The organism is Actinoalloteichus caeruleus, from assembly GCF_049311605.1.
GTDB classification, from domain to species: domain Bacteria; phylum Actinomycetota; class Actinomycetes; order Mycobacteriales; family Pseudonocardiaceae; genus Actinoalloteichus_B; species Actinoalloteichus_B caeruleus.
In genome coordinates this window covers 4,431,976-4,546,671 of record NZ_CP186005.1, presented here as the reverse complement: position 1 = coordinate 4,546,671, position 114,696 = coordinate 4,431,976, and the positions used below count along the sequence as shown (strand labels likewise).

At 73.1% G+C, this 114,696-nt stretch carries 102 protein-coding genes and 1 pseudogene (2 of these 103 cut by a window edge); 57 read left to right on the top strand and 46 right to left on the bottom strand.

What is annotated here, in order from left to right; all coding sequences use genetic code 11:
• The 5 genes from ACOJVX_RS18335 to ACOJVX_RS18315 all read right to left on the bottom strand — a co-directional run.
• Positions 1 to 569, bottom strand: partial view of an AMP-binding protein gene (locus tag ACOJVX_RS18335; protein WP_418154261.1) — the beginning only. Its footprint begins 1,219 nt before the window's first position; the window shows 569 of its 1,788 coding nt (coding positions 1-569); the start codon lies at positions 567 to 569; its stop codon lies beyond the left edge, outside the window.
• 163 nt (positions 570 to 732) lie between these two features.
• A complete protein-coding gene (locus tag ACOJVX_RS18330) occupies positions 733 to 1,512 on the bottom strand; it encodes a nucleoside 2-deoxyribosyltransferase (protein WP_418154260.1) in 780 nt (259 codons plus the stop codon).
• A 91-nt stretch (positions 1,513 to 1,603) separates the two neighbouring features.
• Positions 1,604 to 2,320 (bottom strand): uracil-DNA glycosylase family protein, encoded by a 717-nt coding sequence (locus ACOJVX_RS18325; RefSeq protein ID WP_422646949.1) that lies wholly within the window; start codon positions 2,318 to 2,320, stop codon positions 1,604 to 1,606.
• 126 nt (positions 2,321 to 2,446) lie between these two features.
• On the bottom strand, positions 2,447 to 3,694 hold the full coding sequence (locus tag ACOJVX_RS18320; RefSeq protein ID WP_418154258.1) for a class I SAM-dependent methyltransferase: 1,248 nt from the start codon (positions 3,692 to 3,694) through the stop codon (positions 2,447 to 2,449).
• Positions 3,695 to 3,847: 153 nt separating this feature from the next.
• Entirely contained in the window at positions 3,848 to 4,087 is a 240-nt protein-coding gene (locus ACOJVX_RS18315; RefSeq protein WP_418154257.1) for a hypothetical protein, read from the bottom strand.
• A 711-nt stretch (positions 4,088 to 4,798) separates the two neighbouring features.
• On the opposite strand from ACOJVX_RS18315, the gene ACOJVX_RS18310 reads away from it, so the two are divergent.
• Positions 4,799 to 5,821 carry a hypothetical protein gene (locus ACOJVX_RS18310; protein WP_422646948.1) on the top strand — a complete coding sequence of 341 codons (1,023 nt, stop codon included), beginning with the start codon at positions 4,799 to 4,801 and terminating at the stop codon, positions 5,819 to 5,821.
• Here the strand turns inward: ACOJVX_RS18310 and ACOJVX_RS18305 are convergent, their stop codons facing one another.
• From ACOJVX_RS18305 to ACOJVX_RS18290, 4 genes and pseudogenes are all read right to left on the bottom strand, one after another.
• Positions 5,822 to 6,856 (bottom strand): NAD-dependent epimerase/dehydratase family protein, encoded by a 1,035-nt coding sequence (locus ACOJVX_RS18305; RefSeq protein ID WP_422646947.1) that lies wholly within the window; start codon positions 6,854 to 6,856, stop codon positions 5,822 to 5,824.
• A gap of 250 nt (positions 6,857 to 7,106) precedes the next feature.
• Positions 7,107 to 7,529 carry a hypothetical protein gene (locus ACOJVX_RS18300; protein WP_418154254.1) on the bottom strand — a complete coding sequence of 141 codons (423 nt, stop codon included), beginning with the start codon at positions 7,527 to 7,529 and terminating at the stop codon, positions 7,107 to 7,109.
• Positions 7,530 to 7,533: 4 nt separating this feature from the next.
• A complete protein-coding gene (locus tag ACOJVX_RS18295) occupies positions 7,534 to 8,025 on the bottom strand; it encodes a hypothetical protein (RefSeq protein ID WP_418154272.1) in 492 nt (163 codons plus the stop codon).
• A 289-nt stretch (positions 8,026 to 8,314) separates the two neighbouring features.
• A pseudogene (locus ACOJVX_RS18290) lies at positions 8,315 to 8,542 on the bottom strand (TraM recognition domain-containing protein); the annotation flags it as partial.
• A 705-nt stretch (positions 8,543 to 9,247) separates the two neighbouring features.
• Between ACOJVX_RS18290 and ACOJVX_RS18285 the strand changes: the two are divergent.
• Both ACOJVX_RS18285 and map read left to right on the top strand, forming a co-directional pair.
• A complete protein-coding gene (locus ACOJVX_RS18285; protein WP_026419936.1) occupies positions 9,248 to 9,637 on the top strand; it encodes a DUF3054 domain-containing protein in 390 nt (129 codons plus the stop codon).
• 10 nt (positions 9,638 to 9,647) lie between these two features.
• Positions 9,648 to 10,505, top strand: coding sequence for a type I methionyl aminopeptidase (gene map, locus ACOJVX_RS18280; protein WP_026419937.1), 858 nt, complete (start codon positions 9,648 to 9,650; stop codon positions 10,503 to 10,505).
• Positions 10,506 to 10,532: 27 nt separating this feature from the next.
• Here map and ACOJVX_RS18275 read toward each other — a convergent pair whose 3' ends face one another.
• From ACOJVX_RS18275 to ACOJVX_RS18265, 3 genes are all read right to left on the bottom strand, one after another.
• Complete coding sequence (locus tag ACOJVX_RS18275) at positions 10,533 to 11,921, bottom strand: mycothione reductase (protein WP_422646946.1); 1,389 nt, start codon at positions 11,919 to 11,921, stop codon at positions 10,533 to 10,535.
• A gap of 47 nt (positions 11,922 to 11,968) precedes the next feature.
• Entirely contained in the window at positions 11,969 to 13,126 is a 1,158-nt protein-coding gene (locus tag ACOJVX_RS18270; RefSeq protein ID WP_051314212.1) for a VanZ family protein, read from the bottom strand.
• Between the two features lie 177 nt (positions 13,127 to 13,303).
• On the bottom strand, positions 13,304 to 13,837 hold the full coding sequence (locus ACOJVX_RS18265; protein ID WP_030104865.1) for a YbhB/YbcL family Raf kinase inhibitor-like protein: 534 nt from the start codon (positions 13,835 to 13,837) through the stop codon (positions 13,304 to 13,306).
• Between the two features lie 321 nt (positions 13,838 to 14,158).
• Between ACOJVX_RS18265 and ACOJVX_RS18260 the strand changes: the two genes are divergently transcribed.
• The 3 genes from ACOJVX_RS18260 (at position 14,159) to ACOJVX_RS18250 (ending at position 17,047) form a co-directional block, all read left to right on the top strand.
• Positions 14,159 to 14,599: an SRPBCC family protein gene (locus ACOJVX_RS18260; protein WP_026419941.1), complete on the top strand. Its 441-nt coding sequence runs from the start codon at positions 14,159 to 14,161 to the stop codon at positions 14,597 to 14,599.
• A 282-nt stretch (positions 14,600 to 14,881) separates the two neighbouring features.
• The gene (locus ACOJVX_RS18255) at positions 14,882 to 15,994 is read left to right on the top strand and encodes a M48 family metallopeptidase (RefSeq protein WP_030104864.1); all 1,113 of its coding nucleotides are present in this window, start codon (positions 14,882 to 14,884) and stop codon (positions 15,992 to 15,994) included.
• A gap of 192 nt (positions 15,995 to 16,186) precedes the next feature.
• Positions 16,187 to 17,047: a S1 family peptidase gene (locus tag ACOJVX_RS18250; RefSeq protein ID WP_051314213.1), complete on the top strand. Its 861-nt coding sequence runs from the start codon at positions 16,187 to 16,189 to the stop codon at positions 17,045 to 17,047.
• 19 nt (positions 17,048 to 17,066) lie between these two features.
• On the opposite strand, the gene ACOJVX_RS18245 is transcribed toward ACOJVX_RS18250, so the two are convergent.
• A complete protein-coding gene (locus tag ACOJVX_RS18245) occupies positions 17,067 to 17,720 on the bottom strand; it encodes a LysE family translocator (RefSeq protein ID WP_418154249.1) in 654 nt (217 codons plus the stop codon).
• A gap of 183 nt (positions 17,721 to 17,903) precedes the next feature.
• On the opposite strand from ACOJVX_RS18245, the gene ACOJVX_RS18240 reads away from it, so the two are divergent.
• Together ACOJVX_RS18240 and ACOJVX_RS18235 are read left to right on the top strand one after the other, a co-directional pair.
• Complete coding sequence (locus ACOJVX_RS18240; protein ID WP_026419944.1) at positions 17,904 to 18,758, top strand: S1 family peptidase; 855 nt, start codon at positions 17,904 to 17,906, stop codon at positions 18,756 to 18,758.
• 22 nt (positions 18,759 to 18,780) lie between these two features.
• Positions 18,781 to 19,275, top strand: a complete 495-nt coding sequence (locus ACOJVX_RS18235) for a GNAT family N-acetyltransferase (RefSeq protein WP_026419945.1) — start codon at positions 18,781 to 18,783, stop codon at positions 19,273 to 19,275.
• A 32-nt stretch (positions 19,276 to 19,307) separates the two neighbouring features.
• Here the strand turns inward: ACOJVX_RS18235 and ACOJVX_RS18230 are convergent, their stop codons facing one another.
• Entirely contained in the window at positions 19,308 to 20,468 is a 1,161-nt protein-coding gene (locus tag ACOJVX_RS18230) for an aminotransferase class I/II-fold pyridoxal phosphate-dependent enzyme (RefSeq protein ID WP_418154246.1), read from the bottom strand.
• Positions 20,469 to 20,620: 152 nt separating this feature from the next.
• On the opposite strand from ACOJVX_RS18230, the gene ACOJVX_RS18225 reads away from it, so the two are divergent.
• The 4 genes from ACOJVX_RS18225 (at position 20,621) to cobA (ending at position 26,477) form a co-directional block, all read left to right on the top strand.
• The gene (locus ACOJVX_RS18225) at positions 20,621 to 21,970 is read left to right on the top strand and encodes a cytochrome P450 (RefSeq protein ID WP_422646945.1); all 1,350 of its coding nucleotides are present in this window, start codon (positions 20,621 to 20,623) and stop codon (positions 21,968 to 21,970) included.
• 367 nt (positions 21,971 to 22,337) lie between these two features.
• Positions 22,338 to 23,789, top strand: coding sequence for an SAM-dependent methyltransferase (locus tag ACOJVX_RS18220; RefSeq protein WP_051712733.1), 1,452 nt, complete (start codon positions 22,338 to 22,340; stop codon positions 23,787 to 23,789).
• A gap of 165 nt (positions 23,790 to 23,954) precedes the next feature.
• Complete coding sequence (cbiE, locus tag ACOJVX_RS18215) at positions 23,955 to 25,175, top strand: precorrin-6y C5,15-methyltransferase (decarboxylating) subunit CbiE (protein WP_035292732.1); 1,221 nt, start codon at positions 23,955 to 23,957, stop codon at positions 25,173 to 25,175.
• A gap of 81 nt (positions 25,176 to 25,256) precedes the next feature.
• Positions 25,257 to 26,477: a uroporphyrinogen-III C-methyltransferase gene (cobA, locus tag ACOJVX_RS18210; protein WP_026419947.1), complete on the top strand. Its 1,221-nt coding sequence runs from the start codon at positions 25,257 to 25,259 to the stop codon at positions 26,475 to 26,477.
• Positions 26,478 to 26,559: 82 nt separating this feature from the next.
• Here cobA and ACOJVX_RS18205 read toward each other — a convergent pair whose 3' ends face one another.
• From ACOJVX_RS18205 to ACOJVX_RS18160, 10 genes are all read right to left on the bottom strand, one after another.
• The gene (locus tag ACOJVX_RS18205; protein WP_026419948.1) at positions 26,560 to 27,072 is read right to left on the bottom strand and encodes a MarR family winged helix-turn-helix transcriptional regulator; all 513 of its coding nucleotides are present in this window, start codon (positions 27,070 to 27,072) and stop codon (positions 26,560 to 26,562) included.
• Positions 27,069 to 27,695, bottom strand: a complete 627-nt coding sequence (locus tag ACOJVX_RS18200) for an FMN reductase (protein ID WP_030104855.1) — start codon at positions 27,693 to 27,695, stop codon at positions 27,069 to 27,071. The genes ACOJVX_RS18205 and ACOJVX_RS18200 overlap by 4 nt, the downstream gene beginning before the upstream one ends.
• A complete protein-coding gene (locus ACOJVX_RS18195; RefSeq protein ID WP_026419950.1) occupies positions 27,692 to 28,798 on the bottom strand; it encodes an LLM class flavin-dependent oxidoreductase in 1,107 nt (368 codons plus the stop codon). Before ACOJVX_RS18195 ends, ACOJVX_RS18200 begins: the two co-directional genes overlap by 4 nt.
• Positions 28,799 to 28,959: 161 nt before the next feature.
• On the bottom strand, positions 28,960 to 29,781 hold the full coding sequence (locus tag ACOJVX_RS18190; protein ID WP_245588904.1) for an ABC transporter ATP-binding protein: 822 nt from the start codon (positions 29,779 to 29,781) through the stop codon (positions 28,960 to 28,962).
• A complete protein-coding gene (locus ACOJVX_RS18185; RefSeq protein ID WP_103056411.1) occupies positions 29,778 to 30,824 on the bottom strand; it encodes a FecCD family ABC transporter permease in 1,047 nt (348 codons plus the stop codon). The genes ACOJVX_RS18190 and ACOJVX_RS18185 overlap by 4 nt, the downstream gene beginning before the upstream one ends.
• Positions 30,821 to 31,852 (bottom strand): FecCD family ABC transporter permease, encoded by a 1,032-nt coding sequence (locus tag ACOJVX_RS18180; protein WP_030104852.1) that lies wholly within the window; start codon positions 31,850 to 31,852, stop codon positions 30,821 to 30,823. Before ACOJVX_RS18180 ends, ACOJVX_RS18185 begins: the two co-directional genes overlap by 4 nt.
• Positions 31,853 to 31,859: 7 nt before the next feature.
• Positions 31,860 to 32,903: an iron-siderophore ABC transporter substrate-binding protein gene (locus ACOJVX_RS18175; protein WP_418154243.1), complete on the bottom strand. Its 1,044-nt coding sequence runs from the start codon at positions 32,901 to 32,903 to the stop codon at positions 31,860 to 31,862.
• 603 nt (positions 32,904 to 33,506) lie between these two features.
• The gene (locus tag ACOJVX_RS18170) at positions 33,507 to 34,952 is read right to left on the bottom strand and encodes a DEAD/DEAH box helicase (protein ID WP_417853554.1); all 1,446 of its coding nucleotides are present in this window, start codon (positions 34,950 to 34,952) and stop codon (positions 33,507 to 33,509) included.
• Positions 34,953 to 35,370: 418 nt separating this feature from the next.
• Entirely contained in the window at positions 35,371 to 35,787 is a 417-nt protein-coding gene (locus ACOJVX_RS18165) for a hypothetical protein (protein WP_418154242.1), read from the bottom strand.
• 439 nt (positions 35,788 to 36,226) lie between these two features.
• On the bottom strand, positions 36,227 to 36,973 hold the full coding sequence (locus tag ACOJVX_RS18160; protein WP_418154241.1) for a YaaA family protein: 747 nt from the start codon (positions 36,971 to 36,973) through the stop codon (positions 36,227 to 36,229).
• Between the two features lie 357 nt (positions 36,974 to 37,330).
• On the opposite strand from ACOJVX_RS18160, the gene ACOJVX_RS18155 reads away from it, so the two are divergent.
• Complete coding sequence (locus ACOJVX_RS18155; protein WP_026419957.1) at positions 37,331 to 39,079, top strand: proline--tRNA ligase; 1,749 nt, start codon at positions 37,331 to 37,333, stop codon at positions 39,077 to 39,079.
• A 58-nt stretch (positions 39,080 to 39,137) separates the two neighbouring features.
• Here ACOJVX_RS18155 and ACOJVX_RS18150 read toward each other — a convergent pair whose 3' ends face one another.
• Complete coding sequence (locus ACOJVX_RS18150) at positions 39,138 to 40,046, bottom strand: hypothetical protein (RefSeq protein WP_081893423.1); 909 nt, start codon at positions 40,044 to 40,046, stop codon at positions 39,138 to 39,140.
• A gap of 119 nt (positions 40,047 to 40,165) precedes the next feature.
• On the opposite strand from ACOJVX_RS18150, the gene ACOJVX_RS18145 reads away from it, so the two are divergent.
• Positions 40,166 to 41,197, top strand: coding sequence for an LLM class flavin-dependent oxidoreductase (locus ACOJVX_RS18145; RefSeq protein WP_035292810.1), 1,032 nt, complete (start codon positions 40,166 to 40,168; stop codon positions 41,195 to 41,197).
• Between the two features lie 33 nt (positions 41,198 to 41,230).
• Here the strand turns inward: ACOJVX_RS18145 and ACOJVX_RS18140 are convergent, their stop codons facing one another.
• A complete protein-coding gene (locus ACOJVX_RS18140; protein WP_026419960.1) occupies positions 41,231 to 41,641 on the bottom strand; it encodes a secondary thiamine-phosphate synthase enzyme YjbQ in 411 nt (136 codons plus the stop codon).
• 646 nt (positions 41,642 to 42,287) lie between these two features.
• Between ACOJVX_RS18140 and ACOJVX_RS18135 the strand changes: the two genes are divergently transcribed.
• Positions 42,288 to 43,376 carry an aminotransferase class V gene (locus tag ACOJVX_RS18135; RefSeq protein WP_026419961.1) on the top strand — a complete coding sequence of 363 codons (1,089 nt, stop codon included), beginning with the start codon at positions 42,288 to 42,290 and terminating at the stop codon, positions 43,374 to 43,376.
• 96 nt (positions 43,377 to 43,472) lie between these two features.
• Positions 43,473 to 44,948, top strand: coding sequence for a hypothetical protein (locus tag ACOJVX_RS18130; protein WP_422646944.1), 1,476 nt, complete (start codon positions 43,473 to 43,475; stop codon positions 44,946 to 44,948).
• Between the two features lie 152 nt (positions 44,949 to 45,100).
• Here ACOJVX_RS18130 and ACOJVX_RS18125 read toward each other — a convergent pair whose 3' ends face one another.
• Both ACOJVX_RS18125 and ACOJVX_RS18120 read right to left on the bottom strand, forming a co-directional pair.
• Positions 45,101 to 45,592: a ferritin-like domain-containing protein gene (locus tag ACOJVX_RS18125; RefSeq protein WP_051314217.1), complete on the bottom strand. Its 492-nt coding sequence runs from the start codon at positions 45,590 to 45,592 to the stop codon at positions 45,101 to 45,103.
• Between the two features lie 10 nt (positions 45,593 to 45,602).
• Positions 45,603 to 46,112: a hypothetical protein gene (locus ACOJVX_RS18120; protein WP_051314218.1), complete on the bottom strand. Its 510-nt coding sequence runs from the start codon at positions 46,110 to 46,112 to the stop codon at positions 45,603 to 45,605.
• 204 nt (positions 46,113 to 46,316) lie between these two features.
• On the opposite strand from ACOJVX_RS18120, the gene rimP reads away from it, so the two are divergent.
• The 7 genes from rimP to ACOJVX_RS18085 all read left to right on the top strand — a co-directional run bounded on the left by rimP (position 46,317) and on the right by ACOJVX_RS18085 (position 53,288).
• Entirely contained in the window at positions 46,317 to 46,877 is a 561-nt protein-coding gene (rimP, locus tag ACOJVX_RS18115) for a ribosome maturation factor RimP (RefSeq protein WP_026419965.1), read from the top strand.
• Positions 46,874 to 47,923 carry a transcription termination factor NusA gene (nusA, locus tag ACOJVX_RS18110; RefSeq protein ID WP_026419966.1) on the top strand — a complete coding sequence of 350 codons (1,050 nt, stop codon included), beginning with the start codon at positions 46,874 to 46,876 and terminating at the stop codon, positions 47,921 to 47,923. The genes rimP and nusA overlap by 4 nt, the downstream gene beginning before the upstream one ends.
• Positions 47,924 to 47,998: 75 nt before the next feature.
• Positions 47,999 to 48,346 carry a YlxR family protein gene (locus tag ACOJVX_RS18105; protein WP_081715615.1) on the top strand — a complete coding sequence of 116 codons (348 nt, stop codon included), beginning with the start codon at positions 47,999 to 48,001 and terminating at the stop codon, positions 48,344 to 48,346.
• 67 nt (positions 48,347 to 48,413) lie between these two features.
• Entirely contained in the window at positions 48,414 to 51,452 is a 3,039-nt protein-coding gene (gene infB, locus ACOJVX_RS18100) for a translation initiation factor IF-2 (protein WP_422646943.1), read from the top strand.
• Positions 51,453 to 51,554: 102 nt separating this feature from the next.
• A complete protein-coding gene (locus tag ACOJVX_RS18095; RefSeq protein ID WP_026419968.1) occupies positions 51,555 to 51,854 on the top strand; it encodes a DUF503 domain-containing protein in 300 nt (99 codons plus the stop codon).
• Positions 51,855 to 51,976: 122 nt separating this feature from the next.
• Positions 51,977 to 52,489, top strand: a complete 513-nt coding sequence (gene rbfA / locus ACOJVX_RS18090; RefSeq protein WP_026419969.1) for a 30S ribosome-binding factor RbfA — start codon at positions 51,977 to 51,979, stop codon at positions 52,487 to 52,489.
• Positions 52,490 to 52,784: 295 nt separating this feature from the next.
• Complete coding sequence (locus ACOJVX_RS18085) at positions 52,785 to 53,288, top strand: GNAT family N-acetyltransferase (protein WP_026419970.1); 504 nt, start codon at positions 52,785 to 52,787, stop codon at positions 53,286 to 53,288.
• A gap of 59 nt (positions 53,289 to 53,347) precedes the next feature.
• Here ACOJVX_RS18085 and ACOJVX_RS18080 read toward each other — a convergent pair whose 3' ends face one another.
• On the bottom strand, positions 53,348 to 53,944 hold the full coding sequence (locus ACOJVX_RS18080; protein ID WP_418154231.1) for a CGNR zinc finger domain-containing protein: 597 nt from the start codon (positions 53,942 to 53,944) through the stop codon (positions 53,348 to 53,350).
• A gap of 68 nt (positions 53,945 to 54,012) precedes the next feature.
• On the opposite strand from ACOJVX_RS18080, the gene ACOJVX_RS18075 reads away from it, so the two are divergent.
• The 10 genes from ACOJVX_RS18075 to ACOJVX_RS18030 all read left to right on the top strand — a co-directional run bounded on the left by ACOJVX_RS18075 (position 54,013) and on the right by ACOJVX_RS18030 (position 64,237).
• On the top strand, positions 54,013 to 55,323 hold the full coding sequence (locus ACOJVX_RS18075; RefSeq protein WP_026419972.1) for an MATE family efflux transporter: 1,311 nt from the start codon (positions 54,013 to 54,015) through the stop codon (positions 55,321 to 55,323).
• 76 nt (positions 55,324 to 55,399) lie between these two features.
• Entirely contained in the window at positions 55,400 to 56,326 is a 927-nt protein-coding gene (gene truB, locus ACOJVX_RS18070) for a tRNA pseudouridine(55) synthase TruB (protein WP_026419973.1), read from the top strand.
• A gap of 68 nt (positions 56,327 to 56,394) precedes the next feature.
• Positions 56,395 to 57,348, top strand: coding sequence for a bifunctional riboflavin kinase/FAD synthetase (locus ACOJVX_RS18065; RefSeq protein ID WP_081715617.1), 954 nt, complete (start codon positions 56,395 to 56,397; stop codon positions 57,346 to 57,348).
• 167 nt (positions 57,349 to 57,515) lie between these two features.
• The gene (locus tag ACOJVX_RS18060) at positions 57,516 to 57,992 is read left to right on the top strand and encodes a helix-turn-helix domain-containing protein (RefSeq protein WP_026419975.1); all 477 of its coding nucleotides are present in this window, start codon (positions 57,516 to 57,518) and stop codon (positions 57,990 to 57,992) included.
• A 9-nt stretch (positions 57,993 to 58,001) separates the two neighbouring features.
• A complete protein-coding gene (gene thpR, locus ACOJVX_RS18055; RefSeq protein WP_035292737.1) occupies positions 58,002 to 58,541 on the top strand; it encodes an RNA 2',3'-cyclic phosphodiesterase in 540 nt (179 codons plus the stop codon).
• 316 nt (positions 58,542 to 58,857) lie between these two features.
• Positions 58,858 to 59,127: a 30S ribosomal protein S15 gene (gene rpsO, locus ACOJVX_RS18050; protein ID WP_016699485.1), complete on the top strand. Its 270-nt coding sequence runs from the start codon at positions 58,858 to 58,860 to the stop codon at positions 59,125 to 59,127.
• Between the two features lie 245 nt (positions 59,128 to 59,372).
• The gene (locus ACOJVX_RS18045; RefSeq protein WP_030225424.1) at positions 59,373 to 61,598 is read left to right on the top strand and encodes a polyribonucleotide nucleotidyltransferase; all 2,226 of its coding nucleotides are present in this window, start codon (positions 59,373 to 59,375) and stop codon (positions 61,596 to 61,598) included.
• 82 nt (positions 61,599 to 61,680) lie between these two features.
• Positions 61,681 to 63,021, top strand: coding sequence for a M16 family metallopeptidase (locus tag ACOJVX_RS18040; RefSeq protein WP_026419977.1), 1,341 nt, complete (start codon positions 61,681 to 61,683; stop codon positions 63,019 to 63,021).
• Positions 63,018 to 63,791 (top strand): 4-hydroxy-tetrahydrodipicolinate reductase, encoded by a 774-nt coding sequence (gene dapB, locus ACOJVX_RS18035; protein WP_026419978.1) that lies wholly within the window; start codon positions 63,018 to 63,020, stop codon positions 63,789 to 63,791. Before ACOJVX_RS18040 ends, dapB begins: the two co-directional genes overlap by 4 nt.
• Positions 63,788 to 64,237 (top strand): hypothetical protein, encoded by a 450-nt coding sequence (locus ACOJVX_RS18030; protein WP_026419979.1) that lies wholly within the window; start codon positions 63,788 to 63,790, stop codon positions 64,235 to 64,237. Before dapB ends, ACOJVX_RS18030 begins: the two co-directional genes overlap by 4 nt.
• 6 nt (positions 64,238 to 64,243) lie before the next feature.
• Here the strand turns inward: ACOJVX_RS18030 and ACOJVX_RS18025 are convergent, their stop codons facing one another.
• Positions 64,244 to 64,849: a GNAT family N-acetyltransferase gene (locus ACOJVX_RS18025; RefSeq protein WP_035292812.1), complete on the bottom strand. Its 606-nt coding sequence runs from the start codon at positions 64,847 to 64,849 to the stop codon at positions 64,244 to 64,246.
• 291 nt (positions 64,850 to 65,140) lie between these two features.
• On the opposite strand from ACOJVX_RS18025, the gene ACOJVX_RS18020 reads away from it, so the two are divergent.
• Complete coding sequence (locus ACOJVX_RS18020; protein ID WP_422646942.1) at positions 65,141 to 66,376, top strand: winged helix-turn-helix domain-containing protein; 1,236 nt, start codon at positions 65,141 to 65,143, stop codon at positions 66,374 to 66,376.
• Between the two features lie 42 nt (positions 66,377 to 66,418).
• Here ACOJVX_RS18020 and ACOJVX_RS18015 read toward each other — a convergent pair whose 3' ends face one another.
• Both ACOJVX_RS18015 and ACOJVX_RS18010 read right to left on the bottom strand, forming a co-directional pair.
• On the bottom strand, positions 66,419 to 67,333 hold the full coding sequence (locus ACOJVX_RS18015) for a DUF4097 family beta strand repeat-containing protein (RefSeq protein ID WP_051314220.1): 915 nt from the start codon (positions 67,331 to 67,333) through the stop codon (positions 66,419 to 66,421).
• A 98-nt stretch (positions 67,334 to 67,431) separates the two neighbouring features.
• Positions 67,432 to 68,013 (bottom strand): toxin-antitoxin system HicB family antitoxin, encoded by a 582-nt coding sequence (locus ACOJVX_RS18010; RefSeq protein ID WP_026419981.1) that lies wholly within the window; start codon positions 68,011 to 68,013, stop codon positions 67,432 to 67,434.
• Between the two features lie 243 nt (positions 68,014 to 68,256).
• Between ACOJVX_RS18010 and thyX the strand changes: the two genes are divergently transcribed.
• The 7 genes from thyX to ACOJVX_RS17975 all read left to right on the top strand — a co-directional run bounded on the left by thyX (position 68,257) and on the right by ACOJVX_RS17975 (position 76,958).
• Positions 68,257 to 69,009, top strand: a complete 753-nt coding sequence (gene thyX / locus ACOJVX_RS18005) for an FAD-dependent thymidylate synthase (RefSeq protein ID WP_026419982.1) — start codon at positions 68,257 to 68,259, stop codon at positions 69,007 to 69,009.
• A 140-nt stretch (positions 69,010 to 69,149) separates the two neighbouring features.
• Positions 69,150 to 69,449: a hypothetical protein gene (locus tag ACOJVX_RS18000; protein ID WP_051314221.1), complete on the top strand. Its 300-nt coding sequence runs from the start codon at positions 69,150 to 69,152 to the stop codon at positions 69,447 to 69,449.
• Between the two features lie 101 nt (positions 69,450 to 69,550).
• Positions 69,551 to 70,495, top strand: coding sequence for a 4-hydroxy-tetrahydrodipicolinate synthase (gene dapA, locus ACOJVX_RS17995; protein ID WP_051314255.1), 945 nt, complete (start codon positions 69,551 to 69,553; stop codon positions 70,493 to 70,495).
• Positions 70,496 to 70,596: 101 nt separating this feature from the next.
• Positions 70,597 to 72,231 (top strand): ribonuclease J, encoded by a 1,635-nt coding sequence (locus tag ACOJVX_RS17990; RefSeq protein WP_103057119.1) that lies wholly within the window; start codon positions 70,597 to 70,599, stop codon positions 72,229 to 72,231.
• A gap of 178 nt (positions 72,232 to 72,409) precedes the next feature.
• Entirely contained in the window at positions 72,410 to 75,247 is a 2,838-nt protein-coding gene (locus ACOJVX_RS17985; protein WP_211237581.1) for an FAD-binding and (Fe-S)-binding domain-containing protein, read from the top strand.
• Positions 75,248 to 75,738: 491 nt separating this feature from the next.
• Positions 75,739 to 76,071, top strand: a complete 333-nt coding sequence (locus ACOJVX_RS17980) for a transposase (protein ID WP_030106222.1) — start codon at positions 75,739 to 75,741, stop codon at positions 76,069 to 76,071.
• A 35-nt stretch (positions 76,072 to 76,106) separates the two neighbouring features.
• Positions 76,107 to 76,958: an IS3 family transposase gene (locus ACOJVX_RS17975; RefSeq protein WP_081715524.1), complete on the top strand. Its 852-nt coding sequence runs from the start codon at positions 76,107 to 76,109 to the stop codon at positions 76,956 to 76,958.
• Positions 76,959 to 77,250: 292 nt separating this feature from the next.
• Here the strand turns inward: ACOJVX_RS17975 and ACOJVX_RS17970 are convergent, their stop codons facing one another.
• Entirely contained in the window at positions 77,251 to 78,018 is a 768-nt protein-coding gene (locus tag ACOJVX_RS17970) for a lysophospholipid acyltransferase family protein (RefSeq protein ID WP_422646941.1), read from the bottom strand.
• 264 nt (positions 78,019 to 78,282) lie between these two features.
• Here ACOJVX_RS17970 and ACOJVX_RS17965 point away from each other — a divergent pair, with 264 nt between their 5' ends.
• Positions 78,283 to 80,772 (top strand): DNA translocase FtsK 4TM domain-containing protein, encoded by a 2,490-nt coding sequence (locus ACOJVX_RS17965; RefSeq protein ID WP_422646940.1) that lies wholly within the window; start codon positions 78,283 to 78,285, stop codon positions 80,770 to 80,772.
• Positions 80,773 to 81,055: 283 nt separating this feature from the next.
• A complete protein-coding gene (locus ACOJVX_RS17960) occupies positions 81,056 to 82,702 on the top strand; it encodes a phosphoenolpyruvate--protein phosphotransferase (RefSeq protein WP_030225441.1) in 1,647 nt (548 codons plus the stop codon).
• 159 nt (positions 82,703 to 82,861) lie between these two features.
• On the opposite strand, the gene ACOJVX_RS17955 is transcribed toward ACOJVX_RS17960, so the two are convergent.
• The 6 genes from ACOJVX_RS17955 to ACOJVX_RS17930 form a co-directional block, all read right to left on the bottom strand.
• Entirely contained in the window at positions 82,862 to 83,968 is a 1,107-nt protein-coding gene (locus tag ACOJVX_RS17955) for an NAD(P)-binding domain-containing protein (RefSeq protein WP_418155323.1), read from the bottom strand.
• Positions 83,969 to 84,365: 397 nt separating this feature from the next.
• Entirely contained in the window at positions 84,366 to 85,055 is a 690-nt protein-coding gene (locus ACOJVX_RS17950) for a hypothetical protein (RefSeq protein ID WP_245588905.1), read from the bottom strand.
• A gap of 266 nt (positions 85,056 to 85,321) precedes the next feature.
• The gene (locus ACOJVX_RS17945; RefSeq protein WP_418155325.1) at positions 85,322 to 86,905 is read right to left on the bottom strand and encodes a PPE domain-containing protein; all 1,584 of its coding nucleotides are present in this window, start codon (positions 86,903 to 86,905) and stop codon (positions 85,322 to 85,324) included.
• Positions 86,906 to 87,983: 1,078 nt separating this feature from the next.
• Positions 87,984 to 91,376 carry a phosphodiester glycosidase family protein gene (locus ACOJVX_RS17940; RefSeq protein ID WP_422646939.1) on the bottom strand — a complete coding sequence of 1,131 codons (3,393 nt, stop codon included), beginning with the start codon at positions 91,374 to 91,376 and terminating at the stop codon, positions 87,984 to 87,986.
• Between the two features lie 252 nt (positions 91,377 to 91,628).
• Positions 91,629 to 92,159 (bottom strand): phospholipase, encoded by a 531-nt coding sequence (locus ACOJVX_RS17935; RefSeq protein ID WP_422646938.1) that lies wholly within the window; start codon positions 92,157 to 92,159, stop codon positions 91,629 to 91,631.
• Positions 92,160 to 92,886: 727 nt separating this feature from the next.
• The gene (locus ACOJVX_RS17930; protein WP_026419991.1) at positions 92,887 to 93,468 is read right to left on the bottom strand and encodes an amino-acid N-acetyltransferase; all 582 of its coding nucleotides are present in this window, start codon (positions 93,466 to 93,468) and stop codon (positions 92,887 to 92,889) included.
• 111 nt (positions 93,469 to 93,579) lie between these two features.
• Here ACOJVX_RS17930 and rimO point away from each other — a divergent pair, with 111 nt between their 5' ends.
• From rimO to pspM, 7 genes are all read left to right on the top strand, one after another.
• Positions 93,580 to 95,025 (top strand): 30S ribosomal protein S12 methylthiotransferase RimO, encoded by a 1,446-nt coding sequence (rimO, locus tag ACOJVX_RS17925; protein ID WP_026419992.1) that lies wholly within the window; start codon positions 93,580 to 93,582, stop codon positions 95,023 to 95,025.
• Between the two features lie 20 nt (positions 95,026 to 95,045).
• Entirely contained in the window at positions 95,046 to 95,702 is a 657-nt protein-coding gene (pgsA, locus tag ACOJVX_RS17920; RefSeq protein ID WP_418155329.1) for a CDP-diacylglycerol--glycerol-3-phosphate 3-phosphatidyltransferase, read from the top strand.
• A 38-nt stretch (positions 95,703 to 95,740) separates the two neighbouring features.
• Positions 95,741 to 96,226: a CinA family protein gene (locus ACOJVX_RS17915; RefSeq protein ID WP_245588919.1), complete on the top strand. Its 486-nt coding sequence runs from the start codon at positions 95,741 to 95,743 to the stop codon at positions 96,224 to 96,226.
• A 296-nt stretch (positions 96,227 to 96,522) separates the two neighbouring features.
• Entirely contained in the window at positions 96,523 to 96,978 is a 456-nt protein-coding gene (locus tag ACOJVX_RS17910) for a helix-turn-helix domain-containing protein (protein ID WP_026419995.1), read from the top strand.
• A 219-nt stretch (positions 96,979 to 97,197) separates the two neighbouring features.
• Positions 97,198 to 97,917 carry a hypothetical protein gene (locus ACOJVX_RS17905; protein ID WP_026419996.1) on the top strand — a complete coding sequence of 240 codons (720 nt, stop codon included), beginning with the start codon at positions 97,198 to 97,200 and terminating at the stop codon, positions 97,915 to 97,917.
• An 87-nt stretch (positions 97,918 to 98,004) separates the two neighbouring features.
• The gene (locus ACOJVX_RS17900) at positions 98,005 to 98,823 is read left to right on the top strand and encodes a PspA/IM30 family protein (RefSeq protein ID WP_035274800.1); all 819 of its coding nucleotides are present in this window, start codon (positions 98,005 to 98,007) and stop codon (positions 98,821 to 98,823) included.
• Positions 98,824 to 98,845: 22 nt separating this feature from the next.
• The gene (gene pspM / locus ACOJVX_RS17895) at positions 98,846 to 99,646 is read left to right on the top strand and encodes a phage shock envelope stress response protein PspM (RefSeq protein WP_103056426.1); all 801 of its coding nucleotides are present in this window, start codon (positions 98,846 to 98,848) and stop codon (positions 99,644 to 99,646) included.
• A 476-nt stretch (positions 99,647 to 100,122) separates the two neighbouring features.
• Here pspM and ACOJVX_RS17890 read toward each other — a convergent pair whose 3' ends face one another.
• Positions 100,123 to 100,323: a DUF397 domain-containing protein gene (locus ACOJVX_RS17890; RefSeq protein WP_418155332.1), complete on the bottom strand. Its 201-nt coding sequence runs from the start codon at positions 100,321 to 100,323 to the stop codon at positions 100,123 to 100,125.
• A complete protein-coding gene (locus tag ACOJVX_RS17885) occupies positions 100,320 to 100,625 on the bottom strand; it encodes a Scr1 family TA system antitoxin-like transcriptional regulator (protein WP_156038480.1) in 306 nt (101 codons plus the stop codon). The genes ACOJVX_RS17890 and ACOJVX_RS17885 overlap by 4 nt, the downstream gene beginning before the upstream one ends.
• A 50-nt stretch (positions 100,626 to 100,675) precedes the next feature.
• Between ACOJVX_RS17885 and ACOJVX_RS17880 the strand changes: the two genes are divergently transcribed.
• Both ACOJVX_RS17880 and ACOJVX_RS17875 read left to right on the top strand, forming a co-directional pair.
• Positions 100,676 to 101,809, top strand: a complete 1,134-nt coding sequence (locus tag ACOJVX_RS17880; protein WP_026419999.1) for a methyltransferase domain-containing protein — start codon at positions 100,676 to 100,678, stop codon at positions 101,807 to 101,809.
• A 196-nt stretch (positions 101,810 to 102,005) separates the two neighbouring features.
• Positions 102,006 to 103,274 carry a uracil-xanthine permease family protein gene (locus ACOJVX_RS17875; protein WP_030105843.1) on the top strand — a complete coding sequence of 423 codons (1,269 nt, stop codon included), beginning with the start codon at positions 102,006 to 102,008 and terminating at the stop codon, positions 103,272 to 103,274.
• 356 nt (positions 103,275 to 103,630) lie between these two features.
• Here the strand turns inward: ACOJVX_RS17875 and ACOJVX_RS17870 are convergent, their stop codons facing one another.
• On the bottom strand, positions 103,631 to 104,464 hold the full coding sequence (locus ACOJVX_RS17870; RefSeq protein ID WP_026420001.1) for a DNA-formamidopyrimidine glycosylase family protein: 834 nt from the start codon (positions 104,462 to 104,464) through the stop codon (positions 103,631 to 103,633).
• Positions 104,465 to 104,515: 51 nt separating this feature from the next.
• Positions 104,516 to 105,337, bottom strand: a complete 822-nt coding sequence (locus ACOJVX_RS17865) for a ParA family protein (RefSeq protein WP_422647582.1) — start codon at positions 105,335 to 105,337, stop codon at positions 104,516 to 104,518.
• A gap of 236 nt (positions 105,338 to 105,573) precedes the next feature.
• Here ACOJVX_RS17865 and ACOJVX_RS17860 point away from each other — a divergent pair, with 236 nt between their 5' ends.
• Together ACOJVX_RS17860 and ACOJVX_RS17855 are read left to right on the top strand one after the other, a co-directional pair.
• Positions 105,574 to 106,308 (top strand): methyltransferase domain-containing protein, encoded by a 735-nt coding sequence (locus ACOJVX_RS17860; RefSeq protein ID WP_026420003.1) that lies wholly within the window; start codon positions 105,574 to 105,576, stop codon positions 106,306 to 106,308.
• 256 nt (positions 106,309 to 106,564) lie between these two features.
• A complete protein-coding gene (locus ACOJVX_RS17855) occupies positions 106,565 to 106,975 on the top strand; it encodes a DUF3040 domain-containing protein (protein ID WP_026420004.1) in 411 nt (136 codons plus the stop codon).
• A gap of 392 nt (positions 106,976 to 107,367) precedes the next feature.
• On the opposite strand, the gene ACOJVX_RS17850 is transcribed toward ACOJVX_RS17855, so the two are convergent.
• The 3 genes from ACOJVX_RS17850 to ACOJVX_RS17840 form a co-directional block, all read right to left on the bottom strand.
• A complete protein-coding gene (locus ACOJVX_RS17850; RefSeq protein ID WP_422646937.1) occupies positions 107,368 to 109,905 on the bottom strand; it encodes a transglutaminaseTgpA domain-containing protein in 2,538 nt (845 codons plus the stop codon).
• Positions 109,905 to 111,188, bottom strand: a complete 1,284-nt coding sequence (locus ACOJVX_RS17845) for a DUF58 domain-containing protein (protein WP_030105846.1) — start codon at positions 111,186 to 111,188, stop codon at positions 109,905 to 109,907. Before ACOJVX_RS17845 ends, ACOJVX_RS17850 begins: the two co-directional genes overlap by 1 nt.
• A gap of 104 nt (positions 111,189 to 111,292) precedes the next feature.
• Positions 111,293 to 112,375, bottom strand: a complete 1,083-nt coding sequence (locus ACOJVX_RS17840; RefSeq protein WP_026420007.1) for an AAA family ATPase — start codon at positions 112,373 to 112,375, stop codon at positions 111,293 to 111,295.
• 453 nt (positions 112,376 to 112,828) lie between these two features.
• Between ACOJVX_RS17840 and mraZ the strand changes: the two genes are divergently transcribed.
• The 3 genes from mraZ to ACOJVX_RS17825 all read left to right on the top strand — a co-directional run.
• Positions 112,829 to 113,260: a division/cell wall cluster transcriptional repressor MraZ gene (mraZ, locus tag ACOJVX_RS17835; protein WP_026420008.1), complete on the top strand. Its 432-nt coding sequence runs from the start codon at positions 112,829 to 112,831 to the stop codon at positions 113,258 to 113,260.
• A 210-nt stretch (positions 113,261 to 113,470) separates the two neighbouring features.
• Positions 113,471 to 114,520 (top strand): 16S rRNA (cytosine(1402)-N(4))-methyltransferase RsmH, encoded by a 1,050-nt coding sequence (rsmH, locus tag ACOJVX_RS17830; protein WP_272480996.1) that lies wholly within the window; start codon positions 113,471 to 113,473, stop codon positions 114,518 to 114,520.
• Positions 114,517 to 114,696, top strand: the beginning of a protein-coding gene (locus ACOJVX_RS17825; RefSeq protein WP_051314226.1) for a hypothetical protein. The gene runs 552 nt beyond the window's last position; 180 of the gene's 732 nt are visible here — the first part of the coding sequence; it begins with the start codon at positions 114,517 to 114,519; its stop codon lies beyond the right edge, outside the window. The genes rsmH and ACOJVX_RS17825 overlap by 4 nt, the downstream gene beginning before the upstream one ends.

Here is a 114,696-nt window from a genome sequence, read left to right as displayed (position 1 = left end):
TGCACCATAGCGGCGGAGCAGTCGGCGGCGAGGTAACGGATTTCGTCGTCCGTGAGCACCGGGCTGATTACGACGGGGACGCAGCCGTGCCACCACAGGCCGAGGACTGCGACCACAGTCGCCACGGAGTCGTCGGCGACCAGGAGCCCGCGGGTGCCCCCGGGCACGCCTGCTGCCCGCAGGGCGCCCGCGTACCCGCGTGCTGCCTCCAGGAGGCCCGCGTAGGTGATCTCCCCGGCCTCGGGGTCTAGGTAGCTGGCCCGGTCACCCCGGCCGACGGAGACATGCCCCGCCACCAGGTGGTCGATCAGGTCGACACGCTGGAGGCTCCTCGCCCGCCCGCTAAGCACGGCCACTGCGGCGTCCAGGCTGGTGAGGGCTGCCGCTTCCTGGGCGGACAGGGCTCCGAACTCGCGCTCGACCGCGACCACGACCACGACCTTCTCTAAGGAGCTCATGCCGAGTTCCTCATAGAACTGGGCACCAGGCTCGATGGCATCTTTCTCCACCTCAAGGACAGACGCCACGATCTCTCGCAGCCTGTCGCGCACCATGTCGATGTGTTCCACCGGCGAGGGTCCTTTCCGAATCTTCGTAGCCAAGAAGCGGGATCGGGGTGGACAGAGAGGACGAGCCGAGGACCTGCTTCCAGGACTGCGCCGTTCGCCGAAACGCGATCCGGGCGGAGATGCAGGAACGGGGTGGGGTGCGGCAGCCCTCAGCGGGTTGGGGTCAGGCGCCCAGGCTCACCTCGCAGGGGAAAGCGACAGACACGCCCAGGGGCTCCTCAGTGAAGATGACCCTCTTGGAAAGCGCGGCGATGAAGCCGAGCTCGAAGACGGTGCCGCTTCCGACGCGACCGCCCGGGTTGCACACGACGACAGCGTCGGCTTGCCGGAACGCGTCCATGTGCACGTACTTGTGCCGCCACGTGTCGCGTTGGTTCTTCAGCAAGTCCTGGTAGTCGAAGAGGATGAAGTCGGTGCCCTCGGTTTCCGGCTTGATCCTGGTGCTGCGGGGGCTGAGCACCTCGGTACCGGTTTGGCGCAGCTGGGTGATGGTGCCCTCGATGTACCCCAGGGATTGCTGGAAGCTGCCGCAGACGACAGCCGTCCGAAACTCCCGCCGGATCAGGCCTTCCACCAAGTCGTTCGAACCGCATGCGGACATGCCCGTGTCCAGGTAGAACTGCTCCAGCTCGGGCCCCACGATGTTGAAGTAGAGGCCCGTGTCGACGTAGACGCTGTTGACCAGCGCGTCCGCTTCCGGCTGCGGGAGCTGCTGGAAGACCCCCGTGGCGTGCACTCGCGTGCTCTTGTTGTCAACGACCTTGGTGAACTCCTTGAGCCCGGCGCAGAACTCGCCAACGCTGTCCGCCAGCGCCTCGCCGACTTGGCCGGCTCCGAACGGAAGCCGCTCCCTCGTGAGCAGCCTCAGCTCGCCGTTCTGGAAGCGGTAGACGCCGACGCGTTCCGAGCCGAAGTGGACCAGGACCCTGCCTTCTGTCACCACTGTGCTGCTCTCCTTCTTCTCGATCCGGCGCGTGAGGAGCCCTCAGCCTTCGGAGAGCCAGCCGAGGGAAGCGCTGCGAAGGACGGCACGGCTAATCGCCTTCCCCGCGCAGAGCACTGAGGTACTTTTTGGCGAATTCCTCCTTTCTGTCGCCGTTGTATTGCGTGATGAAGCGCGGGTGCTCCAAGGGTACGATTTTTTTGAAGAAGCGCTGGCCCTCATTCAGCTTGGAGAGGAACCTGAAGTTCTCGCCGCTGCCGATGCAGTAGCACACCGAGACCTCGATTCCGAATGCAAGCTGGCGCTCCAGGGCGTCCACGAGGAAAGAGTGTAGGAGATCCAGTAGCTTCTTGTTCTCATAGAAGTTGCAATTGACCTCTCGTCCCTGGGGGTTCGTTCTCACCAGGCCGAGGGGGCAGACAAAGCTCATGACGAAGTCGGCGTAGAACCTTTCACGGCCCCCGTAGCGCCTGATGACATCGTGCAGAAACCCGGCGGAAGGCCGGCTCACCGCATAGCCGTCGACATCGATTTTCGTTTCGCTTTCGAGGAGCTTGGCATCTTCGAACGGGACCCCCGTCACGGCCGTGCCCCGTCGGGCGGGCGAACTCCCCAGCACCAGACGGCGCCGCCTGTCGTCGTCGTAGTACTTGTGGTAGAACGCAGTCGTCACCTCGCGGACGCTCTCCTTCTGCGGGCCGCTGAACGGGTTGATGACCGCGAATCCGGGCGGCAGCTCAAGCTTCGTCTCCGAGAGTTCTTCGTTGAACTGCAGGATCCGATCGGCAACGGTGGTCCGCCCGTTCATTGCAGAAGTCCTTCCTTCATGCTGGTCGCTCCAGACCGACCGGTCGCCTCGGCTGTCTACGATCCAGCCTTCCCGCGGAACTGGTGGGACGTCGCGACCGCAGCCGACCGGAGGGCGGTGGCAACGTTAGGCGGCGACGGCCGAAAGGTAAATCTCGGTACTTGTTGGGAACGTTTGGACATCTTTGAATCCAGTGCCGCCGAGTTCCGCGCCAATTAGATTGGCGGTGTCCATCCCCCGATAGAGGTCGACGAATTCAGCGCCGGGGATGATCAGCCCCGGCACGACGCGGTCCTGCTGAGTATACAGAAATCCGTTGGCCACTGAGACGATAATCACCGCGCCGGGCTTCAGTACTCTGTGCGCCTCCGAGGCCGCTGCCGACGTGTCGAAGAATGACGAGTTGTACGTCCTCAATGAGACATACAGATCGAAACTGTCGTCCGGCAGAGCGGACAGGTCTTCGGCGCTGGAGACGACGGTTCTCGACAAGGGAATGCGTCCGCATATGTTCGCGAGGCCGCTCCCCGCGATATCGGCGAAGGTGATCCGCGGGCAGTCGGAGAACAGGGCCGCCGCTTCGTGGCCGGCACCGACGCCGACGTTGAGGATGCTGACGGCAGCCAGGGACCTTGTGGATGACCTCCTGTAAACCGCCATGAAGTCGTCGGCCCACCCCGCGTTGACGGCGCGAGCGTCGTACGCGTAGTCGTAGGTGCCGTACTTCGCGTCGAACGCTGCGGCCAGTGCGTCGCCTATGGCGCTGTCCGCCTCTTTGTACTCGGTCCCGTACCTCTTGCAGATGAGAGAGGCGAGCGCAACCCTCCCCCGGTGCGCGTCGACGTCGCTCCTGGTCAGTGCGAAGCCCATCGACATCAGCCTGGTGGAGACGGCTTCGCTGATGCGATGGGTGGAGTAGTGGGGATTGCACTCGATGCTCTGCTCGCTCGCCGAGTAGAGGTCTCGGTTCTGGTCAAGGATCTGGCGCTGAAGATCGTCGGGGAAGCGAAGTACATGGCCTCGCTCGGTGACGGGATCGCCCCTGAGGTAGGTCGTCAGCGCGGGGTCCGGCAGACCGACGTACACCTTGTTGATCCGCACGTCGCTCAGGAGCTCGGCCAGTTCGAACGACCCGGCCGCCGACAGGGTGTTGATCGTCAGATACACGCTGTGCGCGCTGGATGTTCCGAGTTCTTGCATCTTGTGCTCCAGAGTGCGAGACCAGGATGCGCCGCGCACTTCGCCCTCGAAGGCGGAGCAAATCAACTCGTCGTGTTCAGAAACGAGCGCAACGCCGACCCGCCGATCCGATTGTGACGCCCTTTGTGCGATGTCAATGGCGTAGTTCATCCAATAGGTGCTGTTCGGGCTCATCTGGGCCTCCATTTCTCACCTTGCGCGGCACCCGCGGGGGTCTCGGGATCGACACAGATGGTGGAGAACTGCCCGACGGTCCGATCCGTCACATCAGGACCGCCGGACGGCCGCCTATGCGGCGGGGGGGCAAGATCGGTTAGGTTGATGACCTTAGCCGTGCTCGGCTTCGCTGTCGGCCTCGCTCACGGTGGGCTTCCCCGGCGCGTCACTCCCTACAGCCACGTGGAGGAAACCGTCCTGGAGCTGCATCCTGAGCTCGACCAGCGTCCCGCCGCTGTGCACGATGACGTTGGTGACCAGTTCCGAGACGATGAGCGCCACGGGCTCGGTCATGTCGCGCAGGCCGCACCAGTTCAGGCGGGCCCGGGTGATCCTCCGCATGCTCGGCACCGGCGAAGCGTCAAGCTCCGGCACAGGTGCACCGGCGCCGCGCTGCGTGATGCTGAAGCTGGCCACCATCGCGTCCGCTTCGCGAACACGGATGCTCGGGCGAAACGAGGCTTCCTCCTGGCCGGCTAAGACGCCTCCGGATGGAAGGGTCGTGCTCGGCGCCATAGCCGTCCCCATTGACTCCTCCTCGTCGCGATCCGAGCACTTAGCGTTGTGCGATGAGGCCGGTGGTGGCAATGTCGTGGGTATGACTTCTGACTGACCTTTCGAGTGACACGATGACGTCGCTATGACTTCTTACCGCCTTCTGGCGGGGGCAGCAGTTCCAACGGGAGACCGAAGCGGTATCCCATGAAGGGAACCGATTCCGGAGGGGACATGGACGAGGGTCGGCGCACGGTGCTCTTTCTGCTGGCGACTAGGCGAGGCATCCGCCCTCACCGGGCCTTCAGCGAGGAGTACGAGCGCGTCGCACAGCAGTTACGGAGTGAGGGCCGCGACGTGGCCCCGTCTCCTGGGACACGTCACTACGAGCGCTTGCTGTCCGTGGGAGGCGTCAAGACGGCGCCTCACGGCCCTACGGCCCGTGTCTTGGAGCGGATGTTCCAGCGGCCCATCGGGGACCTACTGCGCTCGGCTACAGAAGATTCGAGGTACGAGCGTGGAAGCTCCGCCTATGCCTCCTCCCCGCCGGTGCTCAACGAAAGTGAAATGCTGATGACCGCTCGGGACGCCGCCTCACACTCTGGCGAAGCCGCCGCGCTGCGCCTGGACGAGCTGACTCTCGATCAACTCCACGACGACCTGGCGAAGCTCTCCCGCGCGTACGGGTGCAAGGCGCCGGGGGAGGTGTTCCAGGAAGCTCACAGCCTACTTCAGCAGGCGCAGGTGAGCCTCGAACGCACTCGGTCCCCCGAACAGCACACCCGCCTGTACTACGCCGCCGCGCAGGCGAGTGCGCTCCTGGCCGCAGTCTCCTTCGACCTGGGAGCGCTGGCGCCGGCGGTGTCCTTCGCGCGGTCCGCCGCGCAGTACGGCAAGACCATCGGCCACGGCCCTGTGCAGGCGTACGTCTACGGGATGCTGGCGTTCATGGCGTTCTGGGACGGCCGCCCCAGCGAATCCGTACGGCTGGCCAGGACGGCCCAGCAGTTCGGCGGTCTGGGGGACACCGCTCGCCGCCGCCTGTACGCCGTCGAGGCCCGAGCGCACGGCCACCTGCGCAACGACGACCAGGCGCGACGCGCCATCGTGGCCGCGCTGGAGCAGACGGGCAGTCACCGTGACGAGCTGCACGACGACATCGGCGGGGAGTTCGGGTTCGACGCGGCTCGTACCGCCATGAGCCACGCGACGACCTGCCTGCTCCTGCGGGACGCCGGAGGCGCGGAGGAGTTCGCTACAAGGGCCCTCACCATGCTCGGAGACCGTCCGGAGGACGAAGCGCCGATCGTGGTGTCGGGGCCGGCCGCCATCGACCTTGCGCGCGCGCGGCTGATGCGCCGCGAGGTGGAAGGCGCGCAGGAAGCCCTGGCCCCGGTCTTCCGGGTGCCGCCGGGCTGGCGCGGCTCGGGGATGATGGAGCGGATGACGGCCGCGCGCATCGAGCTGACGCGCCCCGAGTTCCGAGGGGCGTCAGCGGCGCTGTCCCTGGCCGAGCAGATCGAGGAGTTCAGTGCCCTCTCCCCGGCGCGCCGACTCGGCGCCCAGAGTCCGCTGGCGATCGAGATTTGATCATTTCCGGCCGAGCGCGGCCAGAATCAAGGCCTCCTTCTCCGGCGTGATGCCGTGCTCGGCCCAGCGGGGGTGCTCCACCGGCATCCCCCCGTCGCGGAGCCAAGCCCAGGTGTCGGCCACGGTCTCCGACAGCGGGCGGCACACCAGTCCAGCTGCCTGAGCCCGTGTGGAGTCGATCTTCCACACGCCCGGATGGGTGCGCCACAGGGGAAGCTCCGTCCACTGCTGCACACCATGGTCCAGGAGCGCCTTGTCCGGCGCCCACACCAGTTGCGCTTCCCCGCCGGTGGCGAGCACGCAGGCGGTGAGGAACTCGCTCATCGTCTCCCGGCCGATCGGTGCAACGCAGTTGTACGCGCCGCCCCCGCGGGCGGCGGCCTGGTCGAGCGCGAACGCGGCTACGTCGCGTACGTCGATCGGCTGGATCGGCTTGTCCGGGGCGCCCGGCGCGAGCATCCGACCGCCGCAGGCGGCCCGGCGCAGCCACCATGGGAGCCGACCGACGTACTCGCCGGGACCGAGGATGACGCCCGGCCGCAGGATGACCGCCCCGTCCTCCCCGAACGCCGCGGTGGTGGCACGCTCGGCGCCCGCCTTCTGCCTGCCGTAGTACCAGTCCGGGCCATTCCAGTCGTCCGGCAGCCGACCGTAGTCGGCGTCAGCGTGCGGCGGCCCGTCCAGGACTTCGGAGTCCTCCGTCAGCGGCTCACTCGGCCATCTGCGGTAGGCATTCACGGTGGAGACGTACACGTACCGACCGGCGACCGGCTCCAGGGCGCGGGCGCCGGCGAGAACGTCCCGCGGCGCCATCTCGGACGCGGAGGTGTCCACCACGGCGTCCCACGGGCCTTCCCCGGCCAGCCGCGCCAAGTCGGCGGCGATGGTGCGGTCTCCGCGGACCGTCCGGGCTCCTTCCGGTGCGGCCCCGGAACGGCCGCGGTTGAAGACCGTCACTTCCCACCCTCGATCGAGCGCGGCCTGTGCGACCGCCCGTCCCAGAAACCAGGTACCGCCGAGTACAAGAATCCTCATGGCGGTGATCCTGCCGTGTCGGGTCGGTCTGGCGGAAGACGGCCAGCTGTCGTCCCCCTTGGCGCGGGGCCTAGCAACGGCGGCATGCGCGGAACCCCCGTACAGCAGAACCGCGTTGAGCCCGGAAGCGAGGTGCTTGCGGAGAACTGGAACCTGGATGACTTCCCCTGTCCCGCCTTCGGGTTGCTGAGCGCTTGATACTCCGCCAGGTGGTAGGACGTGAGGCAGAGTCCGTAGAACTGCTCACCATTCAGATCGCTGGGCCTTTCGGTGATTCGGCCGGAAGGTGTGCCTCTGTGGTCGCATCGCGGCCATACCACGACCGCTGCCATGGTGCTGACTGCTGTACTCCTCGATGAGCCTCCTCGGTGGTATCCCGTGCCGCGAGTTTCGTGAGTACCTGGTCCGCCCGCCCCAGAGTCAGCCGCATGCTGCCGTACGGTCCCACCGCGTAGCCGATGCGGTGACCGTGAAGGTGCAGTTCTGCCACCGCCCGCAGGCCGGCGTCGACCTCCGGCACGTCGGCCGGCGGGACGAGAGAGTGCAGCTCTTCCGCCCACTCCCACCCGAGATCACGGAGCACGGTCCGGGCTTCCTCCTGCTCCCAGCCGCTTCGCGCCACCAGCCTGTGACGAGGGCCCATCGAGAAGACCATGTTGGGGTCCGTCATCATCCGGCTATCTCCTCGGCTCGTCCGCCAATCCCGTCTCTTCTCTCTCGGCCGTGGGCCAGGCCGCGAGCTGGAAACGAGCCGGACGCTCCTCGTGTTTGCCGACGCGGAACTCGTCGCCCGCCTTGCCCAATATCTTGTTCACCCGGACGAGGAATCGGTCGTACTGCTGGTGCCAAATCACCGACGAGCTCGCGTCCGTATACGCGTCCCCCCTGGCGAAGGCCAGGGCCGCGATCTCGTATGCCAGGCCCTCGTGCCTCGCCCAGCAGGGCGGGATCACGTCCTGCGGCTGCCAGGCGTAGCGTCCGTTCAGCCAGCGGCACACGGAATCGAGCCATGCCGGCATCGGCTCGATCAACTCCGCTGCCAGGGCGCCGAGGTCCCACGGGGCAGGACCGTCGACCACGGACTCCTCCGCGCTCCGCTCCCCGATGTACTCCAGGATCAGCGCAGGCGGCTCGGGGTATGGCTCGAAAGCGGAAAGGGCGTTGGTCATGCGGCAGCTGCTCCTTCACGGCCAGCCCACCCCGTCGCGTGGGCCTTGGCCTGGTCCTTCTTCTCAGCGGCCCGCCGTGTCCGCTCGGCTTCGTTGGCAACTCGCAGGGCTCGGACGTGACCCTCGATCTCAGCCCACGCTTCCCAGTTCCACATGCCGTCGATCGGGGTGACGATCGGCGGGAAACTGTCCGCGAGGACGAGGGCGTGCCCCTCTGGTAGGCCCCTGATCTCGTCTCTCGAAGGACGGGTTCAAGCGCCATGTGTGTGGCCGTCAAGTGGCTGCCGCGGTCTCCGCCGGACGTGGTCTTCGTCGCGCGCTCTCGCTCGACCTGACCGCACAGGTCAGACATGTCCTTCAGGAAGTCGGGGTCCTTGTCCCCGGGCAGGACGATGACGTTGTTGGTGAAGGCCGCCAGCTCCTTGGCGGTGTCCTCGCCGAAGCGGGCCCGCGCCGACGCCCACGCCTGGAGGCCGTAGACGACAAGTGATGCCCTGACCCCGGCCGTCGGCGACACGTTGGCGGAGGGAGGGGATGGGCATCATCGCCCCCTCCGTGTCGGCTGCGCCGTTGATCGGCGTCCACCGGAAGCGCGGGAGGCTCGGAGCGATGTTCTGTGGGTCGAAGACCGCGATGGGGCGGCCGTCCTGCTACCGGGCGTCGAGGGCCAGTTCGACCAGATCCGGCTTGGTCAAGGTGGCCAGGACAGGTCCGGCCCAGCGGCGGACGAGCGGGGCGAAGAACCTCCTCGTTTTTCCGCTGCCCATCGGGTCGATGCCCCTGCACGCCTTGTCGGCGCGGGACCACAGCTCGATGCCCTTCGGACGTTGCGAGGTGCCCAGTGAGTAGCCGAAATCATGAGGTTCGAGAGGGTGGTATGACGTACTCAGGAACTACGAAGAAGACCTTGATCCTCGGCGGGTCGTTCGGCACTCATTAGGTAACGGGGCTGTCGCCGAACGGAACGGTGGGAGCCGCGAGTGGCGGTCGAGGAGGAGGGCCGGCGGGCGTCCGTGGCCGACGCCTCGACGTGGGGAGCCACCCCGACGTCCGGTCGGCCGGGGGGACCGGTCGCGGGCGAGGGGTTCGGGACGGGGGAGCTCCCGCCGGCGCGGCGGCCTCGGGGAGGGCCGGGGGAGCAGCGGTCTCCGGGCACACGGCACCGGGCTCACCACCAGCCACCCCGCCGCTCCCACCGGAACCCCCGGCCTACCCTGCCCGTATGCCAGCAGACAGTCCCCGGCCGCGGCTCGTCCTCGGTGCCGCCGCCCTCGACGTGACCCTCGTCGTCGTGTTCGCCGCGCTGGGGCGCCGCGAACACGAGCGGGGAGGGGGGATCGTGGGCGTCCTGGACACCGCGTGGCCCTTCCTCGTCGGGCTGCTCCTGGGGTGGCTGCTGGTCCGGGCGTGGCGGGCCCCGACGCGACCGCTCCACGGGCTGGGGGTGTGGTTGGCCACGCTGGTGGGCGGCCTGGCGATCCGCGCCCTCGTCCTGCACTGGCCGCCGCTGTCGTTCGCGCTGGTGGCGGCCGGTTTCCTCGCAGCCTGCCTGGTGGGCTGGCGCCTGGTCGCCTGGTGGGTGTCCGCGCGCGCCTCGGCGCGGGCTGCGTAGGGTTGTCGTCATGCCAGAACGCGCACCCCTGCGACCTGGGAGCATCTCGCCCCGCCGATCGGTCCCCCGCTCGATCGAACGCCCGGAGTACGTCGACCGACCGTCGCCGGCCCGCAACACCGACCCCTGGGTCCAGCCAGCCGAGGTCGTCGAGCGGATGCGCCTGGCGGGCAAACTCGCCGCGCAGGCGCGTGAGCTGGCCGGCCGCACGGTGGCGCCGGGAGTGACCACCGACGAGATCGACCGCGTCGTGCACGAGTTCCTGTGCGATCACGGGGCCTACCCGTCGACCCTGGGGTACCGGGGCTTCCCCAAGTCGTGCTGCACCTCGCTGAACGAGGTCGTGTGCCACGGCATCCCCGACTCCACCGTCATCGAGGACGGTGACATCGTCAACGTCGACGTCACCGCGTACCTCAACGGTGTGCACGGCGACACCAACGCGACCTTCCTCGCCGGCGACGTCAGCGAGGAGGCCCGGCTGCTGGTGGAGCGCACCCACGAGGCGCTGGCGCGAGCCATCCGCGCGGTGCGCCCGGGACGCCAGCTCAACGTCATCGGCCGGGTGATCGAGTCCTACGCCAACCGCTTCGGGTACGGCGTGGTCCGGGACTTCACCGGGCACGGCATCGGGCGGTCCTTCCACAGCGGCCTGGTCATCCTGCACTACGACGACCCCTCGGTGGAGACCGTGATCGAGGAGGGCATGACCTTCACGATCGAGCCGATGATCAACCTCGGCACGATCGAGTACGACATCTGGGACGACGACTGGACGGTCACCACCCGGGACAAGAAGTGGACCGCCCAGTTCGAGCACACCCTGCTGGTGACCGCCGACGGGGCCGAGATCCTCACCGTCCCGTGAGGCCGGGCCCCGACGGCGGCAGCCCGGTCAGGCCAGGGGGAGTTTGAGCAGCGCGTTCTCCACGAGTTCCGGCAACGCCGGGTGGATCCAGTACTGCCGCCGGGGCAGCTCGGTGGCGGGCAGGCCGAAGCTGATGGCCTGGATCAACGGCTGGATGAGGGTCGCAGCCTCCGGCCCGATCAGGTGGGCCCCGAGCAGTGCCCCCGTCTCGGGGTCGGCCACCAGCTTGCAGAACCCCGTGGAGTCCTCCAACGCCCACCCGTAGGCCACGTCGCCGTAGTCCTGGACCGCCGTCACGTGCCGGACGCCCCGCGCCCTGGCCTCCTCCTCGGTCAGCCCCACCGAGGCGACCTGCGGGGAGGAGAAGACGGCGTGCGGCACGTGCCGGTGATCGCTGGCCATCAGGTCGTCCGGGCACAGCAGGTTGTGCCGGACCACGCGGGTCTCGTGGTTGGCGACGTGCTTGAGCTGGAACGGCGAGCTGAGGTCACCCAGCGCCCAGACACCGGGCAGTGAGGTCCGCTGGTACTCGTCGACCCGCACCCTGCCGTCCGGGGTGAGGTCGAGCCCGGCGGCCCCCGGCTCCAACAGGTCGCTGTTGGGCACGCGGCCCGTCGCGACCAGGACCTCCTCCGCCTCCACGGTCTCCTCACCGTCCGGCCCCCACAGGACCAGGCTGGTGACCCCGCCCGACCGGGTCGCCCGCAGCGCGGTCCGGCCCAGCCGCACGTCCCAGCGCTGGGAGGCGAGCTCGGTGAAGCGGCGGGACACGTCGCCGTCCTCCGCCCTGAGCAGGGCGTCTCCCCGGTTGACCACCGTGACCTCCACCCCGAAGGACGAGAACACGTGGGCGAACTCGGCGGCGACGAAACCCCCGCCGAGGATGACCATCCGGGCGGGCAGCTCGTCGAGCCGCATGACCGTGTCGCTGGTGTGGAAGCCCGCCTCCGCCAGGCCGGGAACCGCCGGCACGAAGGGCCGGCTGCCCGTGGCGAGCACGATCTGGTCGGCCTGGATCAGCGTCGACGGCCCCCCGTCGCCCGGATCGACGCGCAGGGCCCGTTCCCCGGCGAAGGCCGCAGTTCCCTGGTGGAGCGTGACGTTGGGGCTGCCTTCCGCCCGGTACTGGCGGCCGCCGGCCGCGATCGGGTCGATGCGGTCGAAGATCCGGTCCCGCACGTCCCGCCACCGCACGCCCCGCAGGGTGGCGTCCACCCCGAACCGGGCCGAGTCGGCGGGCGCGGCGGCCAGGTCCGCGGTGTGGACGAACATCTTGGTGGGGATGCAGCCCACGTTGAGGCAGGTGCCGCCGAAGACGCCGCGCTCGACGATCGCCACGTCCCAGTCCGCGAAGCGTTCGTCCAGCAGCGAGTTCCCGGAGCCGCTGCCCACGATGATCAGGTCGAATGTCCGCATCCGTGTTCCCCGTGCTCGTCGTCCGGGCGGGTCGGGTGACCGCGCCATCAGGTGGAGCCCCCAGGGCCGGTGACGTGGGCCTCCGGGGTCTCCGCGCGCCCGGCCGGCCGAGCCGGGCGGGAGTCGACAGTGTGCAACCCGCTGAGCAGCCCGGTCATTCCACGGCCACCGGGAACCAGGACCAACGCCACGACGTGCAGGGCGGCGAGCCCGAGGGCCAGCGGCGCGCCCGGCGCCCATCCGGCCAGCGCCGCCGCGGCCAGGACGCCGAGACCGCCCAGCCCGACGAGCCAGGCGACGAGCAGCCGGCCGGCCCCCGGGCGCCGCCGGCCGACGCGGTGGAAGCGCAGCATGACGACGTGCTGCCCCGGGGTACCGCCGGTGGCCAGCAGGACAAGGAGCACCACCAGCGCGGGCAACGACCACGGCGTCAACGCCGGGAGCAGGACCATCCAGCCGGAGTCGGCGAGCGGCGCGGCGGTGCGCAGCGCCCACTCGACGGGCAGCAGCGCCAGGTTGCCGCCCAGCCACATCAGGAGGAGGTCGCAGAGCATGCCCAGCAGACGGCGGCCGGCGGTGACCGGTCGTGGCGCTCCCGGGTCCGGCACGGCCCGCTGCCCGGGGACCAGTCGCAGCAGGGGTGCCAGCACCACTCCCACCCCGGTTCCCACCGTGTTGGCGATGAGGTCGTCCACGTCGAACAGCCGGTAGGGGCACGGGTAGACGAACCAGTTCCCGGTGAGCTGGGTGAACTCCACGAACAGCGTCGTCGCCACGCCGATGGCCAGGGTGGCGACCACCCCTCGTCGGAACATGTGGCGCAGGAACATCCCCAGGGGCACGAACAGCGCGATGTTCATCGCGAACTGCTGGAAGTCGGCGTCCATGACCACGGCGCGGAGACCACCCGTGGCGTGGACGCCGGGCAGGCCACGCAGACTCCCCAGGGCCTCGAGCTGTGGTCGCTGGCCGCCGTGGTAGGAGCAGAAGTCGGGTACCAACGGCGGCATCGGGACCAGGACGTAGGCGACCAGCGCGAGCACGTACACCAGGAACGCGAACGCGAGGGCGGCGTGCCCGACTCCCAACCGGCCTCGACGGCGGTACTGGCGGGCCACGTAGGGGACGAACAGGACGATCGCCACGGTGAGGGCGACGCTGGCCGCCATCACGCCCGGCAGCACCCGCACCCCGAGCTCGCCCACGTCCGGCCCCCACCGCTGTTCGCTCGTTCGTCGTCGTTCGAGACCACGACCAGGGCCGCGCGGCTGTCCGGGTGCGGTGGGCTCGGCCACCAGGTTAGGCGGTGACCGAACCCCTGCCGGGACACCGGCCCGCCCGCACCTCGGGTGCGCGGAGGGGGTGTGCTGGGGAACGGGTGGTCAACCGCTGGTGGCGTAGGTGGCGGTCAGCTCGGCCCTGGCCAGTGTGTGGAACGCGAGGTTGAAGGACACCACGGCGAGACTTGCCTCACCGTCGACCTCCAACCGGGGGACGTCGACCGCGTGCACCACGAAGTAGTAGCGGTGCGGGTGGTCGCCGGGCGGCGGCGCGGCGCCGGTGAAACCGTGGCCACCGAGGTCGTTGCGCACGTGGAAGGCACCGGCGGGCAGGGTGTCGTCGGACGCGCCCGCGCCGGCCGGGAGGTCGGTGACGTCGACGGGCAGGTTCACCACCCCCCAGTGCCAGAACCCGGAGGGCGTCGGGGCGTCCGGGTCGAAGCAGGTCACGACGAAGCTCCGCGTCGCCTCCGGGAAACCCCGCCAGCTGAGCTGGGGAGAGGTGTCGCCGTGCGCGGCGACCTGCGCGTCGGGCAGGGTCTCGCCGTGCCGGATGTCGGAGCTGGTGACGGTGAACGAGCCGACCTCGGGCAGCAGGCGGTAGGGGTCGGGTGCGACGGGGCGGTCCAGGCCCATGTCAGGTGGTCCTTCCTCGTTGTCCGGTGTCACCACCACCGCGCCGAGGGGTCCGGGCTCCACGGGGCCCGGGAGGGCGCGGCGCGGGGTGGCGGGTCCACAAACGACTGTAGTCAGGGTGGAACCGGTGGGCTGTTCGGGCGAGTTCGCCCGCTTCGCCCGCTTCGCCCGCGAGCGGCGATCGACGTCCTGGACGCCGCGCCACCGCGGTGCGGCCCCGTCCCCCGGTGGTGAACCGGTGGGGGGCGGTGACAGGATGGTGATCAGGCGGCGCCGGTCCGGCTCCGGTGCCCGGGCACGACGAGGGGCACGGTCGAGGTCATGGGACAGGTCAAGGCGGAGGTGAGCCGCGAGTTCGACAGGCCGGCCACCCAGGTCTTCGCGGCGATGGCGGACTACGAGGACTCGCGCAGCAGGGTGCTCACCGAGAACTACACCGAGTACGAGGTGCTCAGCGGCGGCCGGGGCGAGGGGACCCGGGTCCGGTGGAAGCTCCAGGCGACGAAGAGCAGGGTGCGGGACTGCGTCATGAACGTCTCCACCCCGCGTGAGACCCAGCTGGTGGAGTCGGACGAGAACTCCTCCCTGGTGACCACGTGGACGGTCGTCGACCTCGGTGACGACCGCAGCCGGGTGACCGGTGTGACGACCTGGGAGGGCGCCGGTGGCGTCAAGGGGTTCTTCGAGCGCATCTTCGCTCCCCTCGGCCTCCGGAAGATCCACCAGCGGCTGCTGGACAACGTCGCGGGCTCGTTGTCCTGAACCCGGCCCGGGCTGGCGGGAAGCGCGCCGGCCCGAGCGCGGCAGGACCAGGCGGACGGTCGTGGCCGGGGAACGAACCCCTGCGCTCGGCCGTCCGTGGGGGCGCCGGGTGGGGCGGCGGGAGATCCCGGGAGCCCGGCGCGGTGGAGCGGCCGCGCTGACCGGCCCCCGCGCGCGTTCGCGGCGGGCCTCGGTCCCCACCGGAGCCCCCGAATCGGGCTCGAGCGGCCGCGCGGGCGGTTAGCGTGGGGGCACCGGACCACGGCTTGAGGGGACCCGACGATGCCCACCGACGAGATCGACCACGGCGACCGCGCGCACCGCGTCCGTTTCCCCGGGATCAGCCCGCGTGCCTACGAACATCCCGCTGACCGCGGCGCGCTGGCCACCCTGCGGGCGGTGCCCCCCTTCGCCGCCGTGCTGCGCGCGGTGAACGGTATGACCGGGGAACGCAGCGAACGGCTGCTCTCGCTCGCCTCCCACATCAGGGTCTCCGAGTCGCAGTTCCCGGAACTCCAGGCGTTGCGGCTGGAGTGCGCGTCCACTCTCGACCTCCCGGAGGTCCCGGAGGTCTTCGTCGCCCGCGACCCGAGGCCGAGCGCGGAGTGCGTGGGCATGGACCGGCCCTTCATCGTGCTCACCACCGGGCTGGTCGAGGTGATGGACACCCGGGAGCTGCGCTTCGTCATCGGGCACGAGATGGGGCACGCGCTGTCCGGGCACGCGGTGTACCGGACGTTGATGAACCGGCTCCAGTCCATCATGGCCGGGATGGGCTGGATGCCCGTCGGTTACTGGGGGATCCGCGCGGTGCTCTTCGCGTTGGCCGACTGGTACCGCAGGTCGGAACTGTCCTGCGACCGGGCGGGTCTGCTCTGCGCGCAGGACGCGGGCGCCGCGCTGCGCGCTCACATGATCATGGCGGGTGCCACCGATCCGGACCGGATCGACACCGCCGAGTTCCTCCGGCAGGCCCGGGACTACGACGGGGTGGAGTCGTTGTGGGACAGCCTGTTGAAGCTGCGCCAGTTGGAGATGCGCACCCACCCGCTGGCCGTGGTCCGCGCGGCCGAGCTCCAGCGGTGGGCCGCTGGGGAGGAGTACCGGTCGATCCTGTCCGGGGACTACCCCCGCCGGGAGACCGACGACCCGGCCGCGGACTGGCGGTCGGACATCAGGAAGGGCGCCCGCTCCTACACCGAGTCGCTGGCCCGGTCGGCCGATCCGCTCGCCCGGCTGGCCAACGAGGTCGGCGGCGCGGTGAGCGGCGCGGCGAGCAGGTTCTGGGAGCGTTTCGGGGGATCCCCGGCGGGTGGGGGGCGTAGCGGGGACGAGCCGGCGGACCCGTCGGCGGGGGCCGAGGGCACGCGGGGCCCGGGTTCCGAGACTTCCTGACGGCCCGCCGACCGAGCACCCCGAACCCGGCCGGCAGAACGGCGGGGCGTTGGTGGTCACGGTCCGTGGGACGCGGCGCGGCTGATCCGGGCACGTGGATCACCTGCCCGGATGATCTCGGTGGTCCCCACTTGTCCGCCCCACCCCGCCGGGGTTGCCTGGACCCGGGAGCGGGGTCGGAAGGGGCAACCGATGCGTGGGTACGGAGGAGGCCGACGAGGCCGCGCCAGGAGGGTCGCCGGGCTGGTCCTGGCCGGGATCGTGCTCTCCGGGGTCCTCGCGGCGGCGGCGCCGGTGCGGGTGGACCGGACGGCGTCCGAACCCCGGACGGCCGGTTCCCGGACCAACGTCGTGGGCGGTGAGCCCGTGCCGGTCGACGACTACCCCTGGGCCGTCCACCTGACCACCCGCAACGGCGTGGTGTTCTGCGCCGGGGCGCTCGTGGCGGCGGACCGGGTCGTCACCGCCGCCCACTGCCTGCTCGGCGCGAGCGCCGACCGGGTGCGGGTCGTGGTCGGTCGGACGGACAGCGGTGGCGCCGAGGGCCAGAGCCTGCCGGTCGACGGGCTGTGGGTGCACCCCGAGTTCACCACGGCGGTGCGGGGCGACGACGTCGGGCTGCTGCGACTGGCCACCCCCGTCGACCGGGCCACGATCGCGGTGGCCGGTCCGTCGGACACCGACCCGTACCGCCCCGGCACCGCCGCGGAGGTCGTGGGGTGGGGGGCGGAGGAGGAGGGCGGCCTGCCGGGCGGGCCGCTGCGCCGGGTCGTGGTGACGACGCTGTCGGCCGAGGACTGCGCGAGGAGCCATCCCGAGGTGGACGGCGACCGGATGGTCTGCGCGGAGGACGCGGCGGGCCGGGCCGGCTTCTGCCAGGGCGATTCGGGGGCCCCGCTGGTCGCCGAAGGCCTGCTGGTGGGCCTCGCCTCGTTCTCGGCAGGGTGCGCCTCCGAGGATCCCGGCGTGCACACCCGGCTGTCCCACCACCGCGACACCCTCGAGGGCGTGGACGACTGGAGCCGGGCGGTGGCGGGGACGCCCGGCGCCTGAACGGGGCGTCCCGGGCGGGTCAGCCCACGACCAGGCCGACCGAGAGGACCATGAAGACGCCGGCGCAGACGGCGTCGAGGCCGGCGGTGACCCGGGGTCGGCGCAACCGTTCGGAGAGCAGTCCCGCCGCCAGCACGATGCACAGTTCCAGGACCACCGCCACCGCCAGCAGCACGACGCCGAGGACCGCGAGCTGGAGGGTCGAGTTCTGCGCCGAGCCCATGAACTGGGGCAGGAGGGCGAGGGTGAACAGCAGCATCTTCGGGTTGGTCAGGTTGGTCAACAGCCCGCGGAGGTAGGGGCGGCTGGTCTGGGTCGCCGGTGGGGGAGTGCCCTCCGGCGTCCGGTCACCCTCGGCACCGGGCGGGTTCGTCCGTCGGCGGAGCAGCCCGAGGAGGATCGACACCGCCAGGTAGGCGAGGTAGCCGGCACCCAGCCACCGGAGGGCGGTCAGCGCCGTGTCGTTGCGCGCCACCAGCAGCCCGACCCCCGACACCACCAGCACGATGTGCAGCGTGACGGCCGTGTGGATGCCCGCGAGGGTCGCCAGCCCCGCCCGGGTCCCGGCCAGCACCGAGGTTCGCAGCAGGAGGAAGACGTCCACGCCCGGTGTGAGGACGAAGACGGCGGTGGCGAGCAGGAACGCCGGCAGTACCGAGGCATCCCACGACATTGAACAGCTCCTCATGAAATGATCTGGTGATCGAGCGCACATCTACAGGAAGAATTCCTGTGCTTCTGCAGGCTAACACGACAATATTTCTCGCTCGTGGGGTGTGGTTGTGCGGACCACATGCGGAGAGCGCCCGGTTCGCTACGCTGAGTTCCCTACTGGTGTCCGACGAAAGGAGCAGCAGTGCTGCGCTCTTCAGTCCAGTCGCGCCGCGGGAGGTCGTGGCTGCGGGGCCTCACCTCGTCCCTCGTGCTCGCCCTGGTCGCCGCTCCGGGACTGGCCGCCCCCGCGGCGGCCGCGCTCGACGAACCGGACGCCCCACCCGCCCAGGCCCGCATCGTCGGCGGGACGAACGCCACCACCGAGCAGTACCCGTGGGCCGTCACACTCCTCAACGACGCCGGCAAGCAGTTCTGCGGTGGAGCGCTCGTCGCCGAGGACAAGGTCGTGACCGCCGCGCACTGCGTCGCCGAGACCCGGTCGGGAAAGGTGACCACCCGCAGCCCGGCCAGCCTGCGCGTCGTGGCCGGGCGCACCGACCTGCGCACCGGAGGCGGTCACGACGTGGCCGTCAGCCGGGTGTGGATACACCCCGAGTACGTCTCCTTCACCCAGGGTGAGGACATCGGCGTCCTCACCCTGAGCGAGCCCCTGCCCTACCGGACGCTGCCCGTGGTCGAACGGGACGGGCAGTCCCACTACCGGGCCGGAACCGAGGCCACGGTCATGGGGTGGGGCCGCACCAGCGAGAACGGCGCGAGTTCGAGCGTCCTGCGGGAGGTGGTCGTCCCCCTGGTCACCGACGCGGACTGCGCCAGCGCCTACACCCAGTTCACCGCCCCGCAGATGGTGTGCGCCGGCTACCCCGAGGGCGGCCGGGACGCGTGCGCGGGAGACTCCGGGGGCCCGCTGGTCGTCGGCGGCCGCCTGGTCGGGCTGGTGTCCTTCGGGGACGGGTGCGCGCGTGCCGGCAAACCCGGCGTGTACACGCGGGTGCTGACCTACCGCGACGAACTGCTCGCGCAGCTCGGCCGCTGACCGGCTGTGCTATGCAGGGCACATGCCCAGCACGACCGACCACCGGCCCGAGCGCGTCCAGCACGTCGCACGCGGTGACCAGCTGACCCCGAACCAGCTCTACCAGCTCCTCCAGCTCCGGGTGCGGGTGTTCGTCGTCGAACAGGAGTGCCCGTACCCGGAACTGGACGGCCGCGACCTCGCCCCCACCACCCGCCACCTGTGGAGCACCGAACCGGGCGACGACACCCCGCTGGCCTGCCTCCGCCTGCTGGAGGAGGCGGACGGATCGGTGCGCGTCGGCCGGGTCTGCACCGCGCTCTCGGCCCGAGGCACCGGGCAGGGCCGCCGGCTGATGACCGCCGCGCTGGCGGAGGTCGGGGACCGCGACACCGTCCTGGACGCCCAGACACGGGCGAAGGGCTTCTACGCCGCGTTCGGCTACGCGCAGTGCGGTCCGGAGTACCTGGAGGACGGCATCCCGCACGTCCCGATGCGCCGACCCGCCGCGTCCACCCGGACCGGCGTCCCCGGCTAGGGCGACCGCGAACGGACCCCGCCGCGTCCCGCTCACCCCTCGGGCACGTCGAGGGCCGCCGCGCGCACGGCGGCGACGGCGCGGCGGACGTCTTCCGGAGTGAGGTCGGCACGCGCCCCCAACCGGAGTCGGGATCCGCCGTCGGGCGCCGACGGGGGCCGGAAGCACCCCACGGCCACGCCCGCCTCCCGGCACCGCTCCGCCCAGGCCGCGGCGGCCCTCGGGCCGGGGGCGCGGACCGACACCACGGCCCCGGCCGGCGTGCTGGCCGGCAGTCCCGCCGCCACGAGCCCCCGGGACAGCTCCGCCGACCGAAGCCGCACCCGTGCCGCCAGGCCCGGCTCGGCCCGGAGCACCCGCAACGCCGCCAGCGCCGCCGCGGCCGAGGCCGGGGCGAGCGCCGTGTCGAACAGGAAGGGCCGCGCCGTCTCGACCAGGTGGCGCACCACGGTCCTCGAGCCCAGCACCACTCCCCCCTGCCCACCGAGCGCCTTCGACAGGGTCGCCGTCACCACCACGTCCGGCCGGCCCGCCAGCCCCGCCGCCGCCACGGCCCCCTGGCCCCCCGGGCCCACCACACCGAGGCCGTGCGCGTCGTCCACCAGCAGCGCGGCCCCGAACCGAGAACAGGAGGCGGCCAGCGCCCCCAGGTCGGTGAGGTCCCCGTCCACCGAGAACACCGAGTCGGTGACGACCAGCGCCCGGCGTGACGGATTCGTCGCCAACGCCTCCTCCGCCGCGGCGACGTCGGCGTGCGCGAACGGAACGGTGCTGCCCCGCGCGAGCCGGGCGCCGTCCACCAGGGACGCGTGGTTGTACGCGTCGACCACGACCCTCGTGTTCGGCGTGGCCAGCGCGGTCAGCGCCGCCAGGTTGGCCAGGTAGCCGGAGGAGAGGACGACGGCGGCCTCCGCGCCGCAGAAGGCGGCGATCTCCTCCTCCAGGGCCGCGTGCGCAGTCGTGCTCCCGGTGACCAGGCGCGAACCGGTCGACCCGGCGCCCCAGCGGCGCAGCGCCGCCTCGGCCGCCTCGATGACAGCGGGGTGGCGGGACAGCCCGAGGTAGTCGTTGCCCGCGAGGTCCAGCACCGCCTCCGCGTCGTCCCGAGCCCGGAGCAGCCGCCGGAGCCCGGCCCGTTCCCGCGCGGCGGCCTTCGTCGCGAGCCAGCCGAAGACGTTCCCGACCTCGATCATGCCGGCAGTCTCCCAGCCAGGGTCCTCCCGGCCCGCCCCGTCCCGCCCGGCGCCGTCCCCCACCACCCGCGTGGCGGAACCCCGACCCGGGCCGCGCCCAGCCGCCGAGGCGTCGGCGGGAGCACCCCCGGCAGCGCGCTACGGTGCTCGTCGTGGCCGTGCGCAGCGACACCGAAACCCACGAGCCCCCCGGCCCGCCCCCGGTCGGCTGCCCCCTCGCCGACTACGACCCGTTCTCGCCGGCCTTCGTCGCCGACCCCCATCCCACGCTGCGCGCGCTGCGCCGGCAGCCCGTGGCCTACCACCCGCCCACCGGGTGTTGGGTGGTGAGCCGGCACCGCGACGTGCGCACCGTGCTCACCGACGCCGACACCTTCGCGCCGGACAACGCGCTGCACGCGATCACACCGCTGTCGGTGCCCGCGCTCCGGGTGCTCGCGGAGCACGGCTTCTCCCTGCCACCCACCCTCGCCAACAACGGCACGGCCACCCACCCGGGCCTGCGGCGGCTCGTCGCCGCCCACTTCACCAGCGAACGGGTGCGGGCGGTCACGCCGCTGGCCCGGTCGCTGGTGCGGGACGGGCTGCGGGAGGCCGCCGCCGACCTCGCCGGCACCGGGACCACCGACCTGGCAGAGCGGGTCGCGGCCCACCCACCAGCACGGGTGCTGCTGTCCCTCCTGGGAATGCGGGACGTCGACCCGCGGCTCCTGAAGACGTGGAGCCAGGCCTCCCTCGAACTGTTCTGGGGGAACCCCGGGCCGGACCGGCAGCGTGACCTGGCCGAGGAGGCCGGCGGGTTCCACCGGTGGTTGAGCCGGCTGGTCAGCGGGACGGCCGCGTCACCGGGGGAGGGGGGCCTGCTCGGCGACCTCGTCCGGCACCACCTGCCCGACGGACGGCCGCTCGGCGTGGAGGCGGCGGTCGGGGTCTGCTACTTCCTGCTCATCGCCGGCCAGGAGACGACCAGCCAGCTCGTCAACGCGGCCCTGCACCGGGTGCTCGGAAACCCGGAGCTGTGGCGCCGACTGGCCACCGGGGAGCCAGGACTCGCGGCCCACTGCGTGGAGGAGGTGCTGCGCCTGGACACCCCGGTGCTCACCTGGCGGCGGGTCACCACCCGTCCCACCGTCCTGTCCGGAGTGGAGCTGCCCGCCGGCGCCGCCGTCCTGGCGCAGCTGCTGGGCGCGGGCTCCGACCCGGACCTCGTCGCCGAACCGGACCGCTTCCGACCCGGTCGCCCGAACGCGCGCCGGCACCTCGCCTTCGGCCTGGGCCGTCACGTCTGCCTGGGCGCCGGCCTGGCCCGCGTCGAGGCCGAGGTCGCGTTGGACGAGACAGCCCGCGCCTTCCCTCGGCTCGTCCGGATGGAGGAACGGCCGCCGATGCTGGGGCTGCTCTCCTTCCGCGCCCCCGCCCGCGTCCTGGTCGGACTCCCCCGTGGGGGCCGGGACGGCGCCGGCGGCCGTCCACCCGGCACCGGCGACGGATCGTTGTACTAAGATCATCACCGTCCGGCCACCGGCGCATCCGGCACGCACGGTGCCTCTCGACCGGGCCAGGGTCCGGCCCGCCGGCGAGACCGGCCCCACCCCACGAGGGGCCGGCAGCCCCACCAGTCGTCGAGGTCACCGGTCGTGGGTGGCGGAGCGACCACCTCCGAGTGGAGCCGCGCACGCCGCCCCGTCGACGCTCACCCGAGCGGCGACCGCTCCACACCCGAACGTGTGCGGGGAGTACGGTCGTCGACGACGGACCGTGATCCACTCCCGAGGATCGCCCGGACAGCCCGGACCGACATCGGTGTCCATCGACCACCCGCCACGCCCGACGCCCGCCCGCGGGGTCCGGCGGCAGAGGGGAGCAACAGTGACGAGCGGCCGGGTCTCCTTCGTCGGAGCCGGTCCTGGTGCGGCCGACCTGTTGACGGTGCGCGGCGCGCGGCGGCTCGCCGAGGCCGACGTGGTGCTGTGGGCACCGGCTCAGGTGACCCAGGACTGCCTCCGGGAACACGCCAACGCCGAGGCCGACCTGGTCGACCTGTCGCGGACCTCGGCCGAGGGGGTCAACCAGATCTACCGCCAGGCGGCGGCGGGCCGGCAGCGGGTCGTCCGGCTCTGCCCCGGGGACCCCGCGCTGTGGGGAGGGATCCGCGAGCAGCACGAGACGTGCCGGCGGTTCGGCCTCACCGTGGAGATCATCCCGGGCGTGTCCACCGTGTCCAGCGCCGTCGCCGAGGTCGGGCGTGAGCTGACCACCTCGGACGGTGGCCAGGCTGTGCTGCTGACCACCGCCGACGGTCGGTCGGACGGGGTTCCCGACACCGCGGAGCTGATCGGCGTCGCCGAGCGGGGCGGCACGGTGGGCGTCCTCCTGGCGGGGGCGCGCGCGGGGCGCCTCGCGGAGCGGCTGCTCGAAGCCGGGTTCCGCGAGGACACCCCCGCCCTCGTCGGCTACAAGCCCACCTGGCCGGACGGCTTCGTCGTGCCGACCACGGTCGCCGGCCTCGAGGCGACCGTCAAGGAACGCCGCCTCTGGCAGCAGACGCTCTTCCTGGTCGGCGACGCCCTCGCCACCAGCACCACCAGGGCTGGCGGCGCCGCCGGCTACCGCGCCACCCGGAGCGGGACGTCGTCCAGCGCCGACGGCGGGGAGCACCGGCGGAGGTGGAACGAGCGGTCCCGCGCCAGGAACGGATCGGAACGGTGGCAGCCGCGCGCCGCCGGCCACGACGACGGTGCCGCCGGGACGGCGACGACGAACGGCCAGGACTCGTCCGCTCAGGACGCGAGCGGCTGGCGCCGCTCCGGTGATCAGGCTGAGCAGTCCAGGCGGCCCGGCGGCCCCACCGCCGAGGTGGCCTGGTGGGCCGTGCGGGACTGGCAGGAGTCGGCGAGGGCACCGGGGCCCCGCCAGCCCCGATCCGCCCGCCCTCGGCCGGACGCGGCGCACCCCGACCTGTTCGCGACGGACACCACCACGGCACCCGAACCCCCACCGGCGGATCCCCCCGCGGAACGGCCAGGCGCCGGCGACCAGGCGGCCCAGACGGCCGAGTCGACACCCGCCCCGGCCGGCGCCGTCCCCGACACCAGCGGGCCTGGCGAGCGGTCGGAGCCCGAGCACACCGTCGAACAACCACGCTCCGCCGGCCGATCACAACGCCAGCGGCCCACCCCCACCACGGCGGGCGAGCCGGCCACCACCGAGCGCGGCGGCGGTGGACGGGGCCGCGCGGCCAGGTCGGCACCGTCGGCGGCGACCCGGAAGACCACGAACCGCGGGTCCACCCGAGGGCGACGGGCCGACGCCTCGGACTGAGCACCGCCCACCCACCGGCGAGTACGCGCGGACCGCCGCCGTTGTCCCCCGGTGCCTGATCTGCGACGCTGTCGGCCGCCGGCAGGATGGATCCGGCGGTGGCCCGCGCACGCGACCACCGGCTCGGCGACGGCCGGCCCGGACGACGGACGGAGTGGTGGACAGGTGACGGTGACGGTGATCGGCATCGACGGCGGCGCGCTCCCCCCGGCGGCGGCCGCGAGACTGGAGGGCGCGCGAATGGTCGTCGGGGCATCGCGCCTCCTCGACCGGCACGCCCCCACCGGAACGCGAACCGTCGAACTGGGCCCCTGGGAACCCGTGGTGCGGGAACTGCGGGCGTTGGGCGAGCAGGCGCACGCCGTGGTCCTGGCCGAGGGCGACCCCGGCTTCTTCGGGCTGGTGCGCACCTTGCGCGAACACGGACTGCGGCCCGAGGTGATCCCCGGCACCACCAGCGTGCAACGGCTCGCGGCCGAGCTCGGCCGACCCTGGGACGACCTGCCGATCGTGACCGCCGGCGGCCGGGACCTCCGGCGCGCGCTCAACGTCTGCCGCGCGCGCCCCTCGGTGGCGGTGCTCACCGCCACCGGAGCCGGACCCGCCGAGATCGGGGCGGGCCTGCGCGGGTGGCGGCGAACCCTCGTGGTCGTGGAGGACCCCGGGACCGAGGACCAGCGGGTGTCCACCGTGGACCCCGCCGGCGCCGCGGCCCGCCGCTGGCGCGAGCCCAACCTCCTGTTCTCCCTGGCCGACCCGGAGGGGCCAGGCGAGCCGACCTGGCTGGCCGGGGCCGCCTCGGCCACCACCGGGATCGGCGCCCAGGGGTGGGCGTTACCGGAGGACACCTTCTCGCAGCGGCCCGGCCTGGTCAGCAGGGCCGAGCTCCGCGCCCTCGCCCTGGCCCGGCTCGGGCCCGCACCCGGCTGCCTCGTGTGGGACGTGTGCGCCGGATCGGGTGCCGTCTCGGTGGAGGCCGCCCGCCTCGGCGCCGCCGTGATCAGCATCGACCACGACCCGGTGCAGTGCGCCCGGATCATCGCCAACGCCGCCGCCCTCGGGGTGGAGCCCCGTGTCGTGGAGGGCGTCGTCCCCGACGCCTTCGCCGACCTGCCCCAGCCGGACGCGGTCTTCGTCGGTGGCGGCGGCGCCGAGGTGGTCCGCGCCGTCGCGGCCGTCGGCGCGCCCCGGGTCGTCGTCTCCCTGTCCACCTCGGACCTGATCGGCCCCACCCGGACGATCCTGGCCAACACGGGGTACCAGGTCGAGGGCCGGCAACTCGCAGTCAGCCGGATGGTGTCCACCGCCCAGGGACTCACCCGCTTCGTGGCCGAGGACCCCTCCTTCCTGGTGTGGGCGACCTCCACCCCCTCGCGGACCGGCTGATCGGAGCCGACCCGCCCGTACCGTGAGACGCCGACCACGCACCGTGTTCCCGCCGGGCCCCCGGGGAATAGGGTCTGCGCCATGAGTCGCGCGCAGCCCTACCTCAGCGGTCTCCTGCTCGCTGGCCGCCGAGTCCTGGTCGTGGGTGGCGGCACCGTGGCGCAACGTCGGATACCCCGGTTGCTGAGGTCGGGAGCGCGGGTTGAGGTCGTCGCCCCGGAGGCGACACCGGCGGTGGAGGCGATGGCCACCGCCGGGGAACTGACCTGGACCCGACGGGCCTACCGCGACGGTGACCTGGTCGACGCGTGGTACGCGCTGGCCTGCACCAGCGATGCCGCCGTCAACGAGGAGGTGGCGCGGGAGGCGGAACGCGCCCGCGTCTTCTGCGTGCGGGCCGACCTGGCGGTCCACGGCAGCGCGGTGACCCCGGCGGTCGGGACGCACGACGACGTCGAGGTCGGTGTCCTCACCGGAGGACGTCCCCGCCGCTCCGCGGCGGTGCGGGACGCCGTGGTCGCGGCGCTCCAGTCCGGGGTGGTCGACGACCACGCCGAACCGGCAGCCCCCGGGGTGGCCCTCGTCGGCGGCGGACCGGGGGACCCCGAGCTCGTCACGGTGCGGGGACGCCGGCTGCTCGCCAGGGCCGACGTCGTCGTCACCGACCGGCTCGGACCGCGCGAGCTCCTGGAGGAGCTGGGGCCGCACGTGGAGGTCGTCGACGCCGCGAAGATCCCCTACGGCCGGGCGGCCAACCAGGACGTGATCAACGAACTCCTGGTCCGGCACGCCCGCGCCGGCAAGTTCGTGGTGCGGCTCAAGGGCGGCGACCCCTACGTCTTCGGCCGGGGCTTCGAGGAGGTGTTGGCCTGCGTGGAGGCCGGCGTCCCTGTCACCGTCGTGCCCGGGGTGACCAGTGCCTTCGCCGTACCCGCCGTGGCCGGTGTCCCGGTGACCCACCGTGGGGTCGCCCACGAGGTGGTCGTGGTGTCCGGGCACGTGGCCCCGGGCGATCCCCGCTCCCTCACCGACTGGCCCGCGTTGGCCCGGCTGCGGGGCACCCTGGTGCTGTTGATGGGTGTCGACCGGCTCGACGCCTTCGCCCGTGTCCTCCTCGAGCACGGCCGGGCCGCCGACACCCCGGTGAGCGTGATCGCCGACGGCACGATGACGGGGCAGCGGGTGCTGCGGTCGACCTTGGGTGAGGCGGCCGAGCGGGTCCGGGCCGAGGACGTCCGCCCGCCCGCCGTGATCGTCATCGGCGACGTCGTCGCCGTGGGGGGCGACGCCGGGGAGGCGTGACCACAGGGGAGGGGCGGCCCAGCGGGCGGGCTCCCCCCGAGCCGGTGGAACGCCGACGGCGCGACCCGCTCGGCCGACGCGATCACCCGGGGGACGGTCCCGGCCCGGCCCCGCCCGGGGAGGCGGTCGGCTCGCCGGGCGGCTCCTCCGCGCGCAGCCGGTCGAACGCGGCGCCGAGCACCCGAAGTTCCTCCTCGGACAGGCGGCCGGCGAAACACCGTTCCACGACCTCGGCGTTGGTCCTGATGGCCGCCACCTGGAGACGTCGTCCCAGCGAGGTCAGCCGGACCCGCACCGCCCGGGAATCCCCCGGCGCGGTCGTCCGCTCCAGCAGACCACGTCGGGTGAGGCGGTCGACCAGCCGGCTCACCGCGCTCTGGCTGAGCACCACCCGTCCGGTCAGCTCGCTCAGACCCACCCCGCCGGTGGGGATGTTGACGACCGTGTCGAACTCGCTGACCGACAGGCCGTGCCGAGCCGTCAGCTCCCGTTCCAGTTCCCGGAGCACCGAGGAGTGGACCTCCATCAGCGAGCGCCACACCCCGACCCGTCGCCGGGTGGCGGCGCGCCCCGCCCGCACGTCCACCCCGGTCACCGCTGGTCCCCGAACAGCAGGTCCTCGAAGGGAGTGGGCTGTTCGAACCCGTCCCGGCGGTCGGTCGACCCCGGTTCGCGGGCCGCGACCAGCGTGGCGAGCTCCTCCGCCGCCCGGCCGATCCGCTCGGCCAGCGCGGTGTCCGCGCCGCCGCCGGCCCAGTCCTCGGGTGCGGCGTAGACGGCGGTGGGCACGACCACCGACCGGAGGTAGGAGAAGAGGGGGCGCACGGCGTGCTCCAGGGCGAGGGAGTGCCGTGCCGTCCCCCCGGTTGCGCCGGCGAGCACCGGCGTCCCAACGAGCAGGTCGGGGTCCAGGACGTCGAAGAACATCTTGAACAGGCCGCTGTAGGAGGCGCTGAAGACCGGGGTGACGGCGACCAGTCCGTCACTGGCCCCCACCCGCTCGACCACCTCCCCGAGCGGCCCGGTCGCGAACCCGGTGAGCAGCGTGTTCGCCAGGCTCCTGGCGTGGTCCCGCAGTTCGACCACCTCCAGGTCGACCTGGAGGCCCCGGTCGGTCAACCGGGCGGTGGTGGCCTCGGCCAACCGGTCGGCCAACAGCCGCGTCGACGAGGGCTGGCCGATGCCGGCGCTGATCACCGTGATGGTCCTGGTCGTCACGCGGTGCCCTCCTCCGAGGTCGTGCCACCCCGGGAGCCTCCGGCGCGCAGGCTCTCGTGGGTGGGGGCGGTCGGGACGTGCGCCGGGCGCAGCGACTCGAACTCGCGCCGCAGCACCGGGATGACCTCCTCACCGAGCAGGTCCAACTGCTCGAGCACCGTCTTGAGGGGGAGGCCGGCGTGGTCGACGAGGAAGAGCTGCCGCTGGTAGTCGCCGAAGTACTCGCGGAAGCGCAGGGTGCGGTCGATGGCCTCCTGGGGGCTGCCCACCGTCAGCGGCGTCTGCTCGGTGAACTCCTCCAGGGAGGGACCGTGCCCGTAGACGGGCGCGTTGTCGAAGTACGGCCGGAACTCCCGCACCGCGTCCTGCGAGTTGCGCCGCAGGAACACCTGACCGCCCAGACCCACGATGGCCTGGTCCGCGGATCCGTGGCCGTAGTGCTCGAAGCGGGTCCGGTACAGCTCGATCAGCCGGGCGAAGTGGTCCTTGGGCCAGAAGATGTTGTTGGCGAAGAAGCCGTCGCCGTAGTAGGCGGCCTGCTCGGCGATCTCCGGGCTCCGGATCGACCCGTGCCAGACGAAGGGGGGCACGCCGTCGAGCGGGCGGGGGGTGGAGGTGAAGGACTGGAGCGGGGTGCGGAACCGCCCCTCCCAGTCGACGACGTCCTCCCGCCACAGGCGGTGCAGCAGGTGGTAGTTCTCGATCGCCAGCGGGATGCCCTGGCGGATGTCCTGGCCGAACCACGGGTAGACCGGCCCGGTGTTGCCCCGGCCCAGCATCAGGTCCACCCTGCCGTCCGCGAGGTGCTGCAACATCGCGAAGTCCTCGGCGATCTTGACCGGGTCGTTCGTGGTGATGAGCGTGGTGGCGGTGGACAGGATGAGCCGTTCGGTCCGCGCCGCGACGTAACCGAGCATGGTGGTGGGGGACGAGGGGACGAAGGGCGGGTTGTGGTGCTCGCCGGTGGCGAACACGTCGAGGCCGACCTCCTCGGCCTTCAGCGCGATCCGCACCATCGCCCTGATCCGTTCGGCCTCGGTGGGGGTTGTGCCGTTCGTCGGGTCGGGTGTGACGTCACCGACGCTGAAGATCCCGAACTGCATCTCCGACAGCCTCCTCAGGTTGTATGCGCATGCATCAACGCTGCCTCGGCGTTCCCTATTCCCGGTCGGGTACCCGGCTCCGGCGGGCGCCAGGGCACGGGACGAACCGCGCTCCGCGCCCGGTCAGCCCGGACCCGCCACCGACCGCGGCCGGGAGCTGGTCAGGACACCGGGCCGAGGGCGCCCGGCATCGGGATCACCATCGGTGTTCCCGCGTGCGGATCGGGGACGACGTCGCAGGCCAGGCCGAAGACCTCCGTGACCAGCTCGGCGCGCAGCACCTCCGAGGGCGGCCCCTGCGCGACGACACGACCGCCGTCCATCACCACCAGGTGGGTGGCGTACCGCGCGGCCTGGTTGAGGTCGTGGAGGACGGCGACGACGGTCCGCCCCTCCCGGTGCATCCGCGCGCACAGCTCCAGCACCTCGAACTGGTGCGCGATGTCGAGGAACGTCGTCGGCTCGTCCAGCAACACGATGTCCGTGCCCTGCGCCAGGACCAGGGCGAACCAGGCCCGCTGCCGTTGGCCCCCGGACAGCTCGCTCACCGGCCGGTGCGCCTCCTCGGTCAGGCCAACCCGCTCCAACGCCTCCGCCACCGCCGCGTCGTCGGACTCGCTCCACTGCCGCAGCAGCGTGTGGTGCGGGTAGCGGCCCCGCCCGACGAGCTGCCGGACCGTGATCCGCTCGGGGGTCACCGGGCTCTGGGGCAGCAGCGCCAGCCGCCGGGCGACCGCCTTGCCCCGGTACCGCGACAGCTCCACGCCGTGGAGCACCACCCGTCCCGAGGTGGGGCGGACCACGCGGGCCAGGGACTTCAGCACCGTCGACTTCCCGCAACCGTTCGGACCGATGACCACCGTCAGCCCGCCGTGCGGGATGTCCAGGCTCAGCTCCCGGACGACGGGCTCGCCGCCGTAGCCGAGGGTGACCGACTCGGCCCGCAGGCTCCAGGACGTCACGTCCCCGTCGTCGACGCTCACAACGTGCCCTTCCGCCATTCGAGGATCAGGAGGTAACCGAGGTAGGCGCCACCGAGCCCCATCGTGAACACACCGACGGGCAACCGGTCACCGATCGGGGAGTGCTGGGCCACCAGGTCCGCCAACACCAGCAGCAGCCCGCCGGTCAGGCCAGCCAGCACCAGGTTCGGACCCGCCGCCCGGGACAGCCGTTTCGCGATGTTGGGCGCGGTCAGCGCGACGAAGGCGATCGGGCCAGCCACGCTGACGGCCGCCGCGGAGAGCAGCACGGACAGGACGACCGCCCACGTCCGCGTCCGGTTCGGCTCGGCGCCGAGGCCGTCCGACACCTCATCACCCATCTCCGTGATCGCCACCCGCCCCGCCAGGAGCGCCACGGCGGGCAGGATGAGCGCGAGGCAGAGCCAGACGGTCAACGCGTGCTCCCAGGAACGCGCCGACAGGCTGCCGTTGAGGTAGGCCGACAGCACCGAGGAGCGGTCCCGGGCCACCGCGAACACCACGTACTGCGTCAGGGCGGTCGACAACGCCGCCACCCCGATCCCGGCGATGATCAACCGCCCCGGGTGGCGGAACCCGCTCCCGGTGGCGAGGTAGACCAGGCCGACGGCGACGAAACCACCCAGCACCGCACCCACCGGGACGGGGAGCGACCCGGGCAGGAGCAACGCCACCAGCGCCGCGCCAGCGCCCGCGCCGGCACCCACGCCGATCACGTCCGGACTGCCCAGCGGGTTGCGCGCCACCGACTGGAAGAGAGCTCCGGCGATCCCCAACGCCAGACCGGTGCCCACCGCCACCACCACCCGGGGGCCGCTCAGCCGTTCCAGGGCGAACAGGGTCTGCCGGTCCAGTTCGCCGGTCAGGATGGCCGGGAAGCTCTCCAGCGGAACCCCGAGGGGGCCGAGGGCGATCGTCGCGACGGCCGACACCAGCGTCGCCACCAGCAGCAGCGCGCCCACCACCACCGACCGCCACCGGAAGGGCACCGCGACCACCGAGCCCAGCCGGAGGGTCGCCGTCCGCGTCGACGACGCCGTCATGTGGCACCCCGCATCCCGCGCACCGTGTAGAGGAGGAGCGGCGCACCGGCGAAGGCGGCCACCACGCCCACCATCAACTCCTGCGGCCGCATCACCACCCGCCCGACGACGTCGGCGACCAGCAGCAGGGACGGGCCGAGCAGCAGCGCGAACGGGATCTGCTGGCGGAAGTCGATGCCGACGAACGCCCGCACGATGTGCGGGACGGCCAGCCCCACGAAGACGATCGGACCGGCGGCGGCGGTCGCCGCCGCGCTGAGCAGCGTCGCCGCCGCCAGCCCACCAGCCCGGACCAGGGCGGTGTTCACCCCGACCGAGAGCGCGGCCTCCTCACCGAGGGCGAGCCCGTTCAGACCGGGGGTGACCAGCGCCGTCAGCGCGAGACCGAACACGGCGAAGGGGAGCACCGCCAGCACGACGTCCATGTCCCGCCCGGCCAGCGACCCGACGACCCAGGTGCGGTAGCCGTCGAAGACGTTGGGCAGGCTCAGCGCGACGGCCTGGATGTAGGCGCCGAGCACGGCCGAGACGACGGCACCGGCCAGCACCAGGCGAACCAGGCCGGCGCCCGGTCCGGCGGCGCCGATCGCGTAGACGAGCACACCGGCCACCACCGCTCCCGGCAGCGCCCACCAGACGCTGCTGGCCGCGCCGGAGACCCCGAGGAAGGCGGAGGCGGTCACGATGCCCGCCGCCGCCCCCATGTTCACGCCGAGCAACCCGGGTTCGGCCAGCGGATTGCGGGTGACCCCCTGGAGCAGGGTCCCCGCGACCGCGAGCCCCGCGCCCGCCAACAGCCCCAGCACGGTGCGCGGGTACCTGCTCTCGATCACCGCGGCGGTGAACGGGTCGGCGGTGCCGGCGAGGGTGTCGAGGACGTCGCCGAGCGAGGTCTCCCGGGAACCGAGCACCAGGCTGGCCAGCACCGCTCCCGCGAGGAGCAGCAGGCCCGCGACCAGCAGCAGCGTGTAGCGCGGCGCCCCGGAGGTGGTCCGGGCCGGCGGGGTCCGCGAGGAGGACGAGCTCATGCCGGCGTCAGGAGATCCGGCTCACCGCGTCGTCGATGAGCGGCAGGTACCGGTCGATCACCCAGGGCACCGTCAGCGGGTTGATGACGGACGAGGCCGTGACGAACGCGTTGTCGTCACTGGCCACGAGGGCGCCGCTGGCGACGGCGGGGATCTCCGCGTACAGCGGCTGCGACTCGATCTGCTCCCTCGTCTCCTCGTCCGAGTAGAAGGTGAAGACCAGGTCGCTGTCCTGGAGGAGATCCGCCTGTTCCAGGCCGATCAGAGCCGAGTCCGTGCCCTCGGTCTCCGGGAGGGTCTCGGCGACGGGGTCCACGGTGAGGCCGAGCCCGGAGACCATCGCGACCCGCTGCTCGTCCGGCAGGAACACGCCGAGCGTGCCGGGGCCGTTGGTGTAGATGTAGGAGAAGGTGACGTCGGCGTACTCGGGGCGCGACTCGGCGGCCTCGGCCCACTGGCGCTCGATGTCCGACTTCAGCTCCTCGGCCTGCTCGCCCTTGCCCAGGGCCTGTCCGATGAGGTCGATCTGCTCGTCCCAGTCGGTGCTCCAGGCCAGGTCGGGGTAGGCGACCGTGGGGGCGATGTCGTTGAGGATGTCGAACTGCTCCTGGGTGATGCCGGACCAGGGGGCGAGGATGACGTCCGGTTCGAGCGCGAGCACCGCCGCGATGTCGATGTCCTCACCACCGGTGAACAGCTCGGGCAGCTCGTCGCCGCGTTCCTCGACCGCCTCCCGGATCCACGGCAGGTGGCCGGACTCGTCAGCGGCCCAGTCGTAACGCTCGACACCGACGGGGGTCTGCCCCAGGGCGATGGCCGTCTCGGTCGAACCCTGCCCCAGGGTCACGATCCGCTCGGGCGCCTCCGGGATCTCGGCCGTCCCCAACGCGCTCCCGATCGAGACCGGGAACGCACCCCCGCCAGCGGTGTCCTGCCCGCCCTCCGCGCCACCGTCCTCGGTGGACGTCCCGCACGCCGTGCCGCCCAACACCGCCACGGCCACCAGCACCGTCGCCGCGCGCACCCGGGCGCCACTCCACACTGAGCTCATCGCTTGGTTTCCCTCGGTTCGTGGTTGCGCCTCCACCCAGGAGGCGGACGAGACCGACGACGCCTGGGTGGCCCCGTGGCCCCACATCCGGCCGCCGTGGCGCGCACGGCGGGAACGGCTGCCGGCGGCACAGGTCAGCCACAGGTAAGACTAACCTAACAAGGTGAAATCCTGATCAGCGTGGAGTGTGGCCGGCACCATGGCAGCCGACGGGAACGCGACGCCTCGTGATGATCCCCGCCACTGGCGACCCCCTGCGGTGGACCGGGCTACCGCAGGAGGTGAGAGCGCGCGTGACCGCCTGATGGGGGTGCGACCTGATCGGGTGCGGCGGCGCCGCGCGGCCGAGGCGACGGGCATCCGGCCCCGACCCGGGCTCACCGGGCGCGACGCCGGCCAGTGCGCGGACCGGGTCCCGGCGGGGGCGGGAGGCACGCCGGGCGGGCCGCCCGACGGGCGCGGCTCACCACCCGGGGTGCGCCGTGGGGGTCCCATCCGCCCGAGGACGTGCGGCCCCGGACATGCCGCACGCCCGGTTGGTGGTGGCCCACCAACCGGGCGTGCGGGTACGTGGCGACGGCGGCTCGGCCGTCACCGAGGGGTTCAACGCTGCTGGTCGCGGTCCCTGCGGTGACCACCCTGACCGCCGTGGCGACGGGCCCGCCCGTCCCGGGCACCACCCTCGCGGTCCGAGCGGAACGCCGGGTCCCGGCGGCTCGACCGCCCGGTACCCGCTGCGCCCCGGCCCCGACCACCGGCACGAGCGCCGTCCCGGGGGCCGTCACGACGCGGCGCCCTGGCCGGACGCTTCGGCTTCGACTCCGGCACCGGCTCCCCGCTGGGGGTCCGAGCGCCGGTGAGCTCCGCCAGCTGCTCGTCACCCGGCAGCACCCGGGTCACGGTGGGCCGCACCCCGGCGCGCCCCGTCAACGAGTTGACGCTGCGACGCTGCTCGTCGAGCACGAGCGTCACCACGGTGCCCGACTCGCCGGCCCGCGCGGTCCGGCCCGCGCGGTGCAGGTAGTCCTTGGGGTCGGACGGCGGGTCGACGTGGACGACCAGGCTCACGTTGTCCACGTGGATCCCGCGCGCCGCCACGTCGGTGGCCACCAGCACCGGAGTGGTGCCCTCGCGGAACTCGCCGAGGGTGCGGGTCCGGGCGTTCTGGGTCTTGCCGCCGTGCAGCGCCCCGGCCGCGACCCCGACCTGGCGCAGCTTGCGAGCCACCCGGTCGGCGCTGTGCTTGGTGCGCACGAACATGATGGTGCGGCCCTCACGGGCACCGATGGAGGCCAACACGTCCGGCTTGTGCTCGTCGGTGACCAGCAGCACGTGGTGGTCCATCGTGTTCACGCTCGCCGACGGCGGAGCCACCGCGTGCACGACGGGGTCGGTCAGGTACTGCCGCACCAGCGCGTCCACGTCCCGGTCCAGCGTCGCGGAGAACAGCAGCCGCTGCCCGTCGGGACGCACCAGGTCGAGGATCGCCCTGACCTGCGGCAGGAACCCCATGTCGGCCATCTGGTCGGCCTCGTCCAGCGCGCTGAGGCCGATGTCGGACAGCGAGCAGGTGCCCTGCCGGACGTGGTCGGACAACCGTCCCGGGGTGGCGATCAGCAGGTCGACCCCGCGCCGCAGCGCGTTCACCTGCTTGGGGAAGGACGTGCCGCCGACGACGGTCGCGCAACGCAGGCCGAGCGCCACCGCGAACGGCTGGAGCGCGTCGTGGACCTGCATCGCCAGTTCCCGGGTGGGCACCAGCACCAGGCCCCGGGGACGCATCGGCTGCGAGGTGCCGTCGAGCAGCCTGACCAGGAGGGGAAGCCCGAAGGCGAGGGTCTTGCCCGAGCCGGTCTGCCCCCGTCCCAGCACGTCGCGGCCGGCCAGCACGTCCGGCAGCGTCGCGGCCTGGATCGGGAACGGCTCGGTGATGCCCCGCTGGGTCAGCGCGGCGACGAGGCGGTCGGGGAGCCCGAGCTCGGTGAAGGACGGGATCGGGCCGGTGAACTCGGTGATGGTCGGTTCGAGCAGCGGCGACGGCTCGACCACCTGCGCGGAGCGGCGGGAGTCACCCCGCCGGCGGCGGGGGCGGAACCCTCCGCCTCCCCCGTTCCGGCGTGGGCCGGAACGACGGGGCGACGGGGCGCGATCCGCGGACGTAGTGGGCACAGAGAACCTCCGTGACATGGCACGCCGCGGGGACGCTCCGCGACGACAGTCGGCAGGCCGCGGAATGCGATCACAAGGACGAGCCCGGCGCCTTGGCGCCATTGGTGAACGATGGGGCACCGGTGGCCTTCGTCGAGCCATCAGCGGACGCTTGCCGACGCGTCCGTCACGGTGCGATGCGAGCCTACACGGTCGCCGTCGGTCATCGCTCACCCCGGGGTAAGCCGTCGTGCCACCCCCGGGCCCCGTCACCCTGACCTCCGCATCCCTCCCGGCACGTCCCGGTCAGCCTCCGGCGTCACCCGGCCAGGCCCGACACGCTCCGACACCACCGGGGCGCAACGCCTTGCCACCAGCCACGGCACGGGAGTCCGGCCGCCGCCACCAGCTCCGCGTACACCACGTCCGGGTCGGCGACCTCCGGCGGCAGTCCCCGAGCCCGGAACCAGGACAGCACCGAGTCGACATCCCGCCACGGGTGGGCGAGACCACACGGATCGCCCACGACGTCCACCAGCAGGGGCACGTCGATGACGACCAGGCGGCCCCCCTCGACCCGGACTCGGCATCCGTCCCGGTCGACCGGTCGCGACGCTGGTCGAGGCGGTGGCCACCGCCCGACCGGCCGGGGGCGCGGTGGGACACGCGTGGCTGGGGACTCGTCGATCGGGTCGGCCTCGCGGTCGGCGAGGCCGACGGCGCGGAAGCGGGACACGGCGGGACCTCCGGGGGAGGGCGCCCCGGCCGGCTGGGAGGAGCGGGCGGCTCCCGGCCGGCGGGCGCGGCGGGTGGGCGTACGAGGGGTGCGCGCGTCGGCCACGGGGCAACTCGGCACGGGCACTTGCTCCAAGACGGCACGCGGCGTGAACCGTGCGCCCAGCCTGACCCCACCGCCCTGCGCCGGCGACTTTCTTCGGGGTGTGGGGACCGGGTCGACGACGGCCCTCCACCGCCGTGCCCGCGCGCCCACCCACCGCTCGGGCCCGAGGGTGCCCCGGACGGCCCAGCCCTCGACCCCACCTCCCACCGGCGCGACCTGGTCCTCCCACGGCCCACCGACGCGCCGGGCGCGACGCCCCCGCCGCGGCCGGCCGGGAGGCTCCGCACGGGGCGTGGGGGAGGGGCTCCCGCGCGTGGAGGGGTCGAGCGTTCGGTCAGCCGCGCGGAACCACGAGGTCCAGCGCGGTGTCCGAGACCGGTTCCGCTCGCATCCCGGCGGCCAGGGCCAGCCCCGTCACGCCCTCGATGTCCGCCGGGGCGGTCCCGGCCGTGGCCAGCACGCGCGCCAGACGCCCCTTGTGCGCCTTGTTGTGGTGGCTGACCACCGTGCGCCCGCCCCCGGCGTCCTCGGACAGCACCCGGACCGTCACCGCGCCCGGAACCGGGGCGAACGCGGCGTACGCCCCGGACCTCAGGTCCACGACCAGCCCCTCCACGCCCGCGAGGAGCGGGGCCAGCACGGGGCGCCACACCGTGCGCGGCGCCGGCAGCCCCGGCAGTCGGCTGCCGGCCGAGAGCCGGTACGCCGGCACCCGGTCGGTCGCGCGGAGCAGGCCGAACAGCGCCGAACACACCGCGAGGCGCCGCCCGGCGCGTTCCCACTCCACCGGCCCCCACTCGCGCGCGCCCAGGGCGTCGAAGAGCACTCCGGTGTACCGGAGCAGCGCGGGAGCGGTCGGCGCGGACCACAACCTCGCGTTGCGCGCGACCTCGTCCTCCTGCCGCTCGGACAGCCCCAACGCGGACAGGCTCGCCGGCACGTCCCCGGCCAGCCCGACCAGGGCGTCGGCGACCCGGCGCCGCACCGGTTCCAACTCCGGCCAGGACAGGCCGGAGAGCCGCAGCGCGGGGCCCTGGCCGCCGCTCGACTTCGTCTCCGACGGGGGCAGCAGCACCAGCATGGTCGGGGAGGGTACTGAAGCGCCCCCGCCCGCCTCGCCACGCGTCACCCCCCGACCCCGGACCCCACCCCGCTCTCCCACGTCGGCCGCCGCCCCCGACCCGGCCGAGGACCAGCCCGGTGCGCGCACCGCGCGGATCGACGGCCCCACCGTCGGGCGACCGACGGCGGGGCGCGGAGCGGGGACGCGACGATCCGGGCGGTCGGTCCGCGGCCGGTAATCAGTCGCGGAGTGTCACGGCCGACTCGCTACTCTGCCCGCGAACCAACAAAGGCACACACTCGCGACGGCCACGCGGCGCGGCCCCGGCCGCCGGCCCGGCCTCGCGTGCGCACCCGACCAGCCGAGGAGCTTGCCGTGATTACCAGGATGTCGTCGTTGTTCCTGCGCACCCTGCGGGAGGATCCGGCGGACGCCGAGGTGCCAAGCCACCGACTGCTGGTCCGCGCCGGCTACGTCCGGAGGGTCGCCCCGGGTGGCTACTCGTGGCTCCCCCTCGGGCTGCGCGTGCTCCGCCGGATCGAGCGGATCGTGCGGGAGGAGATGGACGCGATCGGCGGCCAGGAGATCCAGTTCCCCGCCCTGCTCCCCCGCGAACCCTACGAGGCCAGCGGCCGCTGGACCGAGTACGGACCGAGCCTGTTCCGGCTGAAGGACCGCAAGGGCGCCGACCACCTGCTCGGTCCCACCCACGAGGAGTTGTTCACCCTCACCGTCAAGGGCGAGTTCAGCTCCTACAAGGACTACCCCGTCGTGCTGTACCAGGTCCAGACGAAGTACCGCGATGAGGAACGGCCCAGGGCCGGCATCCTCCGGGGCCGCGAGTTCGTCATGAAGGACTCCTATTCCTTCGACCTCGACGACGAGGGGCTCGAACGTTCCTACCAGCTGCACCGCGCCGCCTACCAGCGGATCTTCGACCGCCTCGGCCTGCGCTACGTCATCGTGTCGGCCACCTCGGGGGCGATGGGCGGCTCGGCCTCCGAGGAGTTCCTCGCCGAGGCCCCCACCGGGGAGGACACCTTCGTCCGCAGCACCGGGTCGGACTTCGCCGCGAACGTCGAGGCGGTCGTCACGCCCGCGCCGCCCGCCCAGCCGGTGGAGGACAAGCCCGAGGCGCAGGTCCACCACACCCCGGACACCCCCACCATCGACAGCCTGGTCGGGTTCCTGAACTCGGCCGGACTCGGCCGCTCCTTCACGGCGGCCGACACGCTGAAGAACGTCCTGGTGAAGACCCGCCAGCCGGGTGCGAAGGACTGGGAGCTGCTCGCGGTCGGCCTGCCGGGCGACCGGGAGGTCGACCTCAAGCGGCTGGAGTCGGCGGTCTACCCGGCGGAGGTGGCCCTGCTGGAGGAGGCCGACTTCCGGAACAACCCCTTCCTCGTCAAGGGCTACATCGGCCCGGGCGCCCTGCTGGCCAACGGGGTCCGCTACCTGGTCGACCCGAGGGTGGTCACCGGCACCGCGTGGGTGACCGGCGCCGACAAGGCCGACCACCACGTCGTTGACCTGGTCTGCGGCCGGGACTTCACCCCGGACGGCACCATCGAGGCCGCCGAGGTGCGCGAGGGCGACCCCGCACCCGACGGCGAGGGCACGCTGGTGGCCGCGCGGGGAATCGAGATCGGCCACATCTTCCAGCTCGGCAGGAAGTTCGCCGACGCCTTCGGCCTGGACGCACTGGGTCCGGACAGCAAGCCGATCCGGATCACGATGGGCTCCTACGGGATCGGGGTGTCCCGACTGGTCGCCGCGATCGCCGAACAGCACCACGACGAACTCGGCCTGGTCTGGCCGGCCTCGGTCGCCCCCGCCTCGGTGTACCTCGTCGTCGCCGGGAAGAACGAGGAGATCCGGGCCGGCGGTGAACGGATCGCCGCCGAACTGGACGCCGCCGGCATCGAGGTCATCCTCGACGACCGAACCGTCTCCCCGGGGGTCAAGTTCGCCGACGCGGAACTCGTCGGCGTGCCCTACATCGTCGTCGCCGGCAGGGGACTGGCCAACGGCGTCGTCGAGGTCAAGCGGCGCAGCACCGGCGACCGGACCGACGTCGAGGTCGGAGCGCTCGTCGACCACCTGCGCACCGCGCTGGACGCCTGACCGGACGCGGTCACGGGAGCCCCGGCTCCCGTGACCGCCACCCCGCCGGGACCGGCCCTCAGTTCAGCGGGCGCAGGCTCTCGACGATCTGCCGGAGGTCCGAGTCGGCGACGCCGTGCGCCGCGCTCTGGTCGCCCGTCGCCACGATCGCCAGCGAACCGCCGGCCGTCGACGGGATGGTCACCACGTGCACGACGCCCGTCGCCGGCAGGCAGTCGTGCGTCTGGCCCAGCAGGACCTCCGCCCGCACGTGGCTGCCCTGGGTGTTACCGCCCACCGTCACCGGCGTCGGTTCGCTGTACTCGAACTCCGAGATCGTCTCGCCCGTCTCCTGGTCGAAGTACCCGTACGCCGAACGAGCGATGTCCTCGGCGAGCTGGCGGGCGGCGGCACCCTGGTCGGGCTCGGCCACCTCCCAGATCCCCGAGGTACCCCGCGCCGAGTAGTCGAGCGCGGAGCAGAAGTCCCACTGGTAGGAGGCCGGCGCCGAGTACCAGATCTCGTCGCCGTTCTCCAGGGTGAACCCCAGCTGCTCGCGTTCCTCCCAACCCGGTGGGACGTCGTACACGGCGTTGCGCTCGGCGGACGCGACGGGAAGCCAGTCCGGGATCAGCGGAGCGGGCCCGTCCTGGCCCTCCTGCGCGGCGGCGGTCTCGGCGGTCGCCGACGTCTCCGAGGTGGGAGCCGGCGCCGGGGTGTCGTCGCCCCCGGCGGTCTCCTCCTCGCCGCCACCCACGAGCAGGACCACGGTCGCGGTGACGCAGACCACGATGACGGCGGCGAGGGCTCCGATCAACACCTTCCGCCGGCGATCGGGACCGGAGGGCTCCCCCTGCTGGCCGTACACCCCGAGGCCCGAGTACGACGGCGCTGCCGCCGAGTCGTGTCGTCCGGTCGTGGAAGCCGGGTCCCTGCCCCAGGAGTTGCCGTCACCGGGACCGCCCGGCCCACCCGTTGGCCAAGTCATGCGTGTCACCGTAGCCGGGGCCGCCGCCACCCCGGCGCGGGACGGCGAAGGCGGGCTGTGACCAGGACCACCACCCGGTGGTGGGAAGTCAGGCCCACCGGAACGCGTTGAACCCGACCGTGAGCGACCCCGTGAACATCCCGCTGTCCGTACTCGACCTGGCACCGGTCCCCACCGGCTCGACCTCCGCCCGGGCCCTCCGCGACTCGGTCGAACTCGCCCGGCACGTCGAAGGGCTCGGGTACCACCGCTACTGGGTCGCCGAGCACCACAACATGCCCGGCATCGCCAGCTCGGCGCCGGCGGTGCTGATCGGGCAGGTCGCCGCCGCCACCTCCACCATCCGCGTCGGATCGGGTGGGGTGATGCTGCCCAACCACCCGCCGCTGGTGGTGGCGGAGCAGTTCGGGATGCTCGAGGCACTCCACCCCGGGCGCATCGACCTGGGTATCGGCCGGGCACCCGGCACCGACGGGCACACCGCCGCCGCCCTGCGCCGCACCGCGAACCCGCTGTCGGTGGAGGACTTCCCCCGTCAACTGCGGGAGCTGATCGACTACTTCGGGCAGCACCCGGACGGGCCGGTCGGTCCCGGGCGGATCCACGCCGTCCCGGCCGCCGGGAACCGGCCACCGCTGTGGTTGCTGGGATCGAGCGACTACAGCGCCAGGGCCGCCGGGCTGCTCGGTCTGCCCTTCTCCTTCGCCTACCACTTCAGCGCCGCCGGCCTGCTCCCGGCGCTGGAGGTCTACCGCGACTCGTTCCGCCCCTCGGAGGTCCTGTCCGAGCCCTACGCGATGGTGGCCGCCGGCGTCGTGTGCGCCGAGACCGACGAGCACGCCCAGTGGTTGGCCGGCTCGCAGGGCCTGGCCATCCTGCGGTTGCGCACGGGCCGCCCCGGGACGCTGCCCAGCCCCGACGAGGCCGCCGCCCACCCCTTCACCCCCCTCGACCGGGAGGTGGTCGACGCCTTCCAGGCCTCCCACGTCGTCGGTTCCCCCGACACGGTGCGCGCCGGGCTCGACCGGCTCATCGCGCGCAGCGGGGCGGACGAGGTCATGGTGACCTCGCAGATCTTCGACCCGGGGGAGCGCCGCCGCTCCTACGAACTGCTCGCCGGGGCCGCCGGGCTGCGCCCCCACCAGGCCTGAGCCCGGGTCGGATCCGGCCGGGCCGGGCGCCGATCAGCCGGCCAGGAAGCTCAGACGCACCCGGCGCACCGGGTTGTCCACGTTGGTGTCCACCAGGCACACCGACTGCCAGGTCCCCAGGGCCATCCGCCCCGACAGCACCGGGACGGTCACGGAGGGCGGTACCAGCGCCGGCAGCACGTGGTCCCGGCCATGACCGGGCGTTCCGTGCTGGTGGCGCCACCGGTCGTCCCGGGGGAGCAGGTCGTTCAGCGCCGTGAGCAGGTCCTCGTCGCTACCGGCCCCGGTCTCCAGGACCGCGAGACCGGCGGTGGCGTGCGGCACCCACACGTTCAGCAGGCCGTCGGCTCGCGGCACCCGGCTCAGGAACTGCTCGCACTCGGCCGTCAGGTCGTAGACCACCTCGACCGAACCGGTGCGGATCTCGAACTCCTCACTCAACACGGTGTCCACCTTAGGAGCGCGGTGGTGCCCACCGCAGCGGAGCACGGGCCCGAGGTGGGTGGTGCGCCTGGTCGACGAGTCCCGGCCGAGGAGTGCCGCGCGGAGGGCACGACGGCGGGGAACCCGGGGCGCACCGGACCAGCGCACCGCCTCCGCCCCGGCCGCCGCCGGGACTCCCAGCCGGCCGGAGGACCGTTCCAGCGATGCGCGTGGCTCCCGAGGTCCGGGCACAGGAGGTGCGCCGCCTCCCGTCGTGGGTCGTCACCCGCTCCCCGCCGTCGCACGGCCAGCGCCGCCGCCCGCCGCCGGTTTCGAGCGCGGCGCCGTCTCACGCTCGCGGGCTCGCCGCACCCGCCGTCACCCCCACTCCTCGCCACCGGCACCGCGCCCCGACGCGCGGCGCCGCCGGCGCTCGTGGCATCGCGGGAGCCGAGCAGCCGGAACCCCCACGACGGCGCACGTGCCGGGGCAGGGAACCCGGCTCCACGGCGACTCCTCGCCGCCGCGCTGCCACGTCCCCACGCCGTGCGACGGCACCACCACGGGGCTCCCGAGGGTGCCGCGCGGTCGCGGTCGCCGAACGACCCCCGTGCTGGCGCCCGCGAGGCTGTTCCGCCCGAGCCGGCGTGGTCGTAGTCTCGGACGCGTGCGCAGTGCGTTCGGTCAGGACTTCGCGGTACCGGTCGGCTACCTGAACACCGCCAGCATCGGGATCCCGCCCGCCCTGGCAGCCGAGGCGGTCGAACGGGACATCCGGGACTGGGCAGGCGGCCGGTCGACGGCCCCCGGGTACGACCGGTGGGTCGGTGAGGCGCGCGCCGCCTTCGCGTCCCTGGTCGGGGTCGCCACCTCGGACGTGGCCGAGGGCGCCAGCGCGTCGCAGCTGGTCGGCCTGGTCGCCGCCAGCCTCCCGCCGGGGACCAGGGTGCTGACCGCGGCGGGCGACTTCACCAGCGTCACCTTCCCGTTCGCCGCCCAACGCGACAGGGGCGTCACCACCGAGGAGGTGGAGCTCGACGACCTCGTCGCCGCCGCCGAGGACCACGACCTCGTCGCGGTGAGCGCGGTGCAGTCGGCCGACGGGCGGATCGCCGACCTCGCGGGGCTCCGCGCGGTCGCCGAACGGGGCACGCCGGTGCTGCTGGACGTGACCCAGGCCGCCGGTTGGCTCCCGCTGCGGCTGGACTGGGCCGACTGGGTCGTGTGCGCCGGGTACAAGTGGTTGCTCAGCCCCCGGGGTTCGGCCTGGATGGCCCTGTCGGAGCGGGCGCGCTCCCGCACCGTCCCCCACGCCGCCAACTGGTACGCCGGGGAGGACCCGTGGCGGACCGTGTACGGCCTTCCCCTGCGCCTCGCCGCGGACGCGAGGGCCTACGACATCTCCCCCGTCTGGCTGGCCCAGGTGGGCGCCGCGCACTCCCTGCCCTGGTTGGCGGGTCTGGACCTCGCCGAGGTCTCCCGGCACGTCCTGGGACTCGCCGCTCGCTTCCGGGCCGAACTGGGGCTGGGCGAGGGTGCCTCCCCGATCGTGTCGGTGCCCGCGCCCGGGCCGATACCCGAGGTGATGGACCTGCTGGCCGGGGCTGGCGTGCGCTGCGCCCAGCGAGCGGGTGCGCTCCGCTTCTCGTTCCACCTGTACAACACGGACGAGGACGTTCGCCGCGCGGTCCACGCCCTGCGCGCGTCGGGTTCTCGGAGCGCGGCGGAGGCGGGACCCGTTTCGGCGGCTCCGTGAGTGCGGTTACGGTGTGATCTCATGTCCGACGTGGAGAGCGCACCCGACCCAGCGAGTCAGCGCGACACGAACGGGCGAGACGATGACACCGCTCCGTTGCCCGCTGTGAAGGAGGAGGTTCCTCCACCGACCTCGGCGACGGCGGGCAAGGCGTCCCCGTGGCGCGCGCCGGACGAGATGTCCGACGGCGACCCGGTGACTCCGGCCGCCGAGCGGACCGGTGGTTCCTCCGATCGCCCCACCGCGAGTGAGACCCCGGCGAGCCCGGACGGAGGCCCGGCCGAACGGTCCTCGCCCGCCCTGCGGTCCTCGGCCGCCCTGACCGCGAGCGCGCCCCCGCCCACCCCCGCCGAGCACGGTGGGACGACCCGGTCGACGCCCTCGTTGTCCCGCATGGGCGCGCCGGTCGAACCGACGCCGGACGAGAGGCCCACCACGACGATCCCGGTGGTGCCAGCGGGCCCCACACCGCCACCGGAGGCGGCCGCCACCGCCCGGGTCGGCCACTCTCCCGGGGCACCACCGCAGGGCGGTCCCGCGCATCCGGGCAGCTTCCCGTCAGGTGGCGCGGCCCACGCCCCGTCGCACTCCCCGCCTCCGGGCGTCCCCCTACCCCCGAACGCCGCACCCACGATCCAGACAGGCCCCGGTGCGCCACCCACGCCGCCACCGGGCGCGTCCGCCCCCCGAGGGGGCACCGCGGTGGACATCCCGGTGGCCGCGATCGCGCACTCCGGGCCGCCCGGAGGCCCGCCGCCCGGGGGCCCGCCGCCCGGGGGCCCGGGCGGCCCCTACGGCCCGGTCGGACCTGGCGGTCCAGGCGGTCCAGGCGGGCCCGTCGCACCAGGCGGTCCGGCGAGCGGCCCCGGCGGACCGGGCGGTCCACCTCCGAGGACCCGGGCGGCGACGGGCGGCGGCGACAACCAGAAGTACAAGCGACTCGCCCTCCAGGCGCTCGGCCTGGTCGGGGTGGCGGTGATCTCCGGGAGCCTCTACCTCGCACTGCGACCGGACGGCGGCACCGAGGACGTGCGGACGGGGGGCACCGGGGACACCACGGCGCTCGACTCCTCGGCCCCCAGCGAGTCGAGCGGACCGGAGGAGACCAGCCGCTTCGAGAAGAAGGCCGAGAGGTTCGACGAGGGCAGCCACGTCGACTGCGTCGAGTCCTCCTACGGGGGGCCGGCCCAGCAGTTCTTCGAGGAGCAGCAGTGCGAGAGCCTGCACCGCTGGCTCTACGCGACCGAGACCGACCAGGGCGAGCAGGTGGTGGTCTCCGTCGTCAGCACCACCATGCCCGACGAACAGGCCGCGCGGGACCTCCAGGCACTGCTGGACACCGACAACACCGGCAACGTGAAGGACCTGCTCCGCGAGGACGTCCGGTTCGACGGGGGCCCCACCGAACTCCACCGCCGGGGTTCGGAGTACGGGTACGCCTCGCAGTTGGAGAGCCGCACGCTGACCGTGGTGGAGACGGCCTTCTTCGACCCGGGGCGGACGGGTGACAAGGACCTCCTCCGCCAGATCGCCCAGGAAGGGCTGGAGCTCGCCTGGGACGACGGGAGCTGACGCCCGCCCGCCGTCCCCCGGAGGTGATGCGGGACGGCATCCGGCTGGTCGTCCGCGACCCCGCCGACCAGCCGGGCGTGGCAGCGGCGCCAACCCGTCGGGTGGTACCGGTGGGCCCCGCCCCGCGCCGCACGCGCCGGTGGTGGCGGACCTCAGCCGCGCCCGGGGAAGGCGACGGTGACGGGGTCCAGCCCGAGCGCCTGGCGCCACCCGACCGCCCGCCGAGCCGCGTCGACCAGCGCGGCGAAGGCCGCCGCCCGGAGTTCGCCGTCGGCCGTCCGCTCCAGCACGTACCGCCACGCCGCGGCGACGTCGGTTTCGGCGGTGAGGACCAGCACCAGCGCGGGACGGGCGTCCACCACGGGTTCGGGTGTCTGGTACGAGGGCTCCGCCGGCACCGGGTTGGTCCCTCCCGCGGTGAGCAGCGCCTCGACCTCGTCGCGGCGGCGGCGGTGCTCCGTCCGGCCCTCCGCGAGCGCCCCGTCGTGCTGTTCGTCGAGGTAGGCGTCGGCCAGGCCGTAGGCCCAGAACGCGGCGTGCTCGGCGGCGAGGGCGCGCTGGACCGCGTCGGTGGCCTCGGCCGCCGGGCTGAGCGGGGTCCCGGACGGGCTGGTGGGTTGGTTCGCGTCTGCTGACGTGCTCATGGACGGGACCTCACAGGACGTCGTGGAGGGTGGTGCAGCTGGCTGCGACCGCGGCGACCAGCCCGACCCGGAAACCCGGCACGGTGGCGACGAGGGCGCTGGCCTGCTCGCGGGACGCGTCCAGGGCGGCCAACAGCTCCTGGCGGGCCGCCTCGGGATCTCCCGGTGGTTCGGGAGGTGGGGGCGGGGCGGCCGACGAGGTGGCCGGCTGCTCCTCACCGCCCGTCGCTGGCGGGTTGGCCCGGTCGATCTCCTCGGCGAGGGCCTCGGCGTGCTCGGCGCGGTCCGAGGCCACCAGGGCGACCGCGGTGAGACCCGGGTGGGCGGCGGCGACGGCCTCGGCCAACGCCGCGTCCGCCCTGGCCGAGGCGAGCAGCGGTTCGAGCACGTCGGGTTCCGGCTCGGCGGGGGGCTCGGAGGTGCAGGCGGCGAGCACCGGCGCCGCCAGGGCTCCCAGCACGCCGGCGATCAGCAGTCTCCGTCGGCCGAAGGAGAAGCGGCCCTGCGGTGGCGAGGTCACGGGGGATCATCCTGCCAGCGGCGGTGAACCGGTCGGCCGGGCAGGGGCGCGGGCGTGCCGCCACCCACCCGGCGTGGGGCAACACGTCGAGCGGGCACGCGCTACGCTGGGCGACCACGACCGGCGAGGTGCAGCGCCGGTCGGTCCTGGGCATGCCTCCGTCGAGACGGTGTGCCACGACCCGGCCTGCACCGGGAGTGGGGAGTGTCGGACGTGCCGAGCGGGCAGGACGCCGCGGAACTCGAGACGATCGTCGCCGGAGTGGTCGACGACCTGGGCTACGACCTGGAGTCGCTCGACGTCCAGCGCGCCGGCGGGCGCCGCGTGGTCAGGGTCGTCGTCGACCGTGACAGCGGGGTCGGCCTCGACGAGATCGCCGAGGCGAGCCGTGCGGTGTCCTCGGCCCTGGACGAGCGCGAATCCGTGCTCGCCGGCCCCTACACCCTGGAGGTCACCTCGCCCGGGGTCGACCGGCCCCTCACGCGGCCGAGACACTGGCGCCGAGCTCGCCACCGCCTGGTGCGGACGCGGCTGGCGGAGGGCGGTGAGCTGACCGGCCGGGTCGGCGAGGCCGACGACGAGGGCGTCACGCTGCTCGTCGACGGCAGCCTGCGGAGGCTCGCGTTCCACGAGGTGGAGCGGGCCGTCGTCGAGGTGGAGTTCCGGCAGCCGCCGGTAGACGAACTGAAGCTGCTGGACCTGGGGGGTGCCGCCGACGACGGGGCCGCACCCGAGCAGGGCCCGAGCGAGGAGAGGCCGAAGTGAACGTGGACATCGCCGCACTGCGGGCGATCGAGCGTGACAAGGAGATTCCTTTCGAGACCGTCCTCGAAGCGATCGAGACCGCGCTGTTGACGGCCTACAAGCACACCGAGGGCCACCAGTCCCACGCCAGGGTCGACATCGACCGCAAGACGGGCGTCGTGCGGGTCCTGGCCCACGAGGTCGGCGAGGACGGGGAGCCCGGCCCGGAGTGGGACGACACCCCCGAGGGCTTCGGTCGGATCGCGGCCACCACGGCCAGGCAGGTCATCCTGCAGCGGCTGCGGGACGCCGAGCACGACCGGACCTACGGGGAGTTCGCGACCAAGGAAGGCGAGATCCTCGCCGGTGTGGTGCAGCGGGACTCCCGGGCCAACTCACGCGGCATGGTCGTGGTCGAGCTGGGGGACACCGAGGGCGTGATCCCCCCGGCAGAGCAGGTGCCCGGGGAGTCCTACGAGCACGGCAGCAGGCTGAAGTGCTACGTGGTCGGTGTCGCCAGGGGAGCCAGGGGAACCCAGATCACCCTCTCCCGGACGCACCCGAACCTGGTGCGGCGGCTGTTCGCCCTGGAGGTCCCCGAGATCGCCGACGGCGTGGTGGAGATCCCGGCGGTGGCCAGGGAGTCGGGGCATCGCAGCAAGATCGCGGTGCACTCCACCGTGCAGGGCGTCAATGCCAAGGGCGCCTGCATCGGCCCGATGGGCGCCAGGGTGCGCAACGTGATGAGCGAGCTCGGCGGCGAGAAGATCGACATCGTCGACTACTCGGAGGACCCGGCGACCTTCGTCGGCAACGCGCTCTCGCCGGCCAAGGTAGTATCGGTGGAGGTCGTCGACGAACGCGCCAAGACGGCCAGGGTGGTGGTTCCCGACTACCAGCTGTCGCTCGCGATCGGCAAGGAAGGCCAGAACGCCAGGTTGGCGGCCAGGTTGACCGGGTGGCGGATCGACATCCGGAGCGACGCCGAACCGAGCACGCCGGTCGCCGGCGGCGGGGAGTCGTCGGGCGAAGCCACGGGCGCACCAGCAGCCGGTTCGGCTGAGTGAACGGCAAGGGTTAGACTTTCATTGGATCACCACCGACCGGGGGCACCCGCGCGGTCACATCCGGGCACGCTTCCCGTGCGTACCTGTGTGGGCTGCCGAGGCCGTGTGGTGTCTTCCGAGCTACTGCGAGTGGTGGCCGTGGCCGTCGGCGAGAGCCGAGCCGCGGTCCCGGATCCCCAGCGAAGGCGGCCGGGTCGAGGAGCGTGGGTGCACCCCGACCCGGAATGCCTGCGCCGGGCCGAAAGGCGGCGCGCGTTCCCACGCGCGCTCCGGGTTCCGGGACCGCTGGACATGTCGGCGGTCGAGCGCCACCTCGGGCAGAATGCTCGGAGTATTCAGACCGACGTGGGACTTCCCCCGCGTCCGGCAGCAGAAGGAAGCAGGTCGACCCGTCATGAAGCAGCCGTGAAGCTGAAGCCATGAACGCGCTTCGACGGTAGGACGAGGTCGAGCGGGATTTGCCGCCCGGCCTCACCAGATGAGGAGAGCAGTGGCAGGCAAGGCCCGCGTGCACGAGCTCGCGAAAGAGCTCGGTGTCACGAGCAAGGAAGTACTGAAGAAACTCGCCGACCTCGGCGAATACGTGAAGTCCGCGTCCTCCACGGTGGAGGCACCCGTCGCGCGGCGACTGCGCGACGCCTTCCCCCGGTCAGGGGACTCGTCCAACGGCAAGGGCCGTCGTCCGGGGCCGCGCCCCGGCCCGCCGGCCGACAGGACCCCCGAGGCCGGTGCCCAGCCGGCGCGTGAGGTCCCCCGCCCTGGCCCGCGTCCCGGCCCCGCGCCGCGTCCGGGCCCGCCGGCGAGCACTCCGACGCCCCGTCCCCCGGCCACCGGTGGACGTCCCGGCCAGGACCGCCCGTCCGGCGCGCCGACACCCGGACCGAGGCGCCCCGCGCCCCGGCCGGCTCAGGAACAGGCTCCCCGGCCCGCCGAGGAGCCCCAGCAGCCCAGGACCGAGCAGCCCAGGACCGAACAGCCGCAGCAGCAGCCGGCCCGGCCGGCGGCCTCCGGCCCCCGTCCTGGCCCGTCGAAGCCGGGGCCGCGTCCCGGTCCGTCGCCCTCGGTGGTGCCGCCCAAGCCCCAGTCGCCGAAGCCGGGGCCCCGCGCGCCGCGCCCGGGTAACAACCCGTTCGGCGTGGGTGGTCCGGCTCCCCGTCCGGGCGGCCAGCCCCGCCCCGGCGGTGGTGGCGCTCCCGGTGGGGGTGCCCCGCGTCCCGGCGGCAACCGGCCTGACCGCGGCGGTGCCCGTGGTGGCGCTCCCGGTGGCGGTGCCCCGCGTCCGGGTGCTCCCCAGGGCTCCGGTGGCGGTGGCGGCGGCGGTTCGCGCCCGAACCCGGGCATGATGCCTCCGCGTCCGAACCCGGGCATGATGCCCCCTCGGCCGGCCCGGCCCGCCGGTGGCGGCCCCGGCGGTGGCCGTGGCGGTCGTCCCGGTGGCGGCGGTGGCGGCGGCGGTCGTCCCGGCGGCGGTGGCGGCGGCTTCCGCGGCGGTGGCGGCGGTGGTGGCGGCGGCTTCCGCGGTGGCGGTGGCGGCGGCGGTGGCACCGGCGCGCCCCCCGCGGGTGGTTTCCGCGGTCGTCCCGGTGGCGGTGGCCGTGGCCGCGGTGGAGCGGCGGGTGCCTTCGGCCGTCCCGGTGGTCCGGCGCGCCGTGGCCGCAAGTCGAAGCGGCAGAAGCGCCAGGAGTTCGACAACATGCAGGCGCCGTCGGTCGGCGGCGTGCGGTTGCCGCGCGGCAACGGCGAGGTCGTCCGCCTGCCGAGGGGTGCCTCGCTGACGGACTTCGCGGAGAAGATCGACGCGAACCCGGCCTCGTTGGTGCAGGCCATGTTCCACCTCGGTGAGATGGTCACGGCCACCCAGTCGGTCTCCGACGAGGTGCTGGAACTCCTGGGTCAGGAGATGAACTACCAGATCCAGGTGGTCAGCCCCGAGGAGGAGGACCGGGAGCTGCTCGACTCCTTCGACATCACCTTCGGTGAGGACGCCGGAGGCGACGAGGACCTGCTCCCGAGGCCGCCGGTCGTGACCGTCATGGGTCACGTCGACCACGGTAAGACGCGACTGCTGGACACCATCCGGAAGACCAACGTCCACGAGGGCGAGGCCGGGGGTATCACCCAGCACATCGGCGCCTACCAGGTCGCGACGAACCTGGAGGGCGAGGAGCGGCTCATCACCTTCATCGACACCCCGGGTCACGAGGCGTTCACCGCCATGCGTGCCCGTGGTGCGACGTCGACGGACATCGCGGTCATCGTGGTCGCGGCCGACGACGGCGTGATGCCGCAGACCGCGGAGGCGATCGACCACGCCAGGGCGGCCGACGTGCCGATCGTGGTGGCGGTCAACAAGATCGACAAGCCGGGTGCGAACCCCTCGAAGGTCCGCCAGCAGATGTCGGACTACGGCGTGGTGCCGGAGGAGTACGGCGGCGACACGATGTTCGTCGACATCTCCGCTCGGCAGGGCGTCAACATCGAGGGCCTGCTGGAGGCCATCCTGCTGACGGCCGACGCCTCGCTGGACCTGCGGGCCAACCCGACCATGGAGGCCCAGGGCGTCGCGATCGAGGCACACCTCGACCGTGGCCGTGGTCCGGTGGCGACCGTGCTGGTGCAGCGCGGCACGCTGCGGGTCGGCGACTCGGTGGTCGCTGGCGACGCCTACGGGCGTGTCCGTCGGATGATCAACGAGTTCGACGAGGACGTCACCGAGGCGCTGCCGGCGCGGCCGGTCCAGGTCATCGGGTTCACCTCGGTGCCGGGAGCGGGCGACACCTTCCTGGTGGTCGAGGAGGACCGGGTGGCACGGCAGATCGCCGACCGCCGCCGGGCCCGGCTGCGCAACGCGCAGTTCGCCGCGGCGCGCAAGCGCGTCAGCCTCGAGGACCTGGACAAGGCCCTCAAGGAGACCGGCCAGCTGAACCTGATCATCAAGGGTGACAACTCCGGAACCGTCGAGGCGCTGGAGAGCTCGCTGCTGAAGATCGACGTCGGTGACGAGGTCGAGCTCCGGGTGATCGGGCGCGGTGTCGGTGGCATCACCGAGGGCGACATCAACTTCGCCGCGGCCTCGGACGCCGTCGTGATCGGCTTCAACGTCCGGGCGACCGGCAAGGCCGACGAGCTGGCCAACCGCGAGGGCATCGATGTCCGGTACTACACGGTCATCTACCAGGCTCTCGAGGAGATCGAGCAGGCGCTGAAGGGGATGCTCAAGCCGGAGTACGAGGAGGTCGAGCTGGGCCGCGTCGAGGTCCGCGAGGTCTTCAAGTCCTCCAAGGTGGGCACGATCGCCGGCTGCATGGTCCGCAACGGCACCGTGCGGCGGAACGCCAAGGCCCGGTTGCTCCGGGACAGCGTGGTGGTCGCGGAGAACCTCTCCGTCAACACGCTGCGCCGGTTCAAGGACGACGTCACCGAGGTCCGCGAGGGCTTCGAGTGCGGTCTGACGCTCGGCTCCTACTCGGATCTCAGGGTCGACGACGTGATCGAGACCTACGAGATGCGGGAGAAGCCGCGCGGCTGAGCCACCAGGCGCTGGGCCGTCCCGGGTGGGGCGGCCCAGCGCGCTGTTCACGGCCGGTCCATGCCGGCCTACCCCGCCGACCAACACACACGGTGATGCCTGGTGTACGTGGGTGCCCTTGAACTGGACGTGCTGCTGGGCGACGTCCGCTCGCTGAAACAGAAGAGGTCGGTGGTCCGACCGGTCATCGCCGAGCTGCGGAAGCGCTACGACGCCTCCGTGGGGGAGTGCGGCCACCTCGACCTGCACCGCAGGTCGCTGGTGGGGGTGGCGGTGGCCGCCGCCGACGCGGAGCACGTCCGGGACGTCCTCGACGCCTGCGAGCGGATGGTCGCCAACCGGCCCGAGCTGGAGCTGCTGTCCGCGCGGCGCCGGCTGTTCGGCCCCGAGGACGAGAACTGACGGACAGGGCTCGGCGGGAACCCGCCGCCCCGACTTTCGACAACGCAGGTCCGCCTCGGTGCACGCCACCGGGGCCGCCCACCGGCCGGAGCCGGTGGGCCCGACGACGAGGAGACAAGGCCGTGGCAGATCCGGCCCGCGCTCGCAGGCTCGCCAAGCGGATCGCGCAGATCATCGCCTCCGCGCTCGAACACGAGGTGAAGGACCCGCGGGTGGCGAGGGTGACGATCACCGAAGCCAAGGTCACCGCCGACCTGCGCGAGGCGACGGTGTACTACACCGTCTTCGGCGAGTCCCTGTCCAGCCCTCCCGACGAGGCGGGTGCCGCCGCGGCGCTGGAGAGCGCCAAGGGCGTCCTCCGGTCCAAGGTGGGGCAGGGCACCGGCATCAAGTTCACCCCCACCCTCACGTTCGTGCCCGACAACGTGCCCGACTCCGCCAGGAGGATGGACGAGTTGCTGGCACGGGCGCGGGAGGCGGACGAGCAGGTCGCCAGGCTGGCGGCCGATGCCAGCCACGCCGGTGACCCGGACCCCTACCGGGCCGCCGACGAGGACGACGTGGACGAGGACCTCGGTGGGGAGGACACCTCCCGGGACACCGGGACCCCGCCCCGGGACACCCGAGGCGACTGACGCCCCGAGGGCGTTCGGTGGGGCAGCGCGGCCAGGCTCGCGGCCGTCCCCGCCGGCGGCGGACCGACGATGCGTGTCGGAGCGGGTGGGGCGCTCGGCCCCTCCCGCGAGTCGGGTGCGCCCGCCGCCGCTCCCGGTCCGCTCGACGGGGTAGCCGCCTCGCTCCCGACTCCTCGGCGTTCCGTTCACGGATCCGAGGGGAGAGGATTTCGTGAACGGACCGCGGTCCTCCTGGGACGGCGGCCCTCGCCTGGACCACCGCTGTGACCGGGCCGACCCGAGGGATGGAGCCACCGTGTGGAGCACCAGGCCGGAGACACCGGAGGACGGGTCGGCCATCCGCGCCGTCGCCCTCGCGGCCTTCCCCACCCCCTTCGAGGCGGACCTGGTGGACGCCCTGCGAGCCGACCAGCAGGCGTGGATCGGTGATCTGTCGGTCGTGACAGAGGACCCGGCTGGTGAGGTCGTCGGCCACGCCCTGTTCACCCGGTGCCGGGTGGGGGACGGGCCGGCACTCGCGCTCGGACCCTGCGCCGTGCTGCCGGACCACCAGGGACGGGGCGCGGGATCAGCCGCGATCCGGGCCGGGCTCGACCTCGCTCGCAGCCGAGGCGAGAACCTCGTCGTGGTGCTGGGGCACCCCGCCTACTACCCCCGGTTCGGGTTCACGCCCGCATCGGGTCTCGGTGTTCGCGCTCCCTTCGACGCGCCCGACGACGCCTTCCTGGCGCAGGCGCTCGACCCCGCCCGACCCACCCCGACCGGTCTCATCCGGTACCCGGCGGCCTTCGGGGTCTAGGGGTACCGGCGCTGCTCGGGGAAGGCGCGCCGGCCCGTGTTCGTGCCTGGCGGCGCCGCTCAGGCCGGCTCCACCGGGGTGCCGGGTTCGGCCTGGCGGCGGGCCCGGAAGGCCGCGACGTGGGTCCGGTTCGCGCAGCGGGGCGAGCAGAAGCGTTTGCGCCGGTTGGTGGAGGTGTCGAGGAAGAAGGCGCCGCAGGTCTCGTCCGCGCACCGGCCCCACCGCTCCAGGCCGTGCCGCACGACCCCCTGGGCGAGACCCCACGCCGCCGCGGCCGCCACCTCCGTGGCCGGCTGCGCGTCCACGTCGGCGACGTGCACGTGCCAGTCCAACCGGGCGGACACCGTTGCGCCCGTCCCCTCGGCCGAGGTCAACTCGGCGTTGCCCTCGTGCCCGGCGGACAGGCGGGGCCGTGGCGGGTGCGCGCCCAACAGGCCGTTGGTCTCCCGCATCACCGCCGCCGCGTCGCCCGCGACGACCGCGTCGAGTGCCCTCCGCAGCCGCAGTCGCGTTCCCCGCAGCTCACGCAGATCGTCCGCCGTCACCCGGTCCGCCCACCACGGCTCGTCGTGCAGCGCGGCGCGCAGGTCGTCGAGCGTGGTCAGGTCGGCGTTGGCGAGCCGGAGCGTGATGTCCAGGTAATCAGTGTTGTCCATGAGGGGTCCTTACCCGTACAGTGCCGCTGTCAGGGGCACGTCCCAAGTTCACACCTTACGAGGTCCGCGTGTCACAGGTCGGAGACCGGGTCAGCCCCGGCAAGCTCGCGAAGCTGGCGGTGCCGGCGCTGGGGGTTCTCGCCGCCGAGCCGTTGTACCTGCTGGTGGACACCGCCGTCGTGGGTCACCTGGGCGGCGTCCCCCTCGCGGGGTTGGCCATCGGCGCCATCGTGCTGGCCCAGGTCTCCACGCAGCTCACCTTCCTCTCCTACGGCACCACCGCCAGGGCCTCCCGGCTCTACGGCGCGGGTCGGCGTGCCGAGGCCGTCGCCGAGGGGGTGCAGGCCACCTGGCTCGCGCTCGCCGTCGGCGCGGTCCTGGTGGTGGTCGGCCAGCTGCTGGCCGTTCCGATCGCCAACGCCCTCGCCGGCCCGGGGGAGGTCGCCGACGCCGCCGTCGGCTGGTTGCGGATCGCGTTGTTCGGAGCGCCGCTCATCCTGGTGACGATGGCCGGCAACGGCTGGATGCGGGGCGTGCAGGACACCTTCCGCCCGCTGCGGTACGTGCTCGTGGGCAACGGGATCTCCGCCGTCCTGTGCCCCCTGCTCGTGCACGGCGCGGGCTGGGGGCTCAACGGCTCCGCCGTGGCGAACGTCGTCGCCCAGACGATCTCCGCCGGGTTCTTCTTCCACGCCCTGGCCAGGGAACGGGTGCCGTTGCGCCCGGAACCCGCGGTGATGCGCGCCCAGCTCAGGATGGGCCGCGACCTCATCCTGCGCAGCCTCGCCTTCCAGGCCTGCTTCCTCTCGGCGGCCGCCGTCGCCGCGCGGCACTCCGTGGCGGCCGCCGGCGCCCACCAGATCGTGCTCCAGCTGTGGACCTTCCTCTCGCTGGTCCTCGACTCGCTGGCCATCGCGGCGCAGGCACTGGTCGGGGCGGCCCTCGGCAGGTCCGACGCCCGGCAGGCCCGGGGAGTGGCCCGCCAGGTCGCGCTCTACGGGTTCGTCTTCGGCGCGGTGTTGGCCCTCGGTTTCGCGGCGGTGTCCCAGGTCCTGCCCCGTGTGTTCACCCCCGACGCCGCCGTGCTGGCGGAGGTGCCCGGCGCGTGGTGGTTCTTCGTGGCGCTGCAACCGGTCGCCGGCGTGGTCTTCGCGTTGGACGGGGTCCTGCTCGGCGCGGGGGACGCGGCCTTCCTGCGGACGGCGACGCTGATCAGCGCCCTCGTCGGGTTCCTGCCCCTGATCTGGACATCCATGGCGATGGGCTGGGGCCTGCGGGGGATCTGGACCGGACTGGCGGCGTTCATGCTGCTGCGGCTGGCGGCGGTGCTCGGGCGGGTCAGGTCGGGGCGGTGGGCGATCACCGGCGCGACCCGCTGACACCCGTGCCGGACGCGGCCCGGGTGCCGACCCCGGGCCGTGGACCCGACGGCGGGTTAGGGCAGTATGTGCGCCCGTGCCAGGCGCGAACCGTTCCTCCCGTTCCCGTGACCGTCGTCCGACCGCCCCTTCCGGGCTGCTCGTCGTGGACAAGCCCTCCGGCATGACCTCGCACGACGTGGTGGACCGGGCCCGCCGCCTCCTCGGCACCCGCAAGGTCGGCCACGCGGGAACCCTGGACCCGATGGCCACCGGTGTGCTGATCCTCGGCGTGGAACGCGGGACCAAGCTCCTCGGGCACCTCGCGCTCGACACCAAGGCGTACCTGGCGACGATCCGGCTGGGAGCCTCGACGACCACCGACGACGCCGAGGGCGAGACCCTCGGCGAAGCGCCCGCGGCCGACGTCGACGAGCAGGCCATCCGCGCGGGCATCGCCGCGTTGACCGGTGACATCGAGCAGGTGCCCAGCGCCGTCAGCGCGGTGAAGATCGCCGGCCGCCGCGCCTACGAACTGGTCCGCGCGGGGGAGAAGGTGGAACTGCCGCCGCGGCCGGTCACCGTCCACCGCTTCGACCTGCTCGCGGTGCGCCGGCTCGCCGCGACCACCGAGCTCGACGTCCTGGTCGAGTGCTCCTCCGGCACCTACGTCCGCGCGCTCGCCCGGGACCTGGGGGCGGCCCTCGGCGTCGGCGGCCACCTCGGCGAGCTGCGCCGCACCAGGGTGGGCCCGTTCGGCATCGTCAGCGCTCGCACCCTGGAGCAGGTGGAGGCGGAACCCGGCCTGTCGATGGGCCTGGACGACGCCGTGGCCACCGCCTTCGCCCGGCGCGAGGTCAACCAGGCCGAGGCGACGGCGCTGGCGCACGGCCAACGTCTCTCCCCGACCGGGCGGCGGGGTGCCTACGGGGTCTTCGCCCCGGACGGGAAGGTGGTCGCGCTGGTCACCGAGGAGGGCGGGGTGACCCGGCCGCTGGTGGTGCTGGCCGGCTCCGGCGGCTGACCAGGCCGGGACCGCCGCCGCCTCCACCCGGGGGCGGCGGGGCGGACCGCCGTCGTAGTCTGCGTGTCATGCAACGCTGGCGTGGCTTGGAATCACTCCCTGGCAACTGGGGTCGCTGCGTGGTGACCATCGGGATCTTCGATGGTGTGCACCGGGGCCACCAGCGACTCATCGGCACCGCTGTGGAACAGGCCAGGAAGCAGGGCATCCCCAGCGTCGTCATGACCTTCGACCCGCACCCCGCCGAGGTCGTCCGCCCTGGCAGTCATCCGGCGCAACTCACCAGCCTGCGACGCCGCGCGGAACTCGTGCAGGAGCTGGGGGTCGACGTCTTCTGCGTGATCCCCTTCACGCAGGAGCTCGCGCGGATGCCCGCTGACGAGTTCGTCCACGGGCTGCTCGTCGACCAGCTGCACGTCGCCACCGTGGTGGTGGGCGAGAACTTCACCTTCGGCCACCGCGCCGCCGGGGACGTCGCCCTGCTCAACCGCCTGGGCCGCCGGTTCGGCTTCACCACCGAGGGCACCGAACTCCTGTCCACGGAGCGGGTGACCTTCTCCTCGACCTACGTCAGGTCCTGCGTCGCGGCGGGCGACGTGGGCGAGGCCGCGGCGGCGCTGGGCCGCCCCCACCGACTGGAGGGAGTGGTGATCCGGGGTGAGGGCCGGGGCCGTGACCTCGGTTTCCCGACCGCGAACCTGTCCACCGCCCCGCACGCGGCGGTCCCAGCCGACGGGGTCTACGCCTGCCTGTTCGGCCACCGCAAGCGCACCGAACCGCATCCGGCCCGGGTCCGCCCCGCCGCGGTCTCGGTCGGTACCAATCCGACGTTCTCCGGTTCGGAGCGCCGGGTCGAGGCCTTCGTGCTGGACGCCGACGAGGACTTCTACGGCGAGCACGTGGAACTCGACTTCGTCGAACGGTTGCGGGACATGGAGCGGTACGACTCGGTGGACGCGCTCGTCGAGCAGATGGAGCGGGACGTGGTCCGGACCCGGGAGCTGGTCGGCGACGGGCGCTGACCGTCCGCGCTCCTCGTGTCGACCGCCCACCTGGGCCGATGGCGCCGGGTGCGGGGGAGGTGACGTGGCCCCAACCTGTCGGTTGCCCACCTCGAGGCGGAACTGACCTGGCAGGATACGTCTGGGTGGCCAGCCTGACGACGATGACACGGCCAGGGAGCGGGAACGTGGAGGAGCAGCAGATTGTCCAGCGCAACCTCGCGCTGCAACGCGAGTGGTACGGGGAACCACTCGGCGACCGCGTGCGACGGCTCGTCGTCGCCTACAGCATCTCCCAGGCCCAGCTGGCCGACGTCCTCGGCATCAGCGCGCCGATGTTGAGCCAGGTGATGAGCGGCCGGCGGGCGAAGATCGGCAACCCCGCCGTGCTGGCCAGGTTGGTCATGTTGGAGCGGAAGGTCCTCACCCCCGACGTCTCCACCGGCGAACGGGAGGCCCTGCAACGGGCGCTCGACGAGGTGCGCGCGTCCCGACCCACCGTGGGGCGGGGCTCGCTGCCCGTCGACGACGGCACCGGCGAGCAGGTCACGTTGACCTTCCTGGCGAAGACGGCCTCGTTCGACGAACTGGTCGGCGCGGCCGAGCTGATCGAGGAGAAGTACCCGAAGCTGGCCCGGCTGCTGCGCTACGCGGCCAGGGAGTGACGGGGTCCCGTGCGGCTGTTCACCGCGTTGTGGCCACCCGACGACGTGGTTCGTGATCTCGCGGCCGCCCTCCGCCCCGGCGAGCAGGCGGTCGTCCCCGCCCCGGCTCGTCCGGTGCCGGAACGGGAGTGGCACGTCACCCTCGGCTTCCACGGTGAGGTGACCGACCCGGCCAGGCTGGCGGCGGGACTGCGGGCCGCGCTCGGCGGTCGTCGCGCCCCCACGGTGCGGATCGCCGGTGCCGGGGTCTTCCCCGGCGTGCTCTGGGCCGGGGTCGAGGGCGCGGGCCCAGAGGACGAGGCGGCGTTGTCGGCCCTCGTGGCCGCCGTCGGGGAGTCCGACCCCGGGGAGTACCGGCCGCACGTCACCCTCGCCCGGTGGCCCCGGCGCGCGACCCCCGACCTGGCAGCGCTGACGGCGCTGACGTCGTACGCCGGCCGGTGGTGGACCCCCGAGGAGGTCCTGGTCGTGCGCAGCGACGCTCGGGAGCGTCCCCGCTACTCCGCCTACCAGCGGATCGCCCTGGGCCCTCCTCCGGGGGCGCCGTGAGCGCCCTCCCGGGGCAGCGGGGACCGACGGGCGTCGTGACCAGCGGAGGGGGATGCGTCCGCGTGCCAGAACGTACGTTCTGACGTGGGGAGTGCTATCGTGACGGCCGGGTCCGGCTGCGTTCCGTGGCGGCCGTGACCGTCTTACCCCGGCGTGGCTTTGCGCGACCAGGCGCATGACCTGCATGAGGAGCCGACGGGAACCAGCGGGAACAGGGCGGATGGCCGTGCCGACGACGTCGGTGTGTCCTCCGTCCGGGCTGGGGTCGTCGTCACCGTGTCCAGGGGCCGCACGGAAATCTGTGAGGAGATGACACGTGGCACTGTCCACCGACGAGAAGAAGCAGGTCCTCGGCGAGTACGGCCTGCACGACAGCGACACCGGGTCCCCCGAGGCCCAGGTCGCGATGCTGACCAAGCGCATCACGGGCCTGACGGAGCACCTGAAGACCCACAAGCACGACCACCACTCCCGTCGTGGTCTGCTGCTGCTGGTCGGCCGCCGCCGCCGGCTGCTCAACTACCTGACGAAGGTGGACATCGAGCGCTACCGGTCCCTGATCAGTAGGCTCGGACTGCGTCGATGACGCCAGGCCGAGGGGGAGCAGCCGAGTCGGCTGCTCCCCCTCGGCACATAGAACGACACCGGCCGGGTCCCCCCGGGCGGAGACAACCACAGAGCGAACGCGCCGAACCGACCACGGGGAGACCTGTCCGCCGGTCCTCGGTAGTGGCTTTCGGGCAGCTCGGCCCGGGAGCTTCGATCGAAGACCGGCCTCGAGTGGACCGCGACCCCTGGTGGCGTCGGACGCGTCGCAGATGAGGAGAACCTGTGACGGACAACGACTTCACCGAAGTCACCGCGACGATCGACAACGGGAAGTTCGGCACCAGGACGGTGCGCTTCGAGACGGGCCGGCTCGCCAAGCAGGCCGCCGGCAGCGTCGCCGCCTTCCTGGACGACGAGACGATGCTGCTGTCGGCGACCACCGCCTCGAAGCAGCCGAAGGAGCACTTCGACTTCTTCCCGCTCACCGTCGACGTCGAGGAGCGGATGTACGCGGCCGGGCGGATCCCCGGTTCGTTCTTCCGCCGGGAGGGCCGTCCCTCCACCGACGCGATCCTGACCTGCCGGCTCATCGACCGGCCGCTGCGGCCCTCCTTCGTCGACGGGCTGCGCAACGAGGTCCAGGTCGTCGTCACCGTGATGAGCCTGAACCCGGGCGACCTGTACGACGTGCTGGCCATCAACGCCGCCTCGGCGTCGACCCAGCTCTCCGGTCTGCCCTTCTCCGGCCCGATTGGCGGCGTGCGCGTCGCCCTCATCCAGGGCCAGTGGGTGGCGTTCCCGACCCACGAGCAGCTCCAAGAGGCCGTCTTCGACATGGTCGTCGCCGGCCGGATCGTCGGTGACGACGTCGCGATCATGATGGTCGAGGCCGAGGCCACCGAGCGCACGATCGAGCTGGTCGGCGAGGGCGCCCCCTCCCCGACCGAGGAGGTCGTCGCCCAGGGCCTGGAGGCCGCCAAGCCCTTCATCCGGGTGCTGTGCGAGGCCCAGCAGTCGCTGGCCGACTCCTCGGGCAAGGAGCGCCTGGAGTTCCCGGTGTTCCCGGCCTACGAGCAGGACGCCTACGAGGCCGTCGAGCGGGTCGCCTCGGCCGACCTTGCGCAGGCGCTGACCATCTCGGGCAAGCTGGAGCGCGAGGACCGCATCAGCGAGGTCAAGCAGGCCGCGGTCGAGAAGGTCGGCGTCGGTGAGGGCGAGGCCTTCGCCGGTCGGGAGAAGGAGATCTCGGCCGCGTTCCGCTCCCTGACCAAGCAGCTGGTCCGGCAGCGGGTGCTGCGGGACCGGGTCCGCATCGACGGCCGTGGCCTGGCCGACATCCGGAGCCTCGGCGCCGAGGTGTCGGTGATCCCCCGGGCGCACGGCTCCGCGCTGTTCGAGCGGGGTGAGACGCAGATCCTGGGCGTCACCACGCTGAACATGCTCCGCCTCGAGCAGACGCTGGACACGCTGGCGCCCGAGACCACCAAGCGGTACATGCACCACTACAACTTCCCGCCCTACTCCACCGGTGAGACCGGTCGGGTCGGTTCGCCGAAGCGGCGGGAGATCGGCCACGGCGCGCTCGCCGAGCGCGCCCTGGTGCCGGTGCTGCCCACCCGCGAGGAGTTCCCGTACGCGGTCCGGCAGGTGTCGGAGGCGCTCGGCTCCAACGGGTCCACCTCGATGGGTTCGGTCTGCGCGTCGACGCTGTCCCTGCTCAACGCCGGTGTTCCGCTGAAGGCCCCGGTTGCCGGCATCGCGATGGGTCTGGTGTCCGACGAGGTCGACGGGGAGACCCGTTACGTCGCGATGACCGACATCCTCGGTGCCGAGGACGCCTACGGCGACATGGACTTCAAGGTCGCCGGCACGAAGGACTTCGTGACCGCCCTCCAGCTGGACACCAAGCTCGACGGCATCCCCTCGGAGGTGCTGGCCCAGGCGCTCCGGCAGGCCTACGACGCCAGGGTGACCATCCTCGAGGTGATCACCGAGGCGATCGACCGGCCCGACGAGATGAGCCCCTACGCCCCGCGCGTCACCAGCATCAAGATCCCGGTGGACAAGATCGGTGAGGTCATCGGCCCGAAGGGCAAGATGATCAACTCGATCACCGAGGAGACCGGCGCCGACATCTCCATCGAGGACGACGGCACGATCTACGTCGGCGCGGGCGACGGCCCGTCCGCGGACGCGGCGATCGACAAGATCAACGCGATCGCCAACCCGCAGCTGCCGAAGGTCGGTGAGCGTTTCCTCGGGACCGTCGTCAAGACGGCCGCCTTCGGGGCCTTCGTCTCGCTGGTGCCCGGCAAGGACGGCCTGATCCACATCTCCAAGCTCGGCAACGGCAAGCGGATCGGCAAGGTCGAGGACGTGGCCAAGGTCGGCGACAAGCTCCGCGTGGAGATCGCCGACATCGACAGCCGCGGCAAGATCAGCCTGGTCCTCGTGTCCGACGAGGAGCAGGCGAGCAGCGAGCCCGCCGAGGCGCCCGCCGACAAGTGACGACGTGGCACACCCTGACCGCGGGCGCCTCCGGAGGCGCCCGCGGTCACCTGTCTGGCGTGGAGTCCCGGTGGTGAGTTGGATGGAAGCCAATGCCTCGTCGCTCGACGGCGGAACGGTGCTGGAAAGCGGACCCGACGGGCACCTCGTCCGCCGCAGCGTCCTGCCCGGTGGCCTGCGGGTGCTCACCGAGCGGGTGCCGGGAGTGCGCTCGGCCTCGGTGGGGATCTGGGTCGGAACGGGTTCTCGTGACGAGGAACCCGAGGTGGCCGGCGCCGCCCACTACCTGGAGCACCTGCTGTTCAAGGGCACGGCGCGCCGGACCGCGGCGGAGATCGCCGAGGAGGCCGACGCCGTCGGTGGTGAGCTGAACGCCTTCACCGCCAAGGAGCACACCTGCTACTACGCGCACATGCTCGACAGCGATCTGCCGCTGGCGGTGGACCTGATCTGCGATGTCGTGTTCGACGCGTTGATCAGCCCCCGGGACGTCGAGGTGGAACGCGGCGTGGTCCTCGAGGAGATCGCGATCCGCGACGACGATCCCGAGGACCTCCTGCACGAGGCGTTCTGCACCACGGTCCTGGGGGACCACGCCCTGGGCCGCCCGGTGCTGGGCACCGAGGAGTCCATCACCGGGATGACCGCCTCGGCCCTCCAGGGCTTCTACCGCCGCCGGTACACCCTCCCGCACATGGTGGTGGCGGTGGCCGGCAACGTGGACCACGACGAGGTCGTGACCCTGGTCGGCAAGGCACTCGCCGGGCGGCTCGCCGGGGCGGAGGTGCCGGTCGGGCCGCGGCGGGGAGTCGCGGAGATCCCCGGCCGGCGACGCCTGGTCCTCGAACACGCCGACAGCGAGCAGGCCCACCTGATGCTGGGCATGCCCTCGATCCACCGGCACGACGACCGCAGGTTCACACAGCGGGTGCTCAGCGCGGCCCTGGGCGGCGGCATGAGCTCCCGGCTCTTCCAGGAGGTGCGGGAACGGCGTGGCCTGGCCTACTCGGTCTACTCGTCGGTGGCCTCCTACGCCGACACCGGCAGCTTCAGCGTCTACGCCGGTTGCCAGCCGGCGCGGCTCGGTGAGGTGGTCCGGGTCGTGCGTTCGGTGCTCGCCGACGTCGCCGAGGGCGGCCTCACCGACGCCGAGGTGGCCAGAGGACGAGGGCAGCTCCGGGGTGGGTTGGTGCTCGGCCTGGAGGACAGCGGGTCGCGGATGTCCCGCCTGGGCAAGGGCGAACTGAACTACGGAACCCACCTGCCGGTCTCCGAGGAGCTGGCCATGATCGACGCGGTCCGCGTCGAGGACGTGTCCGCGCTGGCCGCGGAGTTGTTGCGCCGCCCGCTCAGCGTCGCCGTGGTCGGCCCGTACTCTCACCCCGACGAACTCCCAGCCGAAGTGCACGAGGTGATCAGGTGAGCACTGTTGACCAGCCGTCCGGACCGGTTCGGGTTGGGGTGATCGGCGCTCGGGGCCGGATGGGTTCCCAGGTGTGCCAGGCAGTGGAGGGCGCCCCGGACCTGGAACTGGTCGCGGCGCTCGACTCCGGCGACCCCCTGGAGCGGCTCACCGGGGCGGGCGCCCAGGTGGTGGTGGAGTTCACCCGGCCCGACGTCACCATGACCAACATCCGGTTCTGCGTCGACCACGGAATCCACACCGTCGTCGGCACCAGCGGGTTCGACGACGAGCGGTTGGCGAGCCTGTCGGAGCTGGTGGCCGAGCACCCGGGGGTGGGCGTGCTCGTCGCGCCGAACTTCGCGATCGGCGCCGTCCTCGCCATGCGGTTCGCCGAGCTCGCCGCCCGGCACTACGAGTCGGCCGAGATCATCGAACTGCACCACCCGCGCAAGGTCGACGCGCCGTCCGGCACCGCCGACCGCACCGCCCGGCTGATCGCCGGAGCCCGGCGGGACGCCGGCCTCGGAGCGGCCCCCGACGCGACCACCCAGCAGGTGCCCGGGGCCCGGGGCGCCGACATCGCCGGGGTTCCCGTGCACTCGGTCCGCCTCTCCGGGCTGGTCGCGCACCAGGAGGTGCTCTTCGGGTCGGAAGGGGAGACCCTCACCATCCGGCACGATTCGGTGGACCGGTCGTCGTTCATGCCCGGTGTGCTGCTCGCCGTCCGCGAGGTCGGGGCCCGGCCCGGGGTGACGGTGGGCATCGACCCGCTGTTGGGGCTCCGGTGAGGGCTCGGGCCGCCGCCGTCGTCCTCACGGCGGCCCTCGTCGTCTACCTGGTCCTGTTGGCCGGTCGGGCGTGGTTGCTGGTCACCTCCGGCGACCCGGTCGCCGTGCTCCTCGGTGCGGCGGTGCTCGCGTTGCCGCTGCTCGGGGTGTGGATGGTCGTCGCCACCTGGCGGTTCGGGGCCCGCACGGCCCGGCTGGGGGAGCGCATCGTGGCCGAGGGAGGGCTTCCCGACGAGTCCCACCTGCCGACCATGCCCTCCGGCCGGATCGAGCGGGACGCCGCCGACGAGTTCTTCGCGGCCCGGCGGGCCGAGCTCGACGAGGCGCCGGGGGACTGGCGCAGCTGGTTCAAACTCGCCAGGGCCTACGACCTGGCCGGCGACCGCCGCCGGGCCCGGGAGGCCATGCGGCGCGCGGTCGACCTGGAACGTGGGACGACGGGCTGAGGGCGCTCACCTCGGGTCGGCGTCCGACGGGACGCCACCGGCCCCGCCGCCCCGCTCGACGAGCGGGATGTCCAACGGGCCGGTGAGCCGCACCTCCCGGAAGGGGCGACCACCCGCGTCGAGGGTGCGGGCCGTGCCGTCCGGTTCCCAACCGGCCTTCCGGTAGAAGGACTCCGACGCGGTGTCGGACTGGGGGAGCCAGGTCACCCCCCGCTCCGCCCCCTCGCCGCGGAGGGCCTCGCCCGCGGCGGCCAGCAGCCGTCCCGCGTGCCCTCGCCGCCCCCAACGGGGTTCCACGAGGAGCACGCTGACCAGCCCCACCCGGTCGGAGTCCTCGGGCAGGGCGCCGTCGGCGGAGGCGACGGCCTCGGCCGGCGCGGGCCCGGCGGCGCAGAACCCGACCGTCCACTCGCCCTCGGTGGCGACGAACACCCGGGCCGTCGGCTGGGCCAGCGCCTCCCGCCACGCCTCCTCGGCGTCCGGGGTGTCCAGGGTGGCCAGCACCTCGGGCGGCAGCAGGTCCGCGTAGGCGGCCTGCCAGGTGACCCGCTGAATCCTCGTGATCTCACGGGCGTCCGCGGTCACGGCTGGTCGAACATCGGCTACGGCCATGCGCACCAACGTATCCCGCACCGCCCGGACGAGTGGCCCCCGGGCGGGGCCGTCGCGGCGCCACCCCGACGGGTCGGGGTTCTCGGCAGGGCGCGGCACGGGGGTGAGGTCCCCGAGCGCGGAAAGGGCGGGGTGGTGCGACGCCGGCGCGCGGGCCGGGCCGAGGAGTTCCACGGGGCTGGGACCCGGCGGACCCTGTCGCCCGTCCCCGGGCCAGAGGGCGTGGGAGAAGGCGCCAGCCGGTGGGCCGCCTCCGTGGTTGTCGGTCCCCCGTGACAGCATCCCCGGACTGTGCAGACGATGAGTGGTTCGGCCGCGACCAGGCTCGCGCTCGGGGCGCAGGGGTTCACCGACGCCCGACCCACCGGCAGACCCACGAGGCACCACCTCAAGCGGGTGCTGAAGCGGGTCAGGCTGCTCCAGCTCGACTCGGTCAACGTCGCCGTACGAGCCCACTACATGCCGGTCCTGAGTCGGTTGGGTCCCTACGACCGGGCGCTGCTCGACGACGCCGCCTGGACCGACAGCCCCGCCCGGCCCCGGCTGCTCGTCGAGGACTGGGCGCACGAGGCCAGCCTCGTGCCCGTCGCGGACTGGCCACTCCTGGGCTGGCGGCGGGAGGCCTACCGCCAGCGGTACGAGCACCACCGGGCGGCGCTGGAGGAACGCTCCCCGGGACTCGCCGACGAGGTGCTCGACGCGGTCAAACGCCTGGGACCGATCAGCGCGGGCGCGCTGGAACGGGAGCTGACGGGCGCCGGTTCGGGGTCGCGCGGCGGGTGGTGGAACCGGAGTGACACCAAGAACATGTGCGAGTACCTGTTCGGGGTGGGCGCGTTGACCACCGGCACCCGGCGGTCCTTCGAACGGCGCTACGACCTCCCCGAACGGGTGCTCCCCCCGACCGCGTTCGCCCGGACCCCGCCGGACCGGGACGAGGCCGCGCGGGAACTGGTGCTGCGGTCGGCCGGGGCCCTCGGCGTCGCCACGGAACCAGACCTGCGTGACTACTACCGCCTGCCGACCTCGGCGTCGAAGGCGGCCGTCGCGGAGTTGGTGGACGCCGGATCGCTGGAGGCCGTCGAGGTGCGCGGCTGGGACCGGGCCGCCTACCGGTTGCCGGGCGCCAGCGTTCCCCGTCGCGTGGAGGGCCGCGCGCTGCTGTGCCCGTTCGACCCGCTGATCTGGCGACGGGAGCGGGCGGAGCGGCTGTTCGGCTTCCATTACCGCATCGAGATCTACGTGCCCGAGAGCAGGCGGGTGCACGGGTACTACGTCTTCCCGTTCCTGCTCGACGGTGAACTCGTCGCCCGCGTCGACCTCAAGGCGGACCGGGCCGCCGGGGTGCTGCGGGTTCCCGGGGCGTTCCTGGAGGAAGGCCGACCGGTGGCCAGGACCGCCGCGGAGCTCGCGGGAGCCCTGCGGGAGATGGCGGAGTGGTTGGAGCTCGACGGTGTCGTGGTGGGAGGGCGAGGGGACCTCGCGGATCCCCTCGCCCGGGCCGTAGCGGGTTCGGGCGGGGGCTGACCCCGCCCGCGGCCCGTGCGGGGCCCGCCGGTTCACCGGCGGTCAGGAGTCCCCGGTGCTGGCCACGAGCACCCGACCCATGCCGGACCTGGCCCGTACGCGCAGACCGACCTCGCCGTCCGAGGGTGGGCGGTCGGACACGGCGAGCGCGCTGCGGAAGCCGCCCAGGGGGGCGTGCACGTCGAGTTCGGTGTGCACACCCCTGGCGATGCCGATCCGGAGCTGGCCGGTGCCCGTGGTCAGCCGCAGGTTGCCCTCGACGGCCTCGGTGACGGTGATATCGCCGGCGCCGGAGCGGACCGTGACGTCGCCGCGCACGGTGCCCAACCGCACCCTGCCCAGGCCGGTGCGGATGGCGGTCCGCCCGCTCACCTCGGTGAGTTCCACCTCGCCGGCCCCGCTGTGCACCGTCGTCTCGCCCCGCACGCGGGTCAGCCGGACCCGCCCAGCGCCGCTGCCGACGTCCACCCGGCCGTCCGAGGCGTCGGCGCGCACCTCGCCGGTGCCCGCCCGCAGGTCCAGCCCGGCGGCCTCCCCGGTCACGGTGACGTCCCCGGTCTCGGTGCGCACGGTCACCCTGGAGCTGCTGGGTACCCGCACCAGCAGGGACATCGGAACTGACCGCAGCGGCAGGCTCTGGGGTGAACGGACCAGGAGCCGGTTGTCACCGTGGTCGATCCGGGTGCGCTCGATCGCCTTGGCGGCGAGGTCGACCGAGTCGCCCTCGGCCCGCTCGGTGGCCCAGCCGACGATGTCGAGGAGGCCGCCGGCCCACCCGGCCCCCCGGTCGGGAGCGTGTCGGAGCTCGGCGCTACCGCCGCTGGCACCGCCGAGTTCGACGGTGACGTCGCAGTCGGCGACGCCGATGTCCAGGTCCACGGGCCCGTCGGCCTCGAACTCCACCCGTCGGTACCGGGCCTGCCTGGCCTGCCCGTCGTGGTCGCTGTCGGTCGTCATCGTCGTCCTCACGGTCGTCGTCGCCTTGGAGGCGGGGAGGGGGTGGGTGAGGGGCGCGCGCGGCGCCCTCGGTGCGGGCGGCAGGGGGGAGGAAGGGCTCAGCCTCGAACCCAGCCGTGCACCCCGCCGTCGCCGTCCCGGTCCCGCCCGGTCCCACGCCGGTCCTCCTGCCCGCCGGGCCGCTCACCCCGGGGAGGTGGACCTCCCCGGTGCGCCTGACCGCTCCAGGGGCCGTGCAGGGCACCCTGCACCGCCTGGGCGACCCACGAGTTCAGCGAGACGCCCTGCGTCGCGGCGGCCTGCTCGGCCTTGGACTTGATCTCGTCGAACAGTCGCAGGGTGATCCGGCTGATGTCACCCTCGGCGGGGGGCGGGGGCGGGGGCGGCGGGGGTGGGGGAGCGGACTCCGGGTGCTCGGCCGACTCGGTGGCGGGACCACCGACCGGGGTGACGACGACGTTGACGTCCCGCCCGCTGATCCGCACGTCGACGACGTGGTCGTCCAGGTTCGACGTGACCTCGGCGGCGAGGTCGGAGAGCGCGTTCATCAGCGCCAGTCGGACCGCGGGTTCCACCGCTCCGGCCAGCAGCGTGGCCGCCCGCCTGGTCTCCTCGTCCCCGGCGGAGGCCGCCGAGGCGAGGTCCTTCCTCAGTTGAGCGACGTACGGTGAGAGATCCATGACACCACTATGACATCACCGATGGCGTCATTCAAGGGGAAATTGACGCACAGGTGGTGTCATCAGGGGAGGGTGGGTGGTGTCGTCGCCGTGTCGGACCCTCGCCGGACCCCCGCCCGATCGGGCTCCTCCTCCCACCTCGAAGGCCCCGAGAGCAGGGCGGTTAGGCTGCCGGGCGGGCTGCAAGCCGCCGCCCGGATCGGGAAGCGGTCCGGAGCCGATCGTTGAGGGAGTCGTTGGGCCGTGACCGAGCTGGTGTCGCCGAAGGTGCAGTTGATCGCCAAGACGGAGTTCACTCCGCCGGCCGACGTGCCCTGGGAGACGGACGCCGAGGGCGGTGAGGCGCTCGCCGAGTTCGCCGGCCGCGCCTGCTACCAGTCCTGGCGCAAGCCCAACCCGGCCACCGCCACCAACGCCGGCTACCTCCGCCACATCCTCGAGGTGGGCCACCTGTCGGTCCTCGAGCACGGCACCGTCAGCTTCTACTTCACCGGCGTCTCCCGCTCGCTGACCCACGAGCTCATCCGGCACCGCCACTTCTCCTACTCGCAGCTCTCCCAGCGGTACGTGCCCGAGCGCAAGGCCGCGATGGTCGAACCCGACGTCATCGCCGAGGACCCCGAGCTCCACGCGAGGTTCCAGGCCGCCGCCGAGGCCAGCGTCGCCGCCTACAACGAGCTGCTCGCCGGGCTGGAGGAGAAGTTCGCCGACCTGCCCAACGCCACCCTGCGCCGCAAGCAGGCCAGGCAGGCCGCCAGGGCGATCCTGCCCAACGCCACCGAAACCCGCATCGTGGTGACCGGCAACTACCGCGCCTGGCGGCACTTCATCGCCATGCGGGCCACCGAGAGCGCCGACGTCGAGATCCGCGCGCTCGCGGTCGAGTGCCTCCGCCAGCTCCACAAGGCGGTGCCCAACGTGTTCGGCGACTTCGAGATCTCGGCGCTGCCCGACGGCACCGAGATCGCCTCCAGCCCCTACGTCACCGAGGGCTGACCCGAGGCGACCTCGGGCACCGGGAACGGCCTCCCGGCCCACCGACCGCTCCGGCTCACCACCGACCCACGCGACCACCTGATCCCGCGCTACCCACCCGACACCCCCGGCCGCCCTGGCCGGTCCGGGCCTGGTGTCGGTTGACCAGGACCGAGGCGGAGCTGTCGGTGGTGCGCCCCGCGGCGGGCGCCCCCACCGCACCCGCCGTCGAACCGGGCTGGCGGCTGCTCGCCGTCGACGGCCCCCGGACCTTTCCCTCCCCGGCGTGCTCGCCGGCCTGGCCACCACCCTCGCCGAGGCCGGCGTCAGCCCTGTTCGCCGTGTCGACCTTCGACACCGACTACCCGCTGGTGACGTCCGACCGCCTCCCGGGCGCCCGCCGGGCCCTCGCCGCCGCCGGCTACCTCGTGGAGGGTGAACCCGCTGGCCAGCGCCCGTGAACCCGCCACGAGGGCGGGCACGCGCGGTGCCGGGTTCCACACGGCGAGCTGTCGCCTGCCGCTGCCGCCCGACCCGGGGGTGAGGCGGTAGCGTCATGGGCATGACCGGATGTCCCACCGCCTCGCCCGGCAGGCCCTTCGGCCGGGTGCTCACCGCAATGGTGACGCCGTTCGACGCCGACGGCGCCCTCGACCTCGACCTGGCCCAGGAACTGGCCGTACACCTGATCGACAACCAGGGCAACGACGGTCTCGTCGTCAACGGCACCACGGGGGAGAGCCCCACCACCACCGACAAGGAGAAGGCCGAGCTCATCCGCGCCGTCGTCGCCGCCGTCGGCGACCGGGCCACCATCGTGGCCGGCGCCGGCACCAACGACACCGCGCACTCGACGCAGCTCGCCAGGGACGCCGAGAAGTCCGGTGCGCACGGCCTGCTGGTGGTCACCCCCTACTACTCCCGACCGCCCCAGGACGGGCTGGTCAGCCACTTCACCGCCGTCGCCGACGCGACCGAGCTGCCGGTGATGCTCTACGACATCCCGCCCCGCTCCGTCGTGCCCATCGAGGTCGACACGCTGCGCACCCTCGCCGAACACCCGAGGATCCTCGCGGTCAAGGACTCCAAGCACAACATGTGGGCCGGCAGCGAGGTGATGGCCACCACCGACCTCGCCTACTACTCCGGAGAGGACCCCCTCAACCTGCCGTGGCTCGCCGTGGGCGCCGTCGGGTACGTCAGCGTGATCGGCCACGTCGTCGCCGACCGGCTCCGCGTCATGCTCGACGCCTTCGAGGGCGGCGACCTGGCCAAGGCGCGCGAGGTCCACCACGGCCTCCTCCCCGTGTACCGGTCGATGAACCAGCTGGGCGGAGTGATCTTCAGCAAGACGGCGCTGCGGCTCTGCGGCTACGAGACGGGCCAACCCCGACTCCCGCTGCCACCCGCCTCCGAGGAGGACGTGCGGCTCATCACCGCCGACCTGTGGGAGGCCGGCCTCGTCCTGGTCAACCCCGACACCGTCGCGGGGGTGGCAAGCCAGTGACCGAAACCTCCCTGCCACCGCTGACCGCACCCGACCAGGCGTTGCCACCGCACCGGGGACCCGGCCCCACCAGCCCGCCACCACCACTGGCCGAGGGCGGGATGCGGGTGGTCGCCCTGGGCGGCATCGGCGAGGTCGGACGGAACATGACCGTCTTCGAGTACGACGGCCGGCTGCTGGTGGTGGACTGCGGTGTCCTCTTCCCCGAGGACGACGCCCCAGGCGTGGACCTGATCCTCCCGGACTTCCGCGCCATCGAGGACCGCATCGACGACATCGAGGCGCTGGTCCTCACCCACGGGCACGAGGACCACATCGGCGCCGTCCCCTTCCTGCTGCGACTGCGCCCGGACCTGCCCGTCGTCGGTTCCCGGTTCACGCTGGCCCTGCTCGCCGCCAAGTGCAAGGAACACCGGCAGACCCCCCACATGCGGGAGGTGCGGGAAGGGGAACGCACCAGGCACGGTGCCTTCGACTGCGAGTTCTTCGCCGTCAACCACTCCATCCCGGACGCGCTGGCCGTCGCGCTGCGCACACCCGCCGGGACCGTGCTGCACACCGGGGACATCAAACTCGACCAGGTACCGCTGGACGGACGACTCACCGACCTGGGCGGGTTCTCGCGGCTCGGCGACGAGGGCGTCGACCTGTTCCTCGTCGACTCCACCAACGCCGAGGTGCCCGGCTTCGTCCCCCTCGAACGGGACATCGGCCCGGTGCTGGACGGCGTCATCGGCAAGGCCACCCAACGGGTCATCGTCGCCTGCTTCGCCAGCCACGTGCACCGCGTCCAACAGGTCCTCGACGTCGCCGTCGCGCACGGCCGGCGCATCGCCCTGGTCGGCCGCTCGATGGTCCGCAACATGGGCGTCGCAGCCGACCTCGGTCTGCTCCAGGTGCCGGACGGCCTCCTGGTCGACCTCGACGCCGCCATGCGGCTCCCCGAGGACCAGGTGCTCTTCGTCTCCACCGGCTCCCAGGGCGAACCGCTCTCGGCGCTCTCCAGGATGGCCAGGGGAGAACACCGCCAGATCAGCATCAAACCAGGGGACACCGTCGTCCTGGCCAGCTCCCTGATCCCCGGTAACGAGACCGCCGTGTTCGGCGTCGTCAACGGCCTCACCCGCCTCGGCGCCAACGTCGTCCACCAGGCCAACGCGAAGGTCCACGTCTCCGGGCACGCCTCGGCCGGCGAGCTGCTCTACCTCTACAACGCGGTGCGCCCCACGAACGTCATGCCCGTGCACGGCGAGTGGCGGCACCTGCGGGCCAACGCCGAACTCGCCGAACTCACCGGGGTACCCGCCGACAGGGTCGTCCTCGCGGAGAACGGCGTCGTCGTCGACCTCGTGGACGGCCTGGCGGGCCGCACCGGGCGCGTCGAGGTCGGCCAGGTCTACGTCGACGGCCTCTCCGTCGGCGACGTCGGCGAGTCCACCCTGTCCGACCGGCTCATCCTCGGCGAGGGCGGCTTCATCGCCATCACCGTCGCCGTGGAGGCCGCCACCGGGCGCGCCGTCGCCCCGCCCACCGTCTCCGGGCGGGGGTTCTCCGACGACCCGAAGGCGCTCGACGAGGTCGTCTCCCTCGTGGAGAACGAGCTCTCCCGCACCGAGGCGGAGGGCATCAACGACACCCACCGCATCGCCCAGGCGGTGCGGCGCGTGGTGGGGCGCTGGGTCGCCGCCACCTACCGGCGTCGGCCGATGATCGTCCCGACCGTCCTCCCGGTCTGAGCGAGGAGCCGGGCCGGGCGACGTCCGGCCCGGCTCCCCGCCACCACGACCCGCCCCGCCCCGCCCCTCCCGCCCCGCCCCTCCCGTCCCGTCCCGGCCGCGACGCACTCAGCCCGGTGCTTGCCTTCGCCGCCGGACTGTGATCACCATCGCGGGACGACACGCACACGGTGAGGCGGTGGTGACGGTGGGGCTGGCCGAGGAACTCCGGGCCCGGATCGCGGGCGAGGTCCTCGCGGACTCCGCCACGAGAGCGGTCTACAGCAGCGACGCCTCCAACTACCGGCACGTGCCCAGAGCCGTCGTCCTGCCCCGCGACGCCGAGGACGTGGCCGCCACCCTCGCCGTCTGCGCCGAGCAGGGCGTCCCCATCACCCACCGGGGCGGTGGGACCTCCATCGGCGGGCAGGCCTGCGGTCCCGGCGTCGTCCTGGACCACTCCCGCCACCTCAACCGGCTGCTCGAGTTCGACCCGGACCGGGGGACCGCCAGGGTCGAACCCGGACTGGTCCTCGACGACCTCCGCGACGCCACCCTGCCCCACGGCCTCACCTTCGGACCCAACCCGTCCTCGCACAGCCGTTGCACCATCGGCGGGATGATCGGCAACAACGCCTGCGGCTCCTCCGCCGTCGCCTGGGGGACCACGGCGGACAACGTCGTCGACCTCGACGTGCTGCTCGCCGACGGAACCCGGTTGACCGTGTCCGACCTCGACTCGGCCGGCCCCCTCACCCGACCCCTGCGCGCCCTCGTCGACCGGCGGCGCGCCGCCCTCCGCACCGGGTTGCCCACCCTGCCGCGCCGCGTGTCCGGGTACGCCCTCGACGCCCTGCTGCCCGAGAACGGGGAGGACCTGGCCCGCGCGCTCGTGGGCAGCGAGGGCACCTGCGTCACCCTGCTCGGCGCCACCGTCAGGCTGATCCGCCCGCCCGCCGTGCGCGTGCTGGCCGTGCTGGGGTTCCCCGACGCCTTCGCCGCCGCCGACGCCGTGCCGGCCATCCTCCCCCACGGCCCGCTCACCGTGGAGAGCGTCGACCGCGCCCTGGTGGAGGCGCACCGCGCCGTCCACGGCCCCTCCGCCGCCACCGAATCCCTCCCCGACGGCAACGCCTGGCTGTACTGCGAGACCGGCGGCGACACCCGGGCGGAGGCCGTGCTCCGCGCGGAGGGGCTGGCCCGCGACCTCGACGTTCCCGCCGTCGTCCTCGCCGAGTCCGCCCACCAGCGGGCGTTGTGGCGCATCCGGGAGGAAGGCTCGGGCATCGCGACGAGGATGAGCGACGGCACCGAGGGCTACCCGGGCTGGGAGGACGCCGCCGTTCCCCCGGAACGGCTCGGCGACTACCTGCGGGACTTCGAGGCGTTGCTCGGGCAGCACGGGCGACGCGGCATCTACTACGGGCACTTCGGCGAGGGGTGCATCCACGTCCGCCTCGACTTCGACCTGATCAGCTCGACCGGGGTGCGCGGCTTCCGCGAGTTCATGCTGGACGCCGCCGACCTCGTCGCCGGGTACGGCGGATCGCTCTCCGGCGAGCACGGCGACGGCCAGGCACGCGGCGAACTACTGACCCGCATGTACCCGGCGGAGGTCATCGACGCGTTCGGCGAGTTCAAGGCCGTCTTCGACCCGGACCGGCTGCTCAACCCCGGCCAGATCGTCGACCCGCTGCCCCTCGACGCGAACCTCCGCTGGCCCAGCGAGGACACCGTCACCGTCCCGGTGGACACCATGTTCAGCTACCCCCACGACGGTGGTTCCTTCGTCGCCGCCGCCCGCCGCTGCGTCGGAGTGGGGAAGTGCCGCAACACCGGGGGCGGCGTGATGTGCCCCAGCTACCGGGCCACCCGCGACGAACGCCACTCCACCCGGGGCCGGGCCAGGGCGCTCGTGGAGATGCTGCACGGCGAGGTCATCCGGGACGGGTGGCGCGCGGAGGAGGTCCACGAGGTCCTGGACCTGTGCCTGTCCTGCCGGGCCTGCCGCTCCGAGTGCCCGGTCGAGGTCGACATGGCCACCTACAAGGCCGAGTTCCTCCACCAGCACTACCGCAACCGGATCAGGCCCGCCGCCCACTACTCGATGGGGTGGCTGCCAGCGCTGGCGGTGCTGGCCCAGCCGTTCGCCCGCCCACTCAACGCGGCGCTGTCGGCCCGCCCGGTCGCCTCGGCCGTCCGCCGACTCGGCGGAGTGGACCCCCACCGGGACCTCCCGGTGTTCGCCCCCGAAACCCTCACCCGCTGGTTCCGGCGCCGCGCCCCGCGCCCACCCGCCGCGGGCGGACGCCGGGTGCTGTTGTGGCCGGACACCTTCACGAACACCTTCAGCCCGGGGGTCGGCCGGGCCGCCGTCGAGGTCCTGGAGGCCGCCGGCTACACCGTCGAGCTGCCCAGGGAACGGGTGTGCTGCGGGCTGACCTGGGTGAGCACCGGGCAACTCGGCATCGCCCGGCGGGTGATGCGCCGCACCGCCCGCGTCCTGGCCCCCTACGTCCAGGCAGGTGTCCCCGTGGTGGGCCTGGAACCCAGCTGCACCGCCGCCCTCCGCACCGACCTGGGCGAACTCCTGCCCGGGGCCGGCTGGCTCGGTGAAGGAGTCCGCACCTTCGCCGAACTCCTCGTCGCCGACGACCTCGACTGGCTGCCCCGAGGAGCGGAGCGGGCAGCGGTCGCCCAGACCCACTGCCACCAGTCGGCCGTGCTCAGCACCGACCCGGACCGCACGCTGCTCGACCACGTGGGGGTGCGGGCCGACTTCGTCGACGGGTGCTGCGGACTGGCCGGGAACTTCGGCTTCGAGAAGGGACACCACGAGGTGTCGATGGCCTGCGCCGAGGACTCGCTGTTCCCGGCCGTGCGGGCAGCCGAGTCGGACACCCTGGTGCTCGCCGACGGGTTCAGTTGCCGGACGCAGCTCGCCCAGGGCCTGGGGCGGGACTCCTCGCACCTCGCCGAGGTGCTGCGGGACGCGCTGCGGGCGGCGGCAACGCGGGGCGGAACGCCGGCGAGCTGACGGGTCGCGGAGGGCTGGGGAGGCCAGCGGGCGCGAGGAGAGCGGGCTCCGTCCGGACCAGCCCGGGACGAACGCGTGTCGTCGCCCGCCGTTCCCGGCCCGGGAGCAGGACTGCACGCGGCCTCCTCTCCTGGCGGAGCACGGTGCTCGGGGCGGCCAGGGCCGTCGGGGCGCGGCGTGCGACGTGGAGCCTGGGCGTCAACGCGCGGAACCGGTGGCCCTACCAGCTCGCCGAGTGCGGATACCCTGACCGGACGAGGACGCGGCGGCGTGAGGTGCTCGGAAAAGTGAACGAGAACCGAGCGTGCCGCCCCTAACGCCGCAGGTCGGAAAGTGTCGTCCCCGCGCACGCGGGGCTGTTCCTCGACAACCGGGGGACACTGTTCCTCCCGGGCCGTGTCGTCCCCGCGCACGCGGGGCTGTTCCCAACATCCCGAAGTGGACCGTACTGGGTTTGTTGGAGGCCCTGCACCCCAGGAAGGATGAGGAGCATGGGTTCCGCGAAGAAATACCCCCAGGAGTTGCGGCGACGCGCGGTGGAGATGGTCCGTGAACTGGAGGGGCAGTGGGGACCCGGACGTGGAGCCATCGCCCGGGTAGCCGACCAACTCGGAGTGCACCCCGAGGCCTTGCGGTACTGGGTCCGCAGCGGTGAACCCAGCACCCACACCGGCTCGGCGGACTCCACGAATACCGGGGAGTCGGACCGGGACCGGATCGCACGGCTGGAACGGGAAAACGCCGAACTCCGCCGATCCAACGAAATCCTCAAGGCTGCCTCGGCTTTTTTCGCCCGGGAGATGGACCCCCGCCCACCGAGCTGACCGAGTTCGTCGACCACCACCGGGACCGGTTCCCCGTGGAAGTATCCTGCCGCACAGTAGGGCTGAGCGTGTCCACCTACTACGCGATTCGCAACCGACGGACGAACCCCTCCGCCCGGCACCGCCGCGACCGGGAACTCGTTGCGGTGATCCGCCGGATTTGGGAGGACTCGCACCGGCTCTACGGGGCACGCAAGGTCTGGGCGGCACTGCACCGCCAAGGCGTGACCGTGGGCCGCTGCACCGTGGAACGGCTGATGCGGTCCGAGGCCATGACCGGGCTGGTCACCCGGTCCCGCCGGCCGCGGTCGATGCTGCCCGGGCAGGTCGAGGGCCAGCCCGGTGACCTGGTCGAGCGGGTGTTCCGGGCACCGAGGCCGAACCGGTTGTGGGTCACGGATCTGACCTACGTTCGGCTCGGGGAGAGTCGGTTCGTGTATTCGGCGTTGGTCGTGGACGCGTTCTCGCGGGCGATTGTGGGGTGGCAGGTGTCGGATACCGCTGATACGTCGCTGGCGTTGGATGCGTTGGATATGGCGCTGTGGGCGCGGAGGAGTCGTCTGTCTCCTGGTTTGGTGGCTCATTCCGACCGGGGGGTGCAGTACACGGCGTTGCGTTACAGTCAGCGGTTGAGCCGGTCGGGGATCGCGCGGTCGGTTGGGCGTCGGGGTGATTCCTACGATAATGCGCTGGCGGAGTCGGTCAACGCGTTGTACAAGAAGGAGCTGATTTACCGGAAAGGCCCGTGGAAGGGGGTTGCGGACGTCCGCGCTGCTACTGCGGAGTGGATTCACTGGTACAATCACCACAGGCTGCATAGTTGGTGTGGGAATAGGCCACCGTTGGAGTACGAGGAACGACACTGGCGACAGGCCACAGCGGTCTGAACGTACACGAGCGTGGGAGGCACGGCCTCCAACACCACCGGGGCGGTCCAAAGTCGAAGGAGTCACCGAACACGTCGTCCCCGCGCACGCGGGGCTGTTCCCCATTGTCCCGTGACGGGCGCGACTGATCACGTGTCGTCCCCGCGCACGCGGGGCTGTTCCGGCCTCCTGCTTCAAGTTCGTGAAGTCGTTGGCGTCGTCCCCGCACGCTGGGGGTGGTGCGGTTGGGTCGGCGAGTTGACGGTGCGGCCGGCGGGGTGGGCCGCCGGCCGTGCGGCCACCGGTACTGTCCTCAGCCCGCCTTGGCCCGTTCTCGGTCGGCTTCCGGGGACCACGGGCTGCGGCCCGTCACCGGTCGGGTCCCGTCGTGGAACGCGGGGCGCAGCGGTTCCCGGTGGCGCAGCGGGCGCAGGCCCCTGCTGATCGCCCGCATGATGCGGTCCCGGGCCCGCACGGCGTCGCCGGGGCGGCCCGACTCCAGTCCGGACAGTTCGACCGGGTGACCGAAGTGCACCCGGAAGGTGGGACGCCGGCGCATGGCCTGGAACCACGACCGGAAGAGGATCCACAGGTCGGCCCGGCTCTCGATCCGCAGCGTGCCCCAGCACACCGCCTCGTGCGCGCCCCACTGGCTCACCGGTACCACGGGAGCCCTCGAGGCCAGGGCGATCCGGGCGACCCCCGTCTTGCCCCGCTCCGGCCACAGGCCCGGATCGAGGCTGATGCGCCCCTCCGGGTAGACCAGCACCGGCGCGCCCGAGCCCAGGGCGCTCACCGCCGTGCCGATGGCGTCCCCCGCCGTGTCCTTGCCCCGGTTGACCCGCACGTGGCCGCAGCGGCGCATCACCGGACCGAGCACGGGGGCGTCGAACAGCCCGCCCGTCGCCATGAAACGGGGCGCCACCCCGATGCGGCGGCAGGCCGCGACCAGCACCAGCACGTCGAAGTTCCCGATGTGGTTCGCCGCCAGCAACAGGGGCCGCCCCCGCAGCCTGGCCGGCACGTCCCCGGTCACGACCAGCCTGCCGGTCAGTCCGACGAGGAGGCTCGCCACTGGCATCAACGCCCGCCAGAGCGGCGGGACGTGCCAGCGCCCTCCGGAAGCGGGGACCGGCCGAGCCGGCGGGACGGGGTACCTGGTTCGCGGTGCCGAACCGGTCGGCCTGGGCGCGAGTGCAACCATGACGCAGCAGCATGGCAGCAGTGCCGGAGGTCACCCAACCGGGATACCCCTCGTGCCGGCCACGGCACGAGCTCGTCCCAGGCGGAGCCGGGTCCGTTGTGGTTCGTGTGACCAGCGGTACGGCGTACTACGGTATGGGGCATGGCTGGCCGGACCACGACGACAGGACGTAGCTCGAACCGGAAGGGCGGCTCGTCGAAGTCCGGCGGCACCCGGTCCGGCACCCGGTCCCGCTCCGCCGCCGCCCGGAAGAAGAGCCGTCCCAAGGGGGTCCGGGGCGGCTGGTCGGTGCTGGCACGCGGTGTCGGTGGCATGGCCAGGGCGGTCGGCCGCACCCGGGACCTTGACCCGGCGCACCGCAGGGACGGCGCGGCCATGGTGTTGATCGCGTTGGCGATCGTCACCGCCGCCGGTGTGTGGTGGCGGGCGGGCGGTCCGGTCGGCGAGTGGGTCGACGTCGCGCTGCGCAGCTTCGCGGGCCTGGCCGCGGCGGTGGTCCCGGTCGTGCTGTTCGGCACCGGCATCGCCATGTTCCGGCACCAGTCCCTTCCGGACGCGCGGATGCGCCACGTCCTCGGGTCGCTGCTCATGGGGCTCGCCGCTCTCGGCATCCTGCACCTGTCCACCGGAGCGCCCCAGGAACCGGCCGCCTGGCGGGAGTCGGCGGGCGTCATCGGTTTCGTGGCGGGCGGGCCGCTCGGGCAGGGCCTCACCGGTCCGGTCGCCATCGCCTTACTCGCCCTGATCGTCTGCTTCGGGCTGCTCGTCTTCACCGGGACGCCGGTCAGGCGGGTCCCGGAGCGGTGGCGTGAACTCGTCGGTGACGAGGAACCCGCGCCCAGCCGCGGCCCACGACCCCGCCGTACCCGGGCGGCCGAGGTCGGGACGCGCGAGGACGCCGAGCCCGAGGAGGACCGGCCCGCCCGCCGCCCCCGCCGCCGGGCGGCCGCGCGGGAGGACGCGGATCCGGTGGGCGACACCGGGGAGGCCGAGGAGGTCGCGGCCGCCGAGCCGGCCCGGCCAGCCGCAGCGGCGGCCGCCGCCCGTGCGGTCGCGCACCCGCCGGCCGCCGACCAGGAGACCGGCGCCGGCACCGCCGAGCGGGCGAAGGGAACGCCCTTCACCGTCCGGGCCGTGGAGGGCGACTACCGGTTGCCGCCGCCCGAACTGCTCCGCGCTGGCGACCCGCCGAAGGCCCGCAGCCGCGCCAACGACGCCATGATCGACGCCATCCAGGGCGTCCTGGAGCAGTTCAAGATCGACGCGCGGGTCACCGGGTTCACCCGGGGGCCGACGGTCACCCGGTACGAGGTGGAGCTGGGCCCTGGCGTGAAGGTCGAGAAGATCACCGCGCTCACCAAGAACATCGCCTACGCGGCCGCGACCGACAACGTCCGGCTGCTGGCCCCCATCCCGGGGAAGTCCGCCGTGGGCATCGAGGTGCCCAACAGCGACCGGGAGATGGTGCGCCTGGCGGACGTCCTGCACTCGCCGACCGCCCTGGGGGACGCGCATCCCCTGGTGATCGGCCTGGGCAAGGACATCGAGGGCCACATGTTGACCGCGAACCTCGCGAAGATGCCGCACCTGCTGTGCGCGGGTTCCACCGGATCGGGCAAGTCGAGCTTCGTCAACTCCATGCTGGTGTCGCTGCTGGCCCGGGCCACCCCGACCGAGGTCCGGATGATCCTGATCGACCCCAAGATGGTCGAGCTGACCCCGTACGAGGGGATCCCGCACCTCATCACCCCCATCATCACGCAGCCCAAGAAGGCGGCGGCGGCGCTGGCCTGGCTCGTGGAGGAGATGGAACAGCGCTACCAGGACATGCAGGCCAATCGGGTCCGGCACATCGACGACTTCAACCGCAAGGTCCGGGACGGCGAGATCACCACGCCGCCGGGCAGTGAACGGGAGTACCGGCCCTACCCGTACATCCTCGCGATCGTCGACGAACTCGCGGACCTGATGATGACGGCCCCCCGGGACGTCGAGGAGGCGATCGTCCGCATCACGCAGAAGGCGCGCGCGGCCGGTATCCACCTGGTGCTCGCCACCCAGCGGCCGAGCGTGGACGTCGTCACCGGGCTCATCAAGACCAACGTCCCCTCGCGGCTCGCCTTCGCGACGTCCTCGCTGACGGACTCCCGCGTGATCCTGGACCAGGCGGGGGCGGAGAAGCTCATCGGCATGGGCGACGGCCTGTACCTGCCGATGGGTGCCTCGCGGGCGACCCGGATGCAGGGCGCCTTCGTGTCCGACGAGGAGATCTCCCAGGTCGTCGCCTACACCAAGGACCAGGCCCAGCCCCAGTACACCGAGGGTGTCACCGCCGCCAAGCCGGGTGAGCAGCGGGAGATCGACCCTGACATCGGTGACGACCTCGAGGTGTTGCTCCAGGCCGCGGAACTGGTCGTGACCTCCCAGTTCGGGTCGACCTCGATGCTGCAGCGCAAGCTGCGCGTGGGTTTCGCCAAGGCGGGTCGGCTGATGGACCTGTTGGAGACACGGGGAGTGGTGGGCCCCTCCGAAGGGTCCAAGGCGAGGGACGTCCTGGTGAAACCGGAGGACCTCGGCGGTCTGATGGCCTCGATCAAGGGTGCCCCGCCGGCGGAGGAACCGGCGGGCTGACCGTCCGTCGTCTCGGGGGTCACCGCCGGCGGGCGGTACCGGTGGTGGCGGGGACGTCGGTCGGGGGCAGGGCGATGGGTGCCCGCGCGGCGTCCCGGCTCCCGTCCAGGTCGCCTGGCCGAGGGGACGCGACGCGTCGCTACCCGCTGGTTCCCCTGGGCCGTTCGGTGCCGGTCGCGCTGGGACGTTCGGGGTCACCGGTCGCGACGCTCGGCCCGGGGCACTGGTCCAGACCACTCGGATCGGGATAGCGTGCGGGCACACCACGGAAGGGAGTCCGCCGATGGCCGAGGTCGTGCTCAACGGAGTCGGGGTGAGCCCGGGACGGGCAGCCGGGCCGGTGGTGCGGATCACCGAACCGGTGCTCGATCCGCCAGCCGGCCCGCCGCCCGTTGATCCGACCGCCGAGGCCGCCCGCATCCGGCCGGCCGGCGCCGCCGTGGCCGGTCGCCTGCGTGCCCAGGCCGCGCGGGCGGAGGGCGAGTCCGCCGAGGTGTTGGAGACCACCGCCGTGATGGCGGAGGACCCCTCCCTGCTCGGGAAGGCGGAACAGCTCGTGGCCAGCGGTCCGCTGCCCGCGGCCAGGGCGGTGCACGAGGCCGCCGAGGAGTTCGTCACCGCGCTGCGCGCGGCCGGCGGCTACATGGCGGAACGGGCCCGGGACGTGATCGACGTCCGGGACAGGCTCGTCACCGAACTGCTCGGGCGGGCGGCGCCGGGCATCCCGGTGTTGGACCAGCCGAGCGTGCTGCTCGCCAGGGACCTCGCTCCCGCGGACACCGCCGGTCTCGACCCGTCGGTGGTGCTCGCCCTGGTCACCGAGGAGGGCGGTCCCACCAGCCACACGGCGATCCTCGCGCGTTCCCTGGGGATCCCGGCCGTGGTCGCCTGCCAGGGAGTGCTGGAGCTGGACCCCGCCGCCCTCGTCGTCGACGGGGGCCTTGGCACCGTGGTGGAGGCGGCCCCGGAGGTGACCGTCGTGACCGCCGACCGGCCGCCGGAGGCGCACTGGGACGGGGTCGGCCGCACCTCGGACGGCCACCAGGTGGCGTTGCTGGCCAACGTCGGGTCCGCACCGGACTCGGCGGAGGCGGTCCGGGCCGGCGCGGAGGGTGTCGGGCTCTTCCGCACCGAGTTCTGCTACCTCGGGGCCACCCGGGAGCCCTCGGCGCAGGACCAGCACGAGGCGTACCGGCGGGTCCTGGCCCCCTTCCGGGGCAAGCCGGTGGTCGTGCGCACCCTCGACGCCGGGGCCGACAAGCCGATCCCGTTCCTCGACCAGCACGGGGAGCCCAACCCGGCGCTCGGTGTGCGCGGGCTGCGGCTCGGACGGGTCCACGAGGACGTGCTGGACAGGCAGTTGGGCGCCATCGTCGCCGCGGCGACCGACAGCGGAGCGGTCGTCTCCGTGATGGCCCCGATGGTGGCCACGCCGGCCGAGGCCGCGTGGTTCGCGGCCCGGGCCAGGGCGGCGGGGGTGGAACGGGTGGGGGTGATGGTCGAGGTGCCCTCGGCCGTGCTCACCGCCGACGAGATCCTGGATGTCGTCGACTTCGTCAGCGTGGGGACCAACGACCTGGCCCAGTACACCCTGGCGGCGGACCGGCAGCTCGGCGCGGTCGCCCAGCTCACCGACCCCTGGCAGCCCGGCCTGCTCCGCCTGCTCCGCCTGCTCGGGCGGTCCGCCGGGGCGGCCGGGAAGCCGGTGGGTGTCTGCGGGGAGGCGGCGGCGGATCCCGACCTGGCGGCCGTCCTCGTCGGCCTGGGAGTCAGCAGCCTGTCGATGAACCACCCGGCGTTGGCGCCGGTGGGCGCCCGGTTGGCCGGGGTGGACCTGGCCCGCTGCCGGGCGGCGGCCGAGGCGGCGTTGGCGGCGGCGGAGCCCTCGGCCGCCAGGGCCGCCGCCCGGCTGGAACTCGCCCGGCGCTGACCAGTCGGGAGCGGTGGGTGGGCCTGGTGGTGGTCGTCCGCCGCACCCGGGCTGGGCCCGACCCGCCATCGGCCCGGCGGACCAGCTACCGGTGGTCGGGACGGTCGGACGGTCCAGGGCGCGGTGGTCGCGTGCCTCCGACTCCGACCCCGTCGTCCCTCATCCCGCTCGGGGCAGGTCGTCGCCCGCGCCGTCCGCCGCCGGAGCGGCGAGCAGCCGACGGATGTCGCGGACGGCGTCGCGACCCGCCCGGTTCGCTCCGACGGTGCTCGCGGAGGGGCCGTATCCGACCAGGTGGACCCGGGGGTCGGCCACCACCCGCGTCCCGTCCATGACGATCCCGCCGTGCCGGGTGCGCAGTCGCAGCGGGGCCAGGTGGTCCAGGGCGGGGCGGAAGCCCGTGCACCACAGGACGACGTCGACGTCCTCGTGGTGCCCGTCCGGCCACGCCACGCCGGTGGGGGTCAGCCGCTCGAACATGGGCCGTCGTGCCAGTCGCCCCGCCTCCCACGCCGCCAGGGCGTCCGGTGGGAGTACGAGCCCGGTGGCGCGCACGACGCTGCCGGGCGGTCGGCCCGCCCGCACCTCGCGGTCGACCGAGGCCACGGCCTCCCGCCCCCGGTCCTGGTCGAAGGGTCCCCGGCGGATGTCAGGCGGGTTCCTGGTCACCCACACCGTGCTGGCCACCTCGTCGATCTCCAGCAGGAGTTGGACGGCCGACGACCCGCCGCCGACGACCACGACCCGCTGGCCCGCGAACTCCTCGGGACCCCGGTAGTCGGCGGTGTGCAGCTGTCGGCCACCGAACAGTTCCTGCCCGGGGTACCTCGGCCAGAAGGGGCGGCGCCAGGTGCCCGTGGCGTTGATGAGGGCCCGCGCCGCGTACCCGCCGTCGTCGGAGTCGACCAGGAGCCGGCCGGCGGGTCCGGGGCGCACCGACCGCACCATGACCGGGCGTCGCACCGGGAGGTCGAACTCGCGCTCGTAGTCGGCGAAGTACCGGGGCACCGCCACGGCGGCGGCCTCGCTCTCGTCGACGGCGGGGACGGGCATGCCGGGCAGTTGGTGGATGCCGTGCACGGTCCGCATGGTCAGGGTCGGCCACCGCTCGCCCCACGCGCCACCGGGCCGGGTCGCCCCGTCGAGCACCACGAAACCCGAGCCGGGCGGGAGACCGGCCCTCGCCAGGGAGTGGGCGCTGGACAGCCCGGCCTGCCCCGCACCGATGACGACGACGTCGACCCGCGTGACCTGGGAGGTGCTCACGCCCACCTCAACACCCGAACGGCCGTGGAGCTTCCCGCGCTGGTGGAGCCGGGCCGGCCAACCGCCGTGAGGGGTGGTGGCCGCGTGCTCCCCACCGCTCGGAGCGCCGCACCGAGGGGACGCCGGGCGGAACCCCGTGCCGAGGCGGGGGCGGCCGGTCGGTCGTTCGGCGGGAGACCCGCCGGCTCCGGCCGACCCGAGGTGGCCCGCACCCCGGATCCCCCCACCGGCGCGGACGGTCCTCGTCCCGCCACCGGGAGCGCCCAAGCCCCAGGCGGGCCACGGCCGTTGTCGCCGGCCGACCCGAGCGTCCCCGCGGAGGGGGTGCGCCGCCGCTCGCCAGCGGTACCGCCGGCCCGCGGCGTGGGGAGTGGGCTGCCCGGGGAGGAGGTGGAAGTCAGTGCTCCCGGTGGGCCTTCCGCCACAGCATGCCGGCGGCGCCGTGACCGTGGTGTTCGGTGGCAGCCGATTCGTCGTGCCGAGCTCGACCACCGTGCCGACCGAGGTGGTGCCACCCCTCGTGCTTCCCGTGCCCGTGATGCCGCCGGGACTCGTGGTGCCCGTGGTGTTCGTGACCGCGCCCCTCACCGGCTCCGCGGTGCCGGCAACGCCCGTGGTGCGCCGCCGCACCGCCGGCGCGCAGCAGTGCCTTGCGCCTGCGGTGCCGCCGGAGGGCCGCGCGGTGCACGACCCCTTCCACCACCATGCCCACGCCAGCGCCCACCAGCCAGATGTCCTTGGCCAGCGGGAGCCCCTGTTCGGTGGGACGAACGCTGCCCTTGTGCCGCGTCCCGGGAGTCCGCAGGTACATGCCCACCAGGCCGGCCGAGAAGGCGGTCAGGCCGACCCCCGCCACCCCGGTCGGAACCAGGGGGATGAGCAGCGCGGCACCGAGGCCGATCTCGGCGGTCGAGAGGAGCCGCACGAACTGCTTCGGCTCCATCGACTTCAGGAACGGGTAGGCGCCGGCCGCCGCGCCGTGCAGACCGGCGGCAGCCTCGTCGTCCGCGTCCCGCTTGCTCAGACCCGAGTTGAGGATGAAGGTCCCCGCCGCGAGCCGGCTGGGCCAGTGCCCGAGGCTGGTCATCGGTCGTATCACACGCACCTCCGACGGCGTCGCCCGGCCGGTCCGGGCAGCCTCCCGACGCTAACCCCGCCCCACGGCGGCGGCCAGCCGACGACGGCTTCGGTCGGTACCGGTCTGGGCCGGGAGGGCACCCCGGGCGGGAAGCGCGGTCCGAGCCGTTCCGTTCCGCGAGCGGTGCCGATCCGCCCGCCGCACGCCGGGGTTCTCGGGACCCGTTCGCGCGGCGGGGAGGACCCGCCGCGCGGCCACCGGGCCTCGGTCAGCCGTCAGCGGTTGGTGTCGCCGAGCACCGGGGGAGCCACCATCCGCCCGTCCCCGAAGATGTCGTCGGTCTCCTGGAGGAACGAGGCACGGGTGTGCTCCTTGTCCTCGGCGTTCTGCCCGCCTCGGCCGCCGCCGGCACCCATGCCGCCGCCCATACCGCCACCCATGCCACCGGCACCCATACCGCCCATGCCCCGGGCACCGCCCATACCCGCACCGGGACCGCCCGCGCCCGAGCTGCCACCAGGGCCGAAACCACCGCCGCCCCCGCTGCCGCCCGGTCCGAAGCCGCCGCCACCGGGGCCGAAACCTCCGGGGCGCATGCCACTACCCGGGCCGCCCCCACCTGGTCCACCGCCGAAGCCGCCGCCACCAGGAAGCCCACCGAGCGGGCCGGGGAGACCGCCGCCACCGGGGCCACCGCCACCCGGTAGCCCTCCGCCGGGGAACCCACCCCCCGGGCCACCACCGCCCGGCAGGGGGGGCAGGTTGCCACCGGGCAGGTTGCCGCCCGGGTAGTTCGGGTTGTTGGGCACCCAGTCGGGGCGGACGTTGCCCGGGCCGTCAGAGCCAGGGGGGTTGCCGCCGGGGTAGTTACCGCCGGGAAGGCCGCCGCCCCCGCCGCCGCCACCACCGCCGCCAGGAAGTCCACCGCCGCCACCGGGCAGACCGCCCCCGCCGCCACCGCCACCGGGAAGGCTTCCCCCGCCGCCGGGCAGGCCCCCGCCACCGCCGGGCAGGCCGCCACCGCCGCCGGGCAGGCCCCCGCCGCCCGGACCGTCGCCCGGCCGGCCGTACCGGTCCAGGCTGCCCTCACCGACCGGGGTGCGGATGTTGGACCGGTCGACCGTTCCGTCACCGTCCCCACCCGTGATGGAGGGCGGCGGAGCGAACGCGGGCATGCTGCTGTCCGTCGTCTGGAAAGTCGACTCCAGCGTGCCCATGACCTGCACGGCCTCTTCGTGCGCGGCGACGGCGCGTTCGTAGGTCTCGACGGCCTCGTTGCCGATGGCGATCATCTCGAGCGGGTTGGCCGTGGTCAATATCCGCCGTTGGAACTCGGCCCGGTCGTATTCGACCGGTTCCGGCATCCGTTGTCTCGCCTCGGACGCGGCGAAGGCCTGCTGTTCCACCTGCGCGGACGTGGCGTGGTACGCCTGGCTGCTCTCCCCGGTCCACTCGCCGAGGGAGGCGACGGCGGCGAAGGCCGCGTCGGCGGACTCGCCCTCCCAGTCGGCGCCGTTGTCGGCGAGTGACCTCAGCTCCTCGAAGTCCTCGACGAACTCGTTGCCGATGCTGTTCCAGGTCTCGCCGACAGCGTGGGTGTGCTCGGGCTCGTTGCCCTCGTCGACCCACTGCTTGAGCTCCGGGTGCCCCGACGAGGCGTAGTTGTGGCAGCTCGTGAGCATCGGGTCCCGGTGGTCCAGACCCTGGTTGAGCTTCTCGCCCCGATTCCTGATCAACTGGTTGTTTATCCAGGTCGAGGGCAGTTTCAAGACATCCCCGAAGGACTCCAGGGTCGGGCTTTCCTGTCTCTGGTACTCGGACTGCGTGAAGTCTGGTTCCTGGGTTTCGGCGTCGGTCATGGTGCTGCTCCCCGAAGTGCTGGCCGCAACAAGGAAATCACCGTTCCCCGACGAACCCGGACCGGCTCTCCCCAGCTTGGTCCGGATGCCCGGAGGTCGTCGGTCCGTGCGCGGCGGCCGGGTGCGCACGGGCGGCGGGACGCCTCGCACCCGCTGACCGCCGACGTGGTGCCGGTCGCCCCCGTCGTCGGAGGAACGGTGGCCGTGATCGCGTGGTGGTCCTTGGTGCTGTCTGGTCGTGTGGACGTGCCGACCGGTCGCCCGCCGCCGGGGCGGACGGGACGCCGGTCTGGTTGGTGCGGGTGGGCCGTGCGGGAGGTGGTGCCGGATCCCGCCGGCCCAGGCTTCCTGGGCGGGTGAGCCGTGTTCGGGGGCGGAGTGCCCTCGCCGGAGGGGAGGGAGGCGCGGTCCGGCAGGCTCGGCTCGCTCGCCGGGAGGGCGCGCGGGGGCGCGGGCCGGCGCTCGGCCGTCACGGAGGTCCGTGCTCGCCGTGGAGCGGAGTCGCCGCCGCTCGACCCGACCTCGGGGGAACCGACGAGCGGGCACGCTCTCCGTGCGGGCGAGGACCACGGGGCCGGCGCTGACGGCCAGTGGATCGCCTCCCGCCGCGCGGTGGGCGCGTGCCGGCGACCCGGCGCCCGGACCGCGTGCTCGCGCGGGACCAGCGAGGGCGAGCGCGCGGTCCGGCGGTCGACGGTGCCCAGGGCGTCCGGTGACGCGACGAGGCGCTCCCCACCCTGTTCGGTCGCCATCCGCGGCCCTTCCGATGCTCGTCAGCCGGGCGGGGACGGTGCACACACCGCCGGCTGGTGATTCCCCTCTGTGAAGTTAGCAGGCGTGAGAAGGGTGTGAGGGGCACTTCGGGAACACCGTCGATCCGAATCGGACCCAGGCGCGAACTCCGTGTCCGCACACCGTCTCGTGCAGACCGCGCGCGCGGAGCGCGTCCAGGTTTCGCCTGGTCATCGACCTGGGCCGTGTGCCGTCCCCGCGCGGCGGACGGCCCAGGGAACCGGAGCGGTTCCCGGGGCCGTCGAGGCCTGGCGTCAAGGGCGGGCGGCGGTCACCCTGGGCGAGATCAGCGCACGGTCACCCGCACCCGCTCCGTCACCCCGTTCACCGCCAGTTCGAGGGACGCCGTCCCCGCCCGAAGCCCCCGGACCTGACCGGTGGCCGGGTCGAAGGAGGCCACGTGTTCCGGGCCGGGCTCGGAGGTCGAGGCGCCAGCGACGTGCAGTCCGTCCGAGCCGGACCACGACCCGGCCACCGGGTAGGCCACCGGGACGGTCCGGCCGTCCTGGTGGACCTCGGCCACCACCTCGCCGGTCCCGCCGATCGCCAGCTCGTCCGGGACCTCGACCGACAGCCCGTCCACGTGCGGACGCATCTCGACGCGCATCGGCAGCTCCTCCCGGCTCGGGTCCAGGTGCAGCAGGCTCCACCCCGTGAAGCCGCCCGACTCGGGCCGCGCCGACGGGCCCTTGCCGGCGTTGCCGTTGATCCAGTAGGGCACGCCATCCACCCGCGAGGCGTGGAACAGTCCCGCGTGGGCGGTGATGACGGCGGCGGGTTTGCCGGACTCCAGTTCGAACTCCGTCAGCCACCCGGCGATGAGGTCGGCCTCCCTGGAGTCGGCGAGCCGCGAGTTCGCCGCGGGCCCCGGGTCGACGGTCGGGTGGTGCATCGCCACGAGGACCCCGTCCACGTCCGGGTCGGACACCGCCGAGTCCAGGGCGTCCCGCAGCATCTCCACCTGGTCGAACCCGCCACCGCGCAGCGTGCCGTACGCGCTGTTCAGCAACACCATCCGAATTCCCCCGTGGTCGGCGACCTGGAAGGGAGCGCCGAACGCGGCCTGGAACTCGCTGATGTCACCCGGGCCGGAGATCTCGTGGTTGCCGGGCACGTAGTACCAGGGCACGGAGTCGCCCAACTCCTCGTCGAGGATCCGGCGGGCCACCGCGAAGTCCTCGGCGAACCCCCGGTCCACCAGGTCGCCGTTGATCAACACCACATCCGGCTCGGACGCCAACGCCTCGCGGAAGGACCTCCTCGCCTGCCTGGCCGCCTCGCCGTCCGGGGAGTCGGCGGTGAACTGGGCGTCGCTGACCACGGCCACCCGCAGGCCTCCCGCCGGCCCCCGCGGGGCCGCGCCCAGCACCGAGGGGTCCCGGGGAGCACCGGGTGGCGGTACCTCGGCGACGGGGGAGACAGCGGCGGTGAGGTCGTCGAAGACCACCCTGCCCTCGTACTGGCTGTTCCCGTCGGTCTCGGCGAGGTAGACGCGGTGCACCCTTAGCGGACCGGCCAGTCCTCCCGGCACGGTCGCCTCCACGTAGCGCCAGCCCGTCCAGTCCACGGCGGCGGCGAGGTCCAGGATCGTGGCCACCCCACCGTTGTCCCGGAGGTCCAGCCTCGGCCACGCCCCGCGCCCGTCCCCGTTGATCCACACCCCGATCCGCTGGGTGCCCGCCGGCAGTGCGAGGTCGCCCCGGGCGGCGACGTAGGCGGCCCTGGTCGCCGTGGTGCCGGTGAACCCGTAGTCCAGGGCGATCCCGGTGCCGCCGTCGCGGCCGGGAGCCGAGGAGATCGCCGAGTCGACGACGGCGGGGAAGCCGGTGGCCTGCCAGGCGGCGAGGTCGTCCATGCTGGACAGCACGTGGTCCTCGGTCCCGACCGACACCCCGACGGCGGCGCGCAGTCCGCCGACGGTCGCCTCGACCACGGTCGATCCGCTGGGCACCAGGGCGGTGACGGCGAAACCGTCCTCGTGCGGGGTGATCCGCACGACGTCCCGGTCGTAGTCCAGCGACACGTCGGCCGGTTCGACCCACGTGCCGAACCCGTCGCCGTCGTACCCGAGGACCGTGAAGTGCCCGACGGCGCCGTCACCGGCGAGGGCGACCTGACCGATGTCGGTACCCAACCGGACCGGGGTGCCCAACACCCTCAGTTCCACCTCCGAGCGGGTGCCGTCCCGGCCGGCCGCGACGGTGACCGTTCGGGGGCCGTCGACACCCGGCGCGCCCGGACGGGCCCGGAACACACCGCGACCGACCTGACCGAGCCGTTGCGGGGTGACCGACCACCTCGGGGTGGCGGCGACGGCCGCGCCGGTCTCGTCGTGGCCGTGGGCCACGAGCCGGCGGCCGAGCCCGCCGAGGACCCGCTCCGAGTCGGCACCGGTGACGGCGGGTTCCACGCGGTAGCCGGTCAGTTCACCGCTGCCCTCCGGCGTCACCAGACCCAGCCCGTTGGGCACCGTCCGCTCGCCGCCGTCCGACGGCGAGTTGCGGACACTGGGTTCGGCGTCGCCCACGGGGCGGGCCAGCATCGTGGAGGAACCGCCGCCGTCGAGGTTGAGGGCGTGGTGCGCTCCCAGCGACCGCAGGTAGTGGCCCAGCTCCCGCTCCGTCATCCCCCGGCTGCTCGCCTGCCGTCCGTCGATGGTGACCAGCCAGAAGCGCTCGCCGTCCTCCGAGAAGCCCACCGCCGTCCTCGGGTGCAGGGCCACGTCGTCGACCGGCAGGACCGCACCGTCCCTGACCAGGACCCGGTTCCCGCCGACGGCGACGGCGATGTCCTCGACGTCCGAGCGCACGTCGACGTCCAGTCCCACCGCGTCCCCGACCGACAGCGCGCCGAGGAGGTCCGCCCCGCCGTCACGGCCGAGGAGGAACTGGCTCCCGTCGGCCACCGGCCCGGCGGATGGCGCCTCCCGGACCGCGACCACTCGTCCCTCCCGGACCTCCACCTCCGAGACGCGGTCGGCGCCGACGACGGCCGTCGTCCGGTCGGACTCCCCCCACAGCGGGGTGAACACGCCGATGCCGCCGGCGGCCACGACCGGCGAGTTGAAGTTGCTCGCCGGGACGGACTCCCCACCGGGAAGGGTCACCGAGGCCTCCAGGAAGACCTCCGTGAGGGAGGCCAGGCCCTCCTCGGTGAAGGTGGCGGTCAGGTTGCGACCGTCGGCCGGGGCGTGCCGCAACGTGCCGTCGTCGATGCCCACCCCGAGAGGAGCGCCGGTGGCGTTGATGTCGAAGAAGTCGGCGTTGACCCCGGCGACCGCTCCGGCCGAGGCCACCTGCTCCGAGAGCGGCGCGCGGTCGGACACCGAGCCGGGGTGGAGGTAGGTGGGTCGCAGCCCGGTCCCGCTCAGGTCGGCGGTGAGCACGTCGCCCTCCACCCAGCCGTTCGGGTCGAAACGGGCGAACTCGGTCAACTCGAGTCCCGGGGCGACGGCGGTCGTGCTGCTGCTGACCGTGAAACCGAGGTCCGCCGCGCTCCCGCCCGGGGCCGCCCACAGGTCGGGTTCGATCCGCGAGGACGCCGCGGGACCGTCCTCGGGGAGTGCCGCCCCGGCGGGGGGCCCCGGATCGGGGGCGGCGGTGGCGGTCGGTAGCGCGGCCAGGGGCAGCGTCACCAGTGCGGCGCAGAGCAGTGTCCTGACACCCCGTGGCGTCACCATCGGACCTCCAGTCGGAAGGACTGTGCTGATCGGGACGGGACGATTGCAGCCAACCGGCGGAGCCAGCCGATGACGGGTGCCTGGCCGGGGGGTGAACGGGGGCGAACGGCGCGGGCCCACCCGTGCCGACCGCGCCGCGGACCGTCGCGCCCGGTCCACCGTCCCTCGTGGACCGGCACGCGCACCGGCGGCCGCGACCGCCGTCGTACCGGTGGGGACCCGGCCGACGGCGGCGGAAGGGGCGGCGCCCGGTCAGCGGGAACCGAGCTCGGCGAGCCGTGCCTGGACCGAGGGCTCGTGCAGGGCCCGCTCGATCGCCTCGGCGGTGGTGGTGCCCGAACCACCGAAGGCCCGGACTGCCCAGTAGTAGACGTCCGCCGTGCGGCGGCACACGGCGGAGGAGCACACGGAGTACATGTCGTCACGGAACCGGTCGTCGATGGCCTTCCTGTTGGCCGAGGTGAACCGGTTCTGGAGTTTGTAGTTGCGGTAGCCGAAATCGTGCCGGTGGCAGGAGTTCAGGAACTCGTACCCGAAAGGCTCGTCGGGCGAGTACGAACAACCGTCCGACGACCAGTCGAGCTGGGGCGCGTGCGGGCGCTGCGACCGGAGTTGGACGAACGAGGGCAGGCTCTGGGTGAACAGGTAGTCGTCGGTCACCTGTCGCAGTTCGGCCGGCGGGAGGGAGGCGTGGGCGACTCCCCCTCCCACCAGCAACGCCATCGTCGCGAGAACGGAGGCGATGAGCGTTCGCAGGGCACGGCGCGGGGATCTGGAGGACATGCGATCTCCTGGGCGGGGAAGGCGACCGCGACGGGCCTGGCCCCCCGGGGAACGCGGGAACCGGATGCCGACGGGTCGCTGGGATGTCGAAGTGATCACAATTCTTAGCCGACCGATTCCCCGCGCGGAACCGTCATGCGATGTGGCTCCGATAAACATTGGGTGTTCGTTTGATAACTCCGGGTGGTGGGGGTCCTGGGGCGGTTTCCCGGGTGTGGGCAGGGGTTCCCGAACCGGGGATCAGGGGTTCGCCCGCGGCGTGCGCCGCCCACGAGGCCCGGGGTCCTCGACCGACGTGCTCGTGGTCCACCGTGGATGGTCGGCACGGGGCACTGGCGGAGTCCGATGAGGGCGCTCGCGGGTGGCGGCGGCCCGAAGCGGCGCCACGCCGCCGACCCCGTCACCACACCGGGCACGGGCTCGCGCCGCCTTCCCCGAGGGCCTCGCCGCACCGGATGTGGCCGCCCACCGGAGCGGGAGCGGGCTCCGAGGCACCCGCACCGCCGGCGCCGTGGCCAGGTGGGGGAGGCGGCAGCCGGAACCGCCGCCGCGCGTCCCGTCCGGACCGGGCTCCGCCCTGGCGGGCCGTCAACCCGACGGGACGGTGCCGCCGCGGGTGGGCCGGCGTCGCGGGATCCACCCGGTCGGGCGGGTCCCGTCGGGTCAGGACCGGACCAGGCCGGGGCCAGGCGCGGCTCCCACGGGTCAGACGCGGGTCAGACGCGGGTCAGGTGGGGGTCACACGCGGACCGGGCGACGTGGGCCCCGGGCGCTCCTGCTCCTCGGCGGGCAGTTCGAGCAGCATCCGGCTGTTCCCCAGGGTGTTGGGTTTGACGTAGGGCAGGTCGAGGAACTCCGCGACCCCCTCGTCCACCGAGTGCCGCATCTCCTCGTACACCTCGGCGGACACCGGCGTGCCGGAGATCTCGCGGAAGCCCAGCCGCGCGAAGAACGCGGTCTCGAAGGTCAACACGAAGATCCGCCGCAGGCCGAGCTCGATCGCGACCTCCACCAGCCTGCTCACCACCGCTCGGCCCACACCCCGCCCGGCGGCCTCGGGGGCCACCGCGACGGTCCTGATCTCGGCGAGGTCCTCCCAGAGGACGTGCAGCGCGCCGCACCCGACGATGTCGCCGCCGGTCTCGGCCACCCAGAACTCCTGCACCCCCTCGTAGAGGGCGACGAGCTCCTTCGCCAGCAGCACCTTGCCCGCATAGGCGTCGACCAGTCGTTTGACGGCTCGCACGTCACCCACCCGGGCACGCCGGACCACCAGTGGTTCGTCCTCGGCTACCTGCACGTTCAGCAAGCCTATCCGCCTGGTTCACCACCCGTGCGGTGGTGACCGGCCCCGAGCCGTCCGGCACCTGGCGGCCCTCGCCCCACCGGACGGGTGGACGGGCCCCGTTACCCTGACCTCGTGCCAACCCCCGAACCACCCCGCCGCGTCGCCGTCGTCACCCTGGGCTGCTCCCGCAACGAGGTCGACTCCGAGGAGTTGGCCGGCCGCCTCAGCGGTGCGGGCTGGGAGCTCGTCGACACCGACGCCAGCGGGGAGGACACCCCCTCCGTCGTGCTGGTCAACACCTGCGGCTTCATCGAGTCCGCCAAGAAGGATTCGGTGGACACCCTGCTCGCCGCGGCCGACACCGGAGCCAAGGTGGTCGCGGTGGGGTGCATGGCCGAGCGGTACGGCAAGGAACTCGCCGACAGCCTCCCCGAGGCTGACGCCGTCCTCGGCTTCGACCACTACCCGGACATGGCCAACCGGCTCGACGAGGTGCTGGCCGGGAACGCGGTGGCCTCCCACACCCCGGGTGACCGCCGTCGCCTGCTGCCGATCTCGCCGGTCGAGCGCCCCTCCGCCCTGGCCGGCTCGGCCGAGCAGGTGGCCGTTCCCGGCCACGCCTGGGGGCCGAGGGTGCCGCGCCGCCGCCTCGACAAGTCCCCGGTCGCCCCGCTGAAGCTCGCCTCCGGCTGCGACCGGCGGTGTTCCTTCTGCGCGATCCCGAGCTTCCGGGGCTCCTTCGTCTCCCGCCCCACCGACGACGTGGTGGCCGAGGCCGAGTGGTTGGCCGTGTCAGGGGTGCGGGAACTCTTCCTGGTCAGTGAGAACTCGACCTCCTACGGCAAGGACCTCGGGGACCTGCGGGCGTTGGAGAAGCTGCTCCCCCGCCTGGCCGAGGTCCCGGGGATCGACCGGGTGCGCGTCTCCTACCTCCAGCCCGCGGAGACCCGGCCGGGTCTGGTGAGCGCCATCGCCACCACACCGGGGGTGGCCTCGTACTTCGACCTCTCCTTCCAGCACTCCAGCGAGTCGGTGCTGCGCCGCATGCGCCGGTTCGGGTCGACCGAGTCCTTCCTGGGCCTCGTCGAGAGCGTCAGGGCGCTGTCCCCGACCGCCGGTCTGCGGACGAACGTCATCCTGGGGTTCCCGGGCGAGACCGAGGACGACGTGGCGGAGCTGGAGCGGTTCCTCACTGCGGCCCGCCTGGACGTCGTCGGTGTCTTCGGCTACTCGGACGAGGAGAACACCGAGGCGGCGGGATTCCCCGACAAACTGGACCCGGACCTGATCTCCGAGCGGGTGACGCGCGTCTCCGCCCTCGTGGAGGAGCTGACCGCCCAACGCGCCGCCGAACGGGTCGGTGAGGAGGTCACGGTGCTGGTCGAGCGGACCGCCGACGAGGAGGGCGACTGCACCGGTCGGGCGGAGCACCAGGGGCCCGAAGTCGACGGGGAGTGCGTTCTCACCGATGCTGAGGGAATCGAGGTGGGCCAGTTCGTGCGGGCCACGGTGGTCGATTCCGAGGGCGTCGACCTCATCGTGCGGCCGCAGGAAGTCCTGACGAGGGGATACCCGTGACGGCAGCCGAGGACGCGACCATGGACAGCACCGGAACCCCGACCGGCGCCGACTGGGCGAAGGCGGAAGTGCCAGAGCCCGCCGACCCCGCCGGCGTGACACCGACCGCCGTCCCGGTGGTCAACATCGCCAACGCCCTGACGGTCTTCCGCCTCGTCCTGGTGCCCTTCTTCCTCGTCGCCCTGTTCGTGGGGGCGGAGGGCGGGACCTGGCGCCTGGTCGCCGCCGGGCTCTTCGCGCTCGCGGCCATCACCGACCGCCTGGACGGGGACCTCGCCCGCCGCCGAGGCCTCATCACGGACTTCGGCAAGATCGCGGACCCGATCGCCGACAAGGCGTTGATCGGGGCGGCACTGGTGGGGCTCAGCGTGCTCGGCGAGCTGCCCTGGTGGGTGACCATCGCGATCGGTGTCCGCGAGCTCGGCGTCACCCTGCTGCGGTTCTGGGTGATCCGGCACGGCGTGATCCCCGCCAGCCGGGGAGGGAAGCTCAAGACCCTCGTCCAGATCGTCGCCATCGGCCTGTACGTGCTGCCGCTCTCCGACGGCTTCGACCTGGTGCGCTGGTCGGTGATGGCGGTGGCGTTGCTGCTCACCCTCGCGACCGGGATCGACTACGTGGTTCGGGCCGTGCGCATGCGCGCCCGGGGGCGGCGGGCGCTCGCGGGTACCGCGTGAGCCGAGCGGACGACCACTCGCCCCTGCCCGGGTTCGGGCTGGACGAGGAGCGTCTCACCCTCCTCCTGGACAGGCTCCGCCAGCGTGGTGAGACGGTGGCCGCGGCCGAGTCCCTGACGGCGGGCCTGGTCACCGGGCTGTTGACCTCGGTTCCCGGGGCCAGCGCGGTCGTCAGGGGCGGCCTCGTCGTGTACGGGACCGACCTGAAGGGCAGCCTCGCGGGCGTCGACACCGCCGTGCTCGACGAGCACGGGCCCGTGCACCCCGAGGTCGCCAGGCGGCTCGCGGAGGGAGCTCGGCGGCGCTGCGGGGCGGACTGGGGTCTGGGGCTCACCGGGGTCGCCGGCCCGGACCCGCAGAACGGGCTCCCACCCGGCCTCGTGCACGTCGCGGTGGCCGGCGCGGACGAGGTCACGGTCCGTACGCTCCGGCTGTCCCGCTCCCGGCACGGCGTGCGCGCGGCGGCGGTCCGCGCCGCTCTCGACGCCCTCGGCGCGGCCCTGGACCGGGCGCCACCCGCGTGAGGGACGGGGAAGGCCCGGTCGCGCCCGGTCACCGGCCGGCGCCCGGACGCCGGCCGGAATGCCGGGCGGTCGCGATCCGTTAACCCGATCAGGCAAACAACAGGGGGAACTGGCTGGACGGGAACCCGTTCGCCCTCGGCGGACGTTGACCCGAAGTTGCTGATCGTATTGGCTCGGCTGGGTACGGTGGAGTGGACGGCGCGCTCAACTGGATCGTCGTTCGATCGCGGCGCGCTGCCGGCGCGTCAGCCCGACAGTGAACCGTCGAACACATCCAGGGTGGAAGGAGACACGGCATGGCCGTTCTGTTGCGGGAGGCCATCGGCGAGCGCCTGCGTGAGGAACGCACGGCCCAGCGCCGCACTCTGCGTGAGGTGTCCAGGATCGCCCGGGTCAGCCTGGGCTACCTGTCCGAGGTCGAGCGGGGGCGCAAGGAGGCCTCCAGCGAGCTCCTCGCGGCCATCTGCGACGCCCTGGAACTGGAGCTGCCCAGGCTCCTCGACGACGTGGCCACCGAGATCCGGTCCGACGCCGGGACCCGCCAGGTGGCGACGCCGGTGCCCGGCGCCGCTGCCCGGGTGGCCCAGCCGGCGACCGCCGAGGCCCGGGTCGCGCGGCAGGCCCAGCAGTCGGACGAGCTCGTCCCCGCCGTGGTGGGGGAGCAGTTCTCGGAGTTCGCCGTCGCCCCGGTGCTCGGCGGACGCCTCGACTCCTCGATGCGCATCACCAACAAGGTGGTGGTGGCGGCCTGACGAGCCGCTTCCCGGTTCGGACCCGGGTCACGACCGCCACCCCCGCGCGGCCTGCTGCCACCCGGTGATCGGGTCAGCACCACCACGCGAGTGCGCCTGACTACTATTGGGGGCACTTCGTTGACCGGGGGCCACGGAGCGACGTCATAACACGTCACGGTGTGGGGCACCCGGAATTCGAGACGTGTCAGAACCCTCGGAGCGGGTGGGGGACCACCAGTGATTCTCGAAGTCCTCGTCGCGGTACTGGCGGTGGTCGTGCTGGCGGGCGGGGCACTGCTGTTCGTCGCCGTGCGGCGATCCCGGAGCGGCACCTCGTCCCCGCGCCTCGCGGCCGAGGCGCCCCGCCCGGTGCGCGGTAGCCCCGCCCAGGTCTGGGCGGAGCGGGCGGAGCGGGCGGCGCGCGCCATCACCTCCGCCACGGCGGGTCGACCCGAGCTGTCGGGTGTCCACGACGACGTGGAGCTCGTGCTGGTGGAGGTGCGGTCCAGCGCGGCCGAGGTGGCCAGGCTCGACCAGCTGTTGGGCCAGGACCTGGCCCCCGAACTGCGGGCCGAGTCGCAGCGCCTGTCCCAGGCCGCCGACCAGGCGACGGACGAGGTCACCCGGGCCGAGCTGGCCGGCGCGGCCGCCTCCGTCACCGACCGGCTCCGGGCCGCGGAGGCGCGGCAGGGGGCGAAGGAGACGCTGCTCGCCAGGATGCGGGGTGCGGTGGCGGGTCTGGAACGGTCCCGCACGGAGATCGCCGAGTTGACCTCCGCCCGTGCCCTCCCGGTCACCGTCGGTGACCCGGTGGCTGACCTGGCCGACCGACTGCGTGGTTTGCGGTCCGGGCTGGTGGAGGTTCAGCGGCTCTCGGCGGCGGGGGGTGACCCGGGCTCTGGTCAGGGACAGCCCCGAGATGTTCCGGGGTCGCTGGAACCGCGCGACGGTACCTGACACGATGGAACAGGCAATCAGGCATCGGGTGATTATCCGGATAGTCGCCTCGGGCGGCCGGGTAGCAGAAGAAGGCAGGCGGAGGAGATGGCCAACCCGTTCGTGAAGTTCTGGAAGTACCTCATGGCGGCGTTCTCGTCGAAGATCGACGAGCACGCGGACCCGAAGGTGCAGATCCAGCAGGCCATCGAGGAGGCGCAGCGGCAGCACCAGGCGCTGTCCCAGCAGGCCGCCGCCGTGATCGGCAACCAGCGTCAGCTGGAGATGAAGCTCAACCGGCGGCTTGGGGACGTCGAGAAGCTCCAGGCCTCGGCCAGGCAGGCACTGGTGATGGCCGATGACGCCAGGAACCAGGGTGACCTGGAGAAGGCACAGCAGTACGAGAACAGCGCCCAGGCGTTCGCGGCCCAGCTGGTCAGCGCCGAGCAGGAGATCGAGGACCTCAAGAGCCTCCACGACTCCGCGCTCCAGGCCGCCAACGAGGCCAAGCAGGCGGTGGAGCGCAACGCCATGCAGCTCCAGCAGAAGATCGCCGAGCGCACCAAGCTGCTCAGCCAGCTGGAGCAGGCGAAGATGCAGGAGCAGGTGTCCAGCTCCCTCCAGCAGATGAGCGAGCTCGCCGCCCCGAAGAACACCCCGTCGCTCGACGAGGTCCGCGACAAGATCGAGAAGCGGTACTCGACGGCGATGGGGCAGACGGAGCTGGCGAAGAACTCGGTCCAGGGGCGGATGATGGAGGTCGAACAGGCCTCGGTGAACATGGCCGGTGTCTCCAGGCTGGAGCAGATCCGTGCCAGCATGGGTGGGGGATCCGCTGGCCAGGTGGGTGGCGGTGCCGCGGCGCCGCAGCCGGCCCAGCCGCAGAACATCCAGCAGCCCGGTCAGCAGCAGCCAGGCCAGGCCTGAGCGACCGAGGGTGTGACTCCAGGTGGCGGATCGCAGGGGCGACGTGTCCGACCTCGTTTCGGTGGCGAACCAGGCCGGTGGCCTGATCGCCAGCAAGTTCCGCCAGGGCCTGGACAAGTGGCGTGACCCGCGGGCCCAGCTGCTGCGCAAGCGGCGCCGGGCCCGGCGGGGCCTCTACGTCAAGACCGGTTTAGCCGCCCTCGCCGGGGCGTTCGCGTTCACCGTGGGCAGCGAGCCAGGGCTGGAGACGTCCGAGGTCGTCGTGGGCGGGGTGAGCGCCCTGATCGGGGCGAGCGCGGTGTCCTCCGGCGTGCGGACAGTCCGGCTGTACCGGACCCCGCTGCCCGAGGAGGCGGTGGCACCGCCACCTCCGCCGCCCCTGCCCGATCCGGGTTCCGCCGCGCACAAGCCGATGCGGCGGCTCGCCGACGCGGAGGCCAGTCTCGCGGAGTTGCTCCACCAGTTGTCCACCCCGGTCGGCGGGGCGCCGCTCGTCCCGGAGGAGTCCGTGCGGAGGATTCGGGGGACCGCGCGGGAGGCGGGTGACGCGGCTCGGGCGGCCGCCGCTCGGCTCCAGGCGGTCGAGCGGGCCAGGGATGCCTCTCCCGCCTCGGAACGTGCCGCCCTGGCCGGGGACATCGACCGGTTGGCCGCCAGGCTCCACGACGGCGTGGACGGCTTCGGGCGGTTGGTGGCCACGGCGGGTCGCACCGTCGCAGCCCATGACCACGACACCTCCGCGCCGGCGCTCACCGAGGCCGCGGACTACCTCGACGGGCTCGCCGCCGGGCTGCGGGAGCTGTCCCGCTCACCCCGGCTCTGACCGGGGTTCCCCCTTCCCGTACCCCCACCCTCGGCCCCGGGGGCCGGCAGCCCGGTTCCCACTCTCGGACCATGTGCGGCAGGCCGGGTGGAGCCGTCAGGAGGGCGGGTTCGGCCCGGGTGCGCGCCGGAGGGGTGCGCTGGGCTGGCGGTGCCAGGAACCCGGCCGGAATGAGCACTGGAGTCCCTCCCGCCTCGGGAGCGGCCTCGCGGGGACGGCGTTCGGCGTCGCCTCCTTCCGCTTCGGGTGAGCTCGGCGGCCTGAACCTCCGGTCCGCGTGGGACGTCGGTGTGGATGCCGGTGGGCGCGCGGGCGGGCCGCCGGTGGTGTTGGGCGGACGGCGGGCGCCGCGTGGTGGCAGGATGCGACCTCGCGCGGGGAGGTGTCGGCATGCCGTTGTGGCGGTCCTCGTCGGCCTCGGCAGCGACGAGACGGCCTCTCGCCACGATGTGGGGCGGGGGCCGTCCAGCGCGTGTTCACCGGTCGTCACGGCCGGCCTGGATGGCGCGCGGGAAAGAGGACCACCGTGGGCCCGTGACGGTGACCTGGCCAGCGGCCCGATCTTTGGTGTCCCGCACCGCGACACCGTCGGCGAACCGGCCGACCTCGACGCGGGCGGAACCATTCCGCGACCGGCGTGCCTTCCGCCAGTGCTCCGGCTCGTGGTGCACCGTCATGATCTCCTCTCCATTCTCCCGATCACGTCAGCGATGAGTGCGCAGGTGTCGTCCGGGCTCATCGCGACTTCCCGCACCCTGTCCGCCGCTTCCTGGTACGCGCCGACATCCTTGGCTTCATGGAGGAACAGGGCGGACCGCCGTGTCTCCAACCGCACCACTGGCGCGTCATCGCCCCCGCGCTCGACGATGCCGAACGCACCCTCGAGCCCGGGATGCCAGCCCACACCCATCGGCACCACGCGAAGGTCCACCGTCGGCCACTCGACGACGTGCGGCAGCCACAGCAGGTGCTCGCGCATCACGTGGTGACGGAAGCGTGGACCGATGAACTCACCAGAACGGATGCCGCATGACCACGCCCCACCAGGACATCCCCGCGTTGCGCGCGGGTTTGGCCGACCAGCTCGCAGCAGAGCTGCCCTCGCGGACCTGGCCCGAGGTGTTCCGCGTCGTCGACCGCCACGTCTTCGCGCCCCGGTTCGCCTTGTTCGACCCGGTGACAGGCAGCTTCACCCACTACGACGTCCACGATCCCGACCCGGTCCGGCGTGCTGAGGCGATGGCGGCCGCGTACTCGAACGACACCTTGATCACGCGGTTCGACGATGACGGCAACCCCATCAGCTCGTCCACCGAACCGAGCATGATGGCGTCCATGCTGGCCGCGCTCGATCTGCGCCCTGGCCACCGTGTGCTCGAAGTCGGTACGGGTACCGGCTACAACGCGGCCTTGCTGGCCAGGTTCGTCGGCGACGAGCAGGTGACCACGATCGATGTGGACGGCGAGCTGATCAACACGGCTCGCGCAGCGCTCGACGTCACCGGCTACGCGCCCACCGTGGTGTGCGGCGACGGCGCTGCCGGTGTGCCCGAACGGGCGCCGTTCGACAGGATCATGGCGACCTGCGGTGTGGACCGCGTGCCCGGAGCATGGCTGGACCAGCTCACGGCGGACGGCGCGATCCTGGTCACCGTCTCGACGGGCATCGCGCTGCTGCGCCGCGCCCCGGACGGCGCCGTTCACGGCCGGTTCTTGGGGGCAGCGGGGTTCATGCCGCTGCGTTCCCACGGCTACCAGCCGAGGTGGAGCGGCCGTCGCGTTCTCGAGGAGACCGGGGGCAGCGCGGACGACACGCGTTCCGTCACGGTCCCGAAGGGGCTCGAATTGTCGACGGCGGCGTTCTTCACCTCCCTGATCGCCGAACACGGCCGCCTCGTGTTCCTCGGCGAGGACGAGCAGGTGGTCTCGTACCGGTGGGTGCATCCGGCATCCGGGTCGTGGGTGCGCGTCGACCTCGGTGAGCATCCGGCGACGGTGCACCAGGCCGGGAGCCGTCGCCTGTGGGACGAGGTGGAACCCGTGCTGGAGACCTGGGACGTCGCGGGCCGTCCTGAGATCGACCGGTACGGCCTGACCGTCACCACCGACGGTCGCCACGTGCTGTGGCTGGACAGCCCGGAACACCACATCACCGCGCTGTGACCGTTCGCGAGGTGGTGTCGCCGTGATCGGCGTCGCCTCCTTCCGCCTCGGGTGAGCTCGGCGGCCTGAACCTCCGGTCCGCGTGGACCGTCGGTGTGGATGCCGGTGGGCGCGCGGGCGGGGCCGCCGGTCGTGTTCGGCGGACGGCGGGCGCCGCGTGGTGGCAGGATGCGACCTCGCACGGGGAGGTGTCGGCATGCCGTTGTGGCGGGTGCGAGCGGAGGACGTCACCGGGACGGGCGGGGTGGTCGCGCCGGAGGAACGGTTGGGCTGGCCGCTGACCTTGGGCTTCGGGGCGCAACACGTGGCGGCGATGTTCAGCGCCACCGTCCTCGTGCCGACGATCACGGGCTTCCCGGTGACCACGACGTTGTTGTTCTCCGGTCTGGGCACCCTGCTGTTCCTGGTGGTCACCCGCAACCGTGTTCCCGGGTACCTGGGCGCTTCGTTCGCGTATGTCGGTCCGCTCCTGGCGGCTTCCGAGGCGGGGGCGGAGCCCTCGGCGATGCTCGGTGGGGTGCTGGTGGCGGGCGTGACGTTGGTGATGCTCGGGGTGGCGGTCAAGGCGTTGGGCGTCGGTCTGGTGGAGGTGTTGCTGCCACCGGTGGTGACCGGGGCCGTCGTGGTCCTCGTCGGGCTCGGGATGGCCCCCCACGCCACCGCCAGTGTCTCGGCGCAGCCCGTGGTCGCCGGGGTGACACTCCTGACGATCGTCGTCGCGGCGGTCGTGGGTCGCGGGCTGTGGCGCCGTCTGGCCGTGGTGCTCGGCATCGCGGTGGGCTGGACCGCGTCCTGGCTGTCCGGGCCCCTGGAGAACGCCCCCGAACTCCTCGACATCCCGTGGACCGGTCTGCCCGAACTGGTCACACCGGTCATCACGCCCTCGGTGTCGCTGCTGGTCCTACCCGTGGTGATCACCGTCCTCGCGGAGAACCTCGGCCACCTGAAGGCCGTCGCCGCGGTCACCGGACGTGACCTCGACCGTCACGCCGGCGACGTGCTCATCGGCAACGGGCTGTCCACCAGCCTGGCCGGTGCGGGAGGCGGGGTCGGGACCACCACCTACGGGGAGAACATCGGCGTGATGGCGCTGAGCAGGGTGCACTCCACCGCCGCGTGCGCCACGGCGGCGGTCCTGGCCGTGGTGCTGTCCTTCTCACCTCGCGTTGGCGCGGCGGTGGTCCTCGTCCCGCCAGGAGTGATCGGCGGGGTGGCCCTGGTGCTCTTCGGTCTCATCGCGATGCTCGGCTTCCGGGTCTGGTCCGACCACCAGGTGGACTTCCGGGATCCGCTGAACCTCGTGGTGGCGGGTGCCGCGTTGGTCGCCGGAGTGGGTGGGCTGACCTTCACCGTCGGTGGGGTGGAGATCGGCGGGATGGCCTGGGGGGCGCTCGTCGTCGTCCTCCTGTACCCGGTGCTGCGCGGGCTCCGCGCCGTGGTGCCCCGCCGGCCGCCAGCCGGGTGAGCTCGGGGCGGCTCCCTCGCGGAACCCTCGGCCGGTGGCCGTGACTCCCGGCCGGCCCCGGACGAGGTGTTGGTGCCGCACCGTCTCGCGATCGTCCACTCTCACGGTGGCCACCGTCCCTCGGGGCGCGCGGTGTTCACCTCCTGCTCCGCTGCCCGGGGAACAGGGCGCCGAGCCCCGGCGACCGGGGTGGGGGAGAGGCCGGTCCCGCTCGGGCCGGGGGGCTGGCGGCACGGGGTGGGGGGACAACGGGCGTGGAGTGGGAGACCGCGCGACGACCGCTGGTGCCTGACCGGTTGAGCCGTCCGGACCGCTGCCGCCGTCGAGCACCCGCGCACCAGGGCGTGAATGCCGGGTCAGCCCTCGGCTCCCGCCGGGGCGGAGTGCCCGGGAGCCCCTTCGGGAGCTGGCTGGCACCGGGGGCAGTGGTAGACGGTGCGGGCCTGAACTCCCACCCCCAGCGTCCCCCGGCGGATCGCGGTGCCGCAGCGCGCGCACGCCAGGCCGGCCCGCCGGTACACCCAGTGCCGCTGGTCGCGGCGCAACGAGCCCGTGGTGCTCTGCTCCCAGCGCCACGCGTTGGCCGCCAGCAGCCTCCTGGCGAGGTCGACGGTGGCGGCCGGGTCGACGTCGGCCACCCTCGTCCACGGCGACACGCGGAGGAGGAAGCAGATCTCGCACTGGTAGAGGTTGCCCACACCGGCCATCACCCGTTGGTCGAGCAGTGCCTCGCCGACGGCTCGTCCGGGATGCGCGGCGAGCCGGCGTTCGGCCTCCCGGCGGTCCGCCTCCCCCCAGGTCCGCCCCAGCAGGTCGGGGCCGAGGTGGCCGACCAGCGACGACTCCTCCCCCGTGGGTAGCAGCGCGAGGTCGTGCAGCAGGAACCCCACCGCCACCCGGTCCTGGTTCGCCAGCACCGCCCTGACCTCGTGGGCGGGACGTCGCCACCGCTCGCCGGGGCCGTGCAGCCGCCACGACCCGTCCATCCGGAGGTGGCTGTGCAGGCTCCGCCCGTCGTCGAAGCGCACGAAGAGGTGCTTGCCCACCGAGTCGGCCCCGACGACGGCCCGGCCGGCGAGGTCGACCGCGCTCAACGCGGGGTGCCGCAGTTCACCCCGCACCAGTACCCGGCCGGCGAGCGCCGCGTCGAGACGCCGTCCGGTCAGGAAGACCGTGTCACCCTCCGGCACACCTCCGATGGTGCCATCCCGCCGGAGCCGGTAGCCGGTCCACCGCCCGGCTCAGTCGAACGCGGGCTCGGTCTCGGGCTCCCGCCCGGCCCGCCGGCCACGCGCCGAGCGCAACACGCGGGCCAACAGCAGGTTGAACGCCAGCGACACCTCCCGCGCCCCGGGGGTGCCCCACTGGTGGATGGGCATGCAGGCGCCCTGGGCCTGCTGCACCGCGAGGCGGTCGGGCAGCACCACCGGCATCACGAGCGGACCGAAGATCTCCCGGAGCTCGTTGATCCGGAACTGGTGTTCGTGCGACCGGGGGCGCACCCGGTTCACCACGACACCCAGCGGTTGCAGGTCGGAGTTGGTGTTCTCCCGTTCCGCCTGGACGGCCTCGAACGCGCGCTGCACGCCGGAGACGGCGAACATCGTCGGTTCCGTCACGAGCATGGCGCGCTGGGCGGCCACCAGCGCGGAACGGGTGAGCTGGCCGAGGGAGGGCGGGCAGTCGAGGAGCACCAGCTGGTAGGGGGGCAGCCCCTCCTCCTCGTCCAGCTCGCGCACCGTCGTCAGCACCTCCCGGAGCCGGGAGAGCTCCGGCGCGCCCGGGTTGGGGACGTTGTGGCCCTCGGCGCCCTCCGAACCGACCAGGACGTCCAGCCCCTCTCCCCAGGAACTGGGTGCGATCGCCGCCCGCACCGTGTCCGGCGAGGGGGCGGCGAGGACGTCGGCCAGGTCGGCGTCCGTCTCGGCGGGATCCATCGCAGCCGTGGTGTTGCACTGGGGATCGAGGTCGACGACCAGGGTTCGCAGGCCCCGCCGCAGGGCGGCGGAGGCGCACCCCAGCGCGACGGTCGTCTTCCCCACGCCACCCTTCAGGCTGAGCACTGCCACCGTAGTAAGCACGGGTTGCAGCCTACGGTCTGCCCCGATCAGTGGTGGAGCCGTCACTGCATCGGCCCAACGAGCTCCGGGCCGGCCCCGCTGCCGACCGGGGCGGAACCGGTCGTGGCCCCGGGTGGTCGAGGTGCTGGCACGCCGCGAACCACGGCCGGCCGGACGAGCCGGTTCGCGGGGAGGGAGGCCGCCGCCACTCCCGCACGACGGGTTCTAGGCTCTGTCCCATGGTTTCCGAGGCCGTGCTGTCCGCGTTGAACGTCGAACTGGTCGCGGTGCGCCGCCGCTCCGGGGCCGGGCGTCCGCCGAGGGTGCTCGACGTGGGCGGGGGCAGCGGGGTGTGGGCGGTGCCGCTGGCCGAGGCGGGGTGCGAGGTCACCGTCGTCGACGCGAGCCCGAACGCGTTGGCCACGCTGCGCACCCGGGCGGCGGAGCGGGGCGTGCTGGACCGGGTCACCGCCGTGCAGGGCGATTCCGAGGCCCTGACCGCCGTGGCGGAACCGGGCCGGGCCGATCTGGTGCTGGGCCACGGACTGCTGGAGTACGTGGAGAACCCGGGTGCCGCGCTGGCGGAGCTGTCGGCCGTGACCGCCCCGGGTGGCGCGATCTCCGTGGTGGTGGCCAACCGGCACGCGGCGGTCCTGCACCGCGTCCTCTCGGGACGTGTCGCGGAGGCCAGGGAGGTGCTGACCTCGCCGAGCGGAACCCTCGCCCCCGGCACCGGTGCCGACCCGCTGCTCCGCCGCTTCGACGCCGCCGGCCTGTCGGAGCTGGTGACCGCCGCCGGGTTGGCGGTCGAACTGCTCCAGGGGGACGGGGCCGTCACCGACCTGGTGCCGGGGTCCGTGCTCGACACCTGCTCGCCCAGTGATCTCGCGGAACTGGAGTTGCTCGCGGCGCGGCAACCGCCCCTGCGCGAGCTGTCGAGCCGGCTGCACGTGCTGGCCCGCCGCCCCCGCTGAGGAGCTGCCCGCCCGTCTTCCCCCGATCCGGGGAACACGGGGTGTCGCTGCCGTGCGGCCCGCCCTCCGCGTCGAACAATCGACTCACTGACCTCGCACGACGATAATGTGTGCGTGTGCGAACATTCTGGTGGTCGGTCCGGGTAGTGGTCGGGTTGCGCGGCTCGTATCCTTAGACGTGACGCCCCATGAGGGCGTCCGCCGGAAGTCTCGAAGGATTGTCCGGCGCCGCAATCGCTGTGCCGGAGGAGGAGCCATGCCACTCTCCGAGCACGAGCAGCGTTTGCTCGACCAGATCGAGCGCGCGCTCTATGCCGAAGACCCCAAGTTCGCCTCCAACGTGCGTGGCGCACGCGTGCGGAGGCCTTCCAGGCGTCGGCGCCTCCAGGGCGTCGCGCTGCTGGCCGTTGGTTTGCTCACGCTCGTGCTCGGAGTGGTACTCCCGGTACGGGTGGCGGACATACCGGTCATCAGCGTTTTCGGCTTCCTGCTCATGTTCGGTGGTGCCGTACTGATGTTGACCGCTCTTCGGGCCAGTTCCTCCGAGACCGAGGAACCTGCCGAAGGGGGAGGCGCAGGCGAGCCGCCACCGACGTCCCGGACGTCGAGGAGTTCCTTCTCCCAACGGATGGAGGAGCGGTTCCGCCGGCGGTTCGACGGCGAATAGGACGTGGTGCGTGCGGCCCGGTGCGAAGGATCGGGCCGCGAGCCGAGCGTGTTCCTCCGCATCAGCAGGCAGACAGGCATCCTGGCTTCGGCCGGGGTGCCTTTCTTCTGTTGGGGGGCCGCGCCACCAGGCCCGAGTAGCCGGGGGGACGGCGAGGAGCCACTGGTGGCCGCGCCCGCCCCGACCGCACCGAGTCCTCCGGGTTGACCCGCCCGGGTCACCTCGACCCGGCCTGGCGGCATCGGCGAGGCCATCGCCGCCAGGTGGCTCCGCCGGCGGGGGAGGACGCGTGGGCCGCCCACCCCGGCCCGGCGGCACACACTCGGCCCTCCGCCTCCAGCCAGCCTCCAGCGCGCGTCCAGCCGCGCCCCACCTCCGGGGCCCGGCGTGCCCTACTCGGTCCCAGCCCCGTCGCTCGACGGCCCCTCGGGGGCCCGGCGCGGCCGCCGCCGTGTCGAGGGGGGAACGACCCGGTCGACCCAGCGCGGGGGCGCGTTCCGGTGGAAACCGGCCAGCACCGAGTCCAACGCCCCGGCCAACTCCCCTGACGGGGCGGCGGACGGCGCGTACCACTCCCGTTCCACCGCCTCGGCCAGCACGGTCAGACCGGCCACCGTCCGGCCGTCGAACCGGTACTGCCGGCTGAGGCGGTCCACCGCGACCCGGACGGTGTCCGATGCCGGGGGAGCGGAACCCCGGTCGGCGCACAGGTCGAGCACCTCCGCCCAGGCGGCCGTCGCGGCACCGGCCCACCCGGACCGGACGGTCTGGAGGCGGATGCGGCGCCGCGAGGAGCGGAGCAGCGGCGGCGACGCGACCACGACAGCGGGGGGCAGCAGGACGGCCGCCAGCCACCACAGGCCGTCCGGCCCCACCGGGAGCACCAACCACCACAACACCGGGACGAGGGTCGCCGCCACCGCTCCGCACAGCGCGAACCGCAGGACCCGCCGGGTGGCCGCCACCGGCCGGAGCCAGGCGTCCAACTCCCCGGGGCCCGTGCCCGTCGCCCGCCGGCGTCCGAGGGTGAGACCGGCCACCAGCGCTGTCAGGGCGGCGGAGACGAGGAGACCCACCACCAACCACACCCAGAGCGCGACGGGGAACGCGCCCTTGCCCGGTTCGACGACGCCCTCGTCGTGACCGGCCTGGGGGGCGTCGCTCGTCGTCGTGGAGGTGTCGGTGGGCGCCGTCGTGGTCGGCACCGAGTCCGTCTCCTCCGGGCGGTCCGGCCGGTCGGACTCCTCCGGTGTGCTGTGCGCCGGCTCCACGGCCCGGCCGTCGTTGAGCGGCGTGGGCTCGAAGGAGATCCAGCCGAAACCCTCGAAGTAGCCCTCCACCCAGGCGTGGGCCTCGTTGTTGGTGATCAGCCGTGATGTGCCCGTCTGGTACCCGGGGCTGAACCCGACCGCGACCCTGGCCGGCACCCCGATCGACCGGAGCAGCACCGCCAACGCCGAGGAGTACTGCTCGCAGTACCCGGTGCGCCCCTCGAACAGGAAGTCCGCGAGGGCGTCCGAACCGCTGCCCGTCTCGGTCTCCAGGCTGTACTGGAAGCCGTTCGCGGGGTCGCGGAAGAAGGCGGTCAGCGCGTTGGCCTTGTCGATCGGCGCCGCGTGGGGGGCGGCCAGCCGGTCGGCCAGCGCGCTCACCTCGGGAGTGACCCCGTCCAGCCGCAGGTACACCGGGTCGACGTTCTGCGGGTCCGGTGCCGTGCGCAGCTCCTCGAGCGGGTACTCGGGCACCACCGCCTCGACCGTGTAGGGGGTGGCCCGCCGGCTCTCCTCGGCGTAGATCAGGCCGGAGCGCGCGTCGTAGCGCCAGCCGGGCGCCACGTCGTCGACCACGGTGGGGACTCCGAACACGGGCAGCCAGTGGTCCTGGTAGTTCAGCGGTTCGACACGGATGCGACTGCTCTCGGCGGGCAGGCGCGCGCTGCCGGCCGGGCGCGGCAACGGCCGCCCCGCGGCGGCATCGACGCCCTCGTCGACGGGGCCGAGCCGCCACCCCTCCCCGGGGTCGTAGTGGCTGAGGGTGAAGGCCCGCAGGTACTGCCGCTCCCGCATCCCCTCGACCCGCAGCAGATCGATCGTGGTCTCCCGGTCCAGCTGTCCCCGCAGTGAGGTGAAGGTGTTCAGCCCGACGCCGTAACCGCCCTGGTCACCGCCCCCACCACCGCCGCCCCCACCGGGGAACCGCCCCTCGGTCCCGATGAAGGTCAGGCTCGCGCCCGCGACCAGTGCCGCGGCCACGGACAGGGCCGTCGTCGCGGTCGCCGCCGGCGTCCACAGGTTCCGGGGCGCCCCGCTGTCCGTCGCGGCCCCCGCGAGGACGCGTTGCCGGTGCCGACCGTCTACCGCCAGCAGGAGGGCGAAGCCCACCGCGCCAGCCGCGAAGGTCCACCACGGCAGCATCTCCCTGGCCAGGGACGCGGGGATGGCGAACACGGACAACAACAGCAGGCCGGCGGCGGCCGGTGCGCGCAACCCCACCGCGAGCAGGTCCGCCGCCACGGCCACCACGCCGATGCTCAGCATGAGCAGGCACAGGATGGGAGCGGTCGCCTCGACCGGGGGGACCCCGACCTTGACCTGTTCCAGCGATTCGCCCAGCAGCCCGAGCACCTCGCGCACCGCCTCCGGCCCTGGCAGCAGACCGAGGACACCGCTCCCGGTGAACAGCACGGTGACCAGGCACGACAGGACGAGCAGCTGGCCGGTGACGACGATCCACGCCGGCAGCCGCATCGCGCGCAGCGCCACACCGGCGGCGGCCACGGTGAACACCGCCAGCGCCACCAGGAGGATCGGCCCAGCCCCGTCGACGATGCCGGTGACCGCGCTCGCCGCGCCGAGCATCGCCAGCCCGCACAGGACCGCGTTCGCCGCGTGCCGCCCCAGGTCGGTCCGGCCCGCCTCCACGCCCACCATCACCCGACTCCTCCGTGCCAGACCGCCCGGGCGGTCGGCGTGGCCGGCGGGCCCTCCGCTCCCCGCCCGCACAACCGCGACCACACCGCGACCATCTCCTCACCGGGAAGCGGGGTGACGACCCGCCACCCGGCTGCCCGGAGCACCCGCGCGGCCGGCTCCTGGCTGGGCGCCATCGTGTCGCCGAGGCCCGCCCACTGCCGGACGTCGAGCAGGACCGCGCTGGTCCGGCTCCCGGGCGGGCGGCGGACCGCGAGCCGGTGCGCCTCGTCCGCCGACAGCATGCCGAGCACCGCCACCAGGTCACGCCCCTCGGCCGGGTCCGCCTCCAAGGCCAGCTCCCGCCGCCGCGAGGGTGCCAACCTGGCCAGCGTGTCGAGCACGACGGCGTCGCTCCGGGCGCCGAGGACGTCCTCGCTGAGCAACGGGACCCCCTCGTTGGTCAGGAGCCGGAAGCCCTTGCCCGTGCTCCTGAGGTGCAGGCAGACGCTGGCGGTGAACGACACCGCCCACTCCAGGCTCGACGCCGGCCCCGTGCCCCGGTGGGCGGCGTTGCGCACGTCCACCAGCACGGTCGTGCCACCCACCCAGGGGCTCTCCTCGACCCGCACCATCAGTTCGTCCCGGCGCGCGGTGGACCGCCAGTGCACCCGGCGCATGTCGTCACCGTGCCGGTAGGGGCGCACGACCACGTCGTCCAGGCCCTGCCCCGACCGCGCCCTGGCGATGCCCTCCTCCCCCCGCCCGGTGGCCGACCCGGCCGGATGCCCGGCGAGTTCCTCGACCCGCGGGGTCACCACGAACCGCAGCTGCTCGCCCAACGCCTCGTCGTGTTCGGCCAGCCCGAAGGCGTCGGTGAACCTGGCCGCGAGCGGACCGACCGTGTGGACGCCCCGCAGCGTGGGCCGCAGCTCGTAGGTCAGCACGACGCACTGCCCCCGCACCGGCCGGGGAGCGAGGAAGCGGGGGCGCTCGCCGAGCGCGTAGGGCAGGGTGTCCTGGAGCAGGACCGTCCCGCCGCCCAGGGTCCCGCGCCCCCGCACGGTCAGCCGCATCCGCGCGAGGTCACCGGCCTGGACCCGGGCCGGGCTGACGGCGCGCTCGACGCTCACCTGCGTGCGCGACCGGCGTGTCACGAGAGCGGACAGCAGGGGCAACAGCAGCGTGAAGAGGCCGACCCGCAGCAGGTCGCGTTCGTCGAGCACGACGGAGCACAGGGCCGCCGCGGTGCCGGCCGCGAACAGGCACCGGCCTCGGGTGGTCAGTCCGGAGAGCGCTGTCAATCTTCTGCCTTCTCGTCGTCGCCGGGAGCTGCTGGTCGTCGGGGAACTGGGGGACGCGGAAGGCGACGGAGGCTGTCCGCCCGCTCGGTCACGGGACCGTTGTCTCAGCGCGCGCGGTGCGCCGGCTCGACCGGCCACTGCCCGCTCCGCTGCTGGGCCGAACCGGCCCCCTGCGGGACGGGAACCCGTTGCAGCAGACCGTGCACGACCTCGGCGGGTGAGCGCCGGGCGGCCTGGGCCTCCGGTGCGAGGACCAGCCGGTGCGCCAGGACGGTGACGGCGACCGCCTGGACGTCGTCGGGGATCACGTACTCCCGCCCGACCAGCGCCGCCTGGGCTCGGGCCGCCCTGACCAGGTGCAACGTGGCCCTGGGGGACGCCCCGAGCCGGACGTCGGGTGTTCGGCGGGTCGCGGCCACCAGGTCGACGGCGTAGCGGCGGACCTCGGAGGACATGTGCAGTCCGCGCACGGCGTGCGCCATCTCCCGCACCTGCGCCGCCGTGCACATCGGCCGCAGCTCGGCGAGCGGGTCGTGCCCGGAGTGCTCGTCCACCATCGCCAGTTCGGCCGCCGGGTCCGGGTAGCCGATCGACACCCGGCACGTGAAGCGGTCCCGCTGGGCCTCGGGCAGCGCGTAGGTGCCCTCCATCTCCACCGGGTTCTGCGTCGCGATCACCATGAACGGCGGCGTCAACGCGTAGGTCTGCCCGTCGACGGTGACCTGGTGTTCCTCCATGCACTCCAACAGCGCGGACTGGGTCTTGGGGGAGGCCCGGTTGATCTCGTCGCCGACCACGACGTTCGCGAACACCGGGCCGGCGCGGAACTCGAAGGAGCTGTTCTGCCGGTTGAAGATGGACACGCCCGTGATATCGCTGGGCAGCAGGTCCGGGGTGAACTGCACCCTGCTCACGGTGCCCCCGACCGACTTCGCCAACGCCTTCGCCAGCGACGTCTTGCCCACCCCCGGGACGTCCTCCACCAGGAGGTGCCCCTCGGCGAGCATCGTGATCATGGCGACCCGCACCACCTCGGGCTTGCCGACGATGACCCGTTCCACGTTGGCCGCGATCCGGCCGGTGATCGCGTGCAGCTCGGACAGCCCGAGCGTGCCGCTCCGGTGTCGCTCGTCGGCCGGAGCCGCTCGTTCGTTCGGCGGCGCTGGGGACTCGGTACTCGGCGTCACACGACCTCCTGTGCATCGCAGGCGTCCCGACACCGCCGCTCCCTCGTGAGGGGCCGGACCCCGCGCCGGCGCCCTGGGTGAGGCGGTGTGGGACGCAGTCTGTCAAACGTCGCCGGGGCCGTCCCGTGACGAGTGCGGCGGCGGCCAACACTGGCAGCCCGGGATGATGATCTCCATTCTTCCCCACCACGCTCCGGTCGGAGACGAAACCAACCACCTCCCGGGTTGTCGGCGCCGGCGCGGCCGCCTGCCCCGCCGGCCGACACGCGAGCGGCCCCCCACCGCCCCCCACCGCGCGTCGATCCTCCTACCAGCGGAAACGGTCCGGCATTCGGGCCTGGCGCGCTCCGATCCGCGTTGACGGTGGGCCGTGGTGGGGTAATGTGGCGCGCGGTGGGGCGACGGGGACCCCACGGCCGGTTCCACCCGAGCCGGGCGGGGAGGTGGTGCGGGGTGTTCCTCGGCACGCACAGTCCCAGGCTCGACGACAAGGGCAGGCTGACGCTGCCGGCCAAGTACCGGGACGCGCTCGCGGAGGGTCTGATGGTCACCAAGGGCCAGGATCACTGCCTGTACGTCTTCCCCCGCGCGGAGTTCGAGGAGATGGCGCGCCGCGTCGCGCAGGCGCCGCTGACGAACGAGTCCGTCCGCGCCTACCAGCGCTACCTCTTCGCCGGCACGGACGAGCAGAAACCCGACGGGCAGGGCCGCATCGCCGTCGTCCCCGAACTGCGCCGCTACGCGAACCTCCGCAAGGACTGCGTCGTGATCGGCGCCATCACGCGACTCGAGATCTGGGACGCGCAGGCGTGGCAGACCTACCTCGACCAGCACGAGGACTCCTACGCCCAGGCGAGGGAGGAGGTCCTGCCCGGAATCTTCTGAGACGAACCGGGCAGGTTCGAGCAGAGCTGGGAATCGGGTGCGGTGAGGCCTCGGTCCGCTCGGCTGACGGCCCTGGCACACCTTCCCCGGTGCCAGGGCACTCGGGCGGGCGGGGACCTGACCGCACCCGATTCCGCCGTTTTCCGGACCCGGGGGCGAGCCGGGAGCGAAGATCCGGATGATGGGGCGCCGACGACGAAGGAGGAGGCCATGGGCGACGAGCCAACGGCCGTCCCCGGCGGTGCCGACACTGGCGTGGGGGACGACGACGGGACGGCGGCGGAGCGAGGCTCCGGCGGGGGGTACGGCCACGTCCCCGTGATGCTGGGCAGGGTGCGTGAACTCCTCGCACCGGCCCTGGCCGGCGAGCGACCGGTGGTCGTCGACGCCACCCTCGGGCTCGGCGGGCACACCGAGGCGCTGCTCACCGCCTTCCCCCAGCTGACCGTGGTCGGTCTCGACCGGGACCCGCAGGCGCTGGAACTCGCGGGAGAGCGGCTCCGCCCCTTCGGCGACCGGATCAGGCCGGTGCACGCGGTCTACGACGAACTCCCCGACGTGCTGGCGGAGCTGGGAACACCCCTGGTCCAGGGCGTGCTGTTCGACCTCGGGGTCTCCTCCCTCCAACTCGACGCCCGGGAGCGGGGCTTCGCCTACGCCCAGGACGCCCCGCTGGACATGCGGATGAACCAGGGCGCCGGTCCGAGCGCGGCGGACGTCCTCAACGACTACCCCAGCAAGGACCTCGTCCGCATCCTGCGTGAGTACGGCGAGGAGCGGTTCGCCAGCCGGATCGCCGCCGCCATCGTCAGGGAACGGGCCAAGGAACCCTTCACCACCAGCGGACGGCTGGTGCGGCTGCTCTACGACGTGGTGCCGGCCCCGGCCCGCCGCACCGGCGGGCATCCCGCGAAACGCACCTTCCAGGCCCTGCGCATCGAGGTCAACGCCGAGCTCGACGTCCTGCGCGCGGCGATCCCCGCCGCCGTGGACAGCCTCGCGGTGTCGGGTCGCCTCGTGGTGCTGTCCTACCACTCCCTGGAGGACCGCATCGTCAAGCGGGCGGTGGCGCCGCGCGCCGAGTCGAGCACACCGGCAGGGCTGCCGGTCGAACTTCCTGGACACGAGCCGGAGCTGCGCCTGCTGGTCAGGGGCGCCGAACAGGCCGGCGAGGACGAGATCCAGGAGAACCCGAGGGCGGCCTCGGTCCGCCTGCGGGCCGCCGAACGGATCCGGAAACCCAGGGGGACACGACCATGACCACCCGCACGCCCACCCGGGGCCGCCGCGAGCGGACCATCGGAACGCCCGTTCGCCAGGCGGGCGCGCGGAGCGAACCCCGACGGCGGGACGCTCCGAGCCCCCGGCGTCGTCGCCGGAGCGGGCTGGGTGGGCTGCTGGCCAGCTCGGGGAGCAAAGCCACCAAGGCTCCCTTC

What these genes read in the sequence shown, in the direction of transcription:
- ACOJVX_RS18325 (WP_422646949.1), bottom strand. Translation starts at nt 2,320, where the DNA reads ATGAACGGGCGGACCACCGTTGCCGATCGGATCCTGCAGTTCAACGAA.
- ACOJVX_RS18320 (WP_418154258.1), bottom strand. Translation starts at nt 3,694, where the DNA reads ATGAGCCCGAACAGCACCTATTGGATGAACTACGCCATTGACATCGCA.
- ACOJVX_RS18310 (WP_422646948.1), top strand. Translation starts at nt 4,799, where the DNA reads ATGCTGATGACCGCTCGGGACGCCGCCTCACACTCTGGCGAAGCCGCC.
- ACOJVX_RS18305 (WP_422646947.1), bottom strand. Translation starts at nt 6,856, where the DNA reads ATGAGGATTCTTGTACTCGGCGGTACCTGGTTTCTGGGACGGGCGGTC.
- ACOJVX_RS18300 (WP_418154254.1), bottom strand. Translation starts at nt 7,529, where the DNA reads ATGATGACGGACCCCAACATGGTCTTCTCGATGGGCCCTCGTCACAGG.
- ACOJVX_RS18295 (WP_418154272.1), bottom strand. Translation starts at nt 8,025, where the DNA reads ATGACCAACGCCCTTTCCGCTTTCGAGCCATACCCCGAGCCGCCTGCG.
- ACOJVX_RS18285 (WP_026419936.1), top strand. Translation starts at nt 9,248, where the DNA reads ATGCCAGCAGACAGTCCCCGGCCGCGGCTCGTCCTCGGTGCCGCCGCC.
- map (WP_026419937.1), top strand. Translation starts at nt 9,648, where the DNA reads ATGCCAGAACGCGCACCCCTGCGACCTGGGAGCATCTCGCCCCGCCGA.
- ACOJVX_RS18275 (WP_422646946.1), bottom strand. Translation starts at nt 11,921, where the DNA reads ATGCGGACATTCGACCTGATCATCGTGGGCAGCGGCTCCGGGAACTCG.
- ACOJVX_RS18265 (WP_030104865.1), bottom strand. Translation starts at nt 13,837, where the DNA reads ATGGGCCTGGACCGCCCCGTCGCACCCGACCCCTACCGCCTGCTGCCC.
- ACOJVX_RS18260 (WP_026419941.1), top strand. Translation starts at nt 14,159, where the DNA reads ATGGGACAGGTCAAGGCGGAGGTGAGCCGCGAGTTCGACAGGCCGGCC.
- ACOJVX_RS18255 (WP_030104864.1), top strand. Translation starts at nt 14,882, where the DNA reads ATGCCCACCGACGAGATCGACCACGGCGACCGCGCGCACCGCGTCCGT.
- ACOJVX_RS18250 (WP_051314213.1), top strand. Translation starts at nt 16,187, where the DNA reads ATGCGTGGGTACGGAGGAGGCCGACGAGGCCGCGCCAGGAGGGTCGCC.
- ACOJVX_RS18245 (WP_418154249.1), bottom strand. Translation starts at nt 17,720, where the DNA reads ATGTCGTGGGATGCCTCGGTACTGCCGGCGTTCCTGCTCGCCACCGCC.
- ACOJVX_RS18235 (WP_026419945.1), top strand. Translation starts at nt 18,781, where the DNA reads ATGCCCAGCACGACCGACCACCGGCCCGAGCGCGTCCAGCACGTCGCA.
- ACOJVX_RS18230 (WP_418154246.1), bottom strand. Translation starts at nt 20,468, where the DNA reads ATGATCGAGGTCGGGAACGTCTTCGGCTGGCTCGCGACGAAGGCCGCC.
- cobA (WP_026419947.1), top strand. Translation starts at nt 25,257, where the DNA reads ATGAGTCGCGCGCAGCCCTACCTCAGCGGTCTCCTGCTCGCTGGCCGC.
- ACOJVX_RS18195 (WP_026419950.1), bottom strand. Translation starts at nt 28,798, where the DNA reads ATGCAGTTCGGGATCTTCAGCGTCGGTGACGTCACACCCGACCCGACG.
- ACOJVX_RS18185 (WP_103056411.1), bottom strand. Translation starts at nt 30,824, where the DNA reads ATGACGGCGTCGTCGACGCGGACGGCGACCCTCCGGCTGGGCTCGGTG.
- ACOJVX_RS18180 (WP_030104852.1), bottom strand. Translation starts at nt 31,852, where the DNA reads ATGAGCTCGTCCTCCTCGCGGACCCCGCCGGCCCGGACCACCTCCGGG.
- ACOJVX_RS18175 (WP_418154243.1), bottom strand. Translation starts at nt 32,903, where the DNA reads ATGAGCTCAGTGTGGAGTGGCGCCCGGGTGCGCGCGGCGACGGTGCTG.
- ACOJVX_RS18160 (WP_418154241.1), bottom strand. Translation starts at nt 36,973, where the DNA reads ATGCTGGTGCTGCTGCCCCCGTCGGAGACGAAGTCGAGCGGCGGCCAG.
- ACOJVX_RS18150 (WP_081893423.1), bottom strand. Translation starts at nt 40,046, where the DNA reads ATGACTTGGCCAACGGGTGGGCCGGGCGGTCCCGGTGACGGCAACTCC.
- ACOJVX_RS18125 (WP_051314217.1), bottom strand. Translation starts at nt 45,592, where the DNA reads ATGAGCACGTCAGCAGACGCGAACCAACCCACCAGCCCGTCCGGGACC.
- ACOJVX_RS18080 (WP_418154231.1), bottom strand. Translation starts at nt 53,944, where the DNA reads ATGGACAACACTGATTACCTGGACATCACGCTCCGGCTCGCCAACGCC.
- ACOJVX_RS18065 (WP_081715617.1), top strand. Translation starts at nt 56,395, where the DNA reads ATGCAACGCTGGCGTGGCTTGGAATCACTCCCTGGCAACTGGGGTCGC.
- ACOJVX_RS18040 (WP_026419977.1), top strand. Translation starts at nt 61,681, where the DNA reads ATGGAAGCCAATGCCTCGTCGCTCGACGGCGGAACGGTGCTGGAAAGC.
- ACOJVX_RS18025 (WP_035292812.1), bottom strand. Translation starts at nt 64,849, where the DNA reads ATGGCCGTAGCCGATGTTCGACCAGCCGTGACCGCGGACGCCCGTGAG.
- ACOJVX_RS18015 (WP_051314220.1), bottom strand. Translation starts at nt 67,333, where the DNA reads ATGACGACCGACAGCGACCACGACGGGCAGGCCAGGCAGGCCCGGTAC.
- ACOJVX_RS18010 (WP_026419981.1), bottom strand. Translation starts at nt 68,013, where the DNA reads ATGGATCTCTCACCGTACGTCGCTCAACTGAGGAAGGACCTCGCCTCG.
- dapA (WP_051314255.1), top strand. Translation starts at nt 69,551, where the DNA reads ATGACCGGATGTCCCACCGCCTCGCCCGGCAGGCCCTTCGGCCGGGTG.
- ACOJVX_RS17990 (WP_103057119.1), top strand. Translation starts at nt 70,597, where the DNA reads ATGCGGGTGGTCGCCCTGGGCGGCATCGGCGAGGTCGGACGGAACATG.
- ACOJVX_RS17980 (WP_030106222.1), top strand. Translation starts at nt 75,739, where the DNA reads ATGGGTTCCGCGAAGAAATACCCCCAGGAGTTGCGGCGACGCGCGGTG.
- ACOJVX_RS17970 (WP_422646941.1), bottom strand. Translation starts at nt 78,018, where the DNA reads ATGCCAGTGGCGAGCCTCCTCGTCGGACTGACCGGCAGGCTGGTCGTG.
- ACOJVX_RS17965 (WP_422646940.1), top strand. Translation starts at nt 78,283, where the DNA reads ATGGCTGGCCGGACCACGACGACAGGACGTAGCTCGAACCGGAAGGGC.
- ACOJVX_RS17960 (WP_030225441.1), top strand. Translation starts at nt 81,056, where the DNA reads ATGGCCGAGGTCGTGCTCAACGGAGTCGGGGTGAGCCCGGGACGGGCA.
- ACOJVX_RS17950 (WP_245588905.1), bottom strand. Translation starts at nt 85,055, where the DNA reads ATGACCAGCCTCGGGCACTGGCCCAGCCGGCTCGCGGCGGGGACCTTC.
- ACOJVX_RS17945 (WP_418155325.1), bottom strand. Translation starts at nt 86,905, where the DNA reads ATGACCGACGCCGAAACCCAGGAACCAGACTTCACGCAGTCCGAGTAC.
- ACOJVX_RS17940 (WP_422646939.1), bottom strand. Translation starts at nt 91,376, where the DNA reads ATGGTGACGCCACGGGGTGTCAGGACACTGCTCTGCGCCGCACTGGTG.
- ACOJVX_RS17935 (WP_422646938.1), bottom strand. Translation starts at nt 92,159, where the DNA reads ATGTCCTCCAGATCCCCGCGCCGTGCCCTGCGAACGCTCATCGCCTCC.
- pgsA (WP_418155329.1), top strand. Translation starts at nt 95,046, where the DNA reads ATGGACAGCACCGGAACCCCGACCGGCGCCGACTGGGCGAAGGCGGAA.
- ACOJVX_RS17910 (WP_026419995.1), top strand. Translation starts at nt 96,523, where the DNA reads ATGGCCGTTCTGTTGCGGGAGGCCATCGGCGAGCGCCTGCGTGAGGAA.
- ACOJVX_RS17900 (WP_035274800.1), top strand. Translation starts at nt 98,005, where the DNA reads ATGGCCAACCCGTTCGTGAAGTTCTGGAAGTACCTCATGGCGGCGTTC.
- ACOJVX_RS17890 (WP_418155332.1), bottom strand. Translation starts at nt 100,323, where the DNA reads ATGACGGTGCACCACGAGCCGGAGCACTGGCGGAAGGCACGCCGGTCG.
- ACOJVX_RS17885 (WP_156038480.1), bottom strand. Translation starts at nt 100,625, where the DNA reads ATGCGCGAGCACCTGCTGTGGCTGCCGCACGTCGTCGAGTGGCCGACG.
- ACOJVX_RS17880 (WP_026419999.1), top strand. Translation starts at nt 100,676, where the DNA reads ATGACCACGCCCCACCAGGACATCCCCGCGTTGCGCGCGGGTTTGGCC.
- ACOJVX_RS17875 (WP_030105843.1), top strand. Translation starts at nt 102,006, where the DNA reads ATGCCGTTGTGGCGGGTGCGAGCGGAGGACGTCACCGGGACGGGCGGG.
- ACOJVX_RS17860 (WP_026420003.1), top strand. Translation starts at nt 105,574, where the DNA reads ATGGTTTCCGAGGCCGTGCTGTCCGCGTTGAACGTCGAACTGGTCGCG.
- ACOJVX_RS17855 (WP_026420004.1), top strand. Translation starts at nt 106,565, where the DNA reads ATGCCACTCTCCGAGCACGAGCAGCGTTTGCTCGACCAGATCGAGCGC.
- ACOJVX_RS17850 (WP_422646937.1), bottom strand. Translation starts at nt 109,905, where the DNA reads ATGGTGGGCGTGGAGGCGGGCCGGACCGACCTGGGGCGGCACGCGGCG.
- rsmH (WP_272480996.1), top strand. Translation starts at nt 113,471, where the DNA reads ATGGGCGACGAGCCAACGGCCGTCCCCGGCGGTGCCGACACTGGCGTG.